We start from the raw sequence: 89,205 nt of genomic DNA on the forward strand, positions 1-89,205 counted from the left end.
GTTCTGGCCCTCGCCCGCGAACGCGATGGTGATGTGGTTGTCCGTCGCGCCTGGCCCTTTCAGAATCGTCGACGGATACAACATCGTCGCCTTCGACCCCATCGAACCGGAAATCCACTCCATCGTGGCGTCCTTCTCGGCGATAGCGCGTTTGGTGTTGAGGTTGTAGGTGTTCTTCGACCAGTTCTGGACGGTCGAGTACTGGACGTGGGCACCCTCCTTGACGAACACTTCCACGCCGCCGGAGTGGAGGTTGAACGCCGAATACTTCGGCGCCGAACAGCCCTCGATGTAGTGGACTTCGGAGTTCTCCTCGGCGATGATGAGGGTGTGCTCGAACTGGCCCATCCCCTCGCTATTCATCCGGAAGTACGCCTGTACCGGCATCTCGACGGTCACGCCTTCAGGCACGTAGACGAACGAGCCGCCGGACCAGATGGCGCCGTGCAGCGCGGCGAACTTGTTGTCGCTCGGCGGCACACACTTCGTCATGAAGTACTCACGGACGAGGTCTTCGTGCTCTTGGACAGCCTCATCCATGTTACAGAAAATGACACCCTTCTCTTCCCACTGCTCCTGCATGTTCTGGTAGACGACTTCAGACTCGTACTGGGCACCGACGCCCGAGAGGGCGTTCTTCTCGGCTTCTGGAATACCGAGTTTGTCGAATGTATCCTTGATATCGTCCGGCAACTCTTCCCAGTCGTCGACGCCTGCACGCACGTCGACGTCCGGCCGAATGTACGGAACGATTTCGTTGACGTCGACTTCCGAAAGGTCCGGTTGCCCAGGCCAGTCGGTCGGCATCGGCATTTCTTGGAACTGTTCGAGGGCACGGAGACGCCGTTCGAGCATCCACTCCGGTTCGTCCTTGTCCTCGGAGATGATGCGGATGGTCTCCTCGGTGAGACCCTTCTCGGTCTGGAAGGCGGAGTTCTCCTCCTTTTTAAAATCGAATCGCTCTTCAGAATCAGTCTCCCGAAGATGCTCTTGATCTGAGCTCATCAATCTTGCTTCGTAGTATGAGAAAATAAGACTAGGGTAGACAAACCATATTTTGTAACTAAAATAGGTTTCATCTGCATCGCAAAGGAATATCTAGTGATTGCAAAAGCTTACCATCACGGTGAAAAGTACATCTTCAATCGTGTCTCACAGACCAGGGAACAGGTGGTGAATTCGACGTGTGCACAGCCCCCGTTTTCCGCCTCAGCAGCGGGGCGGTCGTACTGACCTTTCAAAAGGCCAACAGCGATGCCAGCAACCCGAGGACGAGTATCGCAACGCCAACCGAGTACAGCCACAGAAGAGCGCGCTGAAGAATCATCGACAGTTGGCGAGGCTACCAGCCATCTCAGGCGTCTCGGAGGGTCTCGACACCGGTTATTTCGAACCGCGCGCCGCCGGCGTCGGCGTCGGTCGCGTGAACGGTCCACTCGTGGGCCTCGACGACCTGTCTTACGATAGCGAGGCCGAACCCGGTTCCCTCGGCGTCGGTCGTGTACCCCGACTCGAACAGACACTCGGGGTCGGTCGACCCGAATCCGGACCCGTCGTCTTCGACGTAGAACCCCTCCTCGAGGGAACCGACCTCGATGGTGAGTTCGTCTCCGGCACCGCCGGTCTCGCCGTCTCGACCCGTCGAGCCGTGTTCGACGGCGTTGCGGAACAGGTTGGTGAAGACGTCCTGCAACCGGTCGGCATCCGCATCGACGACGGCGGCATCGAGGTCGTCGTCGACGCGCAGTGTGGCCTCGGCTGTCGCCACGCTCTCCCACGCCTCGGCGGCGACCGCCGGCACCGAGGCGGCAGTCGGGTCGCTGATGACCTCGCCCATTCGCGCGAGTGCGAGGAGGTCGTCTATCATACATCGCATCCGGTCGTGAGCCGAATCGACGCGCTCGAACGCAATCGAGTCGCCGGAGGCCTCGGCTTCCTCCAGCCACCCGTTGGCGATGCCGAGCGGGTTCCGCAGGTCGTGGGCCAACATGGACGCGAACTCGTCCAGTCGGTCGACCTGCCGTTCGAGGTCGCGCTTGTAGGCGAGTTCGTCGGTGATGTCCCGCAGAATCACGATGTGTTCGGCGCAGGCGTCGGCCGCGGTACTGTCGTCGAGTGTCCCGCTGAGCCGACACTCGGCGTGGCGCGTGCCGTCCGCCGACTGGTAGGTGATGGTTCGTCGGTCGTCGGCGGCGTCGGCCACGGCAGTCATCGCGTCGACTGCGGCGTCGTCGAACGCCTCGAACTCGTCGAGTCGTCGACCGTTGGCCGCCTCCCTCGATATACCGAGGAACTCCCGGAAGGCGGCGTTGGAGTCGGTGGCCGTGCCGTCGGCGGTGACGACCAACGCCGGGTCCGGGCCGGTCTCGAACAGCGTCCGGAACCGGTCTTCGCGTTCGGCCACCGCCCGGGAGAGCCGTCGTCGGTCCAACAGCCCACTGATTCGGGCCTCGAGAACCGCCTTCTGAGTCGGCATCGAGACGACATCGTCGACCCGTTCGTGGACATCGGGGACGGTACTTGTCGTCTCGGGGACGAACAGCAACACGGGCTGGAACGACCGCCGGAGGTCGCTCTTGTAGTCGGTGAGCCACTGTTCGTGTCTCGCGTACGACGCGCCGTCGAGAATCAGGAGGTCGATGTTGTCGGCTGCCTTCGTCGGCGAGACGTCCGCGAGTCGAAGCGTCACGACGTCGTACGTCCGGGCGAGCCACTCGCTCAGCAGCGTTCGGTTTCGCTCGTCGACCATGGCGATGCCGATTCGCGGGACGTACTCGCCAGACCGCGGTTCAGTCGTCTCGCCAGCAGGCGCTCGCGCGCTCGTGTCCCCACCCCTCTCGCCGGGAGTCCCGTCCCCCCGGCCGATTTCCGTTTCACTCATCTGTTCGTACGCGAACGGAGGTGCTCTCGGCGGATACCGATGGCCACTAAATTGATGCCACCACGTCGAAGGTGGGGCTTTGTATATAGGTGGTGGCGTCGAAGGGCTCCGAGGAAGCACTACTGTGTTGCGGTCAGTGTGGAGATAGCGTCAGCTACGGGGGTGTAACCGTCCAAAGAATCGAGATTGTTGTCCGTCGCTTACAGCGACGGGTGTGTCTTATTACTGCCGAACGACGTTCGCTGCGCGAGGCCCCTTGGGCGAGGACTCGATGTCGAACTCGACCTCAGTACCTTCCGTGAGGTCTTCGCCGCCGACATCCTCCATGTGGAAGAACACGTCTTCGTCGTCGTCGAGGTCGCCGTCGTCAGTCGAGATGAAACCGTAGCCGCCTGTGTCGTTGAAGAAATCAACCTTACCGTTTGCCATTACAAACAAATGGAGAGTTCAGTTACGGATAACCCTTCCGAGGGTCGAGGTACCACGACTCTTCACCGACGTTCGTCCGTATCGCGAACCGTTTACTCAACGGTTCGGTCCTCGTAGAGCAACTCCAGCAGGTTTCGCTGGCTTGCTCGGAGGTGGTCGCTGAACGTTGGTTGTGAGATGCCGATGGACTCGGCGATTTCGCCCCCCGTCCGTCGGCGAGGCTTCTCGAAGTACCCGCTGAAGTACGCCGTTTCGAGGATTTCCCGTTGCCGGTCGGTGAGGCGGTTCTCGACGGTCGTCAGGAACGTCTGCCGGGGGCGGACGCTCCGTTCGTGGTCGCGTCGGCTGCGCAGTTCAACGTCGCCGAACTCCGCGGCCAGCATCTCGATGAACCGCCTGACATCGGCGCCCGCTGGCAGTTCGACGACGAGTCGCCCACTGTCGTGAGACAGCGTAAGCGAACGAGGGACGGCGCCGTGGTCGATGAGCCAGAACACGACGTTGTCATCGGCGACGACACACTCGACGGTACAGGCATCCTCGCGTCGGCCAAGCAGTTGGACGCTGTGAACCGTTCGGGTTCGCTCAGTGAAGGCCTCGACGGCGTCCGGCGAGACGCCCTCGAACGTCGAGATAATCCGGTAGGTGTCTTCCTCCGCGGGAATGGTCGCCTCGAGTTCGAAGGTGCGTCCCGACTCCGCTTCGAGGAACTCGACGAGCGGATACGCCGAGGCCTCCCACTGCAGTTCCAACTCCAGTTCGACGACCGAATCGCTCACGAGCGCCCGTTTGCTCTCGATGGCGTTGATGGCGTGAGCGACGAGGTCGCTCAACTCCTCGAGAACCTCTCGTTCGTCGTCGTCGAACACCTCCGGCTGCGTCGAGTAGATGTTGAGAATGCCGTAGAGGCTGTCGCGATACACCAACGGTAGCGAGATGCCCGCCCGATAGCCACGTTCGAGTGCGGCCTCACGCCACGGTTCGAACGGCGGGTCGGTGAGGGTGTCGTCCACCACCTGTGACTCGTGGGTCCGAATCGCTCGGCCCGCCGGACCCTGTCCCGTCTCGCTGTCGTCGGCCGAAATCGAAACCGCATCGAGATAGCCCCGTTCGTCGCCAGCGGACGCCCGCGGCCGGACCGCTCCCGTCGACGGTTCGTGCTCGCCGACCCACGCGAGCGTGTAGAGGTCGGTGTCGACGAGTTCCCGACAGACGGCCGTCTCGATTTCCGCCCGCGTCGATGCCCCGACCAAGCCCTTGGCGACGTTGCGGACGACGCTGTTTATTCGTTCGAGTCGACCGAGTCGCTCGTTTTGCTCCGCCAGCAGCGTCTCACGCTGGCTGAGAAGCGACTCCCGCTCGATGCGGTCGAACATCGCCCGCAGGTTCTCGGTGAGGATTTCGACGAAGTCGCACTCCCCGGCGTCGGCACCGACGACGAGGACGCCGTGGCGACCCAGCGGTTCGAGATACACCTGTTCGACGGGTGCCTCCCCCTCGAGTATTCCGTCTCCGGGATTCTCGACGACGTTCGCGTCGCCCGAGAGGAACACCTCCCACGCGAGGCCCCCGTCCTTCGGGAGGAGTGCCGCGTTGTCGAGGTGCGTTTGAGCGCCCGCCGTTTGTGAAACCGGTCGTAACTCCCCGGTCTCCTCGTCGAGAAACAAAACCGCAGTGACTGGGAGGTTCAGTTCCGCTTCGGCCGCACCGACGAGGCTCTCGGCAATCGACGCCTTCGTTTCGCTTTCGATCCACTCCGCGAGGAGTTCGTTGAGGCGTTCGAGTCGCCGTTCCTGGGTCCGCAGCGCCGTCACGTCGACGGCGACGGCCTGTCCGATTCGCTCACCCTGAAAGCGACCCGGCGCCGTGGCGATGCGGACGTGTCGAATCTCCCCGTCGTCGCGAACGAGGCGCATGTACGTCGGGCCGGTCGCTATTTCCTCCGTGACGATTTCGGCGAGTTCGGATTCGGCGATTTCCTGATCCTCGGGGTGGATGAACTCGAATATCGACCGGCCGATGAGCTCCGACCGACTCGAAAGTCCGAGCAACTCGACGACGGCGTCGTTGCCCCAGAGCGTGGTTCCGTCCTCGTCGAAGATGTTTATCGGCGCCGGCGACGTCTGGATGAGGTTCCGATACCGGCCGGTCTCCTCGTCGGGGGAGTCACGCTCGGCCAGACACGCCTCCAGTCGACTGACGAGTACCGCCGGCGATTGGTCGCTCCCGACGTAGCCGCTTGCGCCTTCCGCGAGAGCTTTACCGGCGATTCGCTCCGAACCGTCCGCCGGAGACAGCACCACCGGGAGGGTCGCGAACCGTTCCCGAACCGACTGAACGAGGTCGACACCGGTCGATTCGGGGAGTTCGTACGCAGTAACGACTGCATCGACCGACCCCTCCGCGATGGCGTCGAGACACGCCGCGGCGGTGTCGGCGGACTCGACATCGAACCCCACCTCCGAAAGCGCCGCCCGCGTGGACGAACGCTGGTCTTCTGGACCGCCAACGAAGACGAGACGAGGTGACCTAGTGTGAGTATTAGTCACAAATATCTCTCTTAAAGATGTTGTGTGGCTGTCGTTATATTAATTATGGGCAGTTGGGAGAGCCAGTCACCCACCACTGGCAGCGAGTCAATAGTCGTGATTTCGGCGTCGGAGAGGGCTCAGAGCGGGTGACAGCGAAATCAGGCCCTATCGAACGGCGGGCAGTCGGTTCCTCCATGCGGCATACAGCACCTCGCCGACGTCCACAGTATTCTGTCTCTACAGCCTCGTACCAAGCGCCCTAACGACCCCAGATTCGGCTTAGAACGGTCACCATCCTTCGATATCGGTAGGAGGCACCACCGGACGGGAGACCATTTATCGGGTACGGGTGAGTTGTAGCACCCATGGCTCGGCTCGTTTTTGTGACTGTCCCCGTCGGGAAGCAGGACGCTGTTCTCGATGTTCTGGACGATGAAGACATTAGTTATACGCTCACTGATGAGACGAGCAACCGTGAATACACGTGTGCCGTTCATTTCCCGCTCCCGACGAACGCTGTCGAACCCGTTCTGGAGCGTCTCCGGGAGACGGGCATAAACGACGACGCGATTACGGTGACGGTCGAGACACAAACCGTTGTTTCACGCGATTACGACGAACTCGAGGAACGGTTCACGGAAGACGAAGAGAGTCCGGAGCAGATTGCCCGCGAAGAACTCCAAAGTGCTGCTGAGGAACTCGTCCCAGTGTCCATGCCAATATATGCTGGCATGACGATCGTGAGTGCGATCATTGCGACGGCAGGATTGCTTCTGGATTCTGCTGCGGTCGTCGTCGGGTCGATGGTAATCGCACCGCTCATTGGCCCCGCAATGGCTACAAGCGTTGGCACGGTCTTCCGGGACCGCGACCTCTTTAGAGACGGTGTCAAGCTGCAAATCATCGGGGCGATCCTCACAATAGCGAGTGCCGCTCTTTTCGCGATTCTCATCAGAACAGGGAATCTCGTCCCACCTGGATTAGATATTCTGTCTATCTCGCAAATCCGAGAACGATTTCGGCCGGATGTTCTGTCACTCGTGGTTGCCCTCGGGTCCGGTGTCGCTGGCGTGATTAGCCTTGCTTCGGGCCTCTCATCGGCCCTCGTTGGCGTCATGATCGCAGTAGCACTCGTCCCACCCGCAGCGACAGTCGGTATCGCCATTGCGTGGGGGAATACAGCACTCGCCGTGGGCTCCAGCGTGTTGCTCCTCGTTAACGTTTTGTCGATCAATCTCGCCGCACTCCTTGTACTCTGGTATATGGGATACCGGCCTGAGAGTTGGTTCCGTATGGAGCAGACCAGAAAGACGTTCGCCAAGCGCGTCGGCGTTCTCCTGATTAGCATTCTGATCCTTTCTGCATTCCTCGGAACTGTTACGCTCTCCTCGTATCAGACTGCCACTTCCGAGCAATCGATTCAAAATGATATCCAGTCGATTCTCGATGAACCGGGTTATTCAGAGTTCGTTCTACTCGAGGTCCAGTTCGAATATTCGGAGAATCTCATCGCCCAGCGCCCCTCCAAGGTAACTATCTTGGTCGGTGCTCCTCGAGGAGAAGCCCCGCCAGAACTGGGTAATCGATTGAACACCCGTATCGATGAGCTTGCAGGTCGCAACGTAGCTGTACAGGTTCGATACCTGACCGTTCAAGAACCAGGGTAGGGGGAGGGGAACCGTTTATCGCAACAACGTCCAATAGCCCAGTTAAATACCAGTCATGTTCCAACGCATTCTACTACCGACTGACGGCAGTGAAGCCTCGTCGAATGCAGCTGAAGCAGCTGTTTCACTCGCCGATCAGTTCGACGCGGAACTACACGTTATTCACGTCCTTGAACCCGACCAAACCGCCACTGGTACTGGTGGTGACAATACCACCGCCCGAGATGGCGAGGAAGCAGTACAAGCGGCTATCGAATTGGCTGCCTCTTCTGATGTCGAGGCTACGAAGGTGGTCATTGAAAAAACAAAGTCGATTCATCAAGAGATTCTCACCTACACTGACGAGCATAGTATCGACTGTATCGTGCTGGGAACCCAGGGCAGGAGTGGACTCAGCCGGATTCTCCTCGGAAGCGTTGCCGAACAGACCCTACGCGAGTCTCCCGTACCAGTTATGACTGTTCACGAGGAGACAGTTATCGATCCGGACATCAGCTCAATACTCGTTCCCACCGATGGCAGCGAGTGTGCACAGACTGCTGTTGATCAAGCGGGTAAACTGGCGAGGTCGGTCGACGGGACACTGCACGTCATCTACGTCGTCGAGACGGGACAAGTAATCAACGGCGATAGAGTCCGAAGACTACGAGAAGCGCTCGAGGAAATCGGTGAGAAGGCACTCGACCTCGCCCTCGAGCAGGTCCAATCGTCGACGTACTTGCCGACTGAAACTTCGATGCTGAATGGTCCGCCCTATCTTGAGATTGCCAGATATGCGGCGGAGCACGATGTCGATTGTATCGTAATGGGGACTCACGGCCAAAAGGGCATACGTCGGTTCGTCCTCGGTAGTACTACCGAACGTGTTATTCGCCGTGTTGATGTACCCGTCATCTCAGTGAAGTAGGTTTGTCAATACAGACTCCCGAAGGCCACAGGCATCCGAACGTCCGCTAAAGTCACAGGCCCCAGAAAAACGCGATGCCAACAGTCGTCACGACAGTTAGTATCAACTGTAACGGTGCGCCGACGCGTGCGAAGTCCGTGAATTTGTAGCCGCCCGGCCCGTAGACCATCAGGTTCGTCTGGTAGCCGACAGGAGTCAGTAACGGGGTGCTGGCCGCGAAGGTCACGGCCATTACGAACGCGAAGGGGTTGGCGCCGAGTTGGCCGGCAACTTCGACCCCGATTGGCAGCAGCAACACGACGCTGGCGGAGTTGCTGACCATCTCCGTGATAATCGCAGTCCCCAGGTAGAACAGCCCCAGAACCGCGATTACGGGCAGGAGTACGCTGCCGGAAACGACGAGGTCGGCGATGAGGGCCGCCGTCCCGGACGTCTCGACCGCGATGCCGAGTGGGATGACACCTGCCACCATGAAGATTACCTCCCAGTCGACGGCCTCGTACGCCTCCTCGGGCGTGAGGATGCCCGTGAAGAACATCGCCGCGACGCCGGTCAATGCACTCACCATGAGCGTGAGGACGTCAAGTGCCGCGAGTCCGAGGGCGCCGGCGAGGATTCCCAGCGCGATGGGGATCTTCGACCGGTCGAAATCCTCCCATCTGTCCTCGCCCGCGATGGCGACGTTCGTGTCCCTCGCGATGCGGTCGAGCACTTGGTCGGGCGCTTGGACGAGGATGACATCGCCGGCCTGTAACCGGACCTCTCGGAGACGCTGGCGGATCACCTCGTCGCCGCGCCGGATCGCCAGCACTGTCACGTCGTAGTCGCGCTCGAAGTCCGCGACACCGCTGCGCCGACTCGACCAGGGGCCGGGCAGTAGCACGACTTCGGTGAGTTCGATCTCCTCGTCGGGAGCCTCTTCATCCGTCTCGTCGCCGTCCTCTTCTGTGTCTTCGCTAGACGTCTCGGCCTCGGCGAGGGAGTCGGTGGATTCCGCTTCGGACGGCTCCCAGCCGTGACGGCGTGGCGAGAAGCCGGGCGGGAAGGAAGGATCGTCCTCCGTGGCCGCCTCCAGAACCTCCGGTAACAGCTGCAGGTGCTCCTGCTCGATGACCTCCTGGAGGGTCTCCTGGTCGGCTCTGACGGAGAGGACGTCGCCGGTCTGGATCCGTTCGGATCCGAGTCCGCGGGCGAGCGTCCGGTTGCCTCGGACGATCTGGAACACGTCGAGATCGAGGTCCTGTTCGCTCAGTTCCCCGACCCGAGAACCGACGAGCGGCGAGTCCTCCATGACGACGACGTCGGTGAGGTAGTCGGTCATGCCGAACGCGTCGGTGGGCGATTCCGCCGGCTCGATCCGTGCCGGAGTGAGGTATCGACCCACAGTGAGCAGATACACGACCCCGACGAGCAAGACGATGGCACCCAGGTGCGTGAACTCGAGCAGCGCGAACGGCTGTGCGTCGGGACCACCCACCTGGACCCACACTTCGCTTGCCAAGAGGTTCGTTATCGTCCCGACGACGGTGAGCATGCCGCCGAGCATCGAGGCGAACGACAGTGGTATCAGGAGCTTCGAGGGCGACGTCTTCGTCTGCCGGGCGAGGTTCATTATCGCCGGTATCAACACGGCGACGACCGAGACGTTGCTGACGACCCCGCCGGGCGGCCCGGAGAGCGTGACCGTGGCGAGCAGCTGCCGGAACTCGTCATCCCCGGCGAACGCGATCAGTTTCCGCGTGAGAATCTGGATAACGCCGGTCCGTCGGACGCCTTCGCTCAGGACGAACATCGCCAGGACGGTGAGCGTCGCGGGATTCGAGAATCCAGAGACCCCCTGCGCTGGCGACACGCCGGTCCACTCGCCGAGGAGGACGAGGGCGACCATGAGGCCGACCGCGGTGGCGTCGATCGGTACCGGCTGGGTGACGAAGAGGACGAAGACGATAGCGATGATGGCCAGTACGACGACCACGTCGGTCGAGACAGGAAGCTGCACAGGGAGTAGCTGTAGCGGCCATCCGGCACTCAAAGAGAGAAAGAAAAAGATAGAACTCATTTATTCGTTGTCCCTGAAGCTTGCTTGGATGATTACATAGAATTTTGGTTCTCTCGTGGGTCCAGATGCTCGCTCCCGGCGATTGTGTCACCCGCCGTAGCCCTCGCCCTCGATTGGGCCGCTGAACACGCCGTAGAGGAACTTGAAGTACCACAGCACCAGCAGCAGCACCGGGAACCCGAGGACGGTCACGAGGTTCAGCGCCAGCGGCGACACGACCGCTTCCCTGACCAGCAACCCGGTCGGCGGATAAATCGTCGGGTACAGCAGCACTGCGACCAACATCGTCAACAGTGCGGGGAGCGCCAGCGCGCTCGCCAGCCAGGCACGGTACCAGCCGCGTCTGGCCAGCACGCTCCCGCCCAGCCCCACAACGACCGAGAGGACGACGATTGTAGCCACGGGAAGCGAGAGCACCGCGTCGGCAGCGCCGCCCGCGTCGGTCAGGACGACAGTTCCCAGCAGCACGACCACCCCGCCGAGGTACGCAACTGTCGCGCCGATACCGTACGCACGCAGTTCCGACGCCAGACCGGCCTCGGTTTTGGCCGCGAGGAACGCCGCACCCGTGACGACGGAGACGGCGACCAGACCGACGCCAGTCAGCACCACCGGCAGTGTCGCCCCGCCGAACAGCCAGCGGCCGGCGAGCATCCCGAACAGCAGCGGCGCGAACACGCTGCCGCCGACGAAGGCGTAGTCGGCGTAGCGCGTCCACCGTTCGTCGTCGCGCTGCTCGCGAAGTTCCGGGCCGAGTCCGCGGAACACCAACGCGAGGACGAACCCGATTGCGAGCAGATAGTTGTCCGCAAGGAGGCGAGAGTACACCCGTGGAAACGCCGCCAGCAGCATCGTCCCGAAGGCGACAATCCACACCTCGTTGGCGTCCCAGACCGGGCCGAACGCCGCCAGGAACGTCTCCCGCTCGTGTTCGTCCGTCCGGGTCGCGTACAGCATTCCGATACCGAAGTCGAAGCCGTCGAGGACGACGTACATCCCCAGTGCGAACAGCACAGCGCCGAACCATATCTCCGGCAGCGACTCGACGAGGTAGGCGTCGACGGGCAACAACGGGTCAGTCATCATCGCCCACCCCCGGAATCGGACCGTGCCAGCGGCCCTCACTCGACTCTCGGACACCGAGCGCCTGGAGTTCCTCCCGGACCAGCCACTTCAGGACGTACAGGGCTGTCAGCACCAACCCGACGTAGACGACGACGAACCCGACCAGGGTCAGTGTCGCCTCCGTCCCGGTTAGTATCGCTGAGACCGCCTCGCTGGTCCTGAGTTCGTCCTGGATGACCCACGGCTGGCGGCCGATTTCGGTGACGTACCAGCCGGTGAGCAACGCAGCGTAGCCGAATGGCGATGCAGCAATCATCGCCTTCAGGTAGCGTGTGCTGTCGGACAGCCGTCCGCGGTACGTGAGGTAACCGCCCCACAGCGCCAGCCCGATGAACAGGAATCCGAGTCCGACCATGAAGCGGAACGACCAGAACACGAGTGCTACGGGGGGGTTCTCCTCGTATTCGTTCAGTCCGATGACCTCGGTGTCGAAGTCCCCGCCACTGGCGAGGAACGACCCGACAGCGGGGAGACTCACGGTGACGAGGTTCTCTGCGCGCGGGTCGGTGAGTGCCTCGAGTGACTTCGGAAACGCGAGCAGGTGCAGGTCGGCCTGTCCTGTCTCGTAGTGGGCCTCCATCGCGGCGAACTTCTGTGGTTGGGTGTCCTCGACGTGGCGGCCGTAGGCGTCGCCGTGGACCGCCTGGAACGGGGCGGAAATAAGCAGGAGTACGACAGCCAGCCTGAGTGCGGTGTTCCAGGCTTCCGTGTCGGGCTTCTTCCAGACGATGTACGCCGAGACGCCCGCGACCAGCAGTGCGACCGAAATTACCGATGCGTTCATCATGTGAACGTACATCCAGGGGAGTCGCGGAGTGAGGAACGCGGCGATCGGATCGGTTAGTTGGGCGATCTCCATCCCGTTGCGGGTGACCATCTCGTAGCCCCGTGGGGTCTGCATCCAAGCGTTGACGACCAGAATCCAGAACCCCGACAGCCAGGCGCCGACGCCGACGAGGACCGACGAGAGAACGTACGTACGGTCCGTCACGCGGTCGCGGCCGTACAGCAACACGCCGAGAAAGACGGCTTCCAGGAAGAACGCCATCTTCGCTTCGAAGGCCAACGGACCGCCGATTAGCTCACCGGCCACCTCGGAGAACCGTGGGAAGTTCGTGCCGAACTGGAAGCTCATCGGAATCCCGGTGACAGTACCCATCACGAAGCCGACGGCGAACACCTTCACCCAGAACGAGCGCAATCGGGCATACTGCTGCTCGTTCGTCCGCACGTCTTTCCACGTGAAGTAGATAATAAATGGTGCGAGCCCGATCGAGAGGGACGCGAAGATGATGTGAACGGAGATCGTCCATCCGAACTGCATGCGGCTCGCGATCTCCGGAGCGAGCAACGCCGCCCACCCCGGTTCGACAGCACTCAGCAGTGTAATTGGGCCCATTCATCCTGCGCTACGGAACCCTATCTAATGAGTAGCCACGCGATTCCCACTGGGTAGTACCCAGCACAACAATAATATATTAGTAAGAACGTACCTTTTGTACACTTCTGAAAAATTCAGTTTTCTATATGTTAATATCAGTTGGGTAAAATGCGAAAGCGGTGGAATCGAACGTGTAGAGGCGACAATATCCGTTCCAGAAAATACATCCGGTGTCGTCTCAACCCCCAGCCACTGTAGGGATAGACCACTGTCCGCGCGAGTCCGTAGGACCCAGGCGGTTCAAACGAGGAGGAAAACCAGCCCACTCAGGACGACGACGCCGAGGACGATCGACACGAGCCTGCCCAATCTGTAGGAACCGAGCACCCACGCCAACACGGCCTTGACGAAGGTGTTGGCGATAGCCGCGATGACGATTCCCGTCGTGGCGACTTCCGTCGAGACGGCCCCCTCGGCTGCGAGTCGGCTCAGCGTTATCGTCATCGCATCGACGTCGGCGAGGCCGGAGACGAACGCCGTCGCGTACACGCCCGACGCTCCGAACCACTCGTTGGCGTATTCGGAGACGAGCAACACGGCCGCGAAGATGACCCCGAAGAGGAGCGCGGGCTGCAGTCGAAACGGGTTCTTGAGTTCCTCCGGTTCGACCGTTTCATCGGACGCAGTTCGCCAGTACAACACCCCGGCAGCAACCGCACCGACGGCGGTCATCGCTCCCAGCGGCACTGCGGCACTCGAGAGCAGGGCGGGGTTGACCACGGCGATTTCGATGAGTGCTCGGGGGAACATCACGATGGAGGCGGTGACGACCGCGAAGGCACAGACGTGATACAGCGTCTCGTTTTGGGTCGTCTTCTCCGCCATCGAGACCGTCGTTGCCGTCGACGAGACGAACCCACCGACGATTCCCGTGAGAGCGATTCCCCGTTCGGGGCCGAGCGTTTGTCCGAGCACGTACGCCACGAACCCGAGCCCAGTGACGAAGACGACCATCAACCAGATGAATCTCGGATTGAGGCCATAGAGGACGTCGAGCGACCGGTCGGGGAGTGCCGGCAACACGACGAGGACGACCAGGATGAACTTCGCCGACGCCCGCTGTTCGCTGTCGTCGATTCGGTCGACGAAGTCGTGTAGCGGGTCTTTCACCGAGAGCAGGACCGTGACGGCGCCGCCGACGATAATCGCGATGAGCGCGCCGCGGTCGGAGTGCATCACGACTGCACCGAGAACGGCCGTAAGGAGGGCGGCCACGAGCGTCGTCAAGCCGATATCGTCTTCGTACCAGATTTTCCCGAGGTACGCGACAGCGAGAGGCACGACAAGTATTCCGAGTGCCACGGGCAGCACCGCCGGGAAGAAGGCCTGAACGAGCGCTCCGTAGAGTGCGATTAGCGGGAACGTCCGACTCCCCGCGAAGGACCCCCCAGACTCGCTTTGCTCCCGTTCCAGACCGATGAGTGCCCCGAGCCCACCCGCGAGGAGGAGATGTAATATGAGTTCGCTGAGCGGCGCCGTTGTTGGGTCGACCATTACGTAGAGAATCCCATTCATACCTTTTCGGGGGAGCAGGAATCAGTTTCGGAACGCTAGTCGATGCGTAAAAACCGCCCTTGGGGAATCTGCTCGTCCAGCTACCGACACGTCGGGGGGTACCGCAACTACTATATTAGAATATGCTTATATTAGCACTTACTACTATGAGTCGAGATGAGACCGACCCTATCTCACGGGCCGAGCAGTCCGAGGGAACAGCCGGGACTGCCTGCTGTGCTGAAGTACCCAAAGTCGAGGAGGACACAGTCGTCGCTGACGTGCAGTTGCTGTCGGCGCTAGGCAACGACACCCGGTACGAACTGGTTCGTCGCATCCGCGCTGCCGAGAGCGACGTCTGCGTCTGCGACCTCGAAGCCGCGGTCGGCCTCAGTCAGAGCGCGGTCAGTCAGGCCCTCTCACGCCTTTACTCGGCGGGGCTGGTGACTCGCCGGAAGGAGGGGTCCTGGCGATACTACAGCCTGACCGACGACGCCGAACAGCTCGTCGAGACGTTTGACGCACTCAGGACCGACGATGAGTGAGACACCGCCCTCCGAGGACGCCTCGCCCGACCGCGACGCCGACGCACAGCGCCGCCTCGTCCGGGAGCGATACGCCGACATCGCTATCGACGACGGTGAGAGTTCCTGCTGTTCTGACACGGCAGGGAACGCGGACGCCTGCTGTGACGATTCGATGGGGACGGACAGCGAGCGACTCGGATACGCCGCCGACGATATCGAGGCGGTCGCCGGGGGGGGCGGACCTCGGCCTCGGGTGCGGGAATCCCAAGGCCATCGCCGACCTCGAGGCGGGCGAGACGGTTCTCGATCTGGGTTCGGGAGCCGGTTTCGACTGCTTCCTCGCCGCACGTGAAGTCGGTGACGAAGGCCACGTCATCGGCGTCGACATGACACCCGAGATGGTCGGAAAAGCTCGAGCGAACGTCGCGAAAAACGACGCGACGAACGTGGAGTTCCGACTCGGCGAAATCGAACACCTCCCCGTAGCCGACCGAAGCGTCGACGTCGTCATCTCGAACTGCGTCGTCAACCTCTCGCCGGCCAAAGCGCAGGTGTTCAGGGAGGCATTCCGTGTGCTGGCCCCCGGTGGACGGCTGGCCATCTCCGACGTGGTCCTGACCGCATCGCTTCCGGACGCCGTCCGGGAGGACCCGGACTCACTGGCGGCCTGTGTCGCCGGTGCATCGCCCATTGAGGCCATCGAACGGATGCTCAACAACGCCGGATTCGTCGACGTTCACGTCGCGCCGAAAGACGACAGTGCCGAGTTCATCAGCGAGTGGGACGACGAGCGCGACATGAGCGAGTACGTCGTCAGCGCGACTATCGAGGCCAGGAAACCGACGGCAGAACGGGCCTGACGGTTACGTCCGCTATCGGCGTAGGAAGCCGAGCCGAACACCTCGACGGATTCGGTGGGGCTGCGGAGGATTAGTACGTCAACACTTGGCATACGCACCGTGGTGATTCCTACCCAGTAGGAACGAAGGCCATCCATTACTCACGGGAGACCGTCTCTCCTTGTGGGTGACCACCAATGCCAATCGAAGACCTCGCTCGAAGCGACGCCGTGACGGCCGACCCGGAGACCTCCGTCACCGAACTCGCAGCGACAATGGACGAGGAGAACGTCGGAAGTGTCGTGATTACGAACGGCGAGACCGCCGTCGGAATCGTCACGGACCGAGACCTGGCCGTCCGCGTCATCGGCGAGGGAAGCGACCCGACCGAACAGACCGCCGAAGACGTGATGACCAGTGACCTCCAGACGGCCGAACCCGACGCCGGGTTCTACGAAGCCACGACGCTGATGGCGGACCACGGAATCCGTCGGCTCCCCGTCTGTGAGAGCGATACCCTCGTCGGAATCATCACCGCCGATGACGTGACGGAGCTCCTCGCCGACGAACACCAACAGCTAGGCGACATCATTCGCGGCCAGCGACCCGAGTACTGACTCCCGGCTCGTCGACCCGGTTGATGAAGCCGCGACGACTCCAGCCACCCCTACGGGGTGGGTTTTTGCGCTGTACCGGTTCGAACGCAGCTCGAACGAGCACTTACTCCGAATAGCCCTCTTGGAGGAACGCACCTTCCGTCTCGTATACGGAGACGAGTTCCTCGATGAATTCCTCGTGCGATTCGTCCTCCTCGAGGTGGTTATCCAGTCGTTCTTTGAGGTCGTCGCTGATTTCGAGTGTGTATGTCATGGTATGTCGTGTTGTGTGCCAACGTCTACTCTATCGTGACCACTGATAAAAAATCTGCCAGCCATTCCCGTGAGATGGGACTTGCCAACCAGTATATTCACCCTCGAGAGGCGTTGTTGGGCGGGATTCTCCACTGAAGGCAGACCATATTTCGAGGAAGGGTCGCGTTTCGACATCCCTGACGGGTGGAGTACCGAGGCGCTACCGGAACGCGAGCAGTCGATTCCCCCACGCGGCGTACAGCGTGTCGTCGACGACCGACACGCTAACCCCGTCGAGGTCGCGTTCGAGTACCCACCGTACGTCGCCGGAGTTCGTCGAGATGGCGAGGAGGCCATCCTCCAGCGTTCCCGCATACAGCGTCTCGTCGTCGATTGCCAGCCCGTCGAAGAACCCGTCAGTGTAGCGTTCGTTCACGGCGCCACGGAACTCTTCCCAGTCTTCGTCGCCGTCCTCGATGGACAGCGAACGGGCGTAGCCGTCGCCGTCGACGCCGTATATGTACTCGCCGTCGGTCGCCAAATCCCGGAACGACTTGTTGACCGACCACGCGACTTCCCCGTCGCGGTCGGCGGCGTATAACGCTTCATCGACCGCGACGAACACCGCACACGGCGTCACGAGCAGCGTCGCCGGGTTCCTGTCCTCGCGGTCGTGGAGGTTGCGGGTCCACAGCTGTTCGCCTTCGTCGGTGTCGATGGCGACGAGTTCCGCGCCGTTTGTCGCGAGATACGCCCGACCGTCGGTCCACCCGAGCGAGGAATCCAGCCACGCGTCGACAGTCACGTCCCACTCGACCTCGCCATCGGAGAGTAGCGCGACAACCGTGTCGTCGCTGTCGGCCCGCGTCGAGGCGACCAACACGCCGTCCGGAATCGGGAGTACGTCGTCGACGCCACCGTCGGGTTCGTGCGTCCACCGTGCCGACTCGCCACCGTATTCGACGGCGTGGAGTGTACTCCGGTCGGCCACCAACACCGCCTCGTCGGTGGTCGCGACCGCCTGCGGCGTCCCCGCTATCGCGTACTCCCACAGGCGGTCGCCTGTCGCAGCGTCGTACGCCTGCAGATACTGCTTGTCCGGTTTCGGAACGGAGGTTCCGACGACGACGTTCCGGGCGACGTAGATGCGGTCGTCGGCGACGATAGGCCGAGTGAAGCGAACCTCGCCGCGCTCCGGCGCCGTCGCCGTTACCGACCACTCCGCACTCGGTTTCTCCGCCGGCCCGTCGCCGTCGGGTGCGTAGTTCGTCCGACCGACAGAGCGCTCCGACAGCGGCCACCCTGAATCGGGGAGCGGTCCGGTACCACACAGGAGTTCCGAGGCCGGAGCGTCGGTCGGCGTCGCCGTCGGGTCGGGCGGCTCAGTTCCGTCGGGTGTCTCCGTGGGCGTCCCCTCCGGCGGTGGGTCACCGAGTGCCGAACACCCACCGAGTGTCGTCATCGAAAGCGCAGTCAGTTCGAGGATTCGTCGTCTGGAAGGCGGCATGCCTCGCCGTTCGGCGCTTCGGGTGTTAACGATTTTCGAGGGTGAAACGTGAGTTTGAGTCACGAGGCGAGAGGAATCGTTGGGGCGGTGAGGCCACCGCCCAATTCTGCCGCAGTACGGCGTGAACGATTTGCCTGCTTCGTTTTCGGCGTTGCTCCGGTGAGGACGACCCGGGTTTCAATATTGCCGCTGAACAGAGAGTAAATACGGAGGACAATGACGGAAAACTACTCGGTTACGGACATTTTTCGGCTTCTCGCTGACGACACTCGAGTCGACATCCTTCGCGCTGTCGCAGTTGCCCAGTATGAACTCGAAGAGGTCGGGTCAGGATCTACTGAACTTGCGTTTTCTGAAATCTATGACTACGTAGAGGTCGAGAATACGTCGAAGCTGTCGTACCACTTGAGCGAGCTGACAGGGACGTACCTACGGAAAAGCGACGACGGGTACTCGCTTACGCACGCTGGCGAACGCATCGTCCGGTTCATCTTATCCGGAAATTACCAGCAACCGGATTCCTTCGGCCCCAAACCGGTTGAGGGTGTGTGCGTCTTCTGTGGAGAAGAGGCGCTTGAAGCATTTCTCTCACACCAGTTTTTCCGTATCGACTGTTCGGCGTGTGAGAAACCAGTTACGGGGCAGCCGATAACCCCTGCCCAAGTGAAGACCCACGACGATAATGCACTGATTCAGAGCGTCAAACGACAAAGTGCGGAGGTCGCCAAGCAACTTCGAATCGGGATGTGCCCAGAATGTGGGGCTCACCTCTCCGCCGACATAATCGAAGTGCCAGGGAATCCGTTGCCCGACGCTGACTCGTTTCTCGTGACGAGTACGTGTGAGGAGTGTCTTCGGGAGTACAACAGCCCACTGACGTACAGTGTCGTCCACCATCCAGCGTCGATAGCGTTCCACTGGGACCGGGGTGTCGATGTGAGTTCACAGGGCATCTGGGAGTTCAACGAACATCTCTACAAGGGGGACTGGACATCCGAGCAAATCGAGTCCAATCCCGACGAATACGAGGTCGTGTTGCGTCACGAGAGAGATGCGGTTCGACTGGTTCTTGATTCAACCGCGACGGTGATACGAACCGAGCGCGTGCGACGCGAAAACGGTGAATTTCACCGTTCTTGACAGACTCTTTACGAAACCTCCATTGAGCAAATGGCGCTCAATTCGAGTGAGTCGCTAAATTTCGGTATCAGGAGCGCAATTACCCGGCTTTTTGCTCAACTCCAGTTTTGAAGCATATTCGATAAATTATCAAATATCCAATAGATTTATCGGTGTCGATGGCCGGACCCGTAATTGCAGATTACGGAGGTCCAACTGTGCAATCGAGTAATCCCTACGAACCGACAGACCAGGAGAATCGAACACAAAGAGAGAATTCGGAGCGACTGCATCCGGCACAGAAACGCTCGAAATCGGCCGAGGAAATCGCCGACGCGTACGCAAGCGTGGCCGACAAGCTCGCTCGATGGCAGCGACTCGACCGGTTGTTCGCCGGTCGGTATCGTCGTCGGCAGTTCAACGACGCGAATGGGCGAGTGCTCGATGTAGCCTGTGGCACTGGGCAGAACTTTCGCTATCTCTCGTCGTCGAGCGAGGTCGTCGGCATCGACATCAGTGGTGAAATGCTCGCCCACGCTCGTACTGAACTCGATCGGCTCGATTTGGGCGGCACTGTCCACCAGATGGATGCCCAAGCACTCGATTTCGACGACGACAGCTTCGACACTGTCATCTCGTCGTTTTCTACGTGCACGTTCCCTGATCCGATTGCCGCACTTCACGAGATGGAGCGGGTCTGTACACCTGACGGCGAAATTTTGCTACTCGAACACCGCCACAGCGACGCCGCACCGCTTGCCTGGCTCCAAGACTGGCGTGCCGAGTCCCACTACGAGAAGAACGGCTGCCGACTGAATCACGACCCGCTGAAGACCGTCGAGCAGGCCGACCTCACGGTCGAGACCACCTCGACCGCGTTTTTCGGTCTCATCAGCGCCATCGAGATTACTCCGAGGTGAGCACCGATGTGCACCGTACCCGACGTTTTTACCCATCGACTCAGCCACCTCGCCACGACCCACGGAATCACTGTAACCACACCACGCGCGATACGTCACGAAATCCACCAGAGTGGGACGATACAGCCTCGTTCGACCGACGTACCGGTAGTGAGGCGTGTGCAGTATTCGCTGTCGGCTCCGGGCGCTCGGGCACACTGGCAAACCGACGGTCGTCCAGTCCAGCAACGCACCCACACCCGGCCCGGCTCATGACAGGACCACAACGCTCTCCGACGAACGGCAGGACCGATGAAACGACGAGACGGTCGTTTCTCACCGGCCTCGGTAGTATTGGAATCCTCGGTGGCACCGGAATCACGATCGGTCGAACGAGCGCCCCGACCGACGCCAACGCCACACAGCACCGTGACGAGCCCTTCGGAAATTCGAGCGAACTCGAAGCGGTCGTCGACAAGGTGATGGCCGGACGGGTCGGAGCGACGACCCCCGGCGCAACCGTCGCCGTCGTCTCTGGTGACACTCCCGTCCTCACCAAAGGGTACGGTGTGGCCGATATCGATGGCGACGATTCGGTTCGAGCAGACGAGACGGTGTTCCGGGTCGGGTCAGTTGGGAAGCTCGTGACGTACACCGCCGTCATGCAAGGTGTCGAACGAGGCGTGCTTGACCTCGATGCCGACGTGAACACGTATCTCGATAACTCCGCAGTCACCGTCCCAGACACGTATGACAACCCAGTAACACTCCGACATCTCGGTACACACACCGCCGGATTCGAGTCCACGCTCGATCCCGATATCGTCGCCGATCCGGCTGCCATTGACCCCTTAGAGACCGTTCTCGCCAATAACCAGCGTCAACGTATCCGTCCACCCGGTGAACTCGTTGGCTACTCCAACTACGGTGCAGCACTCGCAGGCCACGTTGTCGCCGAAGCGCACAATACAACGTTCGAGGAGTACATCCACTCGGAGATATTCGACCCGCTTGGGATGTCCAACAGCACGTTCGCCCAACCCACCACCGGTGACCTATCTGGTGACCTCGCCGCACCACACGTCCGCGACGATGCGTCGTTCACGGTAGCCGATGACGTGTACATCAACATGCGTCCAGCGGGCTCTCTGAGTGCGACGGCGACGGATATGGCGGCGTTCATGAGCGCACACCTCGGCGGCGGTGCGGTCGGAGACAGACGAGTGCTCGACACGAAGACCGCAGAGGCGATGCACAGACGCCACCACGTGCGCCATCCAGCAGTCACCAACTGGCGGTACGGCTTCCACGAGTACGGGAGCCCGGATGCCAACCTCATCGCCCACTCGGGGGCAACGGTTAACTTCACCAGCCACCTGCTGCTCGCCCCGAACCACGACGTTGGAATCTTCGTCGCCTACAACAGTAATCCGAGTGAACGTCCAAAAGCTGTCGTTGACGAACTCATCGAAGCGTATACTCTCCAGCCAGCACCGACCACGCCGACACCGACTTCGAAAGCGAACGGTCAGGAGCGTGCTGAAATCGTCGCAGGCGAGTACAGGCTCTCGTATCTCCCCCAGAGCGGTCCACTCCAAGTCGCCAATCTGCTCGAACACCTGACCGTCGAACCGGCAGCCAACGGTCGCCTCCGCACGACGACTCTCGACGGAGACACCCGAAAGTGGGTTGAGACGGAACCGTACGTATACGAGGAAGTTGGCGGTCACGACATCCTCGCCTTCGAGGTCACGGATGGTGAGGTGGCCGTACTGAACATGAACAGCGAACCCACTGGCGTCTACCAGCCTGTTCGGCACCACCGTCGTCAGGAAGTCACGGGTGGTGTCCTCGGGACGGCACTGTCGGGCTTCGGCGTGTCGCTGGCTGGCTGGGGCGGACACAGTGCCTGGCAGCGGTGGACGAAGCATGGCACGAACAACGGACGGGATATGAACGACTCAGAATGACAGACCAACACTGCCCCCGACAAACCGAACAGCAGCAGAATCGAGATGCCACTAGCGGATTCGTCCACGGCATTACACGGCGAGTGACGAGTCCATCTTGGCTCGGCCGTGCAGCAGGCGTCGGCCTGTGCAGTGTCTCGATCGGGTTCGTCGTGCTCTTCGTTTTCGTCTTGGAGACCGGTGGTGACCTCACGCTCATCACACGGCCGCTTCCAATGCAAATCGCACTCGCACTGCCACCAGTGATTGCGGTTCTCGCTGCTGGGACGGCAGTTGGAGCCATCCTCGCGTGGTGGCACAGTTACTGGTCGCTGCGAATCCGACTCCATCAAACAGTGTTAGCGGTTCTCGGAGTCGGGTTTAGCTGGCAACTCGCCACATTGGGATTTCTCCCGGTGTAAGACGGACCAATGAACAACAAATCTAACAGTTGTGCCAAAGACACACATCCCATGAACGCCCTTCAGAACAACGACGTGCCTACGATTCTATCAGGGCACGCCAACTGGATTACGCCCGAATTATGTACCGCCCTGTCCGAGTATCCACTCGACTCAGTCGGCACGGAGTATCCGCACTTTGCACGAGTGGTCGAAAGCTCCGACGACTCGATTCAGCCAAGCGAGGACCACCCCGTCTTCTACGGGTGTTTTGACTGGCACTCCGCGGTACACAATCACTGGTGTCTCGTTCGACAACTCCGTCTCTTTGATGACCATCCTGAAGAGTCAGCCATTGTCTCGACGCTCGAAGAGCGGTTTACAGCCGAGAAAATCGAGCAAGAGGCAGCGTATCTGGCTGACAACGAGTCCTTCGAGAAGCCGTATGGCTGGGCGTGGCTCCTGCGCCTCGTTTCGGAGCTATCCCTTTGGGACGCTGACCGTGCCGAAAAGTGGCGAGAGATGTTTGGCCCCCTCGAACAACGTGTCGTCGAGCTTTTCGAACGTGAATTTCTCACCCAAGACCGTCCGTTTCGAGTCGGCACACACGACAATTCCGCGTTCGCACTCTCGTTTGCCCTTGACTACGCCCGAGTCGTCGACGACGACGCGCTTGAAACAGCCGTCGTAGAGACCTCTCGTCGGTTTTTTCTCGGTGACAAAGCGTATCCTGTCGAGTATGAACCGCTCGGGTGGGACTTCCTTTCACCTGCACTCACGGAGGCAGACTTGATGCGGCGAGTACTCGAACGAGCGGAGTTCCAGCAGTGGTTCGATGGCTTCGTACCCGCAATAACCGAATCACCCTACGACTCCATCCTCGAACCAGTCGATGTCAAAACAGACAGTGACGACGGCCTCGAACTGCATTTCGTCGGTCTCAATCTCTCGAAAGCGTGGTCGATGGCTGGCATCGCCAGCACACTCGGTGACCATGCTGTCGCCGAACCGCTCGAAAAAAGTGCACAGCGTCACGTCGAACATAGCCTACAACTGGCGTTCACCGAGGATTACGCGGGCGCACACTGGCTCACCTCGTTCGTACTGTACCTGCTGACCAGAAACGAAGGGGGAATCGCTCCCGAACCCTAACCGTGGCGACTCGCGAGTGGGACTCCCTTAGCCGGTCGGTCGGCTGTCGCCAGTACTCGAAGTTCGACACGACCAGTCAGGAGGGTGTACAGCCGTCGCCACTGCCAGCTAGTCTATGGCTTGTTCTCCGTCATTCGTGGCCACTGAGGAACGCATCGACTTCCGCGGCGATTCGTTTCGGGGCTTCTCCGGGGCCGCTGTGACTGACGCCGTCGAATTCGACAAGACGGCTGTGTGGAAGTGCCTCATGTACGTCGCGAGCGCTCTCGCGGAGGAAATTCGGTCCATCGGTCCCCGTCATCACGAGTACGGGTGCTGTGACGTCGAGCGTCTCCGGGAGCTGATAGCGTTCGACGGCACGATTCATTCGGACGACTTCCTCGGCGAGTTCCACACAATCCGGCCAGACCGGCCACTCCGCCAACCACGCATCGAGGTCATCGATTCCATCGGGATGGAGGACCTGCTCGATGTATCGTTTCACCGCTTCCTGCCGTTCCCCATCCTCGATGAGCGTCGCCATTCGGTCGGCGAGGTCGGCCTCCGCACGGAACTCGTCGGGGAGAACGGCCGGTTCGTATGCGAGGACCGCATCGACCGCCGCATCCGTCGCGGACTGGACAGCCGTCAGCGCACCGTAGGAGTGCCCGAACAAAATCGGGTCGCCATCGACGGCCTCGACGAGCCCCCGAACGTACTGCGCCTCACGGGTCAGTACCGCATCGGCGCTCGTCTCGTCGTGGTCATCGAGACACGTGCCGAACCCCGGCCGTTGGGGAATCACCGCGGCATACTCCTCGAAGTGTGGGACGACTGGGTGCCAGTACTGTCGGGGAGCCATCCCGCCGTGAAGCAGTACCAGTGGCTGGCCGTCGCCGTGTCGTTCGTACGCTATCTCGATGCCATCAATGGAGCGAGTCGTCAGCATGCAACTCTGAGTTCGTGGACGAGTCGGCTAAGCCGTTCTCTCAGTCATTGGGGTATTTATTACCAGAGGAGGACAGCCGTGGTGCCACGTTTTCCGGAAAATAGCCGGCACAGTGAGAGTGCGTTGATGGCCTCGGAACAGTCGATTCTCGACCAGCCGTTTCGGTTTCATCGACGTTTTCGACAGCACCAATAGCGTCGGCAGAAACAACGACACATGGGACTCGTCGCGGAGTTCAGTATCGACTGTGAGGCGTTACCGCTCACGGATGTGGCGACTGACGTTCCCGAAGCGACAGTGATTCTCGAGATGCAGTTCAATCACGGCGCCCGTCCGTTGTTTCTCGTCACCGTACAAGACGGTCCGCAGTCGGACATCGAAGACGCATTGACCGAGGCATACGACGTGGGTGAGTGGACACTCGTCGGCCGGGCCGGCGAAACTCGACGATACCAGGTTATCCCGGCGCTCAGTCTGGAGGAGCAACTCGGAGAGGAGCTCGACGACCTCGCAGGACTCGAAGCCCTCGCCACGGCCGACGCGATTATCGAGCGAATCGATGTGGTGCCTGACGGATGGCGACAAACCGGCTGGTTCGCCGACCGGGATGCGTTCAGCAAGTTCTCCTCGTTTTGGCAGCAGAACGCTCACTTCCGGTTGCACCGCCTCACTCAAGATGGGGAGTCTGAACCAGCAGGGGATGGACTGACCGACCGCCAACGCGAGGCGCTTCGAATCGCCTACGAACGGGGATATTTCGATATTCCGAGGCAGGCCGCCCTCGAAGACGTTGCCATGGAATTGGATATCTCACCGTCCTCGGCCTCCGAACGACTGCGCCGGGCGCAAACACAACTCATCGAGGAGACCGTAGCTACGACGTGGCCCACACTCCCCGACTGACTGTGCACGGCACGCTCGCTGATTGAGGGGCACTTAAACAACCGTACGAATTCGAGAACGGCCTACCCGGCTTCGTCGTGAGTTCTTACTCGCCCATGGCATTGCAACAGAGACGAGACCAATCCGTAGACCGGGTTGGTAGTTCGACGTGTCGAACCGCTATCGACGCAGAGGACGTCCACGTGACGTACGACGATGGAACCGAAGCCGTCCAAGGCGTCTCCCTCGACGTCGACGAAGGCGAGTTCTTCGGATTCCTCGGCCCAAACGGGGCTGGCAAGACGACCACTATCAAAACCCTCGTGACGCTTCTGGCCCCGACACAGGGGTCGGTGCGAATCAACGGCTACGATACGAAAACCGACCCACAGGCTGTGCGCGAATCCATCGGCTACATGGCCCAAGAGACGAGTATCGACTTCGAACTGACGCCGCGTGAGAATTTGCGCGTCGCGTGTCAGATGTACGGCGTTCCGAGCGACGAACGAGAAGAGCGTATCGAAAGCCTCCTCGAACTCGTCGATTTGCGAGACGTCGCCGACAAGCGAGCAGAGACGTTCTCGGGCGGGATGCAGAAGCGACTCGATACTGCGACCGTGCTCGTCCATCGTCCCCCGGTGGTCTTCCTCGACGAGCCGACGACCGGTCTCGACCCCGAGGCACGACTCCGAGTCTGGAATTACTTCGAGGAAATCAACGACCGAGGAACGACGGTGTTTCTCACGACGCAGTATCTCGAAGAAGCGAACGAACTGTGTGACCGACTCGCCATCCTCCAAGACGGCCAAATCACGCACACAGGGACACCTGACGAACTCAAATCAGCTATCGGGACGGATACCCTCACACTGTCACTGAAAGACCCGTCGGACCAGAAACGCCGCCGAGCTGTGCATGTCGTCCGTCAGCTCGACGCCCTCGAGGCGGCAACCGTCGAACAGACCGCCGAGGGCTTGATTATCGAAGCCGACAACGTGCGCTCTGCCGTGGGCGACCTGTTCACCGAATTGGCCGCGGCGGATATCACGGTCACCGATTTCGACGTTCAATCACCGACGCTTGACGATGTCTTCCTCACGCTGGCTGGGTCTGAGGTCGAAGAAAACGGCATCGCCACAGAAACGGCGACCGTTCAGGAGGTGACTCGATGAGCGGCGCTACCGACGAGTCGGGTATCGAGAGCGATTCAGCAACGCGAGCATCGGGGAACAGTTCCCTAACGGACGCACGAATCAGTTTCAAGCGATGGCTCGTCAAGACCTCGCGCAACCCCTACGTGACGTTCACTTCCCTAGTCCAGCCGATTATCTTCTTCGTCCTCATGGCCGAAGTCCTCGGCGCCATCGCGGGAGGCGCCATCTCCCAATCCGTCAGTAGTGACGTTTCCTACGTGACGTATCTCACCCCCGCGATTATCATTCAATCAGCACTGGCCGCCGCTGCTGTCTCCGGTATCGGTTTGGTCGATGATATGGAGACGGGGATGTTCGACAAGACGCTCATCTCCCCGATGCATCGGAGCGCGATGTTCGTCGGTAAAATGCTGTCCGAGGTGGTTCGGATTACCGTCCAGACGGGCATCATCCTCGCGCTCGGCTACCTGCTGTTGAGTGTAAAGTCTGGGGCGTCCGTCGACCACTACCTCCAGACAGGGCTGTTCGGCGTCGTGGGTATCTTCGTTGTCGCAATCGTCTTCGGTGGCGTGTTCATGGCGTACTCGAACATCGTCGCGCTCGTCACCCGCGACCGAGAAGCCACGGTGATGATTGCGAATCTGCTGACGTTCCCGCTACTGTTTATCTCCAGTGCGTTTCTGCCGCTCGAGGTCCTCCCAGACTGGATTCAAGCGGTCGCAGTCGCCAATCCCATCACCTACGGCGTCGACGGCATCCGAGCGCTCATGCTCGGACGCGACGTGATGTCGGTCTTCGAGATAACTTCGTTCACTGGATTCTGGAACACGGTCATTCCCGCGATTGGCGTTCTACTGGCGTTCAACGTCGTCCTGGGTGGCATTGCTGTCGGTCTGCTCAAACGAGCCTCCAAGGCAGACGTTCAGTAACGTCTCATCTCTCGTTCTTGGCAGTTCACTCCCGAGTTGCAGTGGTTTTGGAGACTGCGTCGGCGTAGACCGAACTAATCGACGAACGGTGAGACTGCGCGAGGACTCCTCAAATCGAGTGTCGCAGTATACCCCTCCAGTCTTAAACGGCCGAATGACTGAGAGACAGGCATTCTCCACGCCCACGATAACGACGAGACGTACCCATGCAGACAGTGACTTCAGCAGATGGAACCAGTATCGCATTCGAACAACACGGAGAGGGGCCACCGCTCGTTCTCCTTCACGGAGGGTCATCTCCTCAGTATTGGAAGCCGTTAGTTCCTCACTTCGCCGAAGACTACACGGTCACAATTCCGCATCGACGTGGGGTTGGAGAAAGCGGCGACTCCGAGGAGTATCACCTCGGCCGCGGCGTCGAGGACGTTCGTGCCGTCATTGACGCAGTCGAGGGGACCCCCGTTCTGTTCGGGCATTCCTTCGGCGGTTTGTTGGCAATCGAGACTGCACGAACGGCGTCAGTAACGAAGGTCATCGCGTACGAGCCTGCGGTCCTCATCGGCGAATACCGAGAGCAGGCCAACCTCGCCGCACAGATGCAGGAGCGAATCGATGGGGGCGACCGACGCGAGGCGATGAAATTCTACATCAGCGAGGTGATGCACGGTGGCCAAATCGAGAATCTGGATGGCTGGCTCGCCGAGTGGCCGCCCTGGCCAGATATCGTCGCGCTGACCGAGAACATCGCACGAATCAACCGTGCTATCGAACAGTACCAGCTCCCGGACTCACTCGACATCGACGCGCCCGTGCTTTTGCTGACTGGCACCGAGGGACCACCCCACCTCCGAGACGGTATCCGTGCGGTGGATGCGGCCCTCTCGGACGGCCAACTCGTCGAGTTCGAGGGCGTCGGCCACGGCGGTCCAACAGAAGCCCCAGACCGCATTACGGCGACGGTCCGTGATTTCATCGACGAGAAGGAAACGCCAGTCGCGGAGCACGGTATCTAACCCCGAGGCCGTACGGTGTTATCCCAGAGGACCCTCCATCGTGACCCTGCGTGGGGGGAGCGACGCGGAAACGGTCCACCGCCTGCGGTTTGCCGACGACGACCCCTAGAGTACGCCTCCGTCCCGTTCGGGGAGCCCCTCGTCATATCGGGTCAACGCACGCCCGACCGGACCCCAGGTTTGATTGCCAGCACGAACCTCAAATCCGGCGAGTCGAGCCAAATCGAACGCTGCGGATAGCTCAGCCCCCCACCCATGTCGCCAGATATCCTGATTCACGACGCGACGGTGTTGACTGTCGACGAGAACAATCACCTGTATCGAAACGGGACAGTCGTCGTCGACGACGGGAGAATTCAGGCGGTTCGGCGCTCGGAACCGGACGACGCCGATGCAGTCGCCGAAACCGTCATCGACGGAAGCGGTCGGCTCGTCATGCCAGGGTTGGTCAACGCCCACGCCCACCTCGAACTGACAGCGCTCACGGGCGCGTTCAGCGAGATGAGCGTCGGCGAATTGTTCGCCGAAATGACTGCTTTCTGTGAACAGCTTGGGCGTGGCAAATACGAGTATCTCGTCGAGGCAGGCTGTGACCTCGCGGCACTGAATTTCATCCGGGGCGGTATCACGACGACCAACGCGATGGAGGCACTCCCAAGTCGTGGAGCCGATGCGTTCGGCGAGGCTGGGTTGAGAGGCTTTTTCGGCCCCTGGATTAGTGACCTGTTTTGGGATATTCCCGAAGACGAACAGTTCGAGCGTGCCCGTTCGTTTATCGAGGATTATCACGACACCTACGACGGACGAATCCAAGCAACGGTTTGTCCCCACGACGACTGGTCGTGCTCTCGGGACGTCTGGGAGCGCACAGCCGAGCTTGCGGCCGACTTTCCCGACCTACCGGTCCACACGCACCTACTCGAACTGGGCGCAAGCAACACCATGGCCCGAGCGAACGACGCTGAAGATTCACTTGCGCTCCTAGACGAGGTCGGGCTTCTCGATGACCGGCTCGTGGCCGCACACTTTCGCGTCGCCGACGAAGACGACATCGAACGGATGGCAGCAAACGACGCGTCCGTCGCCCACTGTCCATCTATCTTCTGCTACTGGGAGCCGGACGGGGAGACCGAATGGACACCGGTACCGAAACTACGAGAGGCAGGTACGACAGTTGGACTCGGTCTCGATGACCACTACTGGCACGACTCCAGCGACCTGTTGGGAGAGGCTAGACAGGCCCGATTGGCGGCCAACCTCTCCTTTGGGACGAATCAGTTTCACTCAATGGAATTGGTCCGGATGCTCACCATCGAGGGCGCAAGAGCCCTTGGCGTTGGCGACGAACTAGGCAGTATCAGGCCCGGTAAACGGGCGGATCTCATTCTACTGGATTTGTCGGACCCAAAATTCGCGCCGAAGACGAATATCCCAGCATTAGTCGCCAACGCCGCGACGACCGCGGACGTCGAGTCCACGATTGTCGATGGGGAACTACTCATGCACGACAACGAGGTCCGGTCGATGAATCCCGAGGAAGTGTGTGAGCGTGCCGAAACCGCTGTCGAACGATTCGGCGACGAACTGGGCTGGGAGATGGATGTCGGAGGGAGTAAGCCACCGAGCCATCTCCAGACTGCCCGCGACCTCCCGAAACGGGGACCAGCACATCTCGTGGCCCGGCTCGGTCTGCAACACGTCAAAGACAGATTGTGAGTTCTTGCTTCAGTAAGTATTGTCAGCATAGCAGAGACCACTGCTGTGCGATGGTGGTCAATCAGTAAGAGTGTCGAAGCGGTCCTGAAGAGATAGGCCGGCGGACAAAAACTGCCCCGTATTGACGGAGATAGCGCTAACCGTCCCAATCGGTAGGAGCGTGTATGCAACGACGGCGATTTCTGGGCGTGCTCGGAGCCGGCACACTAGGACTGGCTGCCGCCACACCAGCGACGGCAGAACTGGAATACACGGAAACGGATGTTCGAATCAAGTCATTCGACGGAACCGAAATCGCGGCGACGCTGTTCGAACCGGCCAAGCCGGGGCGATACCCAGTCGTTCTGGGAACCCACGGCTGGGGAGGCTCACGTAGCGCCAGCATCGGGCGGAACTACGCCCCACGCGGCTACGTCGTCCTCTCGTACGACTCGCGAGGGTTCGGTGAGTCAGAAGGCGAAGTCGGTGTTGACGGCCCGAAGGAAGTCGCCGACGTGTCGGCCCTTATCGACTGGCTCGAAGGGCGCGAGAAGGTACGCGTCGAGGGCGAAAACGGCGCCTCCGTCGGGATGATTGGCGGCTCCTACGCCGGCGGCATCCAGTTGAACGCCGCGGCGGTCGACGACCGCATCGACGCCATCGTGCCCCGCATCGCGTGGCACGACCTCAACTACTCGCTACAACCGAACGGCGTCGTCAAAACTGTCTGGGGACTCGGCCTCTACGGCGTCGGTATCGCCGGGTCACGAACCCGCGTCGTCGGTGAGAACAGTTCGCCCGACGCCCGGACCAACGACGCAGCACGTGGTATCAGTCCGACAGTTCATCGCTCGATTGCAGAAGGAGTGGCACTCAACAGCTTCTCGCAGCCCTCACAGGCCTTTTTCGCCGCACGCTCGCCGTACCACAAAATGGACGCACTCGACGTGCCCGCGCTGTTCGTCCAGGGCTGGACCGACCACTCTTCGTCCCCAACGAGGCGATTTGGAACTTCGAGGCGTTCCGCAACCGCGGCCGCGACGCGAAACTCATCATGTACAACGGCGGCCATTCCCAAATCCCGGTCGATTCGAGTCCCGAACAAGCCGAATCCGCCCGCGACAAAGCGACACGCGCGTGGCTCGCCGAACACCTCGGCAGCCGTGACGACGCCAGCGTCAACGCCGTCTTCGACGACCACGACGTCCTCGTCTACGAATCCCAGACCGAGCGCATGCGCGGCGCGAACGCGATTCCCCAGCGAAACGCCGAGACCGTCGAACTCGACCTCTCTGAAGGCGCCAGCGCCCCCGACAACGCCGTCGGCGCCTCGTTGGTCGGCAACACTGTCGCCCCGACCGCCAACAGTTACGTCGTCTCCGAATCGTTCGACGGCGCAACCAGCGTCACCTTCGAGTTCGACGCCAGCTACGCATTCGGCCTCGGCGACGGCCAGCAGGCCGACCTGCTTACGGTGCCCGAAATCGACCTCCGAATTCGAACGCTCGGCACGGAAGCGACGCTGTTCTTCCGCGTCATCCACGTCTCCGAAGACGGCGAGGAGACTCACATCAACGACAACGTGACCCCACTCCGAATCGAGGACACTCCCGAGACGGTACACACAGAGACGCTGGAGTTGATTGCCTTCCAGCGGTACGTCTCGCCTGGGGATACGCTCCGGCTCGTTATCGACTCGACTGACTCCGGCTTCAACAGCGCTCGGGAATCCGCCGGCGCCATCGTCGAACACGACTCGACGCTCCGGATTCCCGGCGTGGCGGTTCTGGACGAGCAGGTCGTTTAAATTACGTAGTTATCGGCACACTCGCGGTCGGGTTCCGACCACACGTCGCCAGTGACAGCAGGATACGGCAGGGTAGTTTCTTTTTATTTACTAACGTTTAAATTAGAAAGAGAAAGAACATTCCGCAAACCGATGGCCGCAACCGTTCCGCCTCCGGAACCACCGGACAGCCCCGACGCGTGGTACGCACCGGACGTTCACGACCAGTACGCACTCACAAATGGTGTCGTTGCGACCGTGTACAGCGACGGCGACCAGTTCGTTTACGACGCCCGCGAGCCATCGCTTTCGACGACGGGTCGAGCGAGCCTCGAATCGGTGCGTGACCACTTCGGGGACGCGGAGCTGACTCGACCACGGACGAGAGAGGGAGCGGCCGAGCGCCTCCGGGAAGGCTTCGATGCGAAATACGAACGAGCCATCGACCGACTGGTCGACTGCACGCCGAGCGACCGGCGGCGACTCGAATACCACGCGCTGGCCGAGTTGAAGTGTCTCGGAGCGCTGACTCCACACGCCCTCGACGACGAAATCGAGGTCGGCGACATCGTCGACGACGAACTACTCGTCCATCTCGTCGATTACGCGCCCGCTCACACGACCATCGACGAGACGACGTTCGTCGAGCGTTTCAGCGCCGAACGCATCGAGCGATACACCGTCTCCTTCGCCGGCTACGAGGTGCCCGTCGTGCGCTACCGCGAGCGACTGCTCGGAAGCGACCCCTTCGAACAGAAGTACGCGGTGCTGGAACCTGACCGTCTACCGGGCGACGACCACCTCATCGAGGAGTGTAAAGCCCGAGTTTGGGAAGTCGGTATCGAAGGAATCGACGCGAGCGTGGCGCTGGACGACCGCGCGGAAGTCGTCCGCGACCGAGCGAGGAAACTCCTCTCTCGACGGCTCACTGCTCGGAACACACGGGCGTGGCTCGACGCCACGCGACACCGAATTCGGACCGCGCTTGCCGCATACGACCTCGCCGTGCCGCCGGTCGACCGCCGCTTTGCCGACGACCGACTCGACGACCTCCTGTACTACGTGCTTCGTGACCTCGTTGGCTACGGCCAACTGACGGTTCCGATACGGGATGCGACCCTCGAAGACGTCGAGTGTAACCGAGTCGGCGAGCGAATCAAGGTCGTCCCGAGAGGCGGCGACCGGGAGCCGACGAACCTGCAGTTCGACGACGAAGACGAGTTCATCAACGTCGTCACGCAACTGGCCGCAGAGGACGGCGTCGAGCTATCAGCGAGTCGCCCGTCGGCGAAGGTTAACCTCGACCCCAACGGCGTCGACCAGACGATTCGCTGTGCCGTCGCGCTGCCGACCATTTCCGAGGACGGCCCACACATCTCTATCCGAAAACAAGCCGCCGACGTACTGACTCCCGTCGACCTCGTCGAGTCGGGGACGCTTCCGACCGAACTCGTGACGTTGCTGTGGATGCTGTACGAACACCATGGCGTCGTTCTCTTTTCGGGGCCGACCGGCGTCGGCAAGACAACCCTGATGAACGCTCATATGCCGTTCGTCGACTACGAGGACCGCCCCGTCAGCATCGACGAGGGGTCAAGAGAGGTGTATCTCCCCCACGAAACCGGCGTCTCGTTGACCACACGAGACCATCAAGAGGCGTTCAAGCGCGTCTCGATGGCGGATTTGATGGCTCAAACGAACTACCTCAACCCAGACCTGGAAGTAGTGGCCGAGATTAACTCAGCCGAATCCTTCGAGACGTTCGGGGAAATCCTCCAAACCGGGCACGGCGTGCTGGGAACGACCCACGCGGAGGACGTCGAAAAGCTCGTCAATCGCGTGGCGGAGAAGGGCCTTCCAGCCCACCTCCTTCGAGAAATCGACCTCGTCGTGTTCCCACGATACGTCGACGGCGAGCGATACGTCGGCGAGGTCGTGGAGTTGCTCTCGGAGTCGGAAGCAGCGTCACTCGAAGGGCCGACGCGGACGGTAGCCCACGAGGACCGAACGGTACATTACAACGAAATATGCCAGCGACACCCGGATGGCGAGTGGTCGTTCGCCTACGACCACCCGAAGCTTGGTGACCCGACCGAGCATCGCGGGCTCAAGGTTTTCGACCGACTGGCAGAGCAAACCGACCGTCCAGTTGATGAAGTCACCGCGGAGTTCCACCGCAAGCACAGCTACGTCGAGTACATCCTCAGGGAACGCATGACCGACAGCGAAGCGCTGTTCGAGTTCCTCGCGGACTTGCGGACCGACGAAGCAGCCACAGTGGAACGAATTCAGCGGCAGCAAGCCGCAGCAGACGATGATTGAGGTACTACCCGCACTCGACCGTGGGTTGTACGCGCTGTTTTCCCGCCACGCCGACCGGTCGCGGCACGACCGCGACCGCGACCACTATCGCGGCGCAGCCCTCGGTGTCGGGTTCGACACCTACCTCGCCCGCATATACGGACTCTCGTGGGCGTTAGCCATCGGGAGCGGCTGGCTGGCAGCGATTTTTCTCTTCGCGTTACCGGCTGAAACCGTCGGTACAATCGGGGAGGTGGTACACGCCGCAACGCCCGGTTTGAATCGAGTTCCGGTGCCACAGGTTCCGCGCCATTACGTCGCGGTGGGGGGTGCGGTCGTCGTCGGAGCGTTGGTCAAACGCGGCGCGGTCGTCGGGGGAAGTGCGTACCTTCGCTGGCGTGCGTCGGCACGACGGGCGGCTATTGACCGATCACTTCCCGGGGCAGTCCGGTATCTCAGGGCCCTGGCCGACGGTAGCGACGACCGAGAGACGATGCTCCGAAAAGTCGCGGAACAGGATGCCTACGGCGAAACGAGTGTGGCGTTCGAGCGGGTCCTTCGGAAAGCGTCGCTCACCGGCAGTCTCGACGAAGGGCTTCGCGGCGTCGCACGGGAAACCCCGTCTCGAAACCGTCTTGCACCGTTTCTGCTGAAGTTCCGTGAACACGCCAGTCAAGGTACCGAAGCGCTGACCGGATATCTCCGCATGGAATCGCGGATGCTTTCACACCAGCAGTCACGGGACAGACAGCGTGCGAGCGATTTCCTCGAACTGCTCGCGGAACTGTTCATCGTCCTGCTCGTGTTGCCGGCACTGCTCGTCGTCATCGTCACCGTCATGAGCGTCCTCGCTCCGGGATTGTCACAGCCCACGGGACTCCCCGGGTCACCCACTGTTCGAGGCGTGTTGGTGTACGGAAGCGCCGTGTTCGTTCTCGCAGTCGGTGCCGGTACCGCCGCTCTGGTGACACAGTTGCGTCCGTCGAATCACGAGCCGACGTATGAACGGCCGGACGGAGCTGTAGCGACAGTCAGAAGCGGGGCGTCGAATCCAGCGAGTGCTGCCGTGCTCTTCGTGTTTCCGGCAGTGGCCGTCGGAATCGGGCTGGCAACCCTCGGAGAGCCACCGACGAACGCGCTGCTGTTGAGTTACGTGGCTTACGGCGTCCCGGTCGGAGCAGTCGCGCTCCGGCGAGCACGCCGCGACGACGCCAAGGACCGCGAGATGCGGGATTTCGTTCATTCGGTTGCCGGCCACGTCAGCCTGGGCCGGCCCTTCGGCGACGCCGTCGAGACGGTGGCCCGAGAGGTCGACTTCGGCGCGCTACAGCAGGACATCGACGACCTCGCGTTCACGCTCGGATTGACCACCGGAAACGAGGGCGGCGACACCCGAAAGGAGGCCCTCAACCGCTTCGTCGACCAGGTCGGGACTCCGCTAGCCGAACAGACCGTCGGTCTCGTCACCGGCGCACTCGACGTGGGAAGCGACGCCGAAACGACGTTCGAGACGCTGCAGACCGAAATCGGCAAACTCTACCACGCCCGAAAGCAACTCCGGGCCTCGATGATGGTGTACGTCGCGGTCGGGTGGACGACGGCGTTGCTCGTGGTCGGTATCGTCGTCGCCGTAAACACCTACGTCCTCGACGGGTTCGCACAGTTGTCGGCCGTCTCACAGGGTGCCGGCGTCGCGATAGACCCGAACGCCGTCGACATCGAACGCGACGCCTGGCGGTTCTACGTCGTGACACAGGCGACGATGCTCGCCTGTGGCTGGTTCGCCGGCACTGCCTCACGGGGGCGATACGAGGCGTTGCTTCACTCCTCGCTACTGGTCCTCGTTTGTTACGTCGTCTTCGAGGGGGTCGGACTGATATGACCGCCTCCGACCGCGGACAGTCCAACGTCGTCGGCGTCGCACTCCTGCTCGGTATCGCCGTCGTCTCGATGGGGACGCTCACCGCGGCCGTGGGCGTCGTCGTCGACTCCAGCGCCGCCGAAGCCGACGCCGAACGCGTCGCGACCGACCTCGACGATGCCCTCGAGCCGGTCGCCGCAACCGGCCCACAACGTGGCACCGTGACGTTTTCCAAGGGCCGAATTACGTCCGTCGAGCGGACGTTGACGATTCGAGCGGACGGACGGGAGGTCGAGACGGTCCCAGTGGATGCACTCGTCTTCGAGTCCGGCGACCGTCGAGTTCGGTTCCACGCCGGTGCAATCGTACGCGGAACCGGTAAACAGGCGTGGCTCCACGCACCGCCTCCGTTCACCGTCGACGAAGATGTCCTCATCGTCGGTGCACCGACGGTGGGTGACGACATCGGAACCGTCTCCGGGAGCGGCGGCGTCACCGCAACCGTCGAGAGTGACGTCAGCCACGAGCGACGCGACCTCGGCGAGGCGACGTTCGCCATCGCTGTCGAAACGGCCACACCGACCGTCTGGGAACGGTGGTTTCGAAAACAGGGTGCGACCGTCGAGAGAGAAGACGGCAAACTACCGGTCGTCGTCGGCACCTTCGAGGGACGACGAACGGGGTATCTCGTCGTTCACGACCTTGACGTGGAGGTGACCGGCGGTGGCTGACCGTGCGATGAGTCCCGTCGTCGGCAAGGCGATGGAGGCGACGCTCGTCGTCCTCTACATCAGCCTCGTGACGACGACACTGTACGCCGGTGCAGTCCCGGAGTACCGCGCGTCGGCAGGCGGAGAAGTCGCAGAGCGAACCCTCTCGGACGCCGCGACCGACATCGAGGCTGCGATTCCACCGACGGCCGCAGACGCCAGCGTCCGTGTCGATGTCGACCTCCCCTCGACCATCGCGGGGGATGCGTACCGAATCACCGCGAACGGGAGCCACCTCTACCTCGAGCATCCGAATCCGGCGGTTCGGACGAGCGTTCCCCTCGTCGTTCCCGACCGCGTGGATTCGATCTCGGGGACGTGGAACAGCGGTGAAGACGCCGAGGTTCACCTCACGTCGACGGAAGCCGGCATCGAGGTGACCCTCGAATGAGAGGGCAGGCGAACCTCCCCGCGTTGGCGCTCGCTCTGCTCGTCGTGACGACCGTCGCGGGGCTTTCGGTCACCATCGCCGATAGCGCTTTCTCGACCGCACAGCGGGATGCCAGTGAGCGGGCAACTGCGTCGGCAGTCGCCGACCGCCTCGTCGCCGCCGATAGCCCGCTCCCGGAGCGACGGAACGTGCTGAACGCGAGCCGGCTCGATGAGTCGACCGTTTCCGCCACGGTCCCCGATTCGGTTGACGCCCGCATTACCGTCGCCGGAAAAATCGTGTACGAACGCGGGGACCCATCCGGCGGCCCCACCGTCAGACGGCTCACCGTCGTCGCCGAACGACAGCCCGTGACCATCGAGCCACCGCTGGCGTTCGGAACGGTGACGCTTCCTCGCCGTAGCCCCCGCGCGACAATCAGCATCGATTCGGATTCCGATGTGGAAACGGTCCGAGCAAACGACCGCGTCGTCCTCTACGACGCCGAGGGAATAAACGGGACGTACGACGTTTCTCTCTCGCGGTACGAGACGACGACGCTCCAATTCGATGGCTCGCCACGGGAGGGAGACGTAACCGTGACGTACTATCCCAGACAGACGACCAAAGCGATACTCGAGGTGACCGTCGAATGAGGGGGCAACTCTCCCTGTCGATCGTCGAAGCGAGCGTCGGCGTCGTGTTCATCCTCGCGGTCACGATGGGGTTCGCCCTGGGTGTCCCCTCGCCCAACACCGAACGACCGCAGCTAGACGCCTACGCCGAAGACACCGCGACGGTTCTCGCGAACGAACCGCCACGACACGGCGGTGAGACACGCCTTGCCGAAGTCACGCGCTCGCAGGCTGCCTTCCAGCGGGAGCAGGACTCGCTCGAACGGCGGGTCGACCGCCTCCTGAACGAGAACCTGCTGTACCGAATCGAGACGCCACACGGCGCTGTTGGCTACGAACGCCCGGCAGGAGTGTCGGCCGGGTACGCGACCGTCCCGACCACGGGCGGGGAGGTGACCGTATGGGTCTGGTACGTGTAGAACGGGGGGCAACTCGTCCTCGTCGCGGCCGCGGTCATCGCCATCGGCCTCGCACCGATTCTGTTCGCGTACCTACAGCTCGGATATCACCCGGACGTAGACGACCGAGACCCGGAGATAACTGGCGAGAAAGCGGTCGCCTTCCTCGACCGTTCGGTCCACGAAGCGGCCGCGGAAACAGCCGGTGACTACGCGTGGCGAGACCGCGACGAACGGGTCAGGGCTGTTCGAGCGGATATCGGAGCGGGAATCGGGACACTCCGGCGAACTCGAATCGACGAAGGCGTCGCTTACAACGCATCGTTCAACCGAACGGTCGCCGAGGAGTGGGCCACCGAGAACTGCCAGCGCGGTGCCGGCAAGCGATTCGGCACGTGTGAATCCAGCGGCGGCGTCGTAGTGCAGGACCGTGCCGACGAGGCAGTGCTGTTAGCCGCCGGATTCGATATCGAAGCCGTCGGTCCGGGTGGCAAAACCGAACTGACCGTCGTCATCGAAATCGGCGGCGGATAGGCCAGTCTACTCACGGGAACGGCTCCGAGCCACCACACCATTATGCCGCTCGCGCCCCAACTGTCACGAATGGCAGACACCAAAGAGGGTCGGGAGAAGCAGGCCGCCGACGAAGAGCGGCGACAGCGGGAGCGAGACATCAAGGAAGCACTCTCTCGAAGCGAGGAGCTGGAACCGCCGAGGGAAGACGAGGAACCACCCAGTGAATGCCACCGCCGGGGCTGTGAGGAATCACCGGCGTTCGTCGTCCGTGAGCGCTATCAGGAAGATACCGGCCACGGAGCCGTCGTGGCGACGGCGTATCTCTGTCGTGACCACACCGAAGAGGAGGGTCCGACGAACCTCGAGAACGCCTACTCGGGGTACGTGTTCCGGGTCGACCCGGTCGAGACGGCATCGGACGCCGACATGGAGTAGCAATCGAACGGGGGAGTTGTGTGGGAAGCGCTCTTTTCCAGTCGAAGGAGTAGCGGCGCCACACTGAGAGAGAAATATCCACAGCTGCACAGCTATCGTCGTATGACGAGATTTGAATCCGAGTAATAACAGTCCTTATGCACTATGCGACACGATATAGTATTGCAATGAATGGACAAAATAATTCGGCAAGTCGAATCGGATCACTCACACGGATTCAGTGGCTGGCAGTCGCGTTGGTCGTCGTTACTGGCGTGCTCCACGTGTATGCAGGTATTGTCGAGGGGCGGATTCCCGTTGCACTCGCCGGCGTCGGCTACGGCGGGGCACTCGTTCTCTTCTTCCTCGACTTTCAGCGAAAGCTCCTCTACTTGGTCGGGATTCCATACACGTTCATCCAGATCCCGATCTGGCTCGTGGTCAAATCGGAGTACGGAATCGTCGACTACGTCGACAAGGCGGTCCAAGTCGTCTTGATTCTCGTGTTGATTTACCTCTACCTCAACACGTCATCAGGGTCAGCCGGAGACACGGCACCAACAGCCGAGTAGGCGAACGGGTTCGCTGAGCGGCCACCGGTTTCAGTTGGCTCGCCGTCGTCCGGTGGCCGTATCGAAGACGGAGCGCGTGCCAGACACCGATATCGGAGATGCTGGCACGAGTTGATTATTTCGTGCTTGGCTTGGCGTCCTCGGATGACGATTGCTGAGCGGAACGGTCCTTGTAGGTGTTCAGGCCGACGACCGCGTTGAGCGGACACGTCTGCGTCATCGCAGTCAGCGTCAAGACGGTCCCGACAAAGACGGCGATGCCTGCGAGCACGAGCCCGAGTGTTCCCGCCACGAGCGTGATGAGCCCACCGAGTGCCGCGCCGCCCACGAGGATAAGTGCCGGTCCGACGACGAACCGAGCGAGCTGGTCGTATCCACCGACGTTCTTTTTCATGGTTGAGTTACCTCTGAACATTACTAGAGGGTCCGAGATGGCTTAAGCGTATTTCAGAATTGCCTAGGCCGCCTCAATGCTGTCGAAACCCAGGTCTGCAGTATTCGATGTGGAATCGTCCACGCCGACCGAATACTATTCCCATATATTGGGATATCCACACAATATTAATATGAGTTCTCCGCGAACGTTCACCTGTACTCATGACAGAGACAGATATTCAACCGACGGAGACGGTCGACGCTCGGGGGTCGGCGTGCCCCGGTCCGTTGATGGACCTTATCGGCAAGATTCGAGCTGTCGAACCGGGCGACGTGGTGCTGCTCTTGAGCGATAACGAGCAGTCGCTGACCGACGTCGAAGAGTGGACGAACGAGGCCGGAAACGAGCTGCTGGCGGTCGAGGAGGAAGACGACCACTACGCGTTCTACGTGGAGAAAGCATGACCGACCATATCGTCATCCTCGGCGGCGGGACCGGTGGGGCCGTGTTGGCGAACGACCTCGCAGACCGGTTGGACGCCGAACTCGAAGCCGACGAGGTCAGAGTCACGCTCGTCAACGACGGCCCCGACCACGTCTACAAGCCGGTGTGGCTGTACGTCCCGTTCGGTGAGCGCGAGCCGGCCGACGGCCGTCGGCCGCTGGACGAACTCGTCGACGACCGAATCGACCTCCGCATCGACCGCGTCACGGACATCGACACGGACAGCCAGCGGCTTCGGATGCGCGACAAAACCTCGCTCAGTTACGATTATCTCGTGCTCGCGACCGGGTCGACGCTCGCACCCGATGAGATACCCGGCCTGGCCGAGGGCGGCCACGACTACTACAGCGAGTCCGGAGCCGAGACGCTGCGCGAGGAGTTACTCTCGTTCACCGAGGGCCACATCGTGTTGAGCGTCATCGGGACGCCGCACATGTGCCCGGCGGCGCCGCTGGAGTTCGTGTTCATGGCCGACGACTGGTTCCGAAAGCGCGGCCTCCGGGAGGACGTCGAGATTACCTACACCTACCCGATTCAGCGCGTCCACGGCAATCCCCACATCGCCGAATGGGCACGACCGATAATGGACGACCGCGACATCAACGTCGAGACGTTCTTCAACGCCGAATCGGTCGACCCCGAGGCGAACCGGCTTACCTCGATGGAGGGGACCGACATCGACTACGACCTGCTGGTCGGTATCCCGCCGCACCGCGGCGTCGACCTCGTCGAAGAAGCCGGACTCGGCGACAGCGGTTGGGTCGAAGTCGACCAACACACCCTCGAAGCCGAGAACGCCGACAACGTCTACGCTATCGGTGACACCGCCGACACGGGCGCCCCGAACGCCGGCAGCGTGGCTCACTATCAGGCCGGCGTCGTCGGCCGGCGACTCGCCAGCGACATCCGCGGCCGGCCGGCGACGGCGACCTACGAGGGGAAGACGCTGTGTTTCGTCGAGACGGGCATGGATTCGGCGTCGTTCGTCGAGTTCGACTACGAGAATCCGCCGTCGCCGGTGCCGCCCTCTGAGAAGATCCACTGGGCGAAACTGGCGTACAACGAGTCCTACTGGCTCACCGCACGGGGGTTACTCTGAAGATGTCCGGCGAAGCAACCGAGGTGCCGTCGGAGTTGGAAGCGGCTATCGAGGAGAACCCGGAAGCGGTCGCGGAGTTCGTCCAACGACTGGACGCCGTCAACGAACTGCTGGACGTGCTCGCCCTCGGCGAGAGCGCGCTCACCGACGAGATGGCTCGCGACCTCGCCGACACGACGTCGACGCTCGCGGAGTCCGCCGACGGCCTCGCGACCGACGAAACCGTCGGCCTGGCCGAGAGCGTCGGCCAAAACGGCGCGGAACTCCAGGACGCCCTCGAAACCCTCGTCACCCTTCAGGAGACGGGCGCCTTAGACGAGTTGGTCGAACTGGCGAGCGTGGCGACGCTCTTGACGGCGGCGCTCGACGACGAGATGGTTCGGTCGCTGGCCGCGACCGGCTCTTCGCTCGGGGAACTCGCCCAGACGGCCGCCGACGAAGAGTCCCACGACGGACTGGAGACGGTTCTCAAAAGCGTCGGCGACGCCGAACAGCAACCCGACGAGCGCGTCGGCGCGCTCGGCCTGGTGAAAGCGGCACGGGACCCCGACATCCAGTACGGCCTCGGCTACGTGCTTTCGATTGCCCGAGCCATCGGAGAGAACAGACGGCCAGCCGACGACGCCTGACCCGGAACTCAGGCCTCGGTCGGATTTTTCATCGGGTCGTCGAACACCCGCCCCGAGAGGGAGTCGGCGACGAGTCGATAGAACGCCATCGAGAGGTCCTCGACCGGCGTGTCTGGAATCACGTTCATCGTCGGAACCGTCGCGTTGTCGGCGAGTGCAGCGGCGGCGGCGTCGTGGTCGGCGTGCGGAACCGCTTCGATTCGCCCGCGCGCTTGGACGCTTTCGGCGGGTTCGGTGGTGAACACGGTAAACGTCGCCACGTCGGTCGTCTCGAGAAAGGCCATCTTCCGACTGTCGTCCTCGTGGGCGAACTGGAAGTATAGATGCGTCCCGTCGTATCCGAACGACTCCGGGATTGCATAGGTCTCCGCACCGTCGGTCAGCGAGAGGACTCCGGCACCCTCGGCGCTGAGCAGGGCGTCGATACCCGACTGACTCATCTTTTGTGTCATTCAACTTGAGTTGACGCGTGTCAGGTTTATATCTCCCGAAGTCCGTGACTTCGGACAACTAGGGCCGAAACCGAGTCGAGGAGTTTCGCCAGAGTTCATTTTTCTGATATGAAATAGCGTGACACGGCCGGACAGTAAGACTGCAAATCGAGAACCGTATCGGAGGAAATCCAACCGTCAGAATCAGACTAGTGTTTGCGTTGTCTCAAACGTCCCGCCTCCAGGATACGGCGGTAGCTGTCTAGTCATGTCAGGGAAACGTCTGGGAAAGATATGTCTTTGATTGTTACGTCCTTCGTGCTGATGAGTGTAAGCACACAGCTCGGTATCATATTAGCCTCGGGGGTTGTTGGGGCGGTGACCGACCGATCTGTCCGGTATCTGCTTGACCGGTACGAGATTCGTACCTCCAGAAAATTTTGGAAACCGTGGTTCAACGAAGATTCGATTATTATCTCAGCGACAACCGAGAACAGACATCCGGGTCGAACCAGAGGGACTGGCCCGTTTGACTCTCGCGCACTCCAGGAAGTAACATCACATCTGGCCGGAATTTCGTCGCCGAATCAAACTCCTTCGTCGTTGACCGAACAGCACCCCGGCAACTGGCGGGACAAGAACATCATCGCACTGGGAGGGCCTGTGAACAACGATATTGCCGAACAAGCCCTGAACCCCAACCGAAACCTCGGAATTGAATTCTATTTTGATACCGAGAAAAACCGCGTAGTGAGCAACGAGTACGTCGTCCATGACCCACCGGATCCGACCCCGCAAGAAGCGATGGAAGATTTCGGAATCATATCTCGCTTGCCCCACCCATACTCGGGCGACGAAGTCCTTCTCATCGCCGGTTGCTGGGGGCAAGGTACTCTCGGAGGCGTCAAAATGCTCATTCAGAATTTGGATGAGATATGGCAACGCACCGATGGCGAATTCTTTCAGGTCACGTACAGAGTGGAGTTCGATGGTAAAAGTCAACTAATTGATGGCGAGATATACTGGGACCACTTGCGAACGATTGAGCCTCGGGCACCGGAAGACGACTGGAGGCTTGAACCCGACCGCTCTCCAGAAGGATACGAAGACGAAGTAACGGTAGTCATACCATGTCGAAACGAAGCGGAAACTGTCGGAAACGTCGTTAACACGTTCCAAACCCATCCGCCGGTTAGTGAGGTGATTGTCGTTGATAACGATTCGAAAGATGGGACCGGTGCTACAGCCGAACAGGCGGGAGCTAGCGTTGTCAAGGAACCCCAAGTAGGGAAGGGGCGAGCGGTTCTCGCAGGTCTTGACGCAGCTGATACGGAGCTCGTGTTCTTGATAGACGGTGACATTGAAAATCCGTCGGAGTCTTGGCTGTACGAAGCTATTGAACGACACGAACAGGGTGCAGACATTGTGCGGGCGGACCCTGATTACTATCCACCACTAGTGAGACAGTGCGTTAAACCGTTACTTCGGCGGTTCTTCCCCTCTATCGTCGACGCTGACCAACCGCTCGGAGGAATCGTCCTCCTATCCCGTTCTTATCGCACCCACTTGACCGACTATACTGGCTGGGAATTCGATATTGGTCTGACGTTACTGGCTGCCAAACGGGGGCTTTCGTACGCAGAGTTCGACGCCGGTTCGCTCATTCACGGAGAGCGACCTGAGCCAGAGATTGTGACCATGGCCGAATCGATACTGAATACGATAATCGATGAGGCGGAGATGAACCGGGGAGACTGACCCGACAGTTCATCTCTGGTTTCCTAAGGGAATTCGTGAGCGTACCGGCGCGTCGTGGGGCCACAAGTGGGCGTTCAATCGCCTCAACGAGTACGTCGAATACAAAGCCGCCGAGTACGGTATCGACGTAGCACAGGTTGCCCCGGAGAATACGTCGCGGCGGTGTTCGACGTGTGGGTTCACACATCCCGATAACCGTGAGAGTGAGTCCTTTGAGTGTCAGAAGTGCGGCTACGAGAACCACGCTGACTACAACGCTGCCAAGAACATCGGTCTGCGGTATCTTCGTCGCACCCAAACTGGGAGCGACGAAGGCGCACTCTTGGGCGTGCGCTTGAACAGCGGGACGCTGAACGTGAACGGTGAGTATGAATCACCTGCCTCGACCGAGGCGAGAACGGGAGTCCACGCTGAATCCCACCGCTTCAGCGGTGGGTAGCTCAACTCGAACCGCAATGTACCCGCAACAGCGCGAACGCTCGGCGACGTGAGGGTCGTCGAACACCCATCTCGGGCAGGAGGTAGCGACGAGTCGATAGAACGCCAGCGAGAGGTCCTCGACCGGTGTGTCGGGAACCACGTTCACCGTCGGAACCGTCGCGTTGTCGGCGAGTGCAGCGGCGGCAGCGTCGTGGTCGGCGTGCGGAACCGAGTCGTGCTAACCGCACAGCGCGTGTCTGACACTGCTCGTGGGTGTCAGCGTCCCCACGGTTCCGCGTCGATTGGTGCCTCCCACAGGAGAATGGCGCCCGACCCGACGACGAGAATCACCCCACCGACGCCCAGCGCGAACAATGGTGAGACGATATCGGAGATGACGCCACTGCCGAGTTGGAACGGGACAACGGCCAAGCCGCTCACCATCGCCATCGCGCTCAGGACAGTCGCCCGACCGAGTGTGTCGATGCGGTCGTTGATGTACTGGCCGGCGAACGAGCGAGTGACGTCCGAAACGCCACGAATCAACAGGAACGTCGGGAGTGCGAGAAGTGGCACGAAGTACATCCCGACCAAGGCACCGCCCACAGCGAACGGGATGACGAGAAACCACGTCTGTAGCCCGACCGTTTCCTTGATAGCGCCTGTGTAGTAGCTGAGGAGGGCACCGACGAGACTGTAGGCTGCATAAAACCATCCCAACAAGGGTTCGACCTGCGCTGCCGCGATACCGAGGTCAACGACGACTGTTTCGAAGATGGGTTGGAGAAAGACGAAGACGAGGTACGTGACGGCGGCGTACAGCACGTAGTAGTACAGCAGGAAGGCTCGCAACTGACGGCGGCCGACGACATCGCGTACGATACCCACTGTCCGCCGGAGACTCAGCGTGTCGGTCGCGGTCTGTTTGTACGTCTCCGGTTCCTCGATTGTCAGCAGGACGACGACACCGATGCTCGTGACACCCGCCGCGACGAACCACGGATACGAGAGGTCGATACTGCCGAGATACCCGCCGAGAATCGCCGCCACTGCCCCAGCGGCCAACGCGGCCGACTCACCACGACCTCTCACGTCAGCGAATTCGTCTTCTGAGAGTTCGTCGGTGAGGGTGTCGTACAGCCACGCATCTTCGCTTCCGGAGCGGAAATTGTACCCCATCGACCAGCAGACGTATAGTCCGGCCAACGGGAGAAACGAACTCGAGAGCCCGATTCCGACCAGTGTCACTGCGATGAGCGCCGTCCCGAGGATGAGGCTGTTTCGACGGCCAACGCGGTCACCGACGTAGCCCGTCGGAATCTCTCCAAGTACCGTCGTCAGATTGTAAATCGCCTCCAACAGCGCAATCTCCGTGAACGAGAGTCCCTGAGCGAGGAAAAAGAGGTACATCACCGGCCGATAAAACTCGACGGACTTCGTCGCCTTGTAGAGATAGTACTTCAGGATATTCCCCGAGATTGACCGGCGAATCTTGGGTCCGACTCGGCCTGCCATGCCTGTATCAGCCGACGGTGAGCCGACACGTATGTCCTGTTATTACCGATTCGGCGGTCGACGCATACGGGGAGTGCTGCGGCCATCGAGTCCTGTTCTGTTTTACGGAGATGCAAGGAGGAAGCCCACGACGTCAGTCGTGGGTCACTGACCCGCCGTCCTCAACAGGCGACAAGTGGGTAAAAACATCAATCACCCATTATTTCAACTGAGTAGCCAAAATCATGTGGTCGACTCGCCGTCTCGAATGTTGGTAATCGTGACCGCCCACATCGCCTCACATTCGACACACTCGAGTGACGTAGCCATCGCAAGATTACCGTCTGCAACCCCTGACGCCAGATTGCCACATCCACATTCGATGGAAACCTCCATATTGAGCGGTCTTCCGGACGCCAAAAATACGCCACCTCTAGACACTGCTAGTCGTCGTTGCCGTCGGTCCGTGCGCCACCGGTTGCCTGCCAGCCGCCCGAATCGACGATTTCGAAGAGTTTGCGCCAGTTCTCGTCGTCCTGGGCTTCGGGCAGCGCGTCCCGCAGTTGTCGGAAGTCCGATTCCGGAACCTGCGAGTGAACGAGGTCGATGACGACCCGAGCGTGGTGGGCGGCATCCGCTCGGTCGGTCTTCTCGATGTCGCTGACGCGGTCCAGAAACTCCGACCAGCCGAAGCGCTGGCCGTGGTCCCGAACTGCGCCGGTCATGTACCACTTGACTTCCATCGGAAGCGACGCCGCGAGGTCAGCGGCGTTGCCCTCGGGTAGCCGCTGGCCCAGCGTCATCAGCGTCGCCCGAGTCGCTCGAACCGCCTCGCCGGTGCCGGGAAGTTCGAGTCGGTGCTGTATCTCGCCGGTGAATTCGTCGAAATTCATACGTTTGGGTATCATCACGCGGCCACATCAAACATGCAAACCATTCCCACCATATGAGAACGGACCGGCTGTTTGTCGCTCCGAGCGGGTCAATCGACCGGTCGTCGCCGTGCATTGGTCTTCCGAGTGCCCCCACACTGGTCGGTGGGTTAATCGTGGTTCTCTCCGACAATGTACGTATGGACATCACCGACCTCATCCAAGAGGACATCGTGACGGTCAATCTCGACGATAGTCTCATCGACGTCGCCGAGGTGTTTCTCGAAGAACGAGTCGGGAGTGCCGTTGTCGTGGACGCGAGCGACGAAGTCATCGGCATCGTCACCGACCGAGACCTGGTCATCTACGGACAGAACTTCATCGAGGAACTCGACCGAACGGCAGTGAACGAGGTCCTGGCGATGTCGGTGTTTTCGGTCGAACCCACGGTGAGCGTGCTGGAGTTGACCGAACGGATGCGCGAGGCGGGCGTCCGGCGAGTGCCGGTCATGGAAGACGGCGAGCTACTGGGCATCGTGACCCTCGACGACGTCATCGTCCACCTCGCCGACGAGTTGGAGAGCCCGGAACTGGAAAACCTCGCTGCAGTCATCGAGTCGGAGTCGCCCACACGCGACGCCGACGGCACCGAGTAGTAGCCACTCGAACTCGGCGGTGCTGTTCCTACTCGGTGGGAATCACCACAGAAGGGAGGTCGATACGGCACCTACGGAACGACGATGCCAGACCGTCGCCGATTCAGAGACCGCACCGACGCCGGCGAGCAACTCGGGGCCGCGCTCCGAGAGCGCGACATCGACGTGGAGTTGGTTCTCGCCATCCCGCGAGGTGGTCTGCCGCTCGGCCGCGCGGTCGCCGATGCGCTCGGCGTTCCGCTCGACATCGCCGTCGCATCGAAAATCGGTGCGCCCGGCAACCCCGAGTACGCCATCGGCGCCGTCGCGAGCGACGGGACGGTCTGGCGCAACGAAACAGCCATCAGCAACACCCGCGCCGAGGAGACGTACTTCGAGCGAGAGCGCGAACGTGAGGCCGCAAACGCCCGCGAGAAGGCCGACCGCTACCGGCGTGGCCGGCCCGCACACGACCCGGCCGGCAAGACCGTCGCCGTCGTCGACGACGGTCTGGCGACGGGAGCGACCGTCAGAGCCACTCTCGCGATGCTCCGAGAGGCCGGCGTCGAGGGTATCGTGTTGGCGGTGCCGGTCGGCCCCCCGGACACCGTTCGCGAGTTGTCCGAGATAGCCGACGAAGTCGTCTGTCTGGAGACGCCCAGCCACTTCGGCGGCGTCGGTCAGTTCTACGAGCGGTTCGACCAAGTCACCGACGAGGAGGCGATGGCGTACCTCTCCGACGACGAAGGCACATAAAAAACCCCGATGGCGAGTGCCAGAGTTCGAGAACCGTCGGCGGTTACTTCTGCTTCGACAGCGAAGTACGAAGTGCCGACAGTGCAGTTGCGACTGCAGTTCCGGCCAGCGGTACAGCGCGACAGAACGGACGCGGACGGACACCGACACCCATGGATATCACTACTATCGTATCGGAAGAGTACGTGCAGTTCCCCCCGGAGACACCCGTCTCGAAGCTCGCTGGAGCGTTCGAGGACCCCTCGGTCACGGGGGTCGTCGTCTACGGCGACACCTTCGAGGGCGTGGTCACGCGGCGCCAACTCGCGGGGTCACACCACCAGCCAAACGAGAAACTCGCCTCGCTGGTCTGGCACGTCCCCGCGGCTTACCCCCCGACGAGGACGTCCGAAAAGTCGCGCAACTCATGATAGACGCCGACTCGCAGTTCCTCCCCGTCTTCGAGGGCGAGGAGTTGGTCGGCGTCGTCACCGCCGACGACGTACTCGAAGCGGTCCTGCCGTACCTCGATGCGGCGACCGTCGCCGAAGCGGCGAGTACCGACCTCGTCACCGTCGACCCGGCGGCGAGTTTCGGCGAAGCACTCCACGTCTTCCGGGAGCACCGCATCGCCCACCTCCCGGTCGTCGAAGACGACACCGCAGTCGGCATCCTGAGTCTCTACGACGTGACCGACTTCACGGTCCGGTCCGGAGACCAGAGCCAGGGCGGTGACGGCGGCGGCACCGACTCCTTCGGTGGCGACATCTCCGCCAGTTCCGGCCGCACCCACGGCGGCTTCGGCGCCCGAGAGGGGGAACTCGAGCGGGTGTTGGACCTACCGGTCCGCGATATGATGGTGTCGCCGGTGCGGACGATTTCGCCCGAAGAGACCCTCGACGTGGCCGTCGAGCGGATGTTCGACATGGGCGGGTCGTCGCTCGTCGTCACCGACGACGGCTCCCCGCACGGCATCGTCACGAAGACCGACGTGCTCGATTCACTCACGTGGGAGGCCGGCGGCAACCGCGCGGTGCAAGTGTACGGCGTCGACTTGGTCGACGACACGGACTACGACGACATCGTCGCGATGGTCGAGAACTTCGACGAGAAGGACGGCGGGATGAGCGTGTTGGACGCGAAAGTCCACCTCCACGAACACGACGAGAAGCTCCGGGGGACGCCGCTGCTGTTGGCCCGGATTCGCCTGCACACCGACAGAGGCCTCTACATCGCCTCCGGCGAGGGGTACGGTGCGAGCCACGCGCTCAACGAGGCGCGTGACGCCCTCGAGCGACAGATTCGCGACCGAAAGACGAAGGGCAAAAGCAAGAAGCACCCGGACGAGGCGTTCTGGGAGAAACGCTTCGGCTGGATGCTCGAAGCCGAACCCTGAGCGACGGGGCGGCCGTGAACCTCGAAGCCTGCCTCACAGCAAGGTTCCGAGGTTCATGATGAAGAGCACGTAGAGGAGCAGCAGTATCGTTCCCTCCGACCGCGTTATTTCTCGGTCCTGCGTGATGAAGAAGTACAGTACGGTTACCAGAACCATCACGGGAAGGCCGTACCCGCGGATGCTGTTCGGAACCGCGAGGTCGCCGATGAAACTCGGTACCCCCGTGACGAGAAAACTGTTGAACAGGTTCGAGCCGAGGACGTTTCCGACGGCCAGCCCCGGCAGTTCCCTGCGGACGGCCATGACGCTGACGACGACTTCGGGGAGGGAGGTCCCCAGGGCGACGGCGGATATCGCTATCAGTTCGGTGCCGATTCCAAGCGACCCCGAGATGTCGATTATCGACTCGACCAGAACGTACGCCGCCCCGAAGACGACGGCCATGCTCACCAACAGAAGCGCGTAGGTTTTGGGGCCCGCCGTCGGTTGCTGTTCGGCGTCGGGTTCGTCCTCGACGAGTTCCTCGACGAGCATGCCGACGTAGCGGTCCTTCTCCGAGATGGTGAAGTGGACGTAGACGGCCAGTGCGGCCAACGCGAGGACGCCCTCGTACCACGAGAACGGCGAGTTCCACACCGCGAGAATCAGGAAGACGGCGGATGCGACCAACAGCGGTAAATCGACCTCGACGAGCTCACGGATGACGCGGATGTCGCCGCCCACCACCGCGGCGATGCCGAGAACGAGCAGCATGTTCGAGACGTTCGAGCCGACGACGCTCCCCATGACGATTTCGGAGGCGCCCTGACTCACGGCCAGCATCGAAGACACCAGTTCGGGGAGCGACGTGCCCCCGGCGACGATGGTCACACCGATGACGAACGGCGAGATGCCGAACGAGAGGCCGATTCGTTCGGCCGCGGAGGTGAACGCGTCGGATGCCACAAGCAGAACGGCGAGGCTCACGACGAACAGCGCCGTGGAGACGACGACATCGACCATCTGTGCGACCGTAGACCCAGTGGCGGGTTAGTAATACCGACCGTACGGCCGTGCCAGAAGCCACCCGAAAGTCCCCGGACGTGATTCGCCACCGCTGCGTTGCGGGAGTTTATAACCACTTCGGTTTTCGCAGTTGATATTTATATAGTTTGCGAAACTTTTATAAGTAAAGAACAATTACATAGAGTGAAGACAGTTCGGAAAAGGGCGTTTCAGCCCTCGACCCTCCGCCGGCGAACAACCGGGAATCATCCCTCCAGCATGACTCAGAAACCCACACTTTCGACGTACGACAGTACCGAAGACGAGACCGAAGCCCCCGTCGAAACGGAGGGGGCCGAACAGACGACCGAACACCGACAGGACGCGCTGACCTGTCCGGAGTGTAACGGCCGGCTCGAAAGCGGCGGCGCAGAGACCGTCTGTGCCGACTGTGGCCTCGTCGTCGACGACGAACAAATCGACCGTGGGCCGGAATGGCGAGCGTTCGACGCCAGCGAGAAAGACGACAAGAGCCGTGTCGGCGCCCCGACGACGAAGATGATGCACGACGACGGCCTCTCGACGAACATCGGCTGGCAGAACAAAGACGCCTACGGCAACTCGCTGTCGGGCAGCCAGCGCAAGAAGGTCCAGCGAATGCGCACGTGGAACGAGCGGTTCCGCACCCGTAACAGCAAAGAGCGCAACCTCAAGCAGGCTCTCGGCGAGATCGAACGGATGTCGTCGGCGCTGGGACTCCCCCAGAGCGTCCGGGAGACGGCGTCGATGATCTACCGACAGGCGTTGAAAAACGACATGCTGCCCGGGCGCTCGATCGAGGGCATGGCGACGGCATCGCTGCACGCCGCCGCCCGGATGGAACAGTTGCCCCGGTCGATCGACGAGCTCACCGCCGTCAGTCGCGTCGGCGAAGTGGAGTTCAAACGCGCCTACCGCTATCTGAACCGCGAACTCCAATTGGAGGTCCAGCCCCCCGACCCCAACGAGTACCTCCCGCGGTTCGCGAGCGAACTCGGCGTCGATGAGGCTACCGAGCGCCGCGCCCGCGAGTTGCTCGATGCTGGAAAGCAGGCCAACCTCCACTCGGGGAAATCGCCGGTCGGCCTCGCTGCCGCCGCACTCTATGCGGCCGCCCAGTCGACCCCCGAGAACCTCACCCAAAGTGATGTCTCGAAGGCGACCGACATCTCGGAGGTCACCATCCGGAACCGCTACCAGGAGTTGCTCGAAGTCGACGGCGCCGCGCGTGCCGACAACGGCGAGCCACCGGTCGCGGTCTAACGACCCGAGCCGACCGGCTCGAGGACGCCCGTAAGCGTCGGGACGCGAAACGGCCGCTTACGATTCGTCTGCCTGTCCATCTTCGACCCAATCCCGAGCATCACCGATAGCCGCTCGCCGAAGCGCAGACGGCGACAGTCAGCTGCCCCGTCGGCTGTTACTGGTACATCCCCGCTGTCCGTGGGTCCGGCTCCTGTTGTTGTTGATACTGTTGGAGCTGTTCGGCGATCTGTTGTTTCTGCTGTTGGATTTCCTCGGCCTGCTCGAGCAGTTCCTGCGTGTCGATATCGAACTCGACGAGCGGTTCCAGTGCGTCTTCGATGACCGCACGGGCGGCCCCCGGGTCGGGAATGTAGGGGTTCGAACGGACGAGGAGCACCGCCGCCGGAACGTCATTGCGATAACAGTCGTCCAATAGCGCACCGGTTACGCCTCCGATGACACCCGACCCATCGGCCAGGGTGATTCCCGCCTCGGTCATCGAGGTCTCTAACTGGTCGCTCGTGGCGACGCCGGCGACTTCGCCGATTTCTTCTTGGGACTCCGCGGGAGCCCCTGCGAGGAAGACGGCGCGTTCGAACTCGTCGGCCACATCGCTCAGAACGCAGCGACTCAACGAGTCGACTGCCGTGGGGGGAATCGGGACATCGCTTTGCAGAGTCATCACGTCGGGGTCCTCACCGGCATAGACGCGCACTGCGTCGCGAACCCGACCCTCCTCGAACGCCGCGACCGAGGGGAAATCGTCGGAGACGATACTGCCGTGCTGTTCTAACCCGAGTTGCTTCGTGATTTGGTCGACCGCGATGGAGGCGACCAACCCCAGGCCGGGAAGCCCCTCGATAAGCGTCGGCGAGTCGGCCGTAAGTTCTGTCGTCTTCTCGAAACGGGTCGATGAATCAGGAGACACTACAGGACACCAACCCATCAGTCGGGCCGTGGGACTTAATTCGTGTTGCCCGTTCCCGTGGCGTGGGAACGGCGCCAGTGCCCTCAGGGAATCTCGTCGCTCGCGACGGTCTGGAACTGCCGAACATATAGAAGCACGCGGGGGCGATACAATGGTATGGGCACAGACTGGAAAACCGCCATTCGAGAGGACCGCGAGGCGAAAGACGAGTACTTCGGAACGAACGCACACTCGCCGATTCCGCCGGAAGAGCGAAACGCCTTCGAGGGGCTTTCCTACTACGGACTCGATGACTCCTATCGGTTCGAACTCACCCTCCACGAACACGACGACAAGGAGACGGTGACCGTCGCAACGAGCACCGATGGCGAGCGGGAGTATCTCCGGTGGGGAGAGTTCCGGTTCGAGGTCGACGGCGAGGCTGTCACACTGCAGGCCTACAAGAGCGACCCCGACGACGACCGACTCTGGGTACCGTTCCGTGACACGACGAGCGGCGAGGAAACCTACGGTGCCGGTCGGTATCTCGACCTCGAACCCGAAACCCACCGGACCGACGACGGGACGTGGATTCTCGATTTCAACGAAGCGTACAACCCGACCTGTGCGTACTCCGACCAGTACGAGTGTCCCCTCCCGCCGACCGAAAATTGGCTCGAAGTACCGGTCGAAGCCGGCGAGAAAGCGTATCACTAGAGGCGAGAACACGTGAGCGTCGAAACACTCTGTCAGATCTGCGAGGCGGCACCTGCCGAGCACCAGTGTTCCCGGTGTGGGGCGCTCGTCTGTCCGGCCCACTACGACGTGGAAACGGGGCTGTGTACCGACTGCGCTGCGGAATATCGGGGCACGCCGTCGGGCGAGTGAGGCAGTACGCCGCGACTACTCGGCGGGGACACCGATCTGGGCTCCGTCGACGTATCGACAGTTGACGGCGACCCCGAGCATGAGCAGCAGCGAAGCGATGTAGAGGCTGGTCAACAACAGGAGAACCCCGCTCAGCGTGCCGTAAATCGCGTACTGAGGCGCCTGTCGGACGTACACCTGAACGATGACGTGGAGGACGGTCCACCCCGACGCGGCGAAGACGGCACCCGGGAGCGCCGACCGCGGTCCCGACACCACATTCGAAGGGACGTAGTACATCGGCAGGAACACCACCGTGAGCGCGCCGAGCAGCACGCCAGCGGCGACGCTGTCGAAGAGGATGCTGTCGGCGAACGCAAGCGAAACGGCGCTCGTCGTCACGAGGACGAGTCCCGAAGCGGCGAGCGACCCGATGACGACCACGCCGTCGCGGAGTCGAGTCGGTCGGCGTCGGCCGCTGGAGGCCGACCGCTCGATTCGACCCAGTACCGTCAGGAACGCCACTGCGGCGTTGGCACTCGTCCAGCCGAGTACGGTGACCGAAAGCACCGAGGCACCGGTTCGACCCGACACCGACGCGAGCGCGTTGGCGAACAACTCCCGCGCCGCAGGCGTCAGATACAGCGTCATCGACTCCTCGACGCCAGCAGCGAACCGGGGGCCGAACACTGCAAGCCCCAACAACAGCAGGGGAACGAGCGAGACGAACGTGTAGTACGCCAGTGCGGCAGCCGGATACTTCACGTCGTGTTCGTACGCCACCCTGAGGAGTGCAACGACATCGCGAACACCCCGAGCCGAGAGCTCCATATGAGGTATCCAACGTTCGGGCCCAAAACTCGTTGCCCTCGATTGGCTGCCGAACTCGGCGAGCAACCCCCGTACTGACCGCGCTCGGTCGTCCGTGGACGCCCGCCAAGAGGCACAGTACCATTACCCACGGGGCCGAACAGTGCGACAGTGTCCGATAGCCCTCACAGCCAGTCGGCCGAGGAGGTCCTCTCCACCCACGACACCAGCGTCGAGGGACTCTCGGAGGGGGTGGCGGCGGAGCGACTCGAAACGCACGGCCCCAACGACGTCGTCAAGGGGAGTGCGCGCACGTGGCCGAAAATCCTCCTCGCACAGTTCGACAGCGTTCTCATCTGGGTACTCCTGGCCGCCGCCGCGCTGTCTATCGTCGCCGGTCACGCCGTCGACGCCGTCCTCATCGCCGTCATCGTCGTAGCCAACGGGCTCTTCGGATTCGTCCAGGACTACCGCGCCGAACAGAGCCTCGACGCGCTCCGTGAGTTGACCGCACCGACGGCGACCGTCCGACGCGGCGGCGACGCCATCGACGTCACCGCGACGGAACTCGTCCCCGGTGACGTCGTGGAGTTGTCCAGCGGCGACGTCGTGCCGGCGGACGGACGGCTCCTCGAGGAGACGGACCTCGAAATCGACGAGGCGGCGCTGACGGGCGAAAGCGCTCCCGTCTCGAAAGACCCCGACCCCGTCGCGGCCGACGCGCCGCTTGCCGACCGGACGGGAGTGGTGTACAAGGGGACGAACGTCACCCGCGGCAGCGGCGTCGCGGTGGTCACCGCAACCGGGATGGACACCGAGGTGGGAGCCATCGCTCGCGAGTTGGCGGCGACCGAAGAGACCGAAACGCCCCTCCAGCAGGAACTCGACGAACTGGGGCGGTACCTCGGCATCGGCGTGGTCGTGTTGGCCCTGTTGGTCGTCCCGCTGTTGTTGTTCCGGGGGACCGAGCCCATACAAGCCGGGCTGACGGCGATTTCGCTGGCCGTCGCCGCCGTCCCTGAGGGGTTGCCAGCCGTCGTCACCCTGACGCTCGCCCTCGGCGTGCGGAAGATGGCCGACGAGAACGCGCTGGTTCGGAGCCTCCCGGCGGTCGAAGCCCTCGGTTCCGTCGACGTCATCTGTACCGACAAGACCGGAACGCTCACGGAAGGGCGAATGACCGCGAGCAGGGTGTGGACGAACGACGCGGTCGTCGAACTCGACGAGACGGAACAGGACGGCACCTCCGAGCAGGTCGAACTGCTGTTGCGGGCCGGCGCGCTCTGTAACGACGCCACCACCGAGAAGGGCGACCCAACCGAGAAGGCGTTGGTCGTCGCCGCCGAGGAGTACGGCTTCGACGTCGAGACGCTTCGGGAGGAGAACCCCCGAACCGACGAGATTCCGTTCTCTTCCGAACGGAAGTGGATGGGGACCGTCCACGGCGACCGCGGCTACGTGAAAGGCGCCCCGGAGGTCGTCCTCTCGAAGTCGAGTCGCATCCACACGGCCGACGGTCCTGCCGACCTCACCGACGAGGCCGCCGAGGGCGTCCGCGAGCAGGTGAAAACGTTCGCCGACGACGCTCTCCGGGTGCTTGCAGTCGCCTACGCCGACGACCCCGACGACATGGACTCGGAGTTGGTGTTCGTCGGACTCATCGGCCTCATCGACCCGCCGCGTGAGGAGGTCGCCGAGGCGATTGCGGCGACCGAACGCGCCGGTATCGGCGTGAAGATGATAACCGGCGACAACGTCCGGACGGCAGCCGCCATCGCAGGGTCACTCGGGATGGGACGGACGGTCACCGAGGGCAAGGAAATCGAGACGATGAGCGACGATGAACTCCGCGAGCGCGTCGAGACCGCCGACGTGTTCGCCCGCACCTCGCCGGAACACAAGGTCCGCATCCTGCGTGCGCTCAAGGACAACGGCCACGTCGTCGCGATGACGGGCGACGGCGTCAACGACGCCCCGGCGCTGAAGAGCGCCGACATCGGCATCGCGATGGGGATTCGCGGCACCGACGTGGCCAAACACGCCAGCGACGTGGTGTTGCTCGACGACAACTACGCCACCATCGAGCGGGCCGTCGAGCGCGGACGCGCCATCTTCGACAACGTCTGGAAGTTCGTCGCCTACCTGCTCAGCGCGAACGTCGCCGAAGTCGCGCTCGTCTTTCTCGCCTCGCTGTTCGGCTATCTCGTCTTGCCTGCGGTGCAGTTGCTGTGGATTAACCTCCTCACCGACGGGTTGCCGGCGCTGGCGCTCGGCGCCGACCCCCCAAAGCGGCGACGTGATGGAGCGGCCGCCCCGGGAGTCCGACCGCGGCATCATCGACCGCCGGATGCTCGGCCTCATCGGCGGCACTGGCGCGGTGTCGACCGTGCTCATGCTCGGATTGCTGTTTTACACGCTCGGCGGAGCCGCCGCTATCACGCCGTACGCGATGACGATGGTGTTCACCGGGTTCGTCGCCCTCGAATTCGAGAAACTGTACGTCATCCGGTGGCTGCGGGAGACGCCGACGTTCTCGAACCCCTGGCTTGCGGTCGCCGTCGTCTCGTCGCTGGTGCTCCAGTTGGCGGTGCTGTACACGCCGCTCAACCGATACTTCGGAACCGTCCCCCTCGGCGTCGCCGACTGGGGCGTCATCGGTGTCGTCCTCGCGGTCGCGCTGCCCGCTTACCTCGCGGTCGTCGCGCTGCTCAAGCGCACGACGCCGGCTTGAGGGTAGCGCGGGCGCCAAAACCACTGCTCCGGGATACCCTTTTGGACGGCGAGGTTGTCCACAACGTATGTCCACAGTTCGCCGGCTCGTCATCGACGTGTTGAAACCTCACGAACCCTCGATTCTGGAGTTCACGACGCAACTCTCCGGCATCGAGAGCGTCGAGGGCGTCACGTCGTCGCTCATCGAACTCGACAAGGAGGTCCAGAACGTCAAACTGACCTTCGAAGGCGAGGACGTGGCTTTCGATGCAATCGAGGAGCGAATCGAGAGCCTCGGCGGGACGGTCCACTCCATCGACCAGGTCGCCTGCGGCGAGTACATCGTGGCGGACCACCCGACGCTACAGGACTGACTGTGGCCTCGATTCGACGGCAACTCCGGCGACTCCTCGGACGGGAAGGCGTCCTCTCCATCGCCCGGCGCTACTTCGTCTCCAACGGGTTCGACGGGACGCTCACCAGTATCGGCGTCATCGTCGGCGCCGTCCTCTCGGGTGTCCCCAGCGGCGCGACGGTCATCAAAATAGGGCTGGGCGCGGCGGTCGGCCTCGGAACGTCGGCGGTCTGGAGCGTCTGGGAAATCGAACGCGCCGAAACCAAGGCCGAACTCAGACGCATCGAGCGGGCGATGCTCGTCGACCTCGACGACACCCAAATCGAACGCGAACAGCGCGGTGCCCGCCTGTTTCACGCGACGATGAGCGGCCTCGGCCCGCTCATCGGCATCCTCATCCCGCTCACCCCGTTTCTCTTCGAGGGAACGCTTTTCACGATGGTCGAAGCCGCACTCATCGCGGTCGCACTCGGTATCGGGGTGCTGGGTGTCTTCGGGGCGTACATGGGCTCGATGTCCGGCCAACGCTGGTACGTCGCCGCGGCCCGGATGGCGCTTGCCGGGTTGGTCGTCGCGGTAATCAACGTCTTTTTGCCCGGTTGAACGGCCCCTTGCGACCGACCCGAACGCCTCAGCGGTCAAGTTTTATTGTCACTCCTCTGGAACGAGGGTCGTGGCAGCAAGCAACACCCCACAGTCGGACGCCGATATCGGCCTGTTGGACGCCGTCGCCATCGAGGTCGGTCTCATCATCGGCGGCGCGCTGTTCGCGCTGGTCGGCGTCGGCGTCGACATCGCCGGAACGGGCGTCGTGTTGTCGTTCGGCGTCGCCATAACCATCGCCGTCCTCGGGTTGGTTCCGACGGCGATGTTGGGTGCATCGTTTCCGACGACGTGTGGACACTACCGCTACCCCGCCCGGTTCGTCTCGCCGGCACTGGCGTTTCTAGCGGCGTGGGGCCTCGGCATCAGCATGTTCGCCGGCGGGTTGCCGCTGTACGCGCTGACCGCCGGCGAGTACCTGACGGCGCTGGTTCCGTTCTCGGCGACCGCGAGCGGCATCGCCCTGCTGACGCTGTTTTTCGTGTTGAACCTCTTCGGGATTCGACTCGCAGCGAAAGTCCAACTGCTGATGTTCGTGGGGTTGGTCGTCGCGTTGGGTGCGTTCGTCGCCTTCGGCGCTCCGACCGTCGAGGCGGCGAACCTCACCTCGCCGTTCGCCAGTGGGCCGGTCGGGATTCTCGCGGCCGCGGGCGTGCTGTACTTCACCTGTCTGGGCGCGAACTTCGTCATCGACATCGGCGGCGACCTCCGGGATGCGACGGTGACGATTCCGCGGTCGTTCCTCCTCTCCATCCCGCTGGTCTTCCTGCTGTACGTCTCCGTCGCCGCCGTCGCCGTCGGGTCGCTGGGCGTCGAAGCGATGGCGGGACAGACCCTCGAAATCGCCGCCGAGCGGTTCCTCTCGCCGGCGTTCCAGACGGTGTTCATCATCTGTGGAGCGCTGTTCGCCGTCGCGACCAGTCTCAATGCGACGTTCATCCTGATTCCGAAGTACGCCGAGGCCCTCGCCGACGACGGCGTGTTCCCGGCCGCCCTCGGCGCCACGAACGACCGCTTCGGGACGGCCCACTGGACGCTGCTCGGAACCTACCTCCTCAGTGCGGCCATTCTGCTGGCACCGCTTCCATTCGAACAGTTGGGGACGATGCTGGCCTTCGGCGGCGCGCTCGTCGTGACGGTCGTCATGCTAGCGGCCATCAGCGTCCTCCGAGACCCACCTTCGGAGTTCGACCGCGAGGCGTTCCCCGTCTCGACGCGAGTCGTCTACGCGATGGCGGTGCTTGCGGTGCCGCTGAACCTGCTTCTCATCGCACTGCTCGCGACCCAATCGACGACGCTGTTTCTCGCGTGGGCAGGACTGGTCGCGCTGGGGGTGCTGTTCTATCACGTCCGAACCGACGGCATCGGGTCGACTGCCGAGGCCGTCGAGTAGGCCCCCAAGTGGACTTTCAGTCGTCGTCCGCCGAGACGACCTCCGCGTCGGCTCTGGAGTACCCCGGCGGCGTCGCCGAATCATCCTCTCGTTCGGCTCTCGTGACGGCCCGCGCGGCGTAGTAGGTCAACACGAGCAACACGACCGCGGGGACGACGATGAGCGACATCTGGACGAAGACCACGAGCACGTCGCTCGGATACGACCCGTAGGTAACGAACAGGGCCACGAAAAACAGGAGTATCCCGAGTGGAATCGCGTTAACCAATACGTCGAGAAACACCTCGCGGTCGAAGAGTCCGTCGCGGTTCGACATATCCGGGCGGTCGCCGCCCTCGAGACTATCGATTGTGCCGAACATGTTCCCGTGTGAAACAGTCCGGTGCGACCGCTACATCTATTAAGGGATGGCTGACACATCACCGACGGAGCAACACAGACAATGACAATCGAGCGAACGGGCGTCGTCGGCGCGGGACTGATGGGTCGCGATATCGCCGGACTGCTGGCGAACGCCGGCTATACGGTCACGCTGGTCGACGTCGACGCCGACGTGTTGGCCGAGGCACGAGCGTATCACGAGGAGACGCTGGAGGCGGAACTCCGCGCCGGTGGCCTCGAGGTATCGGACCGGCCGGCCCAGCGAATCGACTACGACACGGACATCGAGGCGCTGTCGGACGCCGAGTTCGTCGTCGAAGCCGTCCCCGAACGGCTCGACCTCAAACGCGGCATCGTCGCCGACCTCGAAAGCGCCCTCGACAGCGAGGCGATTATCGGGACGAACACCTCCTCGTTGACGCCCGGTGACATCGCCGCCGAGATGGACCACCCCGAACGGGTCGTCCTGTTTCACTTCGCGAACCCCGCACTTCGCCGCGACATCGTCGAGATATCCGGCGACGAGGCGAGCGACCGCGCCCTCGAAATCGCCCACGAGGCCGCCGAAGCCATCGACCGCGAGCCGATTCGACTCGGCCGGGAGTACCGCGCCAACGGCCTCTCGCGGCTGTCTGCGAGCATCAAATGCGCCGCGACGTGGGAACTGCTGGAGGCCGACCCCGCGGCCATCGACACCGCCGCGAGAAACGTCGGCTTCGACCGCGGGCCGCTGGAACTCATCGACCTCATCGGTCTCGACGTCCACCTCGCGACCGTCGACAATCTCTCGGAGGTGTACGGCGACCGCTACGCCCCGCCGCCGGAAATCCGCGACCGGATGGAAGAGTTGGTCGACTCCGGCCGCCTCGGCAAGAAATCCGGCGCGGGCTTCTTCGAGTGGGACGGCGAGGCGTGTCTGATGGCCGACCCCGAGGAGCCACACGACATCCAGCCGATTTTGGCCGCGCTGGTCAACGAGGGCCACCGCCTCGTCGAGGACGGCATCGCCGACGAGGCGACGGTCGACGAGATTCTCAAACGCGGCGGCGACAGCGAAATCGGCCCCTTCGACCTCGAGGAGATGTTCGGCACCGACGCGCTGCGGGAGACCCTCGAGGAGCGCCACGAGGAGACGGGCGCGGCCGTCTACGACACCGTCTTCTGAGTGGCCGTCGGAGCGTCTCGGCGGTCAGTTCAGCGTCCAGAAGCCGTAGTTGAGATACGTCGCAAAGGAAACCCACAGCAGGTACGGGACCAGGAGTATGGCCGCCCGGCGGTCGACGCGGCCGAAGGCCCACATCGTCGCGACGATGAGCACCCAGAGTGCGAGGATGACCGCGAGTCCGAGGCCGATTTCGCGCGCCCCGAAGAAGACGGCCGACCACCCGAGATTGAACAGGAAGTGGACGGCGAAGACGCCGACGGCGAGCCGAACCGCCTCGGGGTCGGCATCTGCCTGCCGCCACACCAGCCACAGGGCGACGCCGATGAGCGCGAACAGGGTCGTCCAGACGGGGCCGAACACCCAGTTCGGCGGCGCCAGCGCCGGCTGTTGGAGCGAGTCGTACCACGCGCCGAGTCCCTGTACGGTGAAGACGGCGCCCGAGGCGCCGACCACCTCGACGGCGAGGACAGCGACGACGAGGGCGAGGAGCGGGCGTTCAACGGCCAGTTCTCGGAGGTCCGACCGGAGAGAGGTCATACAGAAGGGTTCGGCCGAACGGACAAATACGTACGCTCGAGCGAGCGCCGACACGTTGAGCATCCTCGGAAAAGCCACGACTCTGCAGAGCGAAACCGCCGAATCAGCAGCATACAAACGCCAGCGCACTCATTTATCGTCTCTGCTGACGTATCGGAGCCATGTATTCGAGCCGCACGCTATCGTTGTTCGTCGTCGTCATGGTCGTCCTCGCCGGTTGTGCCAGCGGCGGCGATGTCGCCCCGAACGGCGATGCGGAGACTCCCTCGGGTGAGACGGTCGACGGGGACCGAGACGACGCCGAGGCGTTTTCGCTCGGTGACACCGAGCAGACTCTCCGTGAGGCCGGCAGTTTCACCGTGACGTGGCAGTACACCGGCGTCGACAGGAACGGCATCGAGACCGACGTCACTCGCGAGTTCTACGCCGACTTGGGCGCGGAGCGCTCGCATACGGTAATCGCCACGGGTGACGGCGGCGACGACAGCGTCACCTCCGAGCAGTTCGTCGCCAACGGCGTCACCTACGCGCGCACCGGGTCGGGCGATGCGGCCTCCTACGCCGTCTACGAGGGTACGACGGATGTGGTCGGTACGGCCATCGCGCTCTCACAAGCCCGAGCGTACGGCGCGGACGACGACCTGGCGTATCGCGGAAGCGAGACGTTCGACGGCGTCGCCGTCGACCGCTACGAACTCTCCGCGGCCAGTTCGGCTATCATCCGGGCCGGTGGCGTGGCCGCCGGGTCGGCCGACGAGTTCGAACTCACCGACTTCGAATACACCGTCCTCGTCGACGGGGACGGCCTCTCGCGCTACGAAGCGTGGTCCTTCGCCGGCCGAACGCCAGAAGGGGAGACGGTGAGCGGGGAGTGGACGTACTCGCTGACCGGCGTCGGGTCGACCACCGTTCCGGACCCCGAGTGGCTGGCCGACGCGCAGGCCCAAGTCGCGAATTGAGGCTGCTGCGATACTCAGACCAGTATCGGCGGAACGGCGAAGGGGTCGACCTGCACGTCGAGCAGCGTCGGTTCGTCGCCCTCGATGGCGTCGGGCAGCGCCTCGGTGAGTTCGTCGGGCGTCTCGACGGTTTCGCCGCGACAGCCGAACCCGCGGGCGATGGCGGCGTAGTCGACGCCCTCGTGGAAGTCCGTCGAGAGCTGGAAGTTGTCGGTGCCTATCTGACTGGCCTTCGAGGAGCCGAGCCCATCGTTGTTCAACACGACGACGGTCAGCGGCAGGTCCTCGCGAGCGGCCGTCTCGAGGTCGGCGATGTGATAGCCAATGCCGCCGTCCCCGGAGAGGGCGACGACGGGCGTGTCGGGACGAGCGAGTTGGACGCCGATGGCCTGCGGGAGACAGACGTTGATGCCGTCGCTGCCGCGGGCCTGCAGGTAGCCGAGGCCGGGTTCTTCGATCTCGTAGAAGGCCCCCGAGAAGAACCCCGAGTAGCTGGTGGCGCTGACGAGAATCCCGTCGGCCGGAATCGCCTCGTTCAGTTCGTCGACGACGCGGGCGGGCGCGACCGGTTCGGCGTCGCTCCGCAAATCGCCCTCGTGGGAGGCCCGCCACTCGGTTCGGTCGGCGTCGAGCGACTCGATTCGGTCGGCACGGTCGGCGTAATCCTCGGCGTCGAGACAGTCGTTCAGCACCCGAAGCGTCGCCCGAACGTCGGCCTGTATCGCCACGTCGGCGGCGTAGTTCTTCCCCAGCCACGCCCGGTCCAAATCGACGTGGACGATGTCGGCGTCGTCGGCTATCATCGACCACCCGACGGTGGTGAGGTCGCTGAATCGCGTTCCAAAGCCGACGACGAGGTCGGCGGCTTCGAGGGCGTCGTTTGCGGTCTCACAGAACCCCCACCGCCCCGCGACGCCGAGTGCGTACGGTTCGGTCTCGGCGACGGCGCCCTTGCCGTTTATCGACGTGACGACCGGCGTGTTCGTCCGTTCGGCGAACTCGGTCAGTGCCTCGCTGGCGTCGGCCCGAACCACGCCCTCGCCGGCGAGGACGACCGGCGCCTCGGCGGCTTCGAGACGGTCGAGCGTCGCCGCGATGCGTTCGGGATTCGGGGCAGGACGGTCGGTCGGATACGACGCGTCGACTGCGGCCGGCGAGTAGTCGATTTCTTCCTCGAACACGTCGCCGGGGAGGTTGACGTGGGCGGGTTTCGGCACCCCGGTCGTCATCTGTCGGAGTGCCGATTCGACGGCCTCGACGGCGCGGTCGCCGGATTCGGCGTCGAAGGTCACCTCGGCGTGTGGGCCGAGTATCGCCTCGTTGTCGCCGTCCTGTATCACCTCGCGGCCGCGGATGTCGCGTTCGTTGTCGCCGGTGAGCGCGAGAACGGGACTGGAGGCGCCGTCGGCCTCACACAGGCCCGCGCTCATGTAGGCGGCGCCGGGGCCGCCGACGCCGTCGACGACGCCGACCGTCCGGTTCGCCCGGGCGTAGCCGTCGGCCATCAGCGCCGCACTCGCCTCGCTGCGGCCCAAGACGTGTCGCAGCGAGGAGTCGGCGAGACTCGAGTAGTAAGGGTCCATCTGCTCGCAGGGGAAGCCGAACACCGTGTCGATTCCGCCCGCTTCGAACAATTCTACGATTTCGTCTGTTGTGCCTGTCATCGTCGTCTCGACCCGAAAGAGTCGGCCTGACCGTTACGTTCAGTCGACAAAAAGCTACTCCCGTCAAACGACGGACGCCGAGGAGGCTGTCACTCGCTGTCGACTCGGAGGTCGTCCAGTTCGGCCAGTAGGTCGTCGATTTCGGGCCGGTCGAACGTCGAGCGCCCCTGGTGGACGTAGGCGATTTGGGGACCCGACCCTCGGCGGTCGACGATGACCACCTCCGGCATCCGGCCGAAGAAGTCGCTGAACCGCCCGAGAATGCCGAACCGGACGGGCTGGTCGTAGCTGTCGCTGACCGACGCCTCGGGGTCCGCGAGCAGTGGATAGGGGAGGTGGTAGTTCGACTGCCACTCGGCGGCGCGCTCGCGGGGTTCGGGTAGCACCGACACTACCTCGGCATCCCGGTCGTGGAAATCGCCGACGCGGTCGGCGACCGTCTGAACCTGACTCCGACAGTTCGTGCAGTAAAAATCCCGCTGGAAGAAAATGACGACGAACGAAACGTCGTCGGGCAGCGCCGACAGCGAAAACGGGTCCGGTCCCGGCCCGACGTTGGGAAGCGAGAAGTCGACGGCCTGACTGTCCATGTTTTGACGAGGGGCCGGCGATACAAAGCCGTTTGTGGGGGAGTGGCCGGTTCGCCGCCGAACTACTCGTAGGTGTGCGTGTAGCCGCCGTCGAACAGCAGGTCCCCGCCGTTGAGGTGTTTGGCATGCGAGGAGAAGCCGAAGACGAAGAGGTTCGCCACCTCGATGGGCATCATCAACTCCTTCGTTCTGGCCTGTCCGAGCATCACGTCCTCGACGACCTCCTCCTCGGAGATGCCCCGCTCTTCGGCGGTGTCGGTGATTTGATTCGCCATCAGCGGCGTCAACACGTAGCCGACGCTGACCGAAAAGCCGCGTAGCGTTCCCTCGCCCTCGGCGGCGATAGAGCGCGTCAGGCCGTTGAGACCGTGTTTCGCCGTAATGTAGGTCGCCTTGTCGCGGGTCGCGTACTGGCCGTGGACCGACGACATGTTCGCGATTGCGCCGACGCCGTCGTCGGTCGCCTCGATGTGGGGCATGACGTGTTTCGACAGCAGAAACGGCGCCCGCAACATCACGTCCATCATGCGGTCGTACTCCTCGGTTGGGAACTCGGGGATGGAGGCGATGTGTTGCATCCCGGCGATGTTGGCGAGATACCGAATCGACCCCTCCTCGCTTGCGGCGTCGACGGCGGCCTCGATGTCGGTGCTATCGGTCAAATCGCACTGAGTGGCGACCATCCGGCCGTCAGCATCGAGCGATTCGACCGTTTCGACGGTTCCGTCGAGTCCGTCTTCGTCGACGTCGAGTCCGACGACGGTCAGGCCGTTGACCGCGAGCGCGATGGCGGTCGCCCGTCCGATGCCCGACGCGGCGCCGGTCACGACGGCGACGGTGTCACTCGAGAAGCGGTCGTCCTCGAGTCGGAGAACACGGTCTTCGGTAATCGGCGGCGGCGACAGCGAGTCGTCGTCCTGAGACGGTTGTGAGGCCATACCACTACATCGACGACGAGACGGTATGGATTCCAAGGTTTACATTCGAACCGTCGTCGGTCGAAGACCGCATCAACTTCGAAATCGAGGCCGGATGTCGGGACAACCGCCGCGTTCAGCAGTTCCGACGCTGTCGGGTGCTGTGAGCACAACGGAACGAAGGAACGCCACGGCGCGGCGCGGAAAAAGCCTTAGACGAGCAGTTGGATGTCGGACTCCGCCATGTGCTGGAGCGCGGTGGCGGCGCCGACGCCGACGGTCACTTCGTCGTAGAAGTCGTCTTCGTCGTACTCCATCAGCTCGATGGTCATCTGACAGGCCTGTAGTTCGACGCCTTGGTCGATAGAGAGTTCGATGAGCTCTTCGATTGTGGCGGTGCCGTTGTCAGCGATGCGCTTTTCCATCATCTTCGTCGCCATGCTGTCCATCCCCGGGAACGCCGCGAGGGCGTTCGGCATCGGCATACTCGGGTTGCCGACGGCGGAGAGTTTCAGGTCCTTGGACTTCTCCTCGTGGAGGATGTCCAGTCCCCAGAACGTGTGGAAGACGACGACGTCCCAGCCGAACGCGGCGGCCGTCGACGCAAGGATGAGCGGCGGGTACGCCATGTCGAAGGTCCCCTGCGTGGCGACGATGGTCATCTTCTTCGTGTCGTCTGCGGTGTCGGTTTCCAGCGTGGCGACTTTGTCCTCCAGCTCCTCGATTCGGGCCTGAAGTTCTGCCTCGGTCAGCGGTTCGCCGTCGGCCGACGCTGCGGGCGTGTCCGTACTCATATTACGCGGTCTTTTCGACGTAGTGTTTGTACACGTCGCCGTCCTCGACCTGGTCGAGGAGTTCGACGCCATCGGTTCCGGCCGCCCAGCCGTCGAGGTCGCTCATGCTACCGGAGTCTGTCGCCACCACTTCCAGTACCTCACCAGCTTCGAGGTCGTCGATGGCTTGCTTCGTTTTCACGACCGGCATGGGACACGATGCACCTTTCACGTCGAGCGTCTGCGAGATGTCGAATTCTGCACTCATTGTTGTTTCTTCACTCCGTGTTCTGTATTGGAGCTATCGCACAATATAGGTTCGGGGGATAAAAGAATATCGGTTCTTGCACTATCCTCAAACAACTGTCCGAGGCAGCCATACTTGATAGTACTACGTGTGAGCGCGTTTTCTGACCCGTCTCGGAGATATAGGCGGGGCAGTGCCGGATGGCCACACACATTGTATTGTGCTATAGATGAACTACTATGCAAACTCTTTAGTACATCCACCCAGTAAGGGAGCATGTACGACATGAACGCCGAAGACTTCCCAACGCCGGACGAACCGGTTGACTCGATTACCCCTGAAGCGCTGAAGGACCGAATCGATTCCGGCGAGGATATCACCATCCTCGACGCTCGCATGGAAGCCGACTACGACGAATGGCACATCGACGACGACAACGTCACCACCATCAACGTCCCCTACTTCGAGTTCCTCGACGAGGAAATCGACGAGGACGTCCTCGAAGCGATTCCCGATGACCGCGAAGTGACCGTCCTCTGTGCGAAGGGCGGCGCAAGCGAGTTCGTCGCAGGCACCCTCGCCGAACGCGGCTACGAGGTCAACCACCTCGAAGACGGCATGAACGGCTGGGCCCGCATCTACGAGGCCGTCGAAGTCACCGACTACGACGGCGCCGGCACGCTCCTGCAGTACCAGCGGCCCTCCTCGGGCTGTCTCGGGTACTTCCTCTACGACGACGGCGAAGCCGCCGTCATCGACCCGCTGCGTGCCTTCACCGACCGCTACCTCGAAGACGCCGACGAACTGGGCGTCGACCTGCAGTACGCCTTCGACACCCACATCCACGCCGACCACATCTCCGGGCTGCGCAACCTCGACGCCGAGGGCGTTGAGGGCGTCATTCCGGAGGCCGCGGTCGCACGTGGCGTCACCTACGCCGACGAGCTGACGACTACCGAGGACGGCGACACCTTCGACGTCGGCGACGCCACCATCGAGACCGTCTACACGCCCGGCCACACGACGGGCATGACCTCGTATCTCGTCGACGACTCGCTTCTGGCAACCGGCGACGGCCTCTTCATCGAGAGCGTCGCCCGCCCCGACCTCGAAGAGGGCGACGACGGCGCCCCCGAGGCCGCACGCATGCTGTACGAGTCGCTCCAGGAGCGCGTCCTCACGCTGCCCGACGACACGCTCATCGGCGGCGCTCACTTCAGCGACGCCGCCGAACCGGCCGACGACGGCACCTACACCGCACCCATCGGACAACTGGTCGAGGAGATGGACGCGCTGACGATGGAGGAAGACGACTTCGTCGAACTCATCCTCTCGGACATGCCGCCACGTCCGGCCAACTACGAGGACATCATCGCGACGAACCTCGGACAGAACGCCGTCGACGACGAGGAAGCGTTCACCCTCGAACTCGGGCCGAACAACTGCGCCGCGAGCCAGGAATCCCTCGCGGGTGACTAACACCGCCGATGGTGACTGACCTACTCGTACTCCAGGTGGCCGCCGAGCTGTTCCCCAACGGGGTCAGTCGCTACGCCGTCGGTGGGCTGCTGGTCGGCCTCGGAGCCGTCGTAATCTACCTGGGAACGGGCATTCCGGCCGGCGCGAGCACGTTCCTCGAGTCGACGCTCTCGTACGTCTCGGACCAATCGCGGTTCCAGCAGTACGTCCCCTCCCGGGATTGGCGCGTCGTGTTCACGGTCGGTATCATCCTGGGGGCGACGCTGTTCGCGGCGACGGTCCAGTCCGGCGTCATCACGACATCGCTGTACGAGCCCGGCACCACCGGCCAGCTGTATGAGGTCGCCGGCGTGACGCTGTGGTTGACCGACGTACAGCCGTGGCGGCTGTTCCTCGGTGGGATCTTGGTCGGCATCGGCACCCGAGTCGGCAAGGGGTGTACGTCCGGCCACGGCGTCTGTGGCGTCGGTTCGGCGTCGAAGACGTCCATCGTCGGCGTGGTGACGTTCATCCTCGTCGCCATCGGAACGGCTCAGCTCGTCGCAGCACTGGGGGTGAGTCCGTAATGGCGGACCGCCATCCCCTGTTCATGCCGCTGATACTCGTCGGCGGCCTGATATTCGGATTCGGGCTCGGATTCAGCCACATGGCGCGGCCGGAGGTCGTGTTGAACTTCCTCCAGTTCGAGGACTTCGGACTGGTGTTCGTCATGTTCGGCGCGGCCATCGTCACCGGCATCGCCTTCGCGGTGATGCCCCGACTCCGGGACAGTGCGCCGCTGACCGGCGACCGCTACGAGCGGCGCCTGAAACCCTTCGACAAGAACGTCCTCATCGGCGGCGCCATCTTCGGCGTCGGCTGGGGGCTGTCGGGCATCTGTCCCGGCGCGGCGTACGCCAGCCTCGGCGTCGGCAACGTCACCATCCTGTGGGCGCTGGCCGGCATGTTCGTCGGCGCGTACGCACAGGGCGTCTGGCGGAGTCGAACGGCCGACACCGCCGCTGCGGCCCCGGCTGACGACTGACACCCCGTTTCTGATTCGTTTCTACACTACATGGAACCCTCCATCATCGTCCTCTTCGTTGTCGCAGGACTCGCGAGTCTGTTCATGGCGTGGGTCATCGGCGCCGGCTCCAGCGGTGCGACCCCCTTCGCGCCGGCGGTCGGCGCGAACGTCATCTCGACGATGCGTGCGGCGTTCGTCGTCGGGATTTTCGGCTTCGCCGGCGCCGTGACACAGGGTGCAAACGTCTCCGAGGCCGTCGGTCGCGGCCTCGTCGGCGGCATCACCCTGCCGGCGACGGCCGTCATCGTCGTGTTGCTCATCGGCGCCGGACTGATGGCCATCGGCATCAAGACCGGCTACCCCATCGCGACGGCCTTTACCGTCACGGGGGGCGGTCATCGGCGTCGGCTTCGCCCTGGGCGGGTCGCCGGTGTGGCCGAAATACCAGCAAATCGGCGCCGTCTGGCTGCTGACGCCGTTCGTCGGTGGCGGGATGGCCTACGGTATCGCGAGCGTGCTTCCCCGCTCGGACGTGCCCGAACGATTCAGCGTCTCGCTTCTGGCGGGCGGCGTCGGGTTGGTGCTGGCCAACGTCACGTTCACGGGACTGGGCCCGGACGGAGCGCCCGGGTCCGTGGTCGGCGCTGGCGGTCGACTCCTCGGAGTCGACCACTGGGCCGTCCCAGTGGTGCTGTCCGTGGCCGTCGCCCTCGCCGTCGCTGCCGTCGTCTACGCCGACATCCGGCGCGACGAGACTGGCGGACTCAGACGTGTGCTGTTGGCCTTCGGGTCGCTCGTGGCCTTCTCGGCCGGCGGTAGTCAGGTCGGCCTCGCGGTCGGCCCCCTGTTGCCGCTGCTCGACGACGTGGGGATGATTTCGCCGCTCGTGGTGTTGGTCGGCGGCGGTGCCGGGATTCTCGTCGGCTCGTGGACCGGTGCGCCGCGGATGATTAAATCGCTCTCACAGGACTACTCCTCGCTGGGGCCACGGCGCTCCATCGCCGCGCTCGTCCCGTCGTTTCTCATCGCCCAACTCGCCGTGCTGTTGGGCGTTCCCGTCTCGTTCAACGAAATCGTCGTGAGTGCGATAATCGGCAGCGGCGCGGCGGTCGGCGGCTGGGACAGCGTCAGCGCGCGCAAAATCCTCCTGACGGTCGGCGCGTGGATTGCGTCCTTCGGCCTCGCCTTCGTCGTCGGCTACGCCGCCATGGCGTCGCTCGTGTTCCTCGGGTGAACCGGCGGAGACGGCAGGATTGTGTATTTCCTACACAAGTCTTTTAACCGCGTGGTGCCTACCGGGGAACGATACTAATGCCAGATTCGATGTCCGAACAACTCCAGCAGGACATGGAGTGTGAAGGACTCCTCGAGTGTTTCCACGGTCTCAAACAGCTCGACCGAGAGTGCTTTCAGGCGCTCGTCGACGCCGCGGAACCGCTCACAGTGGACGAAATCGCCGAAGCGGTCGACCGCGAGCGCTCGACGGCCTACCGCTCGGTCCAGCGACTGCTCCAGACCGGCTTCATCCAGAAAGAGCAGGTCAACTACGACCAGGGCGGCTACTACCACGTCTACTTCCCGACGGACTCCGAGAAGATTACCGACGACATGCAGCGAATGTTGAACGACTGGTACGCGAAGATGGGCCAGCTCATCCAGGAGTTCGAGAACAAATACGAGGAAGGCGAGATGGTCGCGCCGTCGGCCGAAAGTTAACGCCGAAGGCGTCGTCGGAGCCGTGGAACGCGAGGGGGCGGGGGGTACTCACCCTACTCCGCATACAGCAGTGTCCGTCCACACTCCGGGCAGACGTACGGGACGGGCGTCAGAATCTCGTCGGCGCGAAAGCTCCCGAGGAAGCCCTCGTCTGACCCCTCCGAGACGATAGAGAGCTCTCCGAGTGCGTCCGTTCCCTGTAGTTTCATCTGTTCGAGCGGCTCCTCACAGTCCGGACAGCGCTTTTCGGTCGACATCTACCCTGGCCTACGCTCGGAGGGGAAATGAGCCTCGTGAAAACAGTATTGTCTGCTTTGTCCAAAACTCTTAATTACTGCCGACTCATACGGAGGAGTGATGACAACCGAAACGACGTCCGACGCCGGGTCGGCGGCGCCGACCGAGCCCGTCCACATCGGAAACACGAACGAACTGAACGACCTCGTGGCCGAGCAGGACGTAGTCCTGACGGACTTCTACGCCGACTGGTGTGGTCCCTGTCAGATGATTGCGCCCGTCGTCGAGCGACTGGCCGAAGAGACCGACGCCGCGGTCGCGAAAGTCGACGTTGACGCAAACCAGCAGTTGGCGGCCGCCTACGGCGTCCGTGGGGTGCCCACGCTCGTCCTCTTCGCCGACGGCGAGCAGGTCGAGGAAATCGTCGGCGTCCAGGGCGAGGACCAACTCCGGTCGCTCATCGAATCGTACGCGTGAACTACCCTACTCGCTCACGGCTGACGCCGTTGGCTCCTTGAGGGTAGGGCTTCCTGCTTCCACGACGCGCTTTGCAGATACAGGCGTATCCACAGGGAGCGCAGTCTCCACAGGCGTTGATTCGGAGTATCCCACTCCTACGTCTTCGAGGCCGCGAGAAAGGATGTTCCACGCCGCGTTCGCATCTCTGTCCGCCTCAAACCCGCAGGCGGGACAGGAGTGTTCACGGACCCACAACGGCTTGTCGGTCGAAACGCCGCACGACGCGCACTCTTTGGTCGTCCCTCTCGGGTTGACCGCGACGAAGTGCGTCCCTTCTCGCTCACACTTGTATTCGAGCAACGAGAGGAACGTTCGCCACGCGGCAGACGCCGTGTTGCGGCTGTTCGACGGTGACTCCATCATCCCCTTCACGTTCAGGTCCTCGACCGCCACGAGATCGTATTCCCGAGCATAGTACGCCGAGAGCTTGTGCAGAAAGTCGCGGCGCTTCCGACGGAGGTCGGCGTGACACTCCGTGACTCGCCGCCGTTGCTTCTCGTAGTTGTTCGACCCGTGCTGTTTGCGCGAGAGTTTCCGTTGCTCGCGCTCCAAGCGGTCGCGTTCGTCTGAGAGGTCGAGCGACCCGACAGCCGTGCCGTCGGTGTCGTGGGCGTACTTGAGAATCCCCACGTCGATACCGACGCACGTCTCGGGGTTCTCAGGCGGTTCGGGTGGTTCGCGATCCATTTCGACGCCGAAGGTGGCGAACCACTCGCCCGTCGGTTCCTTCTTGACCGTGACCTGTTTGAGCTTCGCGTCGTCGGGGATGGCGCGGTGGAGCCGAATCGGTATGTCTCCGAGTTTCGAGAGTGACAGGACAGTCTGACCGCCCTTCTTGTCGAGCTTGAAGCCAGACTGACTGTACGTGAAACTGCGGAACTCGCGTGGTGGCTTCCACTTGAGGTGACCGACGCCGTAGCCATTTTCCTTGAGTTTGGAGAGTCCTTTGAGGTTGTCGAACAGGCGTTCCACGACGGTTTGGAGAACCTTCGAGTACACGTCCGAGAGGTCATCCCACCACTGCTTGAGGTCGGGGAGTTCCGACCGGAGCGTGGTCATGGACGGTAGTTCGCCGTGTTCGTCTTGGTACTCGTTGAGGCGGTAGAGCGTGTGGTTGTAGAGTTGCCTACAAATGTCACGGTGGCGGTCCAACTCCTCGCGGTGGGCGTCGGACGGCTTGAGACGGTACTTGTAGGCGTAGTACATTCTACTCGCGTTGGTCCTCTACGTACTGTTTCAGCACATCCAGCGACACCTGCCCTGTCGAGATGAGGCAGTACGAATCGTCCCAGAACGAGTCGCCCCACAGCTCGGTTTTCAGTTCATCGGCGTACTCGTTGCGGATACGGCGGGCGGTCGCGCCCTTGACCGTGGTGATGAACTTCACGAGGTTTGTGGTTGGCTTCGCTCGGAAGAGGATGTGTACGTGGTCGTCCTCGCCGTCGAGGTTCGTCAGTTCGACACCGTAGTTCTCCGTGAACCCGCTGATGACCTCGTGAATAAATTGGGTTCGCTCCTCGGTTAGCACTCCGCGCCGATACTTCGTGGTGAGTATCAGGTGGTAGTGCAGGGAATACGTCGAGTGTGCTCCCGAGTCGAGGTCGTACTCCATTGGGGTCTGCCAATACTATACTACCCTACTGCAAAAACGCTGTGACTACGTGGGCCTGTGGGCCTGCTACCGAATCGTGTATGAGAACTGTGCGGCGTTAACGAGACGTAGTCTCGTTCGCACACCAGAAATCAGAGATTTCTGGGGACGCTGTATCCCCTCCCTGCTCGCACCGCCCATTCGGTCGGCGCTCGCTGAGGAAGGGGGCTTAGCGCCTAGTTTCAGCTAAACCGGCGCCGCACTTTTTCTCCCCTCGAACCGACGAGTGAGGCATGCGGAACGCCAAAATCGTCTGTACGCTCGGCCCGGCGTCGAGCGACCGGGCGACGATTCGGGACCTCGCAGACGCCGGAATGTCGGTCGCGCGGTTGAACGCCAGTCACGGCACGACCGCCGAGCGCGCCACGCGAATCGAGCAGGTGCAAGCGGTCGACGCCGAGCGCGAGGACCCGTTTGCGACGATGCTCGACCTCCGCGGCCCGGAAGTTCGGACCGCCGACATCGACGACCCCATCGAGATAGCGACGGGGTCGGAACTCCGGTTCGTCGAGGGGACGACGGCCACGACGGAGACCGTCGGGCTCAACCACTCCATCGCCGCCGTCGATTTGGGTGATACGGTCCTTCTCGACGACGGCCGCATCGAGGCGACGGTGACCGAAATCGACGGCGAGACCGTCGTCGCGACCGTCGATTCGGGCGGTCGACTCGGCGCGAACAAGAGCGTCATCGCGCCGGGCGTCGACTTCGGACTCGACATCGTCCGGGAGGCCGACCGCAGGGAAATCGAGCTGGCAGCCGAACACGAGGTCGATTTCGTCGCCGCCTCCTTCGTCCGCGACGCCGACGACGTCTACACCGTCGTCGATGCACTGGACGACGCCGGCGGCGGTGACATCGACGTCGTCGCGAAAATCGAACGGGCGGTCACCGTCGAGAACGTCGAGGAGGTCGTCGACGCCGCCGACGGCGTGATGGTCGCCCGTGGCGACCTCGGCGTGGAGTGTCGACTCGAAGCCGTCCCCCTCATCCAGAAGCGCATCGTCCGCCGGTGTATGGAGGCGGGCGTTCCGGTCATCACCGCCACCGAGATGCTCGATTCGATGGTCCGCGCCTCGCGGCCGACGCGTGCGGAGGCTTCGGACGTCGCCAACGCGGTGTTGGACGGCACCGACGCCGTGATGCTGTCGGCGGAGACCGCAATCGGTGACCACCCCATCGAGGTCGTGGAGACGATGGGACGCATCGTCCGGGAAATCGAGGGCAGCGAGGAGTACGACGAGAGCCGCGAACAGCGGGTCCCGGCGGCCAGAGCCGGCTCTCGGACCGAGGCGCTGGCGCGGTCGGCGCGGTATCTCGCCGCCGACGTCGACGCCTCGGCCATCGTCGCCGTCTCCGAATCCGGCTACACCGTCCGCCGCATCGCCAAGTTCCGACCCGGCGTCCCCATCATCGCGACGACGCCGAGCGAGCGCGTCCGCCGACAGCTCGCCGTCTCCTGTGGCGTCGACCCACACTCGGCTCCGCCCGCGTCCGACATCGACGAGGTACTCGAACGCGCCGTCGACACCGCCCTCGACTCCGGCCTCGCCGAGAGCGGCGACACCATCGTCGTCCTCTCGGGGATGATGTCGGAGATGCGCGGGACGAACGCGACGAACACCCTGAAGGTCCACACCGTCACCGAGACGGTGGCGACGGGGAAACCCATCGCTGGCGGCCGGGCGGCCGGCCCAGTCGTCCGACTCTCCGACGGCGACCTTTCGGGGGTTCCGGCCGACGGCATCCTCGTCTTACCGGCCGGCTTCGACGCCGAATTCACCGGCGACTTAGACCGGGTCGCCGCCATCGTCGCCACCGACCCCGAGATGACCGGCTATCCGGCTATCGTCGCCCGCGAACTCGGCGTCCCGATGGTGGCAATCGAGTCGGCATCGGAGCGGCTAGACGAGGGGCGAACTGTCACCGTCGACGGCGAACGCGGCGTCGTCTACGACGGCGACGTGACGGGAGAAACGGAGACACAGTAACTCGACGGTATCCTCTCAGACACCCCGTTCGGCGGCCTTACTCCGAGGAGTCGGGCGTGTCAGCGGTTCGGGTTCCCGTATCGGTTCCGGCGGTGAACTCGAATTCGAGTTGCCCCTTCAGGACGTGGGTGTTCTCGAACGTTCCCGTCTCGACGAGTTCGACGGTGCTCTCGACGACGAGTCGGCGGGCTGACTCGGGCCATCGGGTGACGGCGAGGAGGATGAACGCGGTTTCGTCGGCGAACTCGCCGAATTCGTCGACTGCCACGACCGCGGCCGCCCCGTCTTGGGACAGTGAGACTGGCGGGTGCGGGACGTCGTTACTCTCGGAGGAGTCCTGAACCGAGAGTTGCGGTGGGGTCCCGTCACCGTCCGGTGCCCCGACCCGTTGTGTGAGCGACCGCAGTTCGGTGTCCTCTCGGTGGGAAATCGACACGAAGAGGTTCTTCGGCAGGGGGGCAAGATTCGGGTCGATACCCACGGTGGCGAGTCCCGCGCCGTCTCCGTGGAATTCGAGATACTTCGCATCATCGTGGTCGTCGTTCTCTACCGTCGGGTCGGTGTGTTCGGTTCGCGACCCAACGGAGCCACAGCCCGCGATGATGGTGGAGGTAGCGGTCAGGGCGGACGCGAGGAACGCACGGCGGCGCATGGGAATCGATTCGTCGGTAGCGTCAAAAACGCCCAGGATTCAGTACCGCCCTTAGGTCTCTCAGACGACCCGAAACACACGAACCGTATCTCGTTTGCCGCCCTCCCGAAGCAGTTGTGCGAGGCCCAACGCCGAGAACACCGCCTTCCAGTCGCGGTGATACAGCGGGAAGTCGTCGTTGACGTAGCTCACCGTCGAACCGTCTCGGCCGCGTTTCGGACTGTTCCCCTCGTTTTCGGCCGTGATGAGCAGGTCGTCGGTGACCCGCACCAGTTCCTCGAACACCCACTCGTCGTCCGGGTGGACGTGCTGGAGCGTCTCGACCGAGTAGACGACGTCGAAGGCGCCGTCGGCCATCTCGGGGACGATGTCCTCGATTGCCCCGGTGTGGAAGGTGCCGGTCTCGGCGAGGGTCGGGTAGTGGTCAGCCATAATCTCGAACGATTCGTCGTTGAGGTCGATACCGGTGAGGTTCTCGTAGCCGGCCTGCCGGAGGTGTTCGAGGTGGCGGCCGGAACTGCAGCCGAGTTCGAGGACGGCGGCGTCCTCGGAAACGTAGTGGTCGAACACCTCACGGAGGGTCTCGCTGACCTCGTTCGGTCCGATTTGTGCGTAGTACTCGGGTGAGAACTCCCCGGAGCGTTCGGCCCAACTGCGGTGGTTGTCGTCCGGGTCCATAGCGGCCCGAGGAGTTCCACGGCTAAAGCCCCCGTGACACGCAGTCGAGAGTCAAAAACCGTGACAAACAGTTATGCCACTGGAGGAGAAACTCCGGGCCGATGATAGACGTCACCATGGAGATGGAGCAGTACGACTGCCCCTTCATCGACACGACCGCGGACCACGAGGTGGCGTTCTCGACGATGCACTGGCAACTCGACGCGGCCCAAGAGGAGTTAGAGACCCGGCTGCTCGTCGACGGGGCCGACCGCGGCGCACTCGACAACGGCCTGGCGGCGCTGCGGGAGCACGACAACATGAACGAGTACCAGCTGTTCACCCGAAAGGGCGACAGCGCCGTCATCCGGACGGTCATCGAACAGACCGACGCGATGTCGGTCATCCACGACCGCGGCGGCTACATCACGGGCCCGTTCCGCATCCGCGACGGACAGGAACTGTGGCAGGTCGGCTTCGACGACGGCGGCACCGCCGACGAGACGCTGTACGCACTCGACGCCAACAACGACTTCGAGGTCGAACAGCGCCGGGACCTCGAACTCGACCGGCTGTTCGACGTGCTGGGCAACATCGAACCCGCCGGCGAACTGCTCGACGCCTGCCGGTCGCTGTCCGATGTCGAGGCCGAGACCATCCAGCGGGCCGCCGAATCCGGCTACTTCGAGACGCCGAGAGACGCCACGCTGTCGACGCTAGCAGAGGAGTTCGACGTCTCGACGACCGCGGTTTCGAAGAACATGCGCCGCGGCGAGAAGAAACTCGTCCGCAGCCTCGTCGAGGCGATGGAACACATCGACGAGAAGCCCTGAGCGAACGGCAGTTCACATGCCAACCCCCCGTTTTTGATACTCCCGTCCCCTATGGGTGGGTATGTCACAGCTGCAGGACACGCTGACAGGTCTCTCGCCCGCCCGCTACGATGGCAGCCCGGTTACAGGGGTGTCGCGATGACCGACAGCGCGGCGGAGTTGGACCCGCAGGTAGCCGAACTGCTCGCCGGGTTCGAAGCGGGCGTCTCGCCGCCGACCGAGACGCTGTCGGTGGCGACCGGGCGGGCGCTACTGAACGAACTGTTCACCGTTGAGGAGCCCGACCCGGTCGACGCCGTCACCGACCTCGAACTCCGAGGGCCCGAGGAGCCGGTTCCGGTCCGCATCTACGAACCGAAAACCGACACCTCGGGAGCGAGGCCGGTGTTGGTGTTCTTCCACGGCGGCGGCTGGAGTCGCGGGTCGCTGGACGCCTACGACGGCCTGTGCCGGCTGTTCGCCAACGACGCGGACTGTATCGTCGTTTCCGTCGACTACCGCCGGGCGCCGGAACACCCCTTCCCAGCAGGGTTCGAGGACTGTTATGCCGCCACGGAGTGGGCTGCAGAACACGCCGAATCCCTCGGTGGCGACCCCGACCGGGTGGCCGTCGGTGGCGACAGCGCCGGCGGCAACCTCACTGCGGCGGTGACGCTGGCCGCCCGGGACCGCGACGGCCCCGACCTCACCCACCAACTGCTCGTCTACCCCGCCGTCAACCCCCCGTCGGTCCGCTGGTTCGACTCCTACGACGAGAACGCGTCGGGCTACTTCCTCGAAATGAGTGGCGTGGAGGCGTATCTCGAACAGTACCTCACCCGCGAGGCGGATGTCGGCAACGACTACGCGTTCCCGCTCCGTGCGCGTGACCTCTCGGGGCTGCCGCCGGCGACGGTCGTCACCGCCGGATTCGACGTGCTGCGCGACGAGGGGACCGCCTACGCCACCCGACTGGAAACCGCCGACGTCCCTGTCGAACACCACCACTACCCCGCCCAGATTCACGGCTTTCTCAGTCTGTATGAACACATCGACGAGGGACGGCAGGCCATCGACGACGTGACCGCGGCGCTCGAAACCGCTTTCGAGGGCTGAGAGCCCCCGAGTCCGTTCAGCGGGGCGACGGTTGACATGTTAACCTCCCACCTTTTGCCGATATATACCTGTACATTGCTACTATGGCACGTGACCAGACACGGCGGGAGTGGCTCAAGAGCGCTGCGGCGGCCGGAACGCTCGGAACAGCTGCGCTGGCGGGGTGTACCGGCAACGGTGATGGTAACGGCAATGGCAATGGAAACGGCAACGGCAACGGTAACGGTAACGGCAATGGAAACGGCAACGCCGGAGGCGGCGGAACGGTCAAAATCGGCGTCATGCAACCGCTGACCGGCAACGTACAGTACTACGGCCAGCAGTCGCTGTGGGGATTTCTCTCGGGGCTGGCGTACAAACACGACCAGGATCCACTCGACGTCTCCTCGGCGGGCACCCAGACCATCGAAGCCGGCGACGTGACCTACGAGTTGATAATCGAGAACTCGGAGTTCAGTCCCGACCAGGCCCAGACGGTCGCGACCGACCTCGTCCAGGACGAGGAGGTCGACCTCCTGTTCGGGACCGCCTCCTCCGACGCCGCCCGGCGGGTCATCGAGACCGTCGTCCTGCAGGCGAACGTCCCCTTCGTGGCCGGACCGGCCGCCGCGGCCGACGTGACGAGCGACAGCGAACTGTGTAGCGACATCGTGTTCCGCGCCAGCGAGAACACCGCGATGGACGCCCTCTCCGGCGGCCGCTACGTCGCCCAGGAGACCGACGTCGAGCGGGTGTTCATCATGGCCGCCGACTACTCCTTCGGCCGTGCGGTCGCACGGAACTACGCGAACGTCCTCGAAAACGAGGGCGTCGAGGTCGTCGACCAGCGGTTCGTCCCCCGCGGCCACGACGAGTTCGCCGGCCTCTATCAGAACGCCGTCGACGCCGGCGCCGACGCCGTCGTCGGCGGATTCACCGTCGTCACGCTGCCGAACTTCCTCGACGAGGGGCTCTCGGGCGACTACGGCCTCCGGATGTTCGGTGGCTTCGCGACCCAGATTTCGACGAACGCCATCGGCGGCGTCGCCCAGCGCGTCCTCGGCGAACCGCTGACCGAAGAGAAGATACGGGACGCCCAACTCGGGCCGTTCACGACACGGTACCACTGGAACCAGTACGACAACCCCATCAACGACGCCTTCGTCGACAGCTACACATCGACGTACGGCATCGTCCCGGACCTGTTCACCGCGGGGACGTTCACCGCGGCGTCCTCAATCGTCCAGGCCGTCGAAGAGAGCGGCTCGACGAACGGTGCCGACATCGCCGAGGCGATGCGCGGGATGACCGTCACCGACACGCCGAAAGGCGAGGGCGGCTACACCTACCAGGAGTACAACAACCAGGCCCGTTCGGAGATGACCGTCGCCTACCCGGTGCCGAACACCGAGGACAACTGGGACGCGCCCATCATGCCCGGCGAACCGCTGGCACGCATTCCGGCCTCCGAGACGACGCTGAAGCCCGACGACCCCGACATGGGGTGCTCGCTGTAATCGATGGTGCTGCGAACGACCGACCTCACCAAACGCTTCGGCGGCGTCACCGCCGTCGACGGCGTCGAGTTCGAACTCGGCGCGGAGTGCTGCTCGCTCATCGGCCCCAACGGCGCCGGGAAGACGACGTTCTTCAACCTCCTGACCGGCGTGTTGGAGCCGACGGAAGGCACCGTCGAGTACCGCGGCGGCGACGGCGACGGGTGGACCGACATCACCGACCACGCGCCACACGAGACGGCGCTGTCGGGTATCCACCGGTCCTACCAGATAACGAATATCTTCGCCACCTCGACGGTGCTGGAGAACGTCCGCATCGCCGCCCAGGCAGCGGGTGGCGCCGACTCCTTCCGGGCGTGGCGCAACGTCGAGGCCTTCCCCGAGTACGAACGGGAGGCCGACCACATCCTCGAACGCGTCGGGCTCGCCGACGAGCGTGAGACGGTCGCCGAGACGCTGAGCCACGGCGAGAAGCGCAACCTCGAACTCGCCATCGCCCTGGCGGGCGACCCGGACGTGTTGCTGCTCGACGAACCGACCGCGGGCGTCTCCAGCGACGGCATCGACGAACTCACCGACCTCATCGACGACATCGCCGCCGACCACGCGGTGTTGCTCGTCGAACACAACATGGACGTGGTGATGGAGGTCTCCGACCGCATCGCCGTGCTCAATCAGGGGTCGCTCATCGCCGACGACGACCCCGAGGCCATCCGAGACAGCCAACGCGTCCAGGACGCCTACCTCGGCGGCTACGAACCGGATTCCGCGGCCGCGAGCGACGACGCCGACGACGCCACGGGAGGTGGCCTCGCGTGAGCCTGCTCGAAGTCGAGGACATCCACAGCTACTACGGCGAGAGCCACATCCTCCAGGGCATCTCGCTGGAGGTCGAACCCGGGGAGTGTGTGGCGTTAATCGGCCGCAACGGCGTCGGCAAGACGACGACGCTGCGGTCGATTCTGCAGTTGACGCCGCCACGAGAAGGGACGGTCCGCTATCGCGGCGAGGACGTGACCGGCCGGCCGACCCACGAAGTCGCCCGCATGGGCGTCGGGTGGGTCCCCGAGGAGCGCCGGATGTTCTCGCATCTGACCGTCGACGAGAACATCCGCATCGCGACGCCGCCCGGAAACTCCGTCGAGGCGGCCTTCGAGCGGGCCTACTCCGCGTTTCCGGAACTCGAATCGCATCGCGGACGAGAAGCGGGTGACCTCTCCGGTGGCCAACAGCAGATGGTCGCCATCGCCCGCGGACTGGTCGGCGACAACGACCTGCTGCTCGTCGACGAACCGAGCGAAGGACTCGCCCCGCAAATCGTCGCGGCGGTCGCCGAGGCGCTGAAGACCGTCGCCGAGGAGTCGACGGTACTGCTCGTCGAGCAGAACTTCCCGCTGGCGATGGACGTCGCCGACCGCTTCTACCTGCTCGACCACGGCACGGTCGTCGAGTCGGGGTCGACCGAGAACGTCACGCGCGACGACGAGATGATACGGAGGTACCTCTCGGCATGACCGGCTTCGAACTCACCGCAACGGCGCTTCCGCTGTTTGCCCCCGTCGAAATCACGCTCGACGCGCTGTCGAAGGCTGCCCTCTACATCGTCATCGCCAGCGGCCTCAGCCTCATCTTCGGGCTGATGGGCGTGCTCAACTTCGCCCACGGGTCGCTGACGATGCTCGGGGCGTATCTCGGCGGCGCCGTGATGGTCGCTCTGGTGTCGAGTGCGACGGGGCAGGGAATGCGCCTGCTGTTGTTCTTCGTCGCGGTCGCGGTCGTCTTCGCGGCGCTGACGGCCTTCGGCGCCGGCGTCGAACGAGTTCTCATCCGGCCTATTTACGACCGCGAGCCGCTGTTCCAGATTCTGTTGACGTTCGGGCTGGTGTTGGTCCTCGACGAGGCGGCCACCATCGTCGTTCAGTTGGCCGGACTCCAACCCCAAACCGAGTGGCAGGACGCCATCGGGACCGCCCCGGAGTTCCTCGCTGCTCGCTACGACATCATCGGGACGAGCACCCGCGGGCTCTACCTCTTCGAGGCGCTCGTCGGCCTGCTCGTCGTCACGGCGATATTCCTGTTTCTCACCCGGACGCGCTACGGGCTGTACATCCGCGCCGGTAGCGAGGACCCCGAAATGACACAGGCGCTCGGCATCGACATCCGGCAGGCCTTCACCGTCGTCTTCGGCGTCGGGTCGGGGCTCGCCGGGTTGGCCGGCGTGATGCTCATGTGGGACCCCCGCTTCGGTGCGAGCGTCCCCCTCGGCGTCGAGACGCTGCTCGTCGGCTTCATCGTCGTCATCATCGGCGGCCTCGGCTCGTTCAAGGGAACCGTCGTCGCCGGCGTCCTCGTCGGCTTCGTCGACGCCGTGATGTCGTGGCTGTTCATCAACTACATCGACTTCCCCGGCCTGCCGGAGTTGGTGATGTTCCTCGTGTTGGTGACCGTGTTGGTCGCCCGTCCACAGGGACTGTTCGGCGTCGAGGAGGTGGGGGGCCATTAGCGACCCCGCTCCTGCCGATGGCGGCGACGGCCCCGTCGAGAGCGCCGACACGGAGGTCGGCTACGGCGAACTGCTGCGGCAGTACCTCGCGACCCACACCGCCCACATCGCCGTCGTCGGCGTGTTGGTGCTGTACCCGTTCATCTACGGCTTCCTGACGAGCATCTCGCTGTCGCTTCTCGGCGTGTCGCTGGGCGAGTTGTTCACCGTCTTCCTGCCGCGCGTCCGGACGATGGTCGTCGTCCTCTACGTCGGCCTCTTCGCGATGAGTTTCGACTTCGTCAGCGGCTACACCGGCTATCTCTCCTTCGGCCACGCGATGTTCTACGGCATCGGCGCGTACTTCGTCGTCCTCGTCGGAACGGGGAAGATACCCGGCTTGCCGGCCGAGACGCCGTTTATGCTCATCATCGTCCTCGCGGGCGTGTTGGCGTTCCTGGCGGCGCTGGCCGTCGGCGCGGTGTCGTTCCGACTCACCGGCGTCTACTTCGCGATGGTGACGCTGGGTTTCGCCGAGGTCGCCCACGTGTTCATCCGCAACTGGAGTTACGTCGGCTCGAACCCCCGGGACGGCGTCGGCGTCGTCGGCCGCGACGGCTTCGCGGTCGGCATCCCCGGCATCGACGCGCTGCAGTTCCGTCTCGGCCGCCTCGCCGGCGATAGCTTCGAGAACGTCCTCGGGACCGGCATCGACCTCGGAGCCGCCGAGGTGTCCTTCTACGCCGTCGGCGCGGTCGTTCTCGTCTGTTACTTCGCGATGCAGCGAATCATCCACTCGCCGTTCGGCCGGGTGATGGTCGCCATCCGCGAGAACGAGGAACGCGCCGAGGCCGTCGGCTACAACACCTTCTGGTACAAACTCGGCGCCTTCGGCATCAGCGGCTTCTTCGCCGCCATCGGCGGCGCGCTGTTCGCCGGCTACCGGCGGTCGGTCGCCCCCGAGAACACCTTCGACCTCTTCGTCACCGCCGACGCCTTGCTTGCGGCCATCATCGGCGGCTTCGGCACCCTCGCCGGCGCGCTGTACGGCCACCTGTTCCACGAGTTCCTGCAGGGCATCTTCACGACGGAGTCGAGCGGACTGGCCCGGTTCCTCCGGGATACGCTCTCGGAGGGTATCCTGTCGGCCGGCGTCGGTGAGTTCACCGTTCTGGAGTTCATCAACGTCTTCATCGACGGCCGCGCGGAGCTGTATCTCGGCGTCATCTTCGTCGCGTTCGTTCTGTTCGTCCCTCGTGGCATCCTCGGGTCGTTACGTGACCGCCTCGGCGGCCCGCTCGCGGAGACGATTCCCGAACGGCTCCGACGCTACCGGCGATAGCGCCCGTCAGGGCGCCCGGTCCGACTTTTTGGAAATAGTTGCCAAATTAACCATACTTGTTTGGTACACTCTTCAACACCCACCGATGCGTAGTTAAGCACGGATTATGGCAGAACCAGGCAGCGAAGCACTATGGCTGTGGATAGGCACGGCAGGAATGTTCCTCGGCATGCTGTACTTCATCGCCCGCGGGTGGGGCGAGGAGAACAGACGCCGACAGGAGTTTTACATCGTGACGATATTCATCACCGCCATCGCCTTCGTCAACTACCTGATGATGGCGCTGGGGTTCGGCCTCACGACGGTGACCGTCGCCGGCGAGGAGATACCCATATACTGGGCGCGATACACCGACTGGCTGTTCACGACACCGTTGCTCCTCATCGACCTCGGGTTGTTGGCCGGGGCGAACCGCAATCAGATTGCCACGCTCGTCGGCCTCGACGCGTTGATGATAGGCACCGGCGCGGTGGCGACGCTGTCGACGACCGGCGTGTTGCTCGGCCCCGTCGGTGACCGCCTCATCTGGTGGGGCGTCTCCACCGGCTTCCTGTTGGTGTTGCTGTACTTCCTGTTCGGCACGCTGACCGAGGAGGCCAACCGCCTCTCGGAGGACGCCCAATCGACGTTCCGCACGCTCCGGAACCTCATCGTCGTCGTCTGGCTGGTGTATCCGGTGTGGTGGATACTCGGCACCGAAGGCCTCGGCACCATCAGCCTCTACAGCGAGACGGCCGGCTTCATGGTGCTGGACCTCGTCGCGAAGGTCGGCTTCGGTATCATCCTGCTGTCGAGCCGTGAAGTGCTCGACGCCGCGGGCGACCTCGCCGGTTCGACGGCCAGCCCCGCCGACGACTGACGGCCCCGGAGCCGTCTGAAGCGCCGTAGACGAACGATTCCTCGGAGCCAACTCGGCTCCGAAACCCCTTCGACAATGCACACGGACCCCCTGACCGAGGCGAGGAGCGCGAGGCCACACCCAGCGGTGGGACCATGAGCGCCCCCACCTACGCGCAGTTCCACTTCGCGTTCCTCCTGCCGGTCGTGGCGGTGCTTTTGGCCGCGGCGACGGTGACCCGCACGCGGACGACCCGGCCGACGGTGTGGTCGGTCGGCCGACCGGTCTACTGGAGCGGCGTCGCCGTCGTCACCCTCGTCGCCGTCGTCTATACGACGCCGTGGGACAACTACCTCATCGCCCGCGGCGTCTGGGGCTACGGCGAGGGCCAGACGTTCGTCCACCTCGGCCTCGCGCCGCTCGGAGAGTACGCCTTCTTCGTCCTCCAGCCGATTCTCACCGCGCTGTGGCTCGGCCAGTTGACCCTCCGTCGCGGGTGGCCCGAAGCCAACGCGCTCGGGCGAACGGCCGAGGGCGGTCGCACCCTCGATGTGGACCGTCTCGCCGTCAGTCCCCGCTTCCTCGGCGGGGTCGCCGCCCTCGCCGTCGGATTGGTCGGCGTGGCGTGTCTCACGACCGCCGAGACGTTCTATCTCGGCGCGATTCTCGCGTGGGCGGCGCCCGTCCTGTTCATCCAGTGGGTCGTCGGCCTCCCGCAGTTGCTGTATCAGCGCCGCACCGTCGCCCTCGGCGTCGCCGTGCCGACGGTGTACCTCTGGATAATCGACCGCATCGCGCTGGCGACCGGTATCTGGCACATCTCGCCGACGTACACGACCGGCATCGCCCCGTTCGGCCTGCCAATCGAGGAGGCGCTGTTCTTCCTCGTGACGAACCTCTTCGTCGTCCAAGGCCTGGTCCTGTTCCGGTGGGTGGTCGACCGATGGGCGTGACCGTCGACCAACCGACGCCAGCGTTTCGCGCGATGTACGACCGCCTCGCCACTCGCCCGGCATGGACGATTTGTGCCCTGTTCGTCGTGGGCGCGACGGTCGGACGGCTGCTCGGCGTCACGGTCGGCCCCACCCTCAGATACCTCCCGCTGGCGGCGAGCGTCGTCCTCTTCGGACTCCCCCACGGCGCGGTCGACTACCTCGTTCCGGCGCGAATGGACGACGACCGCTCGCTGCCGTCATCGATGGTCGTCGTCGGTGTTCTCTACGCCGCCGTCGGCGGCGCCTACGCCGCGCTGTGGCTCCTCGAACCGCTGGTCGCCGCGGCGGCGTTCATCGCGATAACGTGGTTCCACTGGGGGGCAGGGCGACGTGCACGCGCTGGTCGTCTTCGTCGACGCCGACCACCTCGACTCGACGCGACTGCGGGCGGCGACCGGGTTCGTCCGCGGCGGCCTCCCGATGTTCGTTCCGCTGCTGGCGTTTCCCGACAGATACCGAACCGTCGTCGACGCGTGGGTCGGACTGTTCGGCAGCGACCTCTCGACGGCGTGGCTGTTCGCCGAGACGACACGCCTCGTCGGCGGAAGCGTCTTCCTCGCGGTCACCGTCGGCGTGTTGCTCGTCGGCTACCGTCGCGGAAGCGGCCGCAGTTGGCGGGTCGACGCCGGCGAGACGGCGCTGCTGTGGCTGTTCTTCCTGACGGTGCCGCCGCTGGTCGCCATCGGCGTCTACTTCTGTGTCTGGCACGCCCTCCGGCACGTCATCAGAGTCGTCGCCGTCGACGGCGACTCGGCTGTCGACACCCGAAAACGCCTCGGGCGGTTCGCCCGAGAGGCCGCCCCGCTGACCGCGCTGGCGCTCGTCTTTCTCGTCGGCTTCGCGGTATTCGTCCCCGTCACGCCCACCTCGCCGGCGTCGGTCGCCGCAGTGTATCTCGTCTTCATCGCCGTTCTCACGCTCCCCCACGTCGCCGTCGTGACGTGGATGGACCGCCGGGAAGGCGTCTGGTGGCCCTGAACCGGGCGGTCAGCGCTCAAAAAAGGCCTCGATGAGTTTCCGCTCGGCCGCCCGGAGGTGCTGGTGGTACGTCGCCCGGCCGATGCCCATCGATTCGGCGAGCGTATCGCCCGTGACCGGACGGTCCCACTCGTAGAAGCCGCTGACGTGGGCCTTCTGCAGCGCCGTCAACTGCCGTTCGGTCAGGCGGTCCTCCACGTCGGCGACGAACGCCTGCCGCGTCGACGGCGGCCGCTCCCGCTCGCGCTGGGCGACGACGTCCGTCTCCGGATACCGCTCCGAGAGGAGGTCGGCGACGGCCCGAACGTCGCCCTCGCTCGGCAGTTCGAGTTCGATGGTCGCGACGCCGTCGACGACGCCGATTTCGCAGATTCGCACGCCGCGTTCGGCCAGCGTCGCCGGCAGGGAGTCGTCGGTAACGGCGAACTCGAACAGCGTCTCCCCGCCGTGTTCGTGTATCACCTCCGCCGACGCGATGTGTGGGTACTGCTCGACGGCGTCGAGGATGGCCTCCGTGTCGCCGTCCGACCGGAAGAACATCAACACGGAGCCGTCCTCGCGGTACACAGAGCCGTTGTAGGTGAGCGAACAGCCGGTCCGTTCCGAGAGGTCGACGAAGAACAGCCCGTCGTCGGTGGTTTCGACGTCGAGTTGTCGGACGCTGTCGGTCGCGAGCATGCGGCCGCGCTCTAAGGCGTTCAGCGCCGTCGCCGCCGCCCGGCCGATGGCCTCGAGGACGACCCGTTCGTGTTCGTTCAGCGCCGCCTCCTCCGTCGTGTACAACGACAGGACGCCGTAGGTCGTCTCGCCGTAGACCAGCGGGACGGCGGCGATGCCACGGACGCCCTCCGAACCCATCCACGGCGACCGCTCGGCGATGGCCGCCAGTTCCGTTCGGTCGGTGACGACCTGCAACTCGCCGGTGTCGTAGGCGACGGCGGCTGGAAGGGGGTCCGCCGCCGCGAGGTCGACACCGAGGTCGTCGGGTCGGACCGCCCACTCGCCGGCCGACGCCGTCGCGGCGAGGGTGTCGCTGGAGCGGTCCGGGACGCCGACCCACGCGAACTCGTAGGTGTCGACCGCGGCGACGCTGTCACACACCGTCTGTTCGACTTCGGCGCGGTTCCCCGCACCGACGAGTTCCCGAGTCACGTCCTTGAGGAGGCCGTTGATGCGGGCCAGCAGGTGTTCGAGGTTCCGCCGTTCGCGTTTCAACTCCATCTCGGCTTCCTTGCGCTCGGTGATGTCGGTCTGGAAGCCGACGAAGTGCGACACCTCGCCGTCGGCGCCGTGGACCGGTGCGATGTCGACGCGGTTCCAGAACGGCTCGCCGTCCTTCCGGTAGTTCAGCAACTCGACGGACACGGACTCCCCCGAATCGACCGCCTCCCGCATCGCGGCGATTGCCTCGGGGTCGGAATCTTCACCCTGCAGGAACCGACAGTTGCGACCGACGACGCGCTCTTTGGAGTAGCCCGTCAGCCGCTCGAAGGCGTCGTTGATGTACACCATCGGCTCGTCTGGGCGGTCGGCGTCGGCGATGGTGACGCCGACCGGCGCCTCGTCGATGGCTCGCTCCTTCAGCCGGAGTTCCTCGCGGACGCCGAGGTTTTCGATGGGCATCCGGGCGGCGCCGTCGGTCCGGAGCGGCGGCGCCCCCTCCAGTGCCGCCCGGAGTCGCTCGAGCATCGGCGCTCGGGCGTCGGATGTCGTCTTCGGTACGAACTCGCGACGCGGCG

Annotated in this window: 83 protein-coding genes and 7 pseudogenes; 59 read left to right on the plus strand and 31 right to left on the minus strand. The window is 63.1% G+C overall.

Annotation, left to right across the window (positions count from 1 at the left end):
• The 4 genes from sufB to GJ631_RS19440 all read right to left on the minus strand — a co-directional run.
• Nucleotides 1–1,005: Fe-S cluster assembly protein SufB (sufB, locus tag GJ631_RS06110; RefSeq protein WP_156708301.1), on the minus strand; the 1,005-nt coding region annotated here is incomplete at its 3' end.
• A 349-nt stretch (nucleotides 1,006–1,354) separates the two neighbouring features.
• Nucleotides 1,355–2,881, minus strand: coding sequence for a PAS domain-containing sensor histidine kinase (locus GJ631_RS06115; protein ID WP_156708302.1), 1,527 nt, complete (start codon nucleotides 2,879–2,881; stop codon nucleotides 1,355–1,357).
• A 222-nt stretch (nucleotides 2,882–3,103) separates the two neighbouring features.
• Nucleotides 3,104–3,310 carry a cold-shock protein gene (locus tag GJ631_RS06120; protein ID WP_008418277.1) on the minus strand — a complete coding sequence of 69 codons (207 nt, stop codon included), beginning with the start codon at nucleotides 3,308–3,310 and terminating at the stop codon, nucleotides 3,104–3,106.
• 92 nt (nucleotides 3,311–3,402) lie between these two features.
• On the minus strand, nucleotides 3,403–5,859 hold the full coding sequence (locus GJ631_RS19440) for a bacterio-opsin activator domain-containing protein (protein WP_156708303.1): 2,457 nt from the start codon (nucleotides 5,857–5,859) through the stop codon (nucleotides 3,403–3,405).
• 347 nt (nucleotides 5,860–6,206) lie between these two features.
• Between GJ631_RS19440 and GJ631_RS06130 the strand changes: the two genes are divergently transcribed.
• Both GJ631_RS06130 and GJ631_RS06135 read left to right on the plus strand, forming a co-directional pair.
• Nucleotides 6,207–7,508: a TIGR00341 family protein gene (locus GJ631_RS06130; RefSeq protein WP_156708304.1), complete on the plus strand. Its 1,302-nt coding sequence runs from the start codon at nucleotides 6,207–6,209 to the stop codon at nucleotides 7,506–7,508.
• A gap of 55 nt (nucleotides 7,509–7,563) precedes the next feature.
• Nucleotides 7,564–8,415, plus strand: a complete 852-nt coding sequence (locus tag GJ631_RS06135) for a universal stress protein (protein ID WP_156708305.1) — start codon at nucleotides 7,564–7,566, stop codon at nucleotides 8,413–8,415.
• A gap of 52 nt (nucleotides 8,416–8,467) precedes the next feature.
• Here GJ631_RS06135 and GJ631_RS06140 read toward each other — a convergent pair whose 3' ends face one another.
• The 4 genes from GJ631_RS06140 to GJ631_RS06155 all read right to left on the minus strand — a co-directional run bounded on the left by GJ631_RS06140 (nucleotide 8,468) and on the right by GJ631_RS06155 (nucleotide 14,534).
• Nucleotides 8,468–10,474: an SLC13 family permease gene (locus GJ631_RS06140; protein ID WP_156708306.1), complete on the minus strand. Its 2,007-nt coding sequence runs from the start codon at nucleotides 10,472–10,474 to the stop codon at nucleotides 8,468–8,470.
• Nucleotides 10,475–10,561: 87 nt separating this feature from the next.
• Entirely contained in the window at nucleotides 10,562–11,557 is a 996-nt protein-coding gene (locus GJ631_RS06145; protein ID WP_156708307.1) for a cytochrome d ubiquinol oxidase subunit II, read from the minus strand.
• Entirely contained in the window at nucleotides 11,550–12,998 is a 1,449-nt protein-coding gene (locus GJ631_RS06150; protein WP_156708308.1) for a cytochrome ubiquinol oxidase subunit I, read from the minus strand. The genes GJ631_RS06145 and GJ631_RS06150 overlap by 8 nt, the downstream gene beginning before the upstream one ends.
• A 282-nt stretch (nucleotides 12,999–13,280) precedes the next feature.
• A complete protein-coding gene (locus tag GJ631_RS06155; RefSeq protein ID WP_156708309.1) occupies nucleotides 13,281–14,534 on the minus strand; it encodes an MgtC/SapB family protein in 1,254 nt (417 codons plus the stop codon).
• 167 nt (nucleotides 14,535–14,701) lie between these two features.
• On the opposite strand from GJ631_RS06155, the gene GJ631_RS06160 reads away from it, so the two are divergent.
• From GJ631_RS06160 to GJ631_RS06170, 3 genes and pseudogenes are all read left to right on the plus strand, one after another.
• Nucleotides 14,702–15,079: a metalloregulator ArsR/SmtB family transcription factor gene (locus tag GJ631_RS06160; protein ID WP_156708310.1), complete on the plus strand. Its 378-nt coding sequence runs from the start codon at nucleotides 14,702–14,704 to the stop codon at nucleotides 15,077–15,079.
• Nucleotides 15,072–15,921: pseudogene (locus GJ631_RS06165) on the plus strand (arsenite methyltransferase). The gene GJ631_RS06160 and the pseudogene GJ631_RS06165 overlap by 8 nt, the downstream one beginning before the upstream one ends.
• A 176-nt stretch (nucleotides 15,922–16,097) precedes the next feature.
• A complete protein-coding gene (locus GJ631_RS06170) occupies nucleotides 16,098–16,517 on the plus strand; it encodes a CBS domain-containing protein (RefSeq protein ID WP_156708311.1) in 420 nt (139 codons plus the stop codon).
• Between the two features lie 103 nt (nucleotides 16,518–16,620).
• Here the strand turns inward: GJ631_RS06170 and GJ631_RS18505 are convergent, their stop codons facing one another.
• The gene (locus GJ631_RS18505; RefSeq protein ID WP_197424867.1) at nucleotides 16,621–16,770 is read right to left on the minus strand and encodes a hypothetical protein; all 150 of its coding nucleotides are present in this window, start codon (nucleotides 16,768–16,770) and stop codon (nucleotides 16,621–16,623) included.
• 201 nt (nucleotides 16,771–16,971) lie between these two features.
• Complete coding sequence (locus GJ631_RS06175) at nucleotides 16,972–18,258, minus strand: PQQ-binding-like beta-propeller repeat protein (RefSeq protein WP_156708312.1); 1,287 nt, start codon at nucleotides 18,256–18,258, stop codon at nucleotides 16,972–16,974.
• Nucleotides 18,259–18,474: 216 nt separating this feature from the next.
• On the opposite strand from GJ631_RS06175, the gene GJ631_RS06180 reads away from it, so the two are divergent.
• The 5 genes from GJ631_RS06180 (at nucleotide 18,475) to GJ631_RS06200 (ending at nucleotide 23,778) form a co-directional block, all read left to right on the plus strand.
• Complete coding sequence (locus tag GJ631_RS06180; RefSeq protein ID WP_156708313.1) at nucleotides 18,475–19,398, plus strand: hypothetical protein; 924 nt, start codon at nucleotides 18,475–18,477, stop codon at nucleotides 19,396–19,398.
• Nucleotides 19,399–19,595: 197 nt separating this feature from the next.
• Complete coding sequence (locus GJ631_RS06185) at nucleotides 19,596–20,297, plus strand: class I SAM-dependent methyltransferase (RefSeq protein WP_370518567.1); 702 nt, start codon at nucleotides 19,596–19,598, stop codon at nucleotides 20,295–20,297.
• 251 nt (nucleotides 20,298–20,548) lie between these two features.
• Nucleotides 20,549–22,246, plus strand: coding sequence for a serine hydrolase (locus GJ631_RS06190; RefSeq protein WP_156708315.1), 1,698 nt, complete (start codon nucleotides 20,549–20,551; stop codon nucleotides 22,244–22,246).
• Nucleotides 22,247–22,398: 152 nt separating this feature from the next.
• Entirely contained in the window at nucleotides 22,399–22,647 is a 249-nt protein-coding gene (locus GJ631_RS06195) for a hypothetical protein (RefSeq protein ID WP_156708316.1), read from the plus strand.
• Between the two features lie 51 nt (nucleotides 22,648–22,698).
• Nucleotides 22,699–23,778, plus strand: a complete 1,080-nt coding sequence (locus GJ631_RS06200) for a DUF2891 domain-containing protein (RefSeq protein ID WP_156708317.1) — start codon at nucleotides 22,699–22,701, stop codon at nucleotides 23,776–23,778.
• A 130-nt stretch (nucleotides 23,779–23,908) separates the two neighbouring features.
• Here GJ631_RS06200 and GJ631_RS06205 read toward each other — a convergent pair whose 3' ends face one another.
• Complete coding sequence (locus GJ631_RS06205) at nucleotides 23,909–24,706, minus strand: alpha/beta fold hydrolase (RefSeq protein ID WP_156708318.1); 798 nt, start codon at nucleotides 24,704–24,706, stop codon at nucleotides 23,909–23,911.
• 216 nt (nucleotides 24,707–24,922) lie between these two features.
• Between GJ631_RS06205 and GJ631_RS06210 the strand changes: the two genes are divergently transcribed.
• From GJ631_RS06210 to GJ631_RS06280, 15 genes and pseudogenes are all read left to right on the plus strand, one after another.
• Nucleotides 24,923–25,609, plus strand: coding sequence for a helix-turn-helix domain-containing protein (locus GJ631_RS06210; RefSeq protein WP_156708319.1), 687 nt, complete (start codon nucleotides 24,923–24,925; stop codon nucleotides 25,607–25,609).
• A gap of 182 nt (nucleotides 25,610–25,791) precedes the next feature.
• Complete coding sequence (locus GJ631_RS06215) at nucleotides 25,792–26,760, plus strand: ATP-binding cassette domain-containing protein (RefSeq protein ID WP_370518568.1); 969 nt, start codon at nucleotides 25,792–25,794, stop codon at nucleotides 26,758–26,760.
• Nucleotides 26,757–27,671, plus strand: coding sequence for an ABC transporter permease (locus GJ631_RS06220; protein ID WP_156708321.1), 915 nt, complete (start codon nucleotides 26,757–26,759; stop codon nucleotides 27,669–27,671). The genes GJ631_RS06215 and GJ631_RS06220 overlap by 4 nt, the downstream gene beginning before the upstream one ends.
• Before the next feature lie 206 nt (nucleotides 27,672–27,877).
• A complete protein-coding gene (locus tag GJ631_RS06225) occupies nucleotides 27,878–28,684 on the plus strand; it encodes an alpha/beta fold hydrolase (RefSeq protein ID WP_156708322.1) in 807 nt (268 codons plus the stop codon).
• Nucleotides 28,685–28,939: 255 nt separating this feature from the next.
• Nucleotides 28,940–30,400, plus strand: coding sequence for an amidohydrolase family protein (locus GJ631_RS06230; RefSeq protein WP_156708323.1), 1,461 nt, complete (start codon nucleotides 28,940–28,942; stop codon nucleotides 30,398–30,400).
• Between the two features lie 164 nt (nucleotides 30,401–30,564).
• Nucleotides 30,565–31,341, plus strand: a pseudogene (locus GJ631_RS19445) (alpha/beta hydrolase); the annotation flags it as partial.
• Nucleotides 31,342–31,433: 92 nt separating this feature from the next.
• Nucleotides 31,434–32,186: a CocE/NonD family hydrolase C-terminal non-catalytic domain-containing protein gene (locus GJ631_RS06240; RefSeq protein WP_156708324.1), complete on the plus strand. Its 753-nt coding sequence runs from the start codon at nucleotides 31,434–31,436 to the stop codon at nucleotides 32,184–32,186.
• A 132-nt stretch (nucleotides 32,187–32,318) separates the two neighbouring features.
• On the plus strand, nucleotides 32,319–34,487 hold the full coding sequence (locus tag GJ631_RS06245) for a type II/IV secretion system ATPase subunit (RefSeq protein WP_156708325.1): 2,169 nt from the start codon (nucleotides 32,319–32,321) through the stop codon (nucleotides 34,485–34,487).
• Nucleotides 34,480–36,348, plus strand: a complete 1,869-nt coding sequence (locus GJ631_RS06250; protein WP_156708326.1) for a type II secretion system F family protein — start codon at nucleotides 34,480–34,482, stop codon at nucleotides 36,346–36,348. The genes GJ631_RS06245 and GJ631_RS06250 overlap by 8 nt, the downstream gene beginning before the upstream one ends.
• The gene (locus GJ631_RS06255; protein ID WP_156708327.1) at nucleotides 36,345–37,058 is read left to right on the plus strand and encodes a type IV pilin; all 714 of its coding nucleotides are present in this window, start codon (nucleotides 36,345–36,347) and stop codon (nucleotides 37,056–37,058) included. Before GJ631_RS06250 ends, GJ631_RS06255 begins: the two co-directional genes overlap by 4 nt.
• Complete coding sequence (locus GJ631_RS06260; RefSeq protein ID WP_156708328.1) at nucleotides 37,051–37,488, plus strand: hypothetical protein; 438 nt, start codon at nucleotides 37,051–37,053, stop codon at nucleotides 37,486–37,488. The genes GJ631_RS06255 and GJ631_RS06260 overlap by 8 nt, the downstream gene beginning before the upstream one ends.
• Complete coding sequence (locus GJ631_RS06265; RefSeq protein ID WP_156708330.1) at nucleotides 37,485–38,123, plus strand: hypothetical protein; 639 nt, start codon at nucleotides 37,485–37,487, stop codon at nucleotides 38,121–38,123. The genes GJ631_RS06260 and GJ631_RS06265 overlap by 4 nt, the downstream gene beginning before the upstream one ends.
• Nucleotides 38,120–38,521, plus strand: coding sequence for a hypothetical protein (locus GJ631_RS06270; RefSeq protein WP_156708331.1), 402 nt, complete (start codon nucleotides 38,120–38,122; stop codon nucleotides 38,519–38,521). The genes GJ631_RS06265 and GJ631_RS06270 overlap by 4 nt, the downstream gene beginning before the upstream one ends.
• 582 nt (nucleotides 38,522–39,103) lie before the next feature.
• A complete protein-coding gene (locus GJ631_RS06275; protein WP_156708333.1) occupies nucleotides 39,104–39,451 on the plus strand; it encodes a hypothetical protein in 348 nt (115 codons plus the stop codon).
• A 236-nt stretch (nucleotides 39,452–39,687) separates the two neighbouring features.
• Nucleotides 39,688–40,002, plus strand: a complete 315-nt coding sequence (locus GJ631_RS06280; RefSeq protein ID WP_197424869.1) for a hypothetical protein — start codon at nucleotides 39,688–39,690, stop codon at nucleotides 40,000–40,002.
• A 115-nt stretch (nucleotides 40,003–40,117) separates the two neighbouring features.
• Here the strand turns inward: GJ631_RS06280 and GJ631_RS06285 are convergent, their stop codons facing one another.
• Nucleotides 40,118–40,396, minus strand: a complete 279-nt coding sequence (locus GJ631_RS06285) for a DUF2892 domain-containing protein (protein WP_156708335.1) — start codon at nucleotides 40,394–40,396, stop codon at nucleotides 40,118–40,120.
• A gap of 203 nt (nucleotides 40,397–40,599) precedes the next feature.
• Here GJ631_RS06285 and GJ631_RS06290 point away from each other — a divergent pair, with 203 nt between their 5' ends.
• Genes GJ631_RS06290 through GJ631_RS06300 form a run of 3 tightly spaced genes read left to right on the plus strand, consistent with a single transcriptional unit; the run spans nucleotide 40,600 to nucleotide 42,610 of the window.
• Complete coding sequence (locus GJ631_RS06290; protein ID WP_156708337.1) at nucleotides 40,600–40,842, plus strand: sulfurtransferase TusA family protein; 243 nt, start codon at nucleotides 40,600–40,602, stop codon at nucleotides 40,840–40,842.
• A complete protein-coding gene (locus GJ631_RS06295; RefSeq protein ID WP_156708338.1) occupies nucleotides 40,839–41,981 on the plus strand; it encodes an NAD(P)/FAD-dependent oxidoreductase in 1,143 nt (380 codons plus the stop codon). The genes GJ631_RS06290 and GJ631_RS06295 overlap by 4 nt, the downstream gene beginning before the upstream one ends.
• A gap of 2 nt (nucleotides 41,982–41,983) precedes the next feature.
• Nucleotides 41,984–42,610 carry a DUF1641 domain-containing protein gene (locus tag GJ631_RS06300; RefSeq protein ID WP_156708340.1) on the plus strand — a complete coding sequence of 209 codons (627 nt, stop codon included), beginning with the start codon at nucleotides 41,984–41,986 and terminating at the stop codon, nucleotides 42,608–42,610.
• A gap of 8 nt (nucleotides 42,611–42,618) precedes the next feature.
• Here the strand turns inward: GJ631_RS06300 and GJ631_RS06305 are convergent, their stop codons facing one another.
• On the minus strand, nucleotides 42,619–43,062 hold the full coding sequence (locus tag GJ631_RS06305) for a pyridoxamine 5'-phosphate oxidase family protein (protein WP_156708341.1): 444 nt from the start codon (nucleotides 43,060–43,062) through the stop codon (nucleotides 42,619–42,621).
• Nucleotides 43,063–43,365: 303 nt separating this feature from the next.
• Between GJ631_RS06305 and GJ631_RS06310 the strand changes: the two genes are divergently transcribed.
• Together GJ631_RS06310 and GJ631_RS06315 are read left to right on the plus strand one after the other, a co-directional pair.
• Nucleotides 43,366–44,799 (plus strand): glycosyltransferase, encoded by a 1,434-nt coding sequence (locus GJ631_RS06310; RefSeq protein ID WP_197424871.1) that lies wholly within the window; start codon nucleotides 43,366–43,368, stop codon nucleotides 44,797–44,799.
• Nucleotides 44,800–44,830: 31 nt separating this feature from the next.
• Nucleotides 44,831–45,238 (plus strand): annotated as a pseudogene (locus GJ631_RS06315) (zinc ribbon domain-containing protein); the annotation flags it as partial.
• 257 nt (nucleotides 45,239–45,495) lie between these two features.
• On the opposite strand, the gene GJ631_RS06320 reads toward GJ631_RS06315, so the two are convergent.
• Entirely contained in the window at nucleotides 45,496–46,734 is a 1,239-nt protein-coding gene (locus GJ631_RS06320; RefSeq protein ID WP_156708343.1) for an MFS transporter, read from the minus strand.
• 422 nt (nucleotides 46,735–47,156) lie between these two features.
• Nucleotides 47,157–47,606 (minus strand): DUF2267 domain-containing protein, encoded by a 450-nt coding sequence (locus GJ631_RS06325; RefSeq protein ID WP_156708344.1) that lies wholly within the window; start codon nucleotides 47,604–47,606, stop codon nucleotides 47,157–47,159.
• A gap of 179 nt (nucleotides 47,607–47,785) precedes the next feature.
• On the opposite strand from GJ631_RS06325, the gene GJ631_RS06330 reads away from it, so the two are divergent.
• The 3 genes and pseudogenes from GJ631_RS06330 to GJ631_RS06340 all read left to right on the plus strand — a co-directional run bounded on the left by GJ631_RS06330 (nucleotide 47,786) and on the right by GJ631_RS06340 (nucleotide 50,351).
• Nucleotides 47,786–48,241 (plus strand): cyclic nucleotide-binding/CBS domain-containing protein, encoded by a 456-nt coding sequence (locus GJ631_RS06330; protein ID WP_197424873.1) that lies wholly within the window; start codon nucleotides 47,786–47,788, stop codon nucleotides 48,239–48,241.
• Between the two features lie 84 nt (nucleotides 48,242–48,325).
• Nucleotides 48,326–48,976 (plus strand): phosphoribosyltransferase, encoded by a 651-nt coding sequence (locus GJ631_RS06335; RefSeq protein WP_156708347.1) that lies wholly within the window; start codon nucleotides 48,326–48,328, stop codon nucleotides 48,974–48,976.
• A gap of 152 nt (nucleotides 48,977–49,128) precedes the next feature.
• Nucleotides 49,129–50,351 (plus strand): annotated as a pseudogene (locus tag GJ631_RS06340) (CBS domain-containing protein).
• A gap of 33 nt (nucleotides 50,352–50,384) precedes the next feature.
• Here GJ631_RS06340 and GJ631_RS06345 read toward each other — a convergent pair.
• A complete protein-coding gene (locus tag GJ631_RS06345; protein ID WP_156708348.1) occupies nucleotides 50,385–51,353 on the minus strand; it encodes a calcium/sodium antiporter in 969 nt (322 codons plus the stop codon).
• A gap of 261 nt (nucleotides 51,354–51,614) precedes the next feature.
• Here GJ631_RS06345 and GJ631_RS06350 point away from each other — a divergent pair, with 261 nt between their 5' ends.
• Entirely contained in the window at nucleotides 51,615–52,637 is a 1,023-nt protein-coding gene (locus GJ631_RS06350; protein WP_156708349.1) for a transcription initiation factor IIB family protein, read from the plus strand.
• A 157-nt stretch (nucleotides 52,638–52,794) separates the two neighbouring features.
• On the opposite strand, the gene GJ631_RS06355 is transcribed toward GJ631_RS06350, so the two are convergent.
• Nucleotides 52,795–53,547 (minus strand): proteasome assembly chaperone family protein, encoded by a 753-nt coding sequence (locus GJ631_RS06355; protein ID WP_370518569.1) that lies wholly within the window; start codon nucleotides 53,545–53,547, stop codon nucleotides 52,795–52,797.
• Between the two features lie 156 nt (nucleotides 53,548–53,703).
• On the opposite strand from GJ631_RS06355, the gene GJ631_RS06360 reads away from it, so the two are divergent.
• On the plus strand, nucleotides 53,704–54,243 hold the full coding sequence (locus GJ631_RS06360; protein WP_156708351.1) for a DUF1684 domain-containing protein: 540 nt from the start codon (nucleotides 53,704–53,706) through the stop codon (nucleotides 54,241–54,243).
• Between the two features lie 186 nt (nucleotides 54,244–54,429).
• On the opposite strand, the gene GJ631_RS06370 is transcribed toward GJ631_RS06360, so the two are convergent.
• The gene (locus GJ631_RS06370) at nucleotides 54,430–55,224 is read right to left on the minus strand and encodes a YihY/virulence factor BrkB family protein (protein WP_156708352.1); all 795 of its coding nucleotides are present in this window, start codon (nucleotides 55,222–55,224) and stop codon (nucleotides 54,430–54,432) included.
• 150 nt (nucleotides 55,225–55,374) lie between these two features.
• On the opposite strand from GJ631_RS06370, the pseudogene GJ631_RS06375 reads away from it, so the two are divergent.
• The 4 genes and pseudogenes from GJ631_RS06375 (at nucleotide 55,375) to GJ631_RS06390 (ending at nucleotide 60,266) form a co-directional block, all read left to right on the plus strand.
• Nucleotides 55,375–57,934: pseudogene (locus GJ631_RS06375) on the plus strand (calcium-translocating P-type ATPase, PMCA-type).
• 67 nt (nucleotides 57,935–58,001) lie between these two features.
• The gene (locus GJ631_RS06380; protein WP_156708354.1) at nucleotides 58,002–58,289 is read left to right on the plus strand and encodes a DUF211 domain-containing protein; all 288 of its coding nucleotides are present in this window, start codon (nucleotides 58,002–58,004) and stop codon (nucleotides 58,287–58,289) included.
• A gap of 2 nt (nucleotides 58,290–58,291) precedes the next feature.
• Nucleotides 58,292–58,873, plus strand: coding sequence for a VIT1/CCC1 transporter family protein (locus GJ631_RS06385; RefSeq protein ID WP_370518570.1), 582 nt, complete (start codon nucleotides 58,292–58,294; stop codon nucleotides 58,871–58,873).
• Between the two features lie 70 nt (nucleotides 58,874–58,943).
• The gene (locus tag GJ631_RS06390) at nucleotides 58,944–60,266 is read left to right on the plus strand and encodes an APC family permease (RefSeq protein WP_370518571.1); all 1,323 of its coding nucleotides are present in this window, start codon (nucleotides 58,944–58,946) and stop codon (nucleotides 60,264–60,266) included.
• A 16-nt stretch (nucleotides 60,267–60,282) separates the two neighbouring features.
• On the opposite strand, the gene GJ631_RS06395 is transcribed toward GJ631_RS06390, so the two are convergent.
• Nucleotides 60,283–60,627 (minus strand): DUF6684 family protein, encoded by a 345-nt coding sequence (locus tag GJ631_RS06395; RefSeq protein ID WP_156708355.1) that lies wholly within the window; start codon nucleotides 60,625–60,627, stop codon nucleotides 60,283–60,285.
• An 81-nt stretch (nucleotides 60,628–60,708) separates the two neighbouring features.
• On the opposite strand from GJ631_RS06395, the gene GJ631_RS06400 reads away from it, so the two are divergent.
• Entirely contained in the window at nucleotides 60,709–61,812 is a 1,104-nt protein-coding gene (locus tag GJ631_RS06400; protein WP_156708356.1) for a 3-hydroxyacyl-CoA dehydrogenase, read from the plus strand.
• A gap of 24 nt (nucleotides 61,813–61,836) precedes the next feature.
• On the opposite strand, the gene GJ631_RS06405 is transcribed toward GJ631_RS06400, so the two are convergent.
• Nucleotides 61,837–62,349: a TspO/MBR family protein gene (locus GJ631_RS06405; RefSeq protein WP_156708357.1), complete on the minus strand. Its 513-nt coding sequence runs from the start codon at nucleotides 62,347–62,349 to the stop codon at nucleotides 61,837–61,839.
• Nucleotides 62,350–62,510: 161 nt separating this feature from the next.
• On the opposite strand from GJ631_RS06405, the gene GJ631_RS06410 reads away from it, so the two are divergent.
• Nucleotides 62,511–63,308 (plus strand): hypothetical protein, encoded by a 798-nt coding sequence (locus GJ631_RS06410; protein ID WP_156708358.1) that lies wholly within the window; start codon nucleotides 62,511–62,513, stop codon nucleotides 63,306–63,308.
• 14 nt (nucleotides 63,309–63,322) lie between these two features.
• On the opposite strand, the gene GJ631_RS06415 is transcribed toward GJ631_RS06410, so the two are convergent.
• The 5 genes from GJ631_RS06415 to GJ631_RS06435 form a co-directional block, all read right to left on the minus strand.
• On the minus strand, nucleotides 63,323–64,972 hold the full coding sequence (locus tag GJ631_RS06415) for a thiamine pyrophosphate-binding protein (protein WP_156708359.1): 1,650 nt from the start codon (nucleotides 64,970–64,972) through the stop codon (nucleotides 63,323–63,325).
• 89 nt (nucleotides 64,973–65,061) lie between these two features.
• The gene (locus GJ631_RS06420) at nucleotides 65,062–65,562 is read right to left on the minus strand and encodes a peroxiredoxin (RefSeq protein ID WP_156708360.1); all 501 of its coding nucleotides are present in this window, start codon (nucleotides 65,560–65,562) and stop codon (nucleotides 65,062–65,064) included.
• 62 nt (nucleotides 65,563–65,624) lie between these two features.
• Complete coding sequence (locus tag GJ631_RS06425; RefSeq protein ID WP_156708361.1) at nucleotides 65,625–66,500, minus strand: SDR family oxidoreductase; 876 nt, start codon at nucleotides 66,498–66,500, stop codon at nucleotides 65,625–65,627.
• 191 nt (nucleotides 66,501–66,691) lie between these two features.
• Nucleotides 66,692–67,273, minus strand: a complete 582-nt coding sequence (locus GJ631_RS06430; RefSeq protein ID WP_156708362.1) for a DsrE/DsrF/DrsH-like family protein — start codon at nucleotides 67,271–67,273, stop codon at nucleotides 66,692–66,694.
• A gap of 1 nt (nucleotide 67,274) precedes the next feature.
• The gene (locus GJ631_RS06435; protein ID WP_156708363.1) at nucleotides 67,275–67,520 is read right to left on the minus strand and encodes a sulfurtransferase TusA family protein; all 246 of its coding nucleotides are present in this window, start codon (nucleotides 67,518–67,520) and stop codon (nucleotides 67,275–67,277) included.
• Between the two features lie 264 nt (nucleotides 67,521–67,784).
• Between GJ631_RS06435 and GJ631_RS06440 the strand changes: the two genes are divergently transcribed.
• The 5 genes and pseudogenes from GJ631_RS06440 to GJ631_RS06460 all read left to right on the plus strand — a co-directional run bounded on the left by GJ631_RS06440 (nucleotide 67,785) and on the right by GJ631_RS06460 (nucleotide 71,700).
• Nucleotides 67,785–68,978 carry an MBL fold metallo-hydrolase gene (locus GJ631_RS06440; RefSeq protein WP_156708384.1) on the plus strand — a complete coding sequence of 398 codons (1,194 nt, stop codon included), beginning with the start codon at nucleotides 67,785–67,787 and terminating at the stop codon, nucleotides 68,976–68,978.
• Between the two features lie 8 nt (nucleotides 68,979–68,986).
• Nucleotides 68,987–69,544 (plus strand): YeeE/YedE family protein, encoded by a 558-nt coding sequence (locus GJ631_RS06445; protein WP_156708364.1) that lies wholly within the window; start codon nucleotides 68,987–68,989, stop codon nucleotides 69,542–69,544.
• Nucleotides 69,544–70,002: a YeeE/YedE family protein gene (locus GJ631_RS06450; protein WP_156708365.1), complete on the plus strand. Its 459-nt coding sequence runs from the start codon at nucleotides 69,544–69,546 to the stop codon at nucleotides 70,000–70,002. Before GJ631_RS06445 ends, GJ631_RS06450 begins: the two co-directional genes overlap by 1 nt.
• Nucleotides 70,003–70,032: 30 nt before the next feature.
• Nucleotides 70,033–71,218 (plus strand): annotated as a pseudogene (locus GJ631_RS06455) (inorganic phosphate transporter).
• Nucleotides 71,219–71,295: 77 nt separating this feature from the next.
• Nucleotides 71,296–71,700, plus strand: coding sequence for a helix-turn-helix domain-containing protein (locus tag GJ631_RS06460; protein WP_156708366.1), 405 nt, complete (start codon nucleotides 71,296–71,298; stop codon nucleotides 71,698–71,700).
• 53 nt (nucleotides 71,701–71,753) lie between these two features.
• On the opposite strand, the gene GJ631_RS06465 is transcribed toward GJ631_RS06460, so the two are convergent.
• Complete coding sequence (locus GJ631_RS06465) at nucleotides 71,754–71,957, minus strand: hypothetical protein (protein ID WP_156708367.1); 204 nt, start codon at nucleotides 71,955–71,957, stop codon at nucleotides 71,754–71,756.
• Nucleotides 71,958–72,057: 100 nt separating this feature from the next.
• Between GJ631_RS06465 and trxA the strand changes: the two genes are divergently transcribed.
• On the plus strand, nucleotides 72,058–72,414 hold the full coding sequence (trxA, locus tag GJ631_RS06470; protein ID WP_156708368.1) for a thioredoxin: 357 nt from the start codon (nucleotides 72,058–72,060) through the stop codon (nucleotides 72,412–72,414).
• A gap of 6 nt (nucleotides 72,415–72,420) precedes the next feature.
• Here the strand turns inward: trxA and GJ631_RS06475 are convergent, their stop codons facing one another.
• Both GJ631_RS06475 and tnpA read right to left on the minus strand, forming a co-directional pair.
• Complete coding sequence (locus tag GJ631_RS06475) at nucleotides 72,421–73,662, minus strand: RNA-guided endonuclease TnpB family protein (RefSeq protein WP_156708369.1); 1,242 nt, start codon at nucleotides 73,660–73,662, stop codon at nucleotides 72,421–72,423.
• A gap of 1 nt (nucleotide 73,663) precedes the next feature.
• Nucleotides 73,664–74,068: an IS200/IS605 family transposase gene (gene tnpA, locus GJ631_RS06480; protein WP_156708370.1), complete on the minus strand. Its 405-nt coding sequence runs from the start codon at nucleotides 74,066–74,068 to the stop codon at nucleotides 73,664–73,666.
• Between the two features lie 272 nt (nucleotides 74,069–74,340).
• Between tnpA and pyk the strand changes: the two genes are divergently transcribed.
• Entirely contained in the window at nucleotides 74,341–76,098 is a 1,758-nt protein-coding gene (gene pyk / locus GJ631_RS06485) for a pyruvate kinase (RefSeq protein ID WP_156708371.1), read from the plus strand.
• A gap of 37 nt (nucleotides 76,099–76,135) precedes the next feature.
• Here pyk and GJ631_RS06490 read toward each other — a convergent pair whose 3' ends face one another.
• Together GJ631_RS06490 and GJ631_RS06495 are read right to left on the minus strand one after the other, a co-directional pair.
• Nucleotides 76,136–76,750: a hypothetical protein gene (locus GJ631_RS06490; protein WP_156708372.1), complete on the minus strand. Its 615-nt coding sequence runs from the start codon at nucleotides 76,748–76,750 to the stop codon at nucleotides 76,136–76,138.
• A gap of 60 nt (nucleotides 76,751–76,810) precedes the next feature.
• Nucleotides 76,811–77,428 carry a bifunctional 2-polyprenyl-6-hydroxyphenol methylase/3-demethylubiquinol 3-O-methyltransferase UbiG gene (locus GJ631_RS06495; protein WP_156708373.1) on the minus strand — a complete coding sequence of 206 codons (618 nt, stop codon included), beginning with the start codon at nucleotides 77,426–77,428 and terminating at the stop codon, nucleotides 76,811–76,813.
• A 101-nt stretch (nucleotides 77,429–77,529) separates the two neighbouring features.
• On the opposite strand from GJ631_RS06495, the gene GJ631_RS06500 reads away from it, so the two are divergent.
• The 11 genes and pseudogenes from GJ631_RS06500 (at nucleotide 77,530) to GJ631_RS06545 (ending at nucleotide 87,466) form a co-directional block, all read left to right on the plus strand.
• Complete coding sequence (locus tag GJ631_RS06500; RefSeq protein WP_156708374.1) at nucleotides 77,530–78,240, plus strand: helix-turn-helix domain-containing protein; 711 nt, start codon at nucleotides 77,530–77,532, stop codon at nucleotides 78,238–78,240.
• 138 nt (nucleotides 78,241–78,378) lie between these two features.
• Nucleotides 78,379–79,335, plus strand: coding sequence for an alpha/beta hydrolase (locus GJ631_RS06505; RefSeq protein ID WP_156708375.1), 957 nt, complete (start codon nucleotides 78,379–78,381; stop codon nucleotides 79,333–79,335).
• 83 nt (nucleotides 79,336–79,418) lie between these two features.
• A complete protein-coding gene (locus GJ631_RS06510) occupies nucleotides 79,419–80,831 on the plus strand; it encodes an ABC transporter substrate-binding protein (RefSeq protein WP_156708376.1) in 1,413 nt (470 codons plus the stop codon).
• Between the two features lie 3 nt (nucleotides 80,832–80,834).
• Nucleotides 80,835–81,650, plus strand: a complete 816-nt coding sequence (locus GJ631_RS06515; protein WP_156708377.1) for an ABC transporter ATP-binding protein — start codon at nucleotides 80,835–80,837, stop codon at nucleotides 81,648–81,650.
• Nucleotides 81,647–82,345, plus strand: a complete 699-nt coding sequence (locus tag GJ631_RS06520) for an ABC transporter ATP-binding protein (protein ID WP_370518572.1) — start codon at nucleotides 81,647–81,649, stop codon at nucleotides 82,343–82,345. The genes GJ631_RS06515 and GJ631_RS06520 overlap by 4 nt, the downstream gene beginning before the upstream one ends.
• Entirely contained in the window at nucleotides 82,342–83,334 is a 993-nt protein-coding gene (locus GJ631_RS06525; RefSeq protein WP_156708378.1) for a branched-chain amino acid ABC transporter permease, read from the plus strand. The genes GJ631_RS06520 and GJ631_RS06525 overlap by 4 nt, the downstream gene beginning before the upstream one ends.
• A 127-nt stretch (nucleotides 83,335–83,461) precedes the next feature.
• The gene (locus GJ631_RS06530; protein WP_370518573.1) at nucleotides 83,462–84,655 is read left to right on the plus strand and encodes a branched-chain amino acid ABC transporter permease; all 1,194 of its coding nucleotides are present in this window, start codon (nucleotides 83,462–83,464) and stop codon (nucleotides 84,653–84,655) included.
• A 106-nt stretch (nucleotides 84,656–84,761) separates the two neighbouring features.
• Nucleotides 84,762–85,514 carry a bacteriorhodopsin gene (locus GJ631_RS06535; RefSeq protein WP_156708379.1) on the plus strand — a complete coding sequence of 251 codons (753 nt, stop codon included), beginning with the start codon at nucleotides 84,762–84,764 and terminating at the stop codon, nucleotides 85,512–85,514.
• 134 nt (nucleotides 85,515–85,648) lie between these two features.
• The gene (locus GJ631_RS06540) at nucleotides 85,649–86,446 is read left to right on the plus strand and encodes a lycopene cyclase domain-containing protein (RefSeq protein ID WP_156708380.1); all 798 of its coding nucleotides are present in this window, start codon (nucleotides 85,649–85,651) and stop codon (nucleotides 86,444–86,446) included.
• Nucleotides 86,447–86,661: 215 nt separating this feature from the next.
• Nucleotides 86,662–86,742, plus strand: a pseudogene (locus tag GJ631_RS19200) (hypothetical protein); the annotation flags it as partial.
• A 76-nt stretch (nucleotides 86,743–86,818) separates the two neighbouring features.
• On the plus strand, nucleotides 86,819–87,466 hold the full coding sequence (locus GJ631_RS06545) for a Brp/Blh family beta-carotene 15,15'-dioxygenase (RefSeq protein WP_370518574.1): 648 nt from the start codon (nucleotides 86,819–86,821) through the stop codon (nucleotides 87,464–87,466).
• Nucleotides 87,467–87,475: 9 nt separating this feature from the next.
• On the opposite strand, the gene GJ631_RS06550 is transcribed toward GJ631_RS06545, so the two are convergent.
• Nucleotides 87,476–89,205 (minus strand): bacterio-opsin activator domain-containing protein (locus tag GJ631_RS06550; protein WP_231753906.1); only part of this gene is annotated, 1,730 nt, incomplete at its 5' end.

The sequence above is a fragment of the Natronomonas sp. CBA1123 genome (assembly GCF_009741925.1).
Taxonomy (GTDB): Archaea; Halobacteriota; Halobacteria; order Halobacteriales; family Haloarculaceae; genus Natronomonas.

Coding starts and splice junctions, on each gene's coding strand:
- GJ631_RS06115 (WP_156708302.1), bottom strand. CDS start 2,881: ATGAGTGAAACGGAAATCGGCCGGGGGGACGGGACTCCCGGCGAGAGG.
- GJ631_RS06120 (WP_008418277.1), bottom strand. CDS start 3,310: ATGGCAAACGGTAAGGTTGATTTCTTCAACGACACAGGCGGCTACGGT.
- GJ631_RS06130 (WP_156708304.1), top strand. CDS start 6,207: ATGGCTCGGCTCGTTTTTGTGACTGTCCCCGTCGGGAAGCAGGACGCT.
- GJ631_RS06135 (WP_156708305.1), top strand. CDS start 7,564: ATGTTCCAACGCATTCTACTACCGACTGACGGCAGTGAAGCCTCGTCG.
- GJ631_RS06140 (WP_156708306.1), bottom strand. CDS start 10,474: ATGAGTTCTATCTTTTTCTTTCTCTCTTTGAGTGCCGGATGGCCGCTA.
- GJ631_RS06145 (WP_156708307.1), bottom strand. CDS start 11,557: ATGACTGACCCGTTGTTGCCCGTCGACGCCTACCTCGTCGAGTCGCTG.
- GJ631_RS06150 (WP_156708308.1), bottom strand. CDS start 12,998: ATGGGCCCAATTACACTGCTGAGTGCTGTCGAACCGGGGTGGGCGGCG.
- GJ631_RS06155 (WP_156708309.1), bottom strand. CDS start 14,534: ATGGTCGACCCAACAACGGCGCCGCTCAGCGAACTCATATTACATCTC.
- GJ631_RS06160 (WP_156708310.1), top strand. CDS start 14,702: ATGAGTCGAGATGAGACCGACCCTATCTCACGGGCCGAGCAGTCCGAG.
- GJ631_RS06170 (WP_156708311.1), top strand. CDS start 16,098: ATGCCAATCGAAGACCTCGCTCGAAGCGACGCCGTGACGGCCGACCCG.
- GJ631_RS18505 (WP_197424867.1), bottom strand. CDS start 16,770: ATGACATACACACTCGAAATCAGCGACGACCTCAAAGAACGACTGGAT.
- GJ631_RS06175 (WP_156708312.1), bottom strand. CDS start 18,258: ATGCCGCCTTCCAGACGACGAATCCTCGAACTGACTGCGCTTTCGATG.
- GJ631_RS06180 (WP_156708313.1), top strand. CDS start 18,475: ATGACGGAAAACTACTCGGTTACGGACATTTTTCGGCTTCTCGCTGAC.
- GJ631_RS06190 (WP_156708315.1), top strand. CDS start 20,549: ATGACAGGACCACAACGCTCTCCGACGAACGGCAGGACCGATGAAACG.
- GJ631_RS06200 (WP_156708317.1), top strand. CDS start 22,699: ATGAACGCCCTTCAGAACAACGACGTGCCTACGATTCTATCAGGGCAC.
- GJ631_RS06205 (WP_156708318.1), bottom strand. CDS start 24,706: ATGCTGACGACTCGCTCCATTGATGGCATCGAGATAGCGTACGAACGA.
- GJ631_RS06210 (WP_156708319.1), top strand. CDS start 24,923: ATGGGACTCGTCGCGGAGTTCAGTATCGACTGTGAGGCGTTACCGCTC.
- GJ631_RS06220 (WP_156708321.1), top strand. CDS start 26,757: ATGAGCGGCGCTACCGACGAGTCGGGTATCGAGAGCGATTCAGCAACG.
- GJ631_RS06225 (WP_156708322.1), top strand. CDS start 27,878: ATGCAGACAGTGACTTCAGCAGATGGAACCAGTATCGCATTCGAACAA.
- GJ631_RS06230 (WP_156708323.1), top strand. CDS start 28,940: ATGTCGCCAGATATCCTGATTCACGACGCGACGGTGTTGACTGTCGAC.
- GJ631_RS06240 (WP_156708324.1), top strand. CDS start 31,434: ATGTACAACGGCGGCCATTCCCAAATCCCGGTCGATTCGAGTCCCGAA.
- GJ631_RS06245 (WP_156708325.1), top strand. CDS start 32,319: ATGGCCGCAACCGTTCCGCCTCCGGAACCACCGGACAGCCCCGACGCG.
- GJ631_RS06250 (WP_156708326.1), top strand. CDS start 34,480: ATGATTGAGGTACTACCCGCACTCGACCGTGGGTTGTACGCGCTGTTT.
- GJ631_RS06255 (WP_156708327.1), top strand. CDS start 36,345: ATGACCGCCTCCGACCGCGGACAGTCCAACGTCGTCGGCGTCGCACTC.
- GJ631_RS06265 (WP_156708330.1), top strand. CDS start 37,485: ATGAGAGGGCAGGCGAACCTCCCCGCGTTGGCGCTCGCTCTGCTCGTC.
- GJ631_RS06270 (WP_156708331.1), top strand. CDS start 38,120: ATGAGGGGGCAACTCTCCCTGTCGATCGTCGAAGCGAGCGTCGGCGTC.
- GJ631_RS06275 (WP_156708333.1), top strand. CDS start 39,104: ATGGCAGACACCAAAGAGGGTCGGGAGAAGCAGGCCGCCGACGAAGAG.
- GJ631_RS06285 (WP_156708335.1), bottom strand. CDS start 40,396: ATGAAAAAGAACGTCGGTGGATACGACCAGCTCGCTCGGTTCGTCGTC.
- GJ631_RS06290 (WP_156708337.1), top strand. CDS start 40,600: ATGACAGAGACAGATATTCAACCGACGGAGACGGTCGACGCTCGGGGG.
- GJ631_RS06295 (WP_156708338.1), top strand. CDS start 40,839: ATGACCGACCATATCGTCATCCTCGGCGGCGGGACCGGTGGGGCCGTG.
- GJ631_RS06300 (WP_156708340.1), top strand. CDS start 41,984: ATGTCCGGCGAAGCAACCGAGGTGCCGTCGGAGTTGGAAGCGGCTATC.
- GJ631_RS06305 (WP_156708341.1), bottom strand. CDS start 43,062: ATGACACAAAAGATGAGTCAGTCGGGTATCGACGCCCTGCTCAGCGCC.
- GJ631_RS06310 (WP_197424871.1), top strand. CDS start 43,366: ATGAGTGTAAGCACACAGCTCGGTATCATATTAGCCTCGGGGGTTGTT.
- GJ631_RS06320 (WP_156708343.1), bottom strand. CDS start 46,734: ATGGCAGGCCGAGTCGGACCCAAGATTCGCCGGTCAATCTCGGGGAAT.
- GJ631_RS06325 (WP_156708344.1), bottom strand. CDS start 47,606: ATGAATTTCGACGAATTCACCGGCGAGATACAGCACCGACTCGAACTT.
- GJ631_RS06330 (WP_197424873.1), top strand. CDS start 47,786: ATGGACATCACCGACCTCATCCAAGAGGACATCGTGACGGTCAATCTC.
- GJ631_RS06335 (WP_156708347.1), top strand. CDS start 48,326: ATGCCAGACCGTCGCCGATTCAGAGACCGCACCGACGCCGGCGAGCAA.
- GJ631_RS06345 (WP_156708348.1), bottom strand. CDS start 51,353: ATGGTCGATGTCGTCGTCTCCACGGCGCTGTTCGTCGTGAGCCTCGCC.
- GJ631_RS06350 (WP_156708349.1), top strand. CDS start 51,615: ATGACTCAGAAACCCACACTTTCGACGTACGACAGTACCGAAGACGAG.
- GJ631_RS06360 (WP_156708351.1), top strand. CDS start 53,704: ATGGGCACAGACTGGAAAACCGCCATTCGAGAGGACCGCGAGGCGAAA.
- GJ631_RS06370 (WP_156708352.1), bottom strand. CDS start 55,224: ATGGAGCTCTCGGCTCGGGGTGTTCGCGATGTCGTTGCACTCCTCAGG.
- GJ631_RS06380 (WP_156708354.1), top strand. CDS start 58,002: ATGTCCACAGTTCGCCGGCTCGTCATCGACGTGTTGAAACCTCACGAA.
- GJ631_RS06395 (WP_156708355.1), bottom strand. CDS start 60,627: ATGTTCGGCACAATCGATAGTCTCGAGGGCGGCGACCGCCCGGATATG.
- GJ631_RS06400 (WP_156708356.1), top strand. CDS start 60,709: ATGACAATCGAGCGAACGGGCGTCGTCGGCGCGGGACTGATGGGTCGC.
- GJ631_RS06405 (WP_156708357.1), bottom strand. CDS start 62,349: ATGACCTCTCTCCGGTCGGACCTCCGAGAACTGGCCGTTGAACGCCCG.
- GJ631_RS06410 (WP_156708358.1), top strand. CDS start 62,511: ATGTATTCGAGCCGCACGCTATCGTTGTTCGTCGTCGTCATGGTCGTC.
- GJ631_RS06415 (WP_156708359.1), bottom strand. CDS start 64,972: ATGACAGGCACAACAGACGAAATCGTAGAATTGTTCGAAGCGGGCGGA.
- GJ631_RS06420 (WP_156708360.1), bottom strand. CDS start 65,562: ATGGACAGTCAGGCCGTCGACTTCTCGCTTCCCAACGTCGGGCCGGGA.
- GJ631_RS06425 (WP_156708361.1), bottom strand. CDS start 66,500: ATGGCCTCACAACCGTCTCAGGACGACGACTCGCTGTCGCCGCCGCCG.
- GJ631_RS06430 (WP_156708362.1), bottom strand. CDS start 67,273: ATGAGTACGGACACGCCCGCAGCGTCGGCCGACGGCGAACCGCTGACC.
- GJ631_RS06435 (WP_156708363.1), bottom strand. CDS start 67,520: ATGAGTGCAGAATTCGACATCTCGCAGACGCTCGACGTGAAAGGTGCA.
- GJ631_RS06440 (WP_156708384.1), top strand. CDS start 67,785: ATGAACGCCGAAGACTTCCCAACGCCGGACGAACCGGTTGACTCGATT.
- GJ631_RS06445 (WP_156708364.1), top strand. CDS start 68,987: ATGGTGACTGACCTACTCGTACTCCAGGTGGCCGCCGAGCTGTTCCCC.
- GJ631_RS06450 (WP_156708365.1), top strand. CDS start 69,544: ATGGCGGACCGCCATCCCCTGTTCATGCCGCTGATACTCGTCGGCGGC.
- GJ631_RS06460 (WP_156708366.1), top strand. CDS start 71,296: ATGCCAGATTCGATGTCCGAACAACTCCAGCAGGACATGGAGTGTGAA.
- GJ631_RS06465 (WP_156708367.1), bottom strand. CDS start 71,957: ATGTCGACCGAAAAGCGCTGTCCGGACTGTGAGGAGCCGCTCGAACAG.
- trxA (WP_156708368.1), top strand. CDS start 72,058: ATGACAACCGAAACGACGTCCGACGCCGGGTCGGCGGCGCCGACCGAG.
- GJ631_RS06475 (WP_156708369.1), bottom strand. CDS start 73,662: ATGTACTACGCCTACAAGTACCGTCTCAAGCCGTCCGACGCCCACCGC.
- tnpA (WP_156708370.1), bottom strand. CDS start 74,068: ATGGAGTACGACCTCGACTCGGGAGCACACTCGACGTATTCCCTGCAC.
- pyk (WP_156708371.1), top strand. CDS start 74,341: ATGCGGAACGCCAAAATCGTCTGTACGCTCGGCCCGGCGTCGAGCGAC.
- GJ631_RS06490 (WP_156708372.1), bottom strand. CDS start 76,750: ATGCGCCGCCGTGCGTTCCTCGCGTCCGCCCTGACCGCTACCTCCACC.
- GJ631_RS06495 (WP_156708373.1), bottom strand. CDS start 77,428: ATGGACCCGGACGACAACCACCGCAGTTGGGCCGAACGCTCCGGGGAG.
- GJ631_RS06500 (WP_156708374.1), top strand. CDS start 77,530: ATGATAGACGTCACCATGGAGATGGAGCAGTACGACTGCCCCTTCATC.
- GJ631_RS06505 (WP_156708375.1), top strand. CDS start 78,379: ATGACCGACAGCGCGGCGGAGTTGGACCCGCAGGTAGCCGAACTGCTC.
- GJ631_RS06510 (WP_156708376.1), top strand. CDS start 79,419: ATGGCACGTGACCAGACACGGCGGGAGTGGCTCAAGAGCGCTGCGGCG.
- GJ631_RS06515 (WP_156708377.1), top strand. CDS start 80,835: ATGGTGCTGCGAACGACCGACCTCACCAAACGCTTCGGCGGCGTCACC.
- GJ631_RS06525 (WP_156708378.1), top strand. CDS start 82,342: ATGACCGGCTTCGAACTCACCGCAACGGCGCTTCCGCTGTTTGCCCCC.
- GJ631_RS06535 (WP_156708379.1), top strand. CDS start 84,762: ATGGCAGAACCAGGCAGCGAAGCACTATGGCTGTGGATAGGCACGGCA.
- GJ631_RS06540 (WP_156708380.1), top strand. CDS start 85,649: ATGAGCGCCCCCACCTACGCGCAGTTCCACTTCGCGTTCCTCCTGCCG.